Raw genomic sequence first — 112,510 nt, forward strand, 5'->3', positions numbered from 1 at the left:
GGTTGGCGTCGATCATCTGCTGCCAGTCGTCCACGCGGACCTCGTCGAACGGCGAGATCGCCATGCTCCCCGCGTTCGAGAACAGCACGTCGAGGCGGCCGAACTGCTCCTGCGCAGTCACCACGAGCCGCTGCAGGTCCTCGCGCTGCCGGACGTCGATCGGCACCGCGTGCGCCTGACCGCCCGCGGAGCGGATCTCGTCGACGAGGGAGGCGAGACGGTCCGCCCGGCGAGCGCCGAGCACGACGTTCGCACCCGCCGCGGCCAGGTGCCGGGCCGTCGCGGCGCCGATCCCGCTCGACGCCCCGGTGATGGCGATGGTCTTGCCGCTGATGCCGTCCATGGTGGTCTCCTGTCGCAGTAGAGTGGACACCCGTCCACTTCGCGAGAGGCTATCGGACACATGTCCACTTCGTCGACTCCGTCCGGCCGCGCGCTGCGTTCGGATGCCGAGCAGAACCGTGCGCGGATCGTCACCATCGCGCGACTGGCCTTCGCCGAGGACAGCGCCACGACCATGCAGGCGATAGCCCGAGCGGCCGGCGTCGGGCAGGGGACGCTCTACCGGCGGTTCCCCACCCGTGAGTCACTGCTCGCGGAGGTCTACCGCGACGAGTTCGACGAGCTCCTCGTGACGGCCCGCCGGCTCCTCGACGAGCACGAGCCGGTCGACGCCCTGCGCCGGTGGTTCGACGTCCTCGCGTCCTTCGGCCGGATGAAGCACGCCCTCGCCGACGTCCTCGACGCCGTCACCCGCAGCGACCTGCACGACGAGCAGTACGACCGGATCCTCGCCGTGGTCGACGACCTGCTGCAGGCCGGCAAGGACACCGGGGAGATCCGCTCCGACATCGCGCCCGACGAGGTCTTCCCCCTGCTGAGCTTCCTGTGGCACCTCGAGCCGCAGAGCGATGCGCGCACGGCCCACCTGCTCGACCTCGTCGTCGACGCCCTCCGAGTCCCGTAACCGCTCCAGGGCGTCACATCATCGCCGCGGCACCAGCGTCAATGGCCCGGGCTGGCTCCGGCACCGGCCGGGGGAACCGCCAGGTCGCGATCGCTGCAGCCAGCCCGGCGGCCACACGTAGCTCCGCCCGACCAGCCGGCCCGTCTCGTTCAGTCCCCAGGTGTCCACACCACCCACCCTGCCGCACTGCGGCAGCAGGGCGGCGCTCCGTTCCACGATCGGGACCGCACGTCGTCCTGGAGGCTCCCCACCAGCTGGCACCGAGCCTCCCGTCCGGCGGCCGGTCGCCAGTAGGGTCCACCTGTGATCGTCTGGCTGAACGGAACCCACGGTGCGGGCAAGACCACGACCAGTCGGCTGCTCCAGCCGCTGCTGCCGGGATCGCAGATCCTGGACGCCGAGAAGGTCGGCGAGGTCCTGATGGACATCACGCCCGGGCTGCCACCGACGGACAACTTCCAGCACTGGGACCCCTGGCGCCCCCTCGTCGTGGAGACCGCCCGCCGCGTCCACGACTACATCGGCGGCGGACCGCTCATCATGCCGATGACCGTCCTGGTCCAGGCCTACTGGCGCGAGATCCAGGCCGGGCTGGCCGCGTCCGGCATCCCGGTGCGGCACTTCGTGCTGCACGTCGACGGCGCCACGCTCGTCGACCGGATCCAGAACGACCAGGAGCTCGGCCCGTCGACGTTCCGGTTCGCGTACGTCGACGCCTACGCCGAGGCGGCAGCGGGCTGGCTGCACCAGGAGGCCGAGGTCATCGACGCGACCTCGGTCCCCGCGGCCGAGGTCGCGCAGCAGATCGCGGACGCGGTCAGCGACGGCGACTGACGAGCGGCTCGGCCCAGCGGGAAGTCAGGACGCCGGGTTCCGGAGCGTTTCCCGTGGGTACTCGTCGAAGCGCTCCTGGTACGCAGCCGAGAACCGCCCCATGTGCCGGAAGCCGGCGCGGCGCGCGACCTCCGCGACCGCACCGGGTCCTGGGACCAGGGACTGGAGTTCCGTGTGCGCACGATCGAGTCGTGTCTGGCGCACGTACTCCATCGGGGTCCGCTGGAACTCCCGCTTGAAGGCCTCCTGGACACCCCGGACGCTCAGCGACGCGGCGTCGGCGATGTCGTCCACCGTGATGGCCTCGCGCGCGTGGTTCAGCACGAAGTCGAGGGCTGCCCGGATCCGGTCGTCCTGCGCGGAGCGGCGGTCGAGGAGCCGCTCGCCACTCGACGGGTGGAGCACCAGGAGTGCGCGGGCCACCTCGCGGCACGCTGCCGCCCAGTCCGGCGACTCCGCGCCGTGGACGCGGAAGGTGTCGACGGCGTGCCCCAGGCTCCGTTGCCACTGCGCCCGAGCAGCGACCTCCGGGGTGGCTCGACGGTCGAAGGCGGACGCCGTCCCGACGACGTTCTCCTCCGCTGCGACCTCGAGGAGCAGGTCTTTGCTGAGGTGGATCAGGCGCTGGTCCCAGTCCTCGTACTCGAACTGGAAGCGCCCCTCCCTGGGGAGCATCGACGGTGGCGCCCCGGGCTGCAGGCGGGTGATGTCCCTGGCCGTCTGCACGCGTGCTCGGCCTCGCTCGAGCCAGTGCACGACGACGTCGCTGCCGGTCGAGGCGGTGCCCCGGAGGTGTCCGTGCATCTGCAGTCGCCGGACGCTCATCTGCTCGTCCCCGATGGCGACGTACCGGAACCAGAACGGGTCGTCCGTCGGCCGGCAGTTCCACCCGGCACCGTCGTAGATCGGCGCCAGCACCTGCAGGGCCGCGTCAGGTTGCCGACCGGAGACGGACATCAGGCGGATGTCGTGGTGAACGTGATCAGACACGGGAGGTCCGTTCGGTTGTGCAGCATGGCGTCAACCGAGGGCTCGGGGGTCGTGGCGTGACCATACGCCGAAGCACCGCGCGCCACCAGGGCCGGTTGGTCACCGGGCCGGGTCACAGGCCGGGCTGGAGGCTCGGTGCCAGCTGGCACCGGGCCTCCAGTCCGGTAGGTGGTCGCCTCAGACGGCGGTGTAGCCGCCGTCTGCGACGAGAACCGACCCGGTGATGAAGGACGCCGCATCGCTGGCGAGGAAGACGACGCTCGGCGCGATCTCCTCCGGCAGGGCGAACCGCTGCTGCGGGGCGTCGTCGATCCAGTAGCGCTTGAAGTCCTCGCGGTCCACGGGCGCCATCTCCGTCTTCACGTAGCCGGGGGCGAGCGCGTTGACGCGGATGCCGTACTGCGCCCACTCGACGGCCAGGGACTTCGTCAGGTGGTGCACCGCGGCCTTGGACGCGTTGTACGCCGGCTGCCACTGCGGACGGTTCACGATGATGCCGGACATGCTGCCGATGTTGACGATCGAGCCCGAACCGGCCTCGCGCATGTGGGCACCGACCGCGACGGTGGCCTTCCAGAGCGCGCGGACGTTGAGGGTGAACACGGCGTCCCACTCGTCGTCGGTGACCGCGAAGGCCTCGTTGTGGACGCAGGTGCCGGCGTTGTTGACGAGGACGTCGATCGTGCCGAAGGCGGCGAGCGCTTCCTCGGTCATGCGGGTGACCTGGGCGTCGTCGGTGATGTCGGCCGTGATCGTGACGAACTCGTGCCCAGCCGCGGCGGCCTCGGCGGCGACCCGCTCGTTGCGGTCAGCGGAGCGGCCGACGATGGCCACGCGGGCACCGGCCTCGGCGAGTCCGAACGCGAACGCCTTGCCGAGGCCCTGGTTGCCGCCTGTGACGATCGCGGTCTTGCCCTGCAGGCTGAAGGGGGAGGTCATGTGGTGCCTTTCGACGCGTCCGGTCGTGCGGAAGGCTCAGTCCACCACGAGTTCGCGGACCAGGGCCGGGATGCGCTCACGGAACGGGAAGAACCCGCGGGACGCGTACGGCCACGCCGCGCTGTCCCATCGTCGGCGGACGGTGACGAGGGAGACACCCTCGGCGGCGAGGGCGGCACGCAGCACCCCGAGCCGCTCGTGGACCGGGCCGATCGGCGCGTACGGCACCACCACGGTGTCGAGCTGCTCGGACTCCGCCCAGCGCAGGAGGGTCGACGGCAGCGTGTCGGCCAGCACCTGGGCCGGGCGGCCGCTCGCGTCCAGTGTCCGTTCGGCCGCGTCGTCGAGGGCGGTGGTCGTGAAGGCCTCGACGACGTCCGAGACCGCGAAGGGTGAGCGCGCGACCGGGTCTGCGGCGACCGCTGTCGCCATCGGGCGGTCGGGCAGCTGAGGGTGTTCGGCCATCAGGCTCGACGCTTCGAGGTCCTCCTCGTGCAGCAGCAGCCCGACCCGCTCGCCGATGGGCCCCACCACGTCGTCGGACTCGATCGGCGTGCGTGGTGGCAACGGGTCCTCGGAGAGCGCCCGGGCGGTCGTCGCCAGTCCACCCGGCGAGAACCGGCCGTCCGTGTACCGCGCGATGTTCGACGCCGACGCCAGGTAGGTCTTGCCGGCGGTCTGCAGCCCCGCGACCCACCGCCACGACAGCGTGTTCGAGGCCGCGTCGCCGTCGAGCAGGTGGCGGTGGAAGAAGTCGGCGCCGAGCTGCCACGGCAGGCCGAGCGTGAAGACCCAGATGCTCGAGAACCACATGCGCGTGTGGTTGTGCAGGTAGCCCGTGTCGATGAGCTCCCGCACCCAGGCGTCCATCGCGTCGATGCCGGTCCGGCCGTTGACCGCGTCGTCGTAGCCGGTCGGCAGGGTCCCGGTCGCGAACTCGTCGACCTCGCGCCGGTAGCGACGCCACACCTCGGGGTTCTGCTCGAGCCAGCCCTTCCAGTAGGTGCGCCAGAAGACCTCCTGTACGAACTTCTCGGCGGCGGGCAGGCTGTGGCGTTCGAGGACGGCTGCGACGACCTCGTGCTCGGTCACCAGGCGGTGCCGCACGTAGGGCGACAGGCCCGAGACGTTGTTCCGCGATGCCCCGAGGTCCGCGTTGCGGTCGCGGGCGTAGTCGCGGCCGGCGCGGGGGACGAACTCGTCGAGGGCGTCGAGGCCGGCAGCTCTGGTGGGGATGAACACGCCTTGATGATGCAGGGGACCTCCGACGGTGCCGGCGGTCCGGAGCGCTTTCCGAGCAGCGCTCTCGGGGCCGCACTGTCCGGGCTCCGCGTGGCGGACGGCGTCAGGCTGACCCGAGCGCCGCGGCGAGCGCGTCCACGTCGTCGCACTCCAGGAGCAGGATCGACCCGTCCCGCATCCTGAGTTCTGCGGCCGCGCCTCCGCGCTGGAACACGGCAGGCGGTCTGCCCGGAGCGCGACGGACTCCGACACCGCCGTACCCAGCCGGGTTGATGTTGGCCCGAGAGACGGAGGTGATCAGCGCCGCCGACACGGACTTGCGGAGGAATGGCGTCAGCCAAACGACGAGCGTGCCGTTCCGGACCACAACTGAGAGTGTCTGTGTCGCGGCGCTCAACCCGAGCACAATGCCGACACTGAGCGCGACGATCACTGCGCTCGCGTCGGCACCGCCTCGGGCCGACAGTGACGGGATCGAGGCCACGAGGCCACCGGCACTGCCGACCGCAACGATGATGCCGAGGATCACGATCGAACCAGGCGCGCGATGCCGTTTACGGAACAGGGGCAACGGACCTCTCCTCTCGAACTCCACCGCGGAGATCTGGTTGCCACCCTGCCGCTGATATTCCACACGCGCAAGTCGTCCGTATGCGACCTCCCGCTACCGTTGTCCCCGTGATCGCACCGTCGCCGTCCGTGCCCGCCTTCTGGGAAGCCCGCCGCCGCGAGTCCCCCGACCTGCCGGAAGCCATCCCGCTCGCATGGGCCTTCGGCGCGACGCCGGAGCACGCCGACGCCCTGCTCGACCTCGTGCTCCGCGGGGTGAAGGACGGGACCGCGTCCTCGCTGTGGGACTACGAGGAGAGCGGCGACCCGCTGCCCGAGGTCGGCGAGCTCAGCGTCATCCTCGATGGCGCTGGGGAGCCCCGAGCCGTGCTCGTGACCACGAGGATCACCACCGTCCCGTTCGACCAGGTCGACGCCCAGCACGCACACGCCGAGGGAGAGGGCGACCGGACCCTCGCGTACTGGCGGTCCTCGCACGAGCGCTACTGGCGGGAACACTCCGAGAACCCGCGCGGCTTCGCGCCGGACATGCCCGTCGTGTGCGAGCGCTTCGAGCTGCTGTGGCCCCGATGAAGGTCCTGCCGGCGGACGCACCGGAGCGCGCGGAGCTCGAGGCGCAGGGGTGGACCGTCGTCGCCCGCTCGTTCGGCGCGCAGCTCGACGCGCATGCAGCGGATCAGTCTCGGTTGCAGGGCCTGGTTGCTCGGGCCGTCGACGTCGGTCCGATGCGAGAACTCAGCCATGCCGACGTCGACGCCGTGCTGGCCCTCGACGCCCTGACGATCGGTGACTACCCGGGCAGCATCGCGACGCAGCACACGCCGCTCGACCGGCAGCGTGCGACGCCCTCGGAGTCGCGGCGGGCGTTCGGCGTGGTCCTCGAGAGCGGAGAGCTGGTCGCGATGACGTTCGTCGACGTCGACGGCTCGAACGCCGAGTCCGACTTCACGGTCGTCCACCCGGCCTGGCGCGGCCGGGGTCTCGGTGTCGCCGCCAAGGCGGCGTCCGTGCTGGCGCTGCTCGCCGACGGTGTCACGCGGTTCCGGACTGGAGGCTCGGCCGACAACGCCGCGATCCTCGCCGCCAACGACGTGGTCGGCTACGTCCGCGACGAGGAGTGGGTGACGCTCGAGCCCGGCGGTCGCTAGGAGGGCGCGTGGTCGGCGCCCTTCAGGCGCGCGACGATCGCGCCGTGGGGGCGGGGCGTCCCACTCGCAGCGGCGCGAGTGTGCGTCTCGATGCTGTCGAAGCCCGCGCAGCCGGTCACTCGTGGTGGACGAGCCCCGAGCAGGCCGCGAGCGTCGACGACCGGTTCTGCCGCACCGTGTAGTACGACCCGTTCTTGCGGCGGACCTCGGTGATCGTCTGGCACCGCTTCCCGACCGCAGAGACCGAGTTGTCCCCGCTCCCTGTGGCGGTTCGGAACGGCGTCTCGTACAGGACGCCCTTCGTGTTGACGTACATGAGCGCGACCGCCGAGGCGCACTTGTCGGCACCGTGTGGGAAGTTCTTGAGCTGGGCGTAGATCTCCGCGTTCTGGCCCGGATTCCCCTCCGCGACCGTGACGACGCTGACCGCCGTGCACTGGTTCGTCCCGATCTCGGCGTTGACGTTGTTGCCCGTGAACGAGTCTGCAGACGCCGAGAGCGGTGTCGCCAGCGCGAACACCGCCGCGACCACCGCCGTGATGCTGACCTTGACTGCGGTCCTTGCATGCATGTGCTTCCCCCTTCTGTGCTCCAGGATTGGAGCTGGTCGAAGGCAAACAGCCCGGCCCCCGTCGGTGCCATTCGAGGCCCCTCAGGATCGCGCCGAGCTGTCAGTGTTCACTCGCTGGACACCACTCGGGAGACGCCAGCGATCCTGGAGATGGGGGTCGGGCTCCTCGTCACTTCGGTTCGGCGCGATGTACGGCCTGATGAAGGACTGTTCTGCGGACGCTCCGCGTCTGCTCAGGAGCCCCCGACGGAGTGAGACAGCACGGTCTGGTCGTGGTGCCGTGTGCGTCGTTCCGAGATGAGGAAGACGATGAGGAGAACAACCCCGACCAGGACAACAGCGATGTTGCCGAGCTGGGCGAGGGAAGCGAGGCCGCCGGTCACCGGGTGGGTGCCCTGCATGAAGATGCTGGGGTCGGTGCTGGCGTGCAGCAGGATCGGCGCGACGATCGTGCGCGTCACCCGCAACGCGAGGTACATGCAGAAGCCGAAGAAGAACGTGTAGACCATCTGCAGCAGCGTGGGTCCGAGTGCCTGACCCGTGAAGAGGTTGCTCCCGTGCAGGAGGGCGAACAGCGCCGCGGAGACCAGACCGACGGCGACCTCGGAGTGCCCCGAGGACCGCATGATGCGGACGACGTGTCCGCGCGTGAGGAGTTCCTCGGAGAAGCCGATGACGAGTCCGGCGAGCAGCCACGCAGCGACCCAGTCGAACCCTGCTGCGGAGTAGTCGATGCTCGCGAACCGCAGCACGTTGAACACCAGCACGACCCCGATCGCGATCCACATCCACCGTCGCCCGCGGATCGACTGACGCTCGAAGGTGCTCCGCAGCCATCCGACGGTTGCCCCGAACCCGACCAGGACGAGGCCGCCGATGAGGACCGGGACGGCGATGAGCACGAGCACGTAGCTGGTTGAGTCCTCGTCGCCGATGTACGGCACGAAGGGTGCCATCAGCAGGGAGGCCGGCTCGTAGATCGCGAGGTAGCCGACGGCGAGGACGAGTGCTTTCCACCACCGCCCGTCATTCCAGAAGCGTGCCCATCCTGATCGTTCAGCAGTGGTGTTCATGGCCGTCTCCCCTGGTCCCCACTGCAGACGTTGCTGTGACGAGATCGAAGGCCCCGGCCGGTCGTTCCGGCGCCTCTGAGCGCACTCTGTGCGCCGCCTCTAACCTAACTGCTCCGCTCACTTGTCGTCCACGGCGCTCCCGTCTCAGGCCGTCTCACTCACCGAGCGACTGTTGAGACTGGTGGGGGAGCGAATCTCAGTGAAAGCACGCTGGTGCGGGCACGGTCTTCAAGCGGACCATGAGCACGTCTGTGGAAACGATTCCGGAGACGGACGGGAACAGTCATGAACATTGCTGACAGCACGGTCCTCATCACCGGCGCCAACCGCGGCCTCGGAGCAGTCTTCCTCGAGAAGGCCCTTGCGCGGGGCGCCTCGAAGGTCTACGCCGCGTCGCGCACGCCTGGGACATGGGAGGATCCGCGCGTTGTCCCGCTGCGCATCGACGTCACGGATGAGCAGACCATCCTCGACGCGGCTCAGATTGCCGACGATGTGACCGAGATGTCTACCGAGTTCGTGGGCTTGGTCCCCATGATCGAGGCAGACTTCGCCGTCAACGCGGTCTACGACCAACTGGAAGCAGGTCGTTACGAGATGATCGTGGAAGACACCGGACTCGACATGAAGCAGCTCCTGGCACTCCCTCCTGAGGAGATCCCAGCGGCGTTCGGTGGCCTCCAGGGCTGAGAGCACGGACCCCGATGAGCCTGTCACCGATCTGGTGGGCAGGCTCATCTTGCTTGTCCGCGCTCCTTCGGGAGCTGCGCCCCGGGCCCGGTAGGCCATCGCCCATCGACGTGTGCGCTTCTCGTGCAATCGGGTCTTCGCCGTCTTGCGTTCATCACGTCCGCAGCATCTGGGGAAGAACCGGGGCGGATTCCGCTGTCGGGTATGTAGTCGGGTCCGATTGCGAGGTGACGGCGAGGTACTCGATCGGCAGCCACGACTCGGGCTCGGGTGCTTGTCGCTGTCGCGGCCCGCGGAGGCCGAACCATCGCCGCCCGACGGGCGGGGTCGCGGGGGTCAGCAGTCGTGCGAGGTCGGCCCGATCGGCCGGCTCGATCGCGGACCGGTGGAAGAGGCCACTGTCGTGGCGTTGCACCGAGCCGAACGAGAGGTGCGGGCCGATTTCGTCGGCGTAGTCGGTGCCGAACCACGACAGCCACGTCGGTGTCGGCGGCAACCCCTTCCAGATGCCACGAGGGCCGAGACCGAGCTCGCGTTCGGCGGACGTCGGAGACCAGAGCTGCCGACCGGACCACTCCGCGCCGTGCAGGACCGAAGCGGATGCGTACACGGCATCGATCCGACTGGCGAACGCGGCGAACAACCGCACGACGGATTCGCGGTGACGGACGTCGTCGAGGGCGTTCGCGAAGATCGTCAGAGAGTGGGACGTCACCACCGCGTCCTCCCAGAAGGACGAGCCGAGGCTCCCGTCTGCCACCGAGCCGCTCCCCGTCCACCAGGTCCTGGCACCAACCATCGGCTCTTCGTTGAGGGAGGTGATGAACGCTTCCGCCCCACCGGGTTCCCACCGGTGCTGAAGCGGTTCCGTCGTGCCGTACCGGCGAGGAAGCGCATCCGGGAAGTACCTGCGAGCGAGTTCGATGAACGTCTCCGCGGTTGATGTGAGGTCGAGTCCGCCTGTGCGAACCCACCAGTTGATGTTGAGGGTCGTGACGATCGCGCCGCGAGATGGCTTCGCTGGCCTGCTGGTTCCGCGGCGGTGGATCTCGTCGGTCTGAACGTCGTGCACGGCTCCTCGCATGGCCATGGCGATGCGTTTGGCGGCCCGGATCGCGTGCGGCACTTCGGAGTCCGCCGACCCTTCGACATGGACGACGACCAAGGACGTCGCGCCGAGCAGGACTGTCGTGACCTCCTCTGGGACATCCTCGGGCTCGATCCGCTCGGGCTGCTCGACGGTGAACGAGTAGCGGCGACGAGCGCCGCGAACGACCGTGAACGACGGCGAGTCGTCCTCGACAACCAGATCGGTGACGAGCGCGGCCGCCCGCAGCGCCGCAGGGTCCAGCTCGTCCCCGTACACGTACAAGTCGTACGACATCGCTCATCGCCCCCTCGGTGATCATGACTGTAGGGGCGTCATCGGCTCTGCTGCATCGACACGACCGTCGTCGGGGACAAGTGTGACGTCATTGTCATCCCGCCTGCTCCCGATGCGCCCTTTCGAGATCCATCGTCGACGACGCGTGACAAGGTGCTGACTCCACGATTCCGCCAGTGTGCCTCTTGCCGGCCCGAACTGGCCCGGCGTCCATGCAACAGGCCACGACCTGACCGCCGATGAGGTCCGAGCCCGACTGATCGTCTGGCGATCGGACACCTCGCGACGCACGAAGACGCAGCCGACCCTGGTCAACGTGACCCGTCCGTGCTGCCGAACAACGTGTTCGTGTCCGTGTTTCAGAGACGTTCGGTGGCAGTCAGACACGGTTGCTGGCGGACGACGACAGTGTGAACGCTCGCGGAAGTTGTCGCCCAAAGCCGCCGTAGTCGGCGGGTGGCCGAATAACTTGTCGCCGGCGTGGCTCAGATAATCTGTCGCTCCGAGCAACTCCGCGTCAGCGCTGGGATCGAGGGGTGGTTTGCAGGCAGGGGTGTTCTCGTATCGCTATGCGGAGTCCGCTGCGGAGCGCCTGTCCGGGACTCGGCTCGGGGCCCTCGCCTGAGCGCGGCAACGACGGCACGTGTGCGCGCCGCACCGATCCGGCTGCACGTCGCCCCTAGAGTGAGGAGCACTCGACTCATGGAGGCTCGGATGGAACGAATCATTCTCGACGCGGACGGCAAGCCCTGGTTCGCGGTGGAGGTCGATGGCGTGGAGAGCCCGCTGCGCGGTGGGATGCACACCACGATCGAGAACGCTGCGTCCGGACTCGAGGATGTCGGCAAGGTGATCGCGAAGTCCTGCACCGACATCATGGCCACGCTCCGCACCGAGCTGGGCGCCGCCGCACCCGAGGAGGTCGAGCTGTCCTTCGGCGTCACCCTGAGCGGTGAGGCAAGCATTCCGTTGGTGAGCAAGGCCTCCGGCGAGGCAACCTTCGGCGTCCGCATCCTCTGGAAGCCCGAGGCCGGTAAATAACTGCGGAACAGACGCACAGACTTACCACGACGGACCAGACCCTTGTATTTACGGCTTCTTCCGGTGGTAAATCTCGGTGCCATGTGTGAGCATGGAGTTATGGCGGTGAACGATCTTGGTCCGGCAGAGCTGGCGTTGGTGGATGTGGTGCGGGTCGCGTTGACCGGTGACGTGGACGGAGTGCAGCAGCTGTGCCGGCGATACATCCGCCGGCCGCCGACCGCCGCCGGCGCCGCAGCCGCCTTGAAGGAGCAGTTGGTCGCAACGGTTTCCGCGGCACCCGCGCGGGACGAGAGCCCCCTTCGGGGTGCGACGTCGACGACGTTGCGATACGGCGCCGCGACCGCACCCGGCAGCCAGAACGGATGGCTGCAGTGGCCGGAGCCAATGGTGCCGCCGGTGTACAGCGAGTGGCTCAATGCGCAGATCGAGTCGTTGATCCGGGAACACCAGTCTCCGGACCTGCTCACTACGTACGGCTTGTCACCGTCCCGAGCGGTGCTATTCACCGGACCACCCGGGGTTGGCAAGAGCCTCTCGGCGGGCTACATCGCCACTCGACTCGGATTGCCGTTGCTGACCGTGAACATCGCATCGATCATGTCGAGCCTGATGGGCCGGACCGGACAGAACCTGCAGGAGGTGCTGCTGCAGGCGGCGGAGCAGCCGATGGTGCTGTTCCTCGACGAGTTCGACGCGTTGGCCAAGAGCCGCGACGACTCCGGCGACGTCGGTGAGGTGCGTCGGGTCGTAAACGTGATCCTGCAGCAGCTGGACCGGTGGCCAGTCGGCGGTCTCCTGGTCGCCGCGACGAATCATCCGCAGCTGCTGGACCCAGCGGTGCATCGCCGATTCGATCTGACCCTGACGTTTTCGCTGCCGACGCTGCCGGAACGCGCCGCGCTCGTGCGCTCGCATCCGATCGCACTCCGCGAAGGTTTCCCAGAGGAGACCGTGCAGATCCTAGCGATCGTCACCGAGGGGTTCAGCCAAGCGGACCTCGACAATTGGATTCGCCGCACGGTGCGGCAGGAGGTTGTCGGCGAGGCCGATCGAGAGCATGCACCGAACATCTCCGCGGCGCTTATGTTTGCCGCGGGCGAGAGCGCGCAGGCGATCGCGAAACGCTCCGCGGCAGACCGCACCGAACTGGCGCGGCTGACCAAGACGGCACTCGGCTGGACGAACCGGCGCATCGCCACGTGGCTCGGGGTGAGCCATCCGACCATCGGCACCGACATCACCGGCAGAGACACCGCCCATCGTGGCGAGGGGGGACAGCATGACTGACAGCACCGGAGGCGGACGCGTTCTAATGAACGGGGAACTGCTTGGCGGCCCCATCGTCCGCAGCAGCGGCGGGGGGCCGAAGACCCATCCGCGGACTTCCGCGGAAGCACGCGAGATCCTCACCCCGCAGATTCAGCAGGTCCGCGGAGCTATCGCGGCCCTGCCGGAAACGCTGCGCACCGGCAAGGTGGTCATTGAAGCGGACGTGTGGGCGAACTACCTCGCGAACTCCTACTACCCGAGTCGACTGCTGACTGCGCTGCGGATCGCGCCGCTGGGGTCGAAGATGATCACCGGCGTCAGCAGCCTGCCAAGTACCGGCGACACCGAGGCGCCTTCGAAGTCGTACCTGCTCGCCGTCGACGACGCCGACCTCGCCGCGATCGAGGGGCTTTTCGCCGACACCGGCGGCGATAAGACCCGGCAGGGCGCTGTCGACGAGTTGCGTCAGTTCAACGCGATCCGTCTCGCTGCGCCCCGATCCGCGCCCGCCGACCAGGAAAGCGGCGACCTCAGCCCGTTCGAGGCGGTGCTGCACCCGGACCCGGTGGCGACCAGCGCCCGTGCGCGGATTCCCGCCGGAGCGGACGTGCTTACCAAGTTCACCGCGCTGGTGCAGTCCGTCGGTGGTGTCGTCCACGAGGAGTTTAACGAGCGTATCGACGGGTTGACCTTCGTCGCGCTGGACCTGCCCGCAGAACAGTTGGACGCAGTCGCCGCCTTCAATCCGCTCCGCTCCCTCACGCCGTCTCCGGCGATCGTCCTCGCTGCTACCGACGCCAGCGACGTTTCGGGCGTCGTCGACGAAGCCGTGGCGCCAGCATCGCCCTCGGCACCGGAGGTGCTCGTCTTTGACGGCGGCATCGACGCTTCCGAGCGGTTGTTCGCTGCCTCAACCACAGCGATCAACCTCACCGGACGGACGGCGTCGACGGACAGTCAGCGGCACGGCAGCGCCGTTACCGCCGCGATCTTGTACGGCGATCTCGCCGACGGCCGTACCGCGGCAGCTCCGGCGGCGCATGTGACGCATTTCCAGATCCTCCCAACCCCGGATCGTGACGCGCAGGAGTATGCGTGGATCCTGCGGCAGATCCGTGAGGAAGTGCTAGCGCGGAAGCCGGAGATTGTTAACCTCAGCCTCGGGCCGAAGGTCGCTACCGAAGACGGTGAACCGCATCGGTGGACCGCGGTGCTGGACAAGCTCGCCCACGAGCACGGCATCTTGTTCGTCTCCGCCGCCGGCAATAACGGCGAACGTGACCAACGGGCCGGATTCCATCGGGTGCAGGTGCCCGGCGACATGGTGAACGGACTGTGTGTCGGCGCTGCCGACGCGCCGGCGACGGACGACACGTGGGCGGCGGCAGCGTACTCCGGCCGGGGCCCCGGCCGCGCCGGCGCCCGGGTGCAGCCGAGCGTCCTGGCGTTCGGCGGCACGAAGGACCGGAAGTTTGGCCGGGTGCGGGGCGACGGCAGCATCGTGCACGACGACTTCGGTACCAGTTACGCCGCACCGCTGGTCACGCACGTTGTCGCGCAGCTGCGCACTCAGCTCGCCGCAGCCAGCGACGCGCCGACGCTCCGAGCGCTCATCGCCCACGGCGCGGACCCGATCGGTGACGAGGACATCCACCGCGCCGGACACGGCCGACTCACCAGCGACGCCGCAGAGATCTTGCAGTGCGGGCCGGGCGAGGCGATGGTGATCTACCAGGGGCTGATCGCACGAGACGAAGTCCTCGGATTCCTGATTCCGGTGCCTGCGAACCTCGGCTCCGGCAAGTACGACGTGAAGTGGACGCTCGCGTTCGCGACCGCGACCGACAGTGCAGAGGCCGGGGAATACACCAACGCCGGTCTGGAAGCGACGTTCCGGCCGCACTCGGAACGGTTCGATTTCCGCCGCAAGGACCCCACCACTGGCAAACAGGTCACCAAGACAAGAAATCTGCAACACGACGCCGATGAGATCCAGCAGCTCCTCGCCGCAGGATGGCGTCCCAGCGTGCACCCATCTCCCCGCCCACTGAAGACTGAAACGGCGGATGAGAAAACCCGGCGCGAGCAGGGCAAATGGGAATCGCTCTGGTGCGCCTCCGACACGCTGAAGGGCACTTCGTTGAACGAGCCCCGCATCGACATCAGTCACGTCAGCCGCGAGGGCGGTCGGATCACCGCCGACACCGAGGACATCGAGTTCACCCTCGTCGTCACGATCGGCTCTCGCAGCGGGGTGCCCGTCTACGCGGAAATCGAGAACGACGCACGGTGGTCAGTGCTTACCGAACTCCCGGTCGTCTCCGTCGAACAATCCGTCACCGCGAACATCGACGTGACCACGGACGTCGAGGCCGAGATCGGTGGTGCGCCGTAGTCGTCGGCACCATCCTCGCGGCAGCCGCGCGCGTTGCATGTTGCCGAAGGGCGTCGAGGCGAAGCAGGTGCACTACGGCGGCCAATTGCTCGTCGTTACCGACCAAGTCGCGGCCGCGATCACTGCGGCAGCGCCGGTCGTCGCGTCGGTGTGGAAGATGACGACGACTTGGCCGGTAGCGAGCTACCGCGACGACCGGGAAGGCACCGTCGAAGTGCTCGCCGGACCGCCCGCCCCATCCTGGCGACCCAACCATGGCTGCCGGACGGCCAAGCCGACCCCGAGAACTCGGATTTGTCTGCACGGTACATCGCCGACGAAGTGGACTCGGTCGACACCGATGACGACATCAGTGTCGTCGAAGGACGGTGGACCCGCACCCGCGAAAACGACGGGCTATGGCGATTCACCGACATACCGGGCGCCGAACACGCCCCCGACGTCTCCGAGATCGTCGGCGTCATAGACCCTGCCGGGACGGTGTTATCGCCGCGACCGACAGCGGCTCCCCGGAAGATCAGAAGGCATGGTCCAACTTGTACCTGATCGGCGCACCGCACTAGACCAGACACCGCGCCTGACAGAGCGTTCGACTAGGGCCGGACTCAGCCACCGCGGATGCTGTTCATCAGGGGCGAGGACCGGATGGCGTGTAGGGCACGCTATCGCGGGATGTATGCCTCCGGTTCCCCGCGGGGCGGGACTACGAGTGACAGCCGCCTGTCTTCCCGTTTTGGGCGGATGAGCGTTCGCTGGAGCGCACCGCATGATTCATTCATGAGCGCTAACGCAGATCTCGCGAGGTGTTTTCCGTCCACGCAGTGAGTGCATCGCGCGGAGGAATGATCGCAACCCAATCCAACGAAGTACTGGGAGTCCCGGCAGATGGTGGGGCGGCGTCGATGGCACGCAGCACCCTCCGCGGCGACACGTGCAACTCAACAGCAAGACGATGCTGTACGACGATTTTGTTCGCAAGCATGTCATACAAGCGTTGCAGGTCAAGGTCAAGGATGTCTGGACCAGGCCACTCGATATCGGCGGGCACATGCGGCAGCCAGACGACCGGCTCGGCACAGCCGTGATGTCGCAAGAAGGCGGTGGCGTATGCGTCAAGGGCACGTTGAAATTCTAAAGTCATGCGGGTTCGGAAGTCCGTGTACTCGGCCCTGTCAGCGCGAGTCCTGCCGATTGCGAGATCGCCATCGAGCTCGCTCGCGAGAGTGGCGGTCAGCCGCTGCCAGAGATACCGTCGCGCGTTTCGGCGTTTGCGACCCGAGCCAGGGTCCATATCGATGCTCTCGGCGATCTGCGCCCAATGATTCGGTTGCAAAAGGTCGTCTACAGGGAGATCGGTTCGCGAGGCGTAGTCGACAGCGTCTCGCGCATCGTCGACGGACCGAGCGAGTGCTCCAATGCCTGTCAGAATGCGATCTGTCTCTTCAGGGCTGCCCAGCAGGTTGGGCCGAAGAACTCGCGCGATTGCAGCGCTGCCTGTATCGCTCCACTCTCCGCGTGATCCGTTGAGCCGCACAGCCGTGGCGAGGGCTTGGGAGAGCGTGTCGGTGTCGACGGCACCTCCCACATCGAGACGACTGCACCATTCCGGCCACAGGGCTTGTGGAACATGAGAGAAGCGCTGGTCCGGATCGTAGCTTGGTCCCGTATCCGCGAATCCTGGCGACGTATCCCAGAGCACTCTTTGGCCAACTGTGAAATCTTGATCGTGGGCGGCGAGAATATGCGCCTGGAATCGTGACGGTGCTTTTGGCCAGCGAGAGAGGAGCTCTGTCGGGCTTCCAGGCGCGAGACCAGCATCGCGGGGGACGAATGCTGGTGCCCTTGCGAATGTCGCTTGGCGGATGATTCTCCGAGTCTCACGACCCTCGAGACGGGTGAGTGTGTACGCCGCGCCGACGAGTGCTGCCATCGCGAAGGAACTGCCCGGAGCGCTGACCCCTATGCGTTGTTCATCGTCGAACAGCCCTAGGAGGTCCTCGGCCGGAATCCCGCTGAGTTCGGCGATTTCGTCGTACGCTTTCGCGGCCCGCAACCCGGTTGCGGCTGCCTGGAGCAGGCTTAGCAGGCCGCGTGTGCTTCCATCGGCTTCACTGTCGACGAGGAGGCGATGAACCTCTAGTACTGGCGATGATTCCGGCAACCGGTAGTCGTCATAATCCTGGCGCAGGTCCGCCCGACAGAAGCTTGTGCGGACATTCGCTTCGAGCCTCGCACGGCATGTGGATGGATTGAAGAGGGTTGCCTCGCGGTGTCGCATTTCGACGACCGGCGCGTGACACTCGGAGCAGCCGTCGAGCAGGACGCGGCGGTGTTTCATGCAGCAGAACGCCCAGGGTGTTCGCCATCTGAGGTAGAAGACACCCGGCCGCTCCGTGAGGCACTCCGGGCAGTATCGAGTACCCGCCTGCCAAGACCAAAGGTGTTCTTTCGCGACCCGGCCCGAAGCGCGCGGACGTTGAAGACAGCACCACATCCCAGAACAGTGCGTTTGGCGGGTTTCGACCGACTCGACGGACAGCCCTCATGCGGGACTGGTCTCCCGGCATGCGAACGCGACGGCTCGAAGTGGACGATTGCGCTGACCTTGTGCCGCTTCTTGACCAGCTCGTATATCCCACGACGGAGGCCGCCCTGGGCCCGCGCATCAATCTTCTCCTGACCGATGGCCCACCGAGACGTGGGATCGCCCGCAGAGAGTCTCCTGCTCCGCGGGTGCTGCCGATCTACTTGTGCTGGCCTCAGGCGATGCGCGTGCTCCTCGTGGCGGGGTGCCAGCGGAACAGCTCAACGAGACGCGACAAGCCTGGAGTGCGCGACACCACGAGAAAGATCGCGTAGCCGACGGCCCCGCCGACGGTGTTCCAGAGGAAGTCGTTGACGTCCGCGACATGGCCGCCGCCGAAGAGTCCGTCCGTGACGATCTGCAGGAGTTCGATCGCGAGACTGATCGCTGCGGCGGTCAGGACCACCTTCGCCCATGACGGTCGGCGGATCAGCAGGGGGATCAAGATGCCCAGCGGGGCGAACACGATCACGTTGGTGATCGCGTCCATGACCTCGTAGTCGGAGAACGGGATCAGGGCCAACTTCGGTGTCCACGGCTGCAGCTGCGGGGGCCGGTTGAGGGAGATCGGGAGCACGGTGTTCGCGAAGATCCCGGCAGCGTAGACAGCGAGTGCGCCCGCGACGATTGCGCGAGGCCAGGTGAATCGTCCGCCGCGGAGCAGGAGCAGCAATTGGATGAGCAAGGCGATGGCGCCGACTACGAGGGCAACGGGCAAGGCGGGGATTTCGCCGAACGGGTTGTCAGACACTTAAACGATCCTGCCCATCTCGCCTGGCCGACGCGTCCCTCTCGAGGTTGATCCGCGGGCAGGTCGCTGCGAACTGATGCCAGATAGGGCGCAGTCCCCGCGCTGACCGAACGCGCGCCCGCGTCCGCTAGACGATCCCTGAGCGGGCGTGGGTCTGTCGGCAGGTCACCGCCGACAGACCCATTTGGTCAGGCGCGCTCGACGGGCAGCCAGAGCTCGCAGGTGGCGGTGCTGAAGTCGTCGGCGCGGTCGAGTACCGCGACGATGGACGGTCCGGGCCGGAGCCGCCAGGGGTTTGACGGGAACCAGTCAGTCGCGGTCGCAGCCCATGCCTCCTGCAGCGCAGCCGGGTACTCGCCCTCGGTGTGGAACACCGCCCACGTACCAGCCGGAACCTCGATCGTGTCGAGATCATCGCCCACCACAGTCGTCGCCGTCACGGCCACACCGTGCAGGTAGGTCAGCTCGCTGCCCTCGGTGTAATCCGGGTCCACGTCGACGCTGACCTGCAGCAGGCCGCCCGGCTCGGTGTCGCTCATGGCTTTGAGGCGTGCGTGTTCTGCTGCCGGCAGCGAGGCGATGTGGGTTTGGATGTGCGGGTTGATGCCCTCGTGGATGAGGGGCACGCGGGTCGCGTGGCCGACGAGGTGAAACGCCGGTCGATCGATGATGCGGGTGTCCATGGTGATGTTCCCTTCTACGGTCAGGCGGAACCTGAGTTGCGGTTGCGTTCGAAGGGGGCCGCCATTTCGCTTGACGCTGCCGACGCTGACACCGTGCACGGATCGGAACGCTCGACCGAACGCCTCGGCTGAGCCATAGCCGAACCGCACCGCGATGCTCAACAAGTCTTCGTGTCCGAGAACATCCGCTGCCGCGACTGACATTCGACGTCGCCGGATGTACTCCGAGAGCGGCATCCCAGCGAGTGACGAGAACATCCGTCGGAGGTGGTACTCCGTCGTGCCCAGGCTCCGAGCCAACGACCCAACATCGAGGTCGTCGTTCAGGCGACCTTCCACCAGCTCGACCAGTCTGTTCAGCTCCGCGATCATGCCGCCTCCTTCGACACCCACACTGCCGGGTCGACACAACCGGCACCCTACTATCGCGGTCCGATCGGATCGCCTTCTTGCCCCGCAACGTGCCCGATAGCCGATCGCTTGCTGTTCACCTCATGTCACCGTGCACTGTATAGTCATCGAATGCTGACCATAGCGCCGAGGCTCGACGTCATGAATCGACTGGGGCGGGCCCTTGCCGACCCGACTCGGTCGCGGATCCTGCTCCGGCTACTCGACGGCCCCGGCTACCCGGCGCGATTGGCGGAAGAGCTCGAACTGACGCGGACGAACGTGTCGAACCACCTCGCGTGCCTGCGCGGGTGTGGCATCGTCGTCGCCGCACCGGAGGGACGAAGCACCCGGTACGAAATCGCCGACCCGCACCTCACGCGTGCCCTCGAAGCGCTCGTCGACGTCGTCCTCGCCGTCGACGACGGCGTCGGCTGCACCGACACGGACTGCGACGTACCGCTGTGCTGCGGAGTCGGCGCATGAGCGCCACCATCCAGCTCAGCACGCCACTCTCCGCTGCGCGGCGGCTGCTCCTGCAGCGCCGGGTCCGGTGGATCGTCGCGGCAACCATCACCTACAACCTCATCGAGGCAATCGTCGCGATCAGCGCCGGCACCATCGCGTCGTCCACGGCGCTGGTCGGATTCGGCCTGGACTCCATCGTCGAGGTCCTCTCCGCCGCGGCTGTTGCATGGCAGTTCGCCGGCCACGACCCAGAAGCGCGCGAACGCACCGCGTTGAAGGTCATCGCGGTCTCGTTCTTCGGTCTCGCCCTCTACGTGAGCGTCGACGCGATCCTGGCACTCACCGGCATCCGCGAACCGGAACACAGCACCGTCGGTATCGTCCTCGCCGCGGTCAGCCTGGCGATCATGCCATTCCTCAGCCTCCTGGAACGCCGCACCGGCAAGGAACTCGGCTCCGCATCAGCGATCGCGGACTCGAAGCAAACCCTGGTGTGCAGCTATCTCTCCGCCGCCGTCCTTCTCGGCCTGCTGCTGAACACCCTCTTCGGGTGGACCTGGGCCGATCCCATCGCCGGCCTAGTTGTGGTCGTCTTCGCCGTCCGCGAAGGCCTCGAAGCGTGGCGGGGCGACGCCTGCAAGCAACCCGTCTCCGCCCTCACGGGTGAGCGACAGGTCGACGCCTGCGACTGCTGCTGACCGCGCAGCCCACCGATGCAGCGCGGCGAGCGATTCCTGCTGGACTGGTTCGAGGCCGAAGCCCTCGACCCGGACTACCGCCTCTGGTCCGCCGACACCACCGAACCGGTCGCTGACATCGAAACGCTGCCGGAGGCGTGCCGGGTGTGCATGCTCCGCTCCGGCCTGAAGTTCACCTGCGACAGCCTGGATGACGCCGAGCGTCGCATCGGCGCGTGTCGCCTACTCGGGCTCTGACTGATCCGGCTCTCTCAGGCTGCGGACGGTGGTCGGAAGATCGTGATGGCCTCGCGGGCCGCGTAGAACACGATGACGAGGCCGGCAAGGGGGTCGGCCCACCACCAGCCCAGTGTCGCGTCCAGAAGCACACCAATGAGGACGGCCACGGCGAGGACACCATCGATGAACGTCACCCGCCCCTCAGTCTGCAAGACCGGATTCCGCAGCGCGCGGCCCACCCGGCCCTTCGCGGCGGCGAGGCTGAACATGACCGCCGCCGTGATCGCCGACCACGCGATCCCGCCCGCGGACGGACGGGCATGGTGCCCGGTGACCAGCGCCGTCACCGACTGCACGGTCAGGTAGACGGCGAGGGCGATGAATGCCACGCCGATCAGCCGTAGCGCTCGCTCCTGCCGGGCGGCGCCGGTCCCCGCCAGCTCCCAGAGGACAACGACGCTCGCGCCGATCTCGATGACCGAGTCCAACCCGAAGCCGGCCAACGCAACCGACGCTGCACGTACCGCGAGGACAGCAAGGACGACGAAACCGATCACGTTCCACGCGAGCGTGCACCACTCCAAGCCCCGACCGACGCGGAGCAGCCGCATCCGGTGGACGTCGTCGACCGGAATGTTCATCGACGTGACGGCGGCGCGGGAGTGACGGTGAACGTGTCGACGTTGCCGATCGCCTCGTGCACGTGCTCGGACGCATGGGCGGCGACGTGCGCAGCTTCGTGAAGGTCGCTGGCCTCCACGACGATCGTGGCGGAGCCGGTCAGGCGGTGCCCGACCCAGCGGACCCGCACGTCCCGCACGGCGTGAACGCCGTCCGTGTGCTCGAGCGCGTGCTCAGCACGCTCGAGGAGCGCCGGGTCGATCGCGTCCATGAGCCGCGCGCCGATCGACTTCACGGTGCCCCAAAGCAGCAGCATGATCGAGATGCTGATGAGCAGACCGATGATCGGGTCCGCGAGCGGGAAGCCGAGCATCACCCCCACGGCCCCGAGGACGACGGAAAGTGACGTAAATCCGTCGAGGCGAGCGTGCACCCCGTCGGCAACGAGCGCGGCGGAGCCGATCTTCTGGCCGACGCGGATGCGGTAGATGGCGACGATCTCGTTGCCAGCGAACCCGACAAGCCCTGCCGCGACCAGCAGCCAGGGATTCTCGATCGGCCGCGGGTTGATGAACCGGTCGATGGCCTGCCAGCCAGCCACGACGGCGGAGAGGGCGACCACGAACACGATGAACATGCCCGCCAGGTCCTCCGCGCGGCCGTAGCCGTACGTGTAGCGACGGTTCGCGACCCGTCGCCCGAGGACGAACGCGACCCACAACGGCACCGCGGTCAACGCGTCCGCGAAGTTGTGGATCGTGTCCGCCAGCAACGCGATCGACCCGGTGAGCCCGACCAGCACCGCCTGCAGGATCGTCGTGCCGAGCAGGACGAACAGGCTGATCTTCAGCGCGCGGACACCGGCGGTGCTGGCCTCCATCGCGTCATCGATCGAGTCCGCGGAATCATGCGTGTGGGGCACGAACAGGTCGTACAGGAACCCCTTCACACCGCCGTGCGGATGCGAGTGCCCATGCTCACCGTGGTCGTGGTCGTGGCCGTGCGGATGATCGTGTTCCGCGTGGGCCGCCGCGTGGTCATGGCCGGTCATGCGCTTTCCCGCTCCCCGCGGTGATGCGGTGCAGCACCGACGACGTGCTCAGCCTGCTTCACAGCGTCGATGACCAGCTCTGAGGCGTGCTCGTCCGTCAGCCGGTAGAACACCGTCGTACCCTCCCGCCTCGTCGACACCATCCGAGCCAGCCGCAGCTTCGCCAGGTGCTGCGACACTGCTGCCGGGCTCTTGTCCACGACGTCGGCGAGGTGGTTCACCGACATCTCCTCCGCGCTCCGCAACGCGAGGATGATCTTCACCCGCGTGGCGTCTGCGAGCATCGCGAACACCTCCACCGCGAGCTCGACGTACTCCGACTCCGGACTAAGGCCGCATGCCTGCTTATCTACGTGCACACGCAAATAGTAGCGCTTGCTCGTGACCGGATAGTAGGGCGACCGGGGTCATTGCGCGGTCGTGCGCCGTGTTCGTCGCAGCGAGATCCAGCTGACGGCACTCGCCGCGGCGGTCGCCGCCGCGAGGAGTCCGAGGGCGGCCGGCAGGGTCCACGCAGCAGCAACCGCGCCAACCAGCAGCGGGCCCCCGGCGTCCCCGGCTTCGCGACCGAGCTCCGCGTTGCCCATCGTGCGGCCCATCCGCTCCTCCGGCGTCGCTGCCGCGAGGTGCGCGAACGCGAGGGGCGTGACCAGCCCGATCATTACGCCGAACGCGAGCGCCGCGACGAACAGCGTCACCACGTCCGGGGCGGCCGCGAGCAGGACGAGCGCGGCCGCGGCCACCGCGAGGCCGACGGTGCTGCCCGTGCGGGTGCTGATCCGGCCGGCGTCGCGGAGCCGGCCGGTCAGCGGTTGCACGAGCGTCGACACCAGTGCGAGGACCGCGATCGCGACGGCGCCGACGACGGCGGGCAGGTCGAGGCGGTTCGCCAGCAGCGGCAGGAACCCAATCGCGACGCCGAGCACGGCGGTGGTGGTCGCAAGGAGCATCGTCGGGACCAGGAACGAGCGGTCGGCGGTCTGGCGGACGAGGTCGACGACCGTGTACCGCGGCCGTGGCTGGACGGGCAGCGCCGGCATCGCGACCGCGACCCACGCGGCAGCTGTACCGGCGAGCAGCGCAAGGGCGATGTACAGGGCGCGGATGTCGAGCGTCTGGACGAGGACGATGCCGATCAGCGGCCCGGCGACGTAGCCGAGACTCTTCCACGCGCCGTACCGACCGAAGTACCGACCGAGTCGTTGCTTCCCCGCGATGCGGGCGACCGCTGCCGACGAGGCCGGACTGAATGCAGACGCCGCCACACCCTGCCCGAGGCGGGCGATGGCGAGGACGAGGACGGTCGGCTGCAGCAGCGCCAGCAGGGACGCGACGACGAAGCCGATGAGGCCGCCGACGATCACCGGTTTCGCACCGATCCGGTCGCTGAGCGCTCCGAACAGCGGCTTGAGGACCACTTCCGCGACGTCGTACAGCGCCAGGACGATGCCGAGACCCAGGAGAGACAGACCGATGTCGTCAGTCTCGGCGCCGAGGACACTACCGACGCCATGAGCGCCGAAGGCGGTGGTGAACCCGGCGAGGTAGAGGGGTGGGAGCCCGCGGGGCGGCGGCGAGGTCGTCGTCACCCGCTCAGTGTGGCAGACGACGCGGACGGGGTTCCTGCCACCTGGTGCCGGTGTGGTGGCGACACCCGATGAGGCTTCGGATGACGTCGCCGAGGCTGCGATGGTGCCGCCATTCGCGAACAATGAGCGCGACGATGACCAGGTCGAACACCGTCAGGAGCACCAGCCCGACAGTGCCGGACGAACTCGTACCCCTGCCAGACGACGAAGCCCCCGAGCACTGCGATCGCCCACGGGTACAGTAGCCACGAGCCGCGGAAGATCGCAGCGACGATCCCGAGCTTCACCAGCCCGTGAACGATGAGGTACACAGCCGCGACGACGGTGGCCTCGCCGGTTAGTGTCACCACCCCGTGGCAGATCAGGTGCGCGACCAGATCATCCGGGTCCTCGCCGAGCTCTCCAGCCGTGACCGCTCGAGCGATGGCGCCGAGCTGCACCGGACGGAGCAGCAACAGGGGGATCCCGACGACGAACTCCACCAGCCCGTCGACGGCCTTGAACACGAACCCGACCAGGAAGACCAGGTCGAACCACCGCTCCCGTGACCACCGTGCTCGATGCATGCCCACAGTCTCCGACGCGACGCCTCATGAACCTTCAATCCCATCGGGACCGGCCATTCCAAGGTGTCTCAATAGCCGATGGCGGTTTCAAGGGGTCGTTGCAACGGGTGATTGTTTCGGGTCTGACAGTAGCTGCTCGAAGGCTTCTGCCGGGGTGCGGTAGTCGAGTGTTTTGCGAGGTCGTCCGTTGAGTTCGGCAGCGACTTCGAGGAGCCGTTCCGGGCTGTGGATGCTGAGGTCGGTGGACTTCGGGAAGTACTGCCGCAGTAGGCCGTTGGTGTTCTCGTTCGAGCCGCGCTGCCAGGGCTTGTGGGGGTCGCAGAAGTAGATCGCGAGGTCGGTGGCGAGGGTGATGTCCTTGTGTCGGGCAAGCTCGGTGCCCTGATCCCACGTCAACGACCGACGCAGATGCTCGGGCAGGGTCCGGATGGTCGGGATCATCGCGTCGCGGACCGCGTCGGCGCTGTGCCCATCAGGCAGGTGCAGCAGCATCACGTACCGGGTGGTGCGCTCGACGAGGGTGCCGATCGCGCTCCTGGCGTTGATCCCCACGATCAAGTCGCCTTCCCAGTGCCCGGGAACGGCCCGATCGTCAGCCTCGGCGGGGCGTTCGCTGATCAGGATCATGTCGCGGATCTTCGACCACGACGCCCGCCTGGGTTCGCCTCGATGCCGGCGAATCGCACGGCCGGTGCGGAGGTGTGTGTGCAGGTCAGCGCGCAGGTGACCGCGGCCCTGGACGAACAGGGACTGGTAGATCGTCTCGTGCGACACGTGCATCTCCGGCCGGTTCGGGAAGGACCGGGCCAGGTCATCACGGATCTGTTCCGGGGACCAGTTCCGCACCAACCGCACCTCGACCTGCAGAGCGAGCTCGAGTAGGTCCAGCTTCCGCGGTTTCGGGCGCCGTGCTCGGACACGGCATTGCTTCTCAGCGGCGTAGGGGCGGTAGCTCCCGCCAGCTGCGGCGTTTCTGGTGAGTTCGCGGCTGATGGTCGACGGTGCCCGACCGAGTGCTTTCGCGATGGCGCGCACGCCCTCACCGCCGAGGCGCAGGTCCGCGATCTGGAGCCGCTCTTCCTGGCTGAGGTACCTGTCGGAGCGGGGCGTGTGGGCGAACGGGTTCCGTCCGCCGGCTGCTTTGACCCATCGGTATCCCTGACGTCGGTCCACACCGACAGCATCACAGGCCGCCGTCCGTCCAAGGCCCTGTCTCAAGAGCTCCCAGAACCGTGCCTCTCGGGCACGGTGTTCCAGCCTCGATCCCATCTGCAGCACTCCGATTCACGGTGGTGTTGCAACGACCAGCTGAACCCAAGGATCGGCTGCCGGATTCAGCTGCTCGCACCGAACGCGGAGTCAGTTCCCGCGACCGAAGTCGCTGCATCGCTGAGATCCCCGTCCTCGCGCTGGCTGCCGGAAGACTCCGTCTCACATAGGTGGTCCGCGGTCCCTCGAAGTGAGGTGCGTCATACGGACGCTTCGCGCGCGTTTGACAGGCCTAGGGCTCGCGCGGATAACCAGGGTGACCCCGCCCGCGCTGAACGGCGACAGGTTGTGCGCGAAGGAGACAAGTTGTGTGCGCGACGACAGAACTGTGGACGACCGACATCACGGCTCACGAGAACATCCCACGGAATGCGACAGTGATCGTTTCTATCCGACGAAGGTGGACTGGCGTGACGCAATGGACAGGCAATCTGTCGCTCCGAGCTGCCGGCGACACGTTTCGTGAGCCGGCGACACTTTGCATGTCCGTTCACAGACAGGAGCACCTACTGCGGCATGTCCACGAACCTCGAGAACATCCCGTGGAACGCCACCGTGATGGTGTCGGTCGGCCCGTTGCGGTGCTTCGCCACGATGAGGTCCGCCTCACCCTGCCGCGGGTTGTCCTTCTCGTACGCCGACTCACGGTGCAGCAGGATGACCATGTCGGCGTCCTGCTCGATGGACCCCGACTCACGCAGGTCGGAGATCATCGGCTTCTTGTCCGCACGCTGCTCGGGCCCACGGTTCAGCTGCGACAGCGCGATGACGGGGACCTGCAGCTCCTTCGCCATGAGCTTGAGCGCACGCGAGAATAGCGCCTGAGCTGGCCTCGGCGGCGTCGGCCCCTTGCCGATCCAGGCGAAGGAGGCTCCACTCGCGCCCGACGCGGGCCTGTCCCGTTCGATCACGGAGACCCGGGCGCCGGCCTTTGCCACGTGGTACGCGATCGATGCCCCGACGACGACAACGTTCTTCATGGGGACATCCTCGTCCGGTTCCATCATCGGGCGCGACTCACCTCCGGCGATGCAGCAGGTTCTGCACGACGCCACCCCAGAGGACAAGGCCCCAGAAAGCCAGGGGTGATCTCGTCGCAGAGCCTGCGCAGGGCGGTGCGTGCGAATGCCCTGTCAGGCCGACCACGGCTCATCGGACGCCGCGGCCCACCGGTGGCAACGATGAGCGGTAGCGCCTGCGGCACCGCGATGTCGTCGGAGAAGGATGCTCCGATGAGGCGCGCGAGGTCGTGTGCCGACCACGACGCACTCATCCTCCCGACAGTCCCCCATGGTCATTGACGCCTCGGAACGCTCTCGCTCGCCAAGCGGGGGAAGAGCTGTTCGGCGGCTGTCCGGTGCACGTCACCCAGTCGTTCTGCGCCAGGGCCGTCGTAGGCGTCGAGGTCATGGTCGAAGCGAGCGGTCCAGTCGGGGTTTGCGTAGGGGAAATCGCTGCCGTAGAGGACGTGGCCGGGCTCCGCGAACGCCAGCAGTGACGGCAGCGACGTGGGAGATGCGGACAGGGCGGTGTCGAAGTAGAACTTGCGCAGGCCCGCTTGGATGCGCTCCGGCGTGGTGCCCGGGTTGAACATCGCGGCAGCGCTGAACCGGCTTGCGGCGTAGGGCAGGAAACCACCGGCGTGGGACAGGATCACGCGCAGTTCCGGGTAGCGGTCGAACACGCCGTGCGCGACGAGGTCCACGGCGGTGCGGGTGGTGTCGAACGGGAAGTCCAGCAGTGCGGTGGGCATCCCCGGCAACTGCGTGATCGGTGGTGCGGTGGGGTGCACGAAGACCACGGCTGAGCGGGCGGCGAGTTCTGCCCACAGCGGCTCGTACGCGGGGTCGCCCAGGTACCGTCCGTGCGCGTTCGACAGCAGGAGCACACCGTCGGCGTGGAGCTCATCGAGTGCTCGCACGGCTTCGGCGACCGCGCCGTCGAAGTCCGGCAGCGGCAGCACCGCGAAGTGCCCGAACCTGTCGGGCCGCTCCTGGACCAGCTCGGCCTGGTAGTCGTTCAGTTCGCGGGCGAGTTGGCGCGCCGCGGCGTCGTCACCGAAGTGCACGCCCGGTGCGCTGATCGAGAGCATCCCGGTCTCGATCCCCACTTCGTCCATCATCGCGATCGCCGCTTCGGGGCTCCACTCCGGCATCAACCAGCCGCCGATGGCCCGGGGCCCTCGTCGCGGTGCGGTCCCGCCGCTCCCACCCCACGGGTCCCACTGCGCGGACCCTCCGGTCGCAGCCGGCGCATCCCCCGGGGCGCCGGCCCCCATCGCTTTCGATCCTGCCGCTGCCAGTGCGTCGAAGTAGCGGGGCGGGAGCAGGTGCTGGTGGACATCGATCTTGCCTTGCATGGTACGGTCCTCCGATCGTCCTCAGCAATGAGGGCTGGTTGTGTGCAGAAGTGGTTGTCGTGATGGTTCCCGCCGGTCGCACCGGGAGTGGTTCGACCGTTTGCGGGCGTCGAGCAGGCCTGTGGTGTTCAGGGCGTCGGGGTCAACGGCAGCAGGGCCGCGTTCGGCGTGCCTGCGGCGGACTCGAGGTGGGAGCCCGATGGGCCGGCTACCGAGCGGGGACCTTGCTCGTGACGGAGTCCGCCCTTCGGTCGAGCAGCGGCTTCGCGTCGGTTCCGGAGGAGCATCGCCGTCAGGGTGAGCAGGATCCCTGCCACTGCCCAGATGCTCAGCCGGATGATCGGGGCGGCGACCGCAGCGCCGTCGAAGTACTGGACGGACCGCAGCAGGTCGAGCGCGTCGCCCTGCGGGAAGACGTAGTAGAGCGTCTGGAAGAAGTCGTTGAGGACGTGGATCCCGAGCGGGCCACCGGATGACGTGTTCCCGAGGATCACCAGGGCGAGCGTCATCACCAGAGCCGCGATGGTTCCGCCCAGTGCGGCGACGCCCGTGACCGCTCCCCCGATGGCGACTCCGGTCAGCCAGAGGATCCCGAACACGGCCCAGGGACCGACGGTCACCGCCCCGAGTGCGGAGTCGATCCACAGGGTGATCAGTCCGGCGAGGAGACCGGCGTAGAGCACGAGGACGATGCTGCGCTCGACGAACTTCGCGGCCGTGTCGACCGTGCCGAGGATGCGTCCGAACACCGTCGCACCGAGGGCAGCCCCAAGGCCGGCGAAGAGGATCGCGTAGAACTCGATCGACCCGACCGGGTCCTGCTTCGGCAGGGGTGCGAGGTCGGTGGCCGTGTTGGTGGTCTGCAGCTTCGCCGCGATCGAGTCGCCGATGCCGGAGACCGCCTGGCCCAGGCCGCGGCCACCGCCGCTGGCGATGTAGGTGGTGACGCCGGCGCCCTTGCCCGGCGCCGGCAGGATGACGGCGCCGTCGACGTCGCGGTCGAGCACGGCGGATCGTGCCTGCTGCTCAGAGGCCACGACGGTGAGATCCAGCGACCCCTGCTGCTCGAGCGCGACGATCGCGCCAGCGTCGCCGGTGACCGCGAGATGGACGTTGTTCGGCGTCGGGTTGCCGAACGCGCTCGAGTAGCTCGTCAACATCGCCATCGCCAGGAGCAGGATCGCGATCGCACCGAGGACCAGGTTCCGGTAGCGATGTGCTGATCCCGGCCCTTCGGAGTCCAGCGCACCGCCCGCGGCCGCCGCTTCGAACTCGGGGTGCTGCGGGCCGTCTCCGCGGCCAGTGGCAGGCTCGGTTACGTGCGTCATGATGTCCTTTACAGTTGTCCAGTAGATGACGAACGTACATCAGCGTCCGGGCTCTGACAAGATGGAGTCATGAGGGACGGAACAGGCACGGTGCCGCTCGCGAGCCAACGGGTGGACCCGCGCGTCACCCGCACCCGCGCTGCCCTGATCCGGGCGTTGGCCGCCCTGGTGTCCGAGACACCGAAGGGCGAGACGATCTCGATGAGCGCCGTGGCACAGCGCGCTGGGTTGAGCAGACAAGCGCTCCACAACCACTACAGCAACGTCGGCGACCTGGCGACGGACCTCTGGATCAGTCGGCTTCTCGAGGACTGGCTCCCCCTCGACGAGGCCGCGGCGAACCTCCCACAGGCCCTCACCGAAGCCGTGCGGGAGCGCGGGATCGAACCGCTGCTCGCCGCAGGACGTGCGGATCGCGGCTTCTTCGACAAGCTCCGCGCCGTTCCACGTGGCGAGCGCGTCGCCGAGGTGCTCGCAGCCGCGATGACGACCTGGCTGTCGGAGTCGGATCACGATCCCGATCACCATCGACCGGAGATCGCTCTGACCGGGGACGCCCGGACCTTCACGATCGGCGGCATGATCGCGCTCGTGTCGACGTGGCAGATGGCCGACGCGCCCCCGAGCACGGCCGAGCAGGTGGCGACACTCCGGACCTTCGCCGCGGCGGCTGCAGCGGCTGGCGCCGGCTGAACCGCGCGGATCCGGGTCCCGGCAGTCCGGCGGATCCCGCCCAGGCCAGCAGCCCGGGCGGGAGGCGCGTCAGCCGTCGTACGCGACGTAGTGCAGCTCGGCGTCCCGCCGCTCGTCGTGGAGCTTCACGTAGGACTGCGCGATGACCGCCGGTTCAGCGTCCGGTCGCCCACCGCCGATCAGCGCGGTGATGGCGACGAACCCGACGTAGACACCCTTGTCCGCGAGGGCGGCGTTGAGGTTGAGCGTCCAGTTCCGGAGTCCCGCCGCGGCGATGTTGACGTTCCCGCGGACCGGCGTCTGGGCGAGCGCACCGCCACCGGTGGTCACGAGGACCGTGCCGGCGCCCGCCGTGATCATGGCCGGCAGGACCTCTCCGACGGCCGCGATGGCGCCGCCGAGGTAGAAGTCGAGCTGTGGCTGCAGGTTCTCCATCGTCACGTCCACCGCGTCGACCGACTCCAGGGTCCGGTCAGCCGGGGAGAACTCGAGGACGTCGATCGGCCCGAGCGCTTCCCGGATCGATCGGAGGGCACTCCGGATCGTGTCGGGCTCGCTGACGTCGGCGGTGAAACCACGAGCCTGGATGCCCTCCGCGACGAGCTCACCCGCCAGGGAGTCCACGTTCGCCTGGCTGCGGGCCACGAGCGCGACGTCGAAGCCCTTCTGCCCGAAGGCCCGCGCGATCTCGAGACCCAGACCAGGGCCTGCGCCGATGATGGTGATGAGGGGCATGATGCGTCCTTCCGTGGCCCACCGCCGGGCCGTGCGAGCTGGTGCGGTAAGTTGAGGTCGTCCTCAAACCTCTGCAGCCTATGTTGAGGCTGACCTCAATTTCCTCCGGAGTCGCTGTGAGCACCGCACCCCGCCTGCGCCGAGACGCGCAGGCGAACGTCGAGAAGCTCCGCGCTGCCGCGATCGCCGTCTTCTCAAAGCGAGGGCTCTCTGCGCCACTGGAGGACATCGCGCGCGAGGCCGGGGTGAGCATCGGGACGCTCTACAACCGCATCGGATCGCGCGAAGACCTCATCGACGCCGTCGTGCCCGACATCGCGGGCGCGAAGCTCCGCACCCTGCGGGAACGGACACTGTCCCAGGACACTCCGCGCGCGCAGTTGGAGACCTTCATCGCTGAGATGATCGACCTGCAGCGAAGCGACCCGGCGATGAACGACGCGATGCTCCGGCGCTACCCCGACGCCGTCCTCCTCATCAACGCATGCGAACGATCCATGGCGCTCGGAGCGGAACTCGTCGCCAACGCACACACCGCCGGCGTTCTCGCCGCGGATTTCACGCCCGATGACCTGATGACCGTCCTGTGGATGGCCGGGATGGCCAGCCACGACCCTGCCGCTCCGGACGGGTGGCGCCGTGTCGTCGACCGGAGCATCTCCGCTGCCTGGACCGTCCAGGGCTGACGCCGCGACGCGCCCCTGCATCACCCGGAAGGCCGCTCCCGTATCGCTGGGCCGCAACGCAGGAACCATCCGTCTGTGGAGCCGATCACCTACCGGGCGGCACTCGTCTGGACGAACAGGGAGAGGCCGAACACAAGCACTCCCAGTCCGAGCGGGGCCAGGATGACCAGGAACGGCGCCCCCGCTCCTTCGGCAGCGAGCATCATCGCGACCCAGAAGAACGCGATGATGCCCGTTCCCGCACTCACCGCCCCGAAAGTGATCGCAGTGCCCCATCGCGACGCGTCCGAAGACAACGGGACGACCAGCAGACTGCAGACGAGTACTCCGACGATGCCCGGCACGATGCACGACCAGAACGCAGCGTCCGCCGAAGCCCACTGGTCAGGGCCTGATCCCGTCCAATGCACGGGCACTCGAGAAGGAGGGTCCGCCCATGCCAGGCGGAGAGCGATCACTGACGCTGGAGCAAGCCAGGCCACCAGCGCAGCCATGACAAGCGCAGCACTCACGCGCGACCGTGGCTTGACGACGCCAGAACTCGACACCCCTGCACGGTATCGCTGCCAGACGCGTCCGGTAGCCGAACGTCTACCTAGACATAGGACATTCTCTAGGCGGGGAACATGGAACCCGCAGGACTGCTGGCCGTCGTGAACCCGCCGGGCGCATCGAATGGTCTGCCCCCGCAGATCTGGATTGCTGCGGTGGTCGTGATCCTGATCGTGGGCGCTGCACTGTCGATCCGGCGACGGCGGAAGTAGTCCTCATGATGGTTCCCGTTCAGGTGGTCGTCGTCTTCGCGATCGGAGCCGGGTTCCTGATGGCAGCGATCGGACACGCCTTCTATCGGAAGCTTCAAGGCTCAACAGAGCCAACGAATCGGCTCTCGAATGTGCTCGCCACGGTAGGGGGAGTGATTGCAGGCGGTGCGATGCTCTGGGGGCTCGCGCATCAGGGCATCTTCAGCTGATCCTTCGTCGGGTCGCCCGACGGCCATGTCCGCAGAAGGATCGGCTGTCGGGACGTCGCTTGACCCGTTAGTTTCGGGCAATGGGCGATATCAGACTGTCAGGCCAGCTCTTGTGTGCGACTGAGGAGGAATCTCGTCGAGTTCGCGAGCATCTCCCGGAACACACTCGGCTCACCCGGGCCGAACCAGGATGCGTCGCCTTCGAGGTCGCCCCGACCGAGAGTCCGTTGACGTGGTCCGTCGAGGAACGGTTCGAGAGCCGCGACGACTTCGACGCTCATCAGGAGCGAGTGCAGTCCAGTGAGTGGGGTCGAGCTACTGCCGGCATCGAACGCCGGTACGTCGTTGACGAACTCGACCGATGAGCCATCGTTGACCGGGCGCGCATGGGGATTGGTGGGATCCTTCCGGTATGCAGGCGAACATCCGGCTGGTGACCGTCCGTGGCGAGCAGCAGGGCCGCGATGCGGACCTGGACCATGTGCAACAGTTCGAGGTTGAGACGGACGCCGGCCACAGGTACCTCGTCGTGTGTCAGGGCCCTCCTGTTGGCTCACCGTCGGACTGGCATGTGTCCAGCGCAGAGGACGGCCGCCTGGTGGGTCAAGTGCGTCTGCTCGGGGCGGGCATGCCGGGCGCTACGACCTACCGATTCAAGAAGGCGGGAGCGCTCTTCGCCGGCGGGAAGCAGATGGACCTATGGAACGCGGTGCAATCGCTCCTGAAGTGACTTACGACCGGTAGCCGATCGACTTACGGACTAGCACTCGTTCGAGCGATCAGCGCTTGCTCTGATTGCGGAGACTCCACACGCCGAGGCACAGAGACCAAGGCATGAGCACGATCAGCGGCAGCCATGAGCCGATTCGACCAGTGTTGATGACCAAGTCCAGAAGCCCCAGGGCGAGCATCAGCGCGGCAGCGATAGTGACGAGCCAGGCGAGCGCACGAGGCAAAGGTCTGATCGATCCCACGGCGAGATGCTATCCGGCACAATCGTCCGACAACCGATGGGCGGTCGGACGGCGTTTAGGTCGCCGGAGCGGCGTGGGCACCGAAGGCCGTCACTGTCCCGATGAATTGGGCAGGGTCCTCGTCATCAGTGAAGGTCACGGGAGTGAGTTCGGAAACCGGAATCGACCCACTCGCACCCTGATCGGTCCTGAACCACACCGCGGGCACGGGTTCGCGGCCCTTCTTCCAATGCCAGCACCGCAGCGGCCGCGAGCTTAGGCCAGTTCGCCTCCTGCTCCGCGGAGACACCCATCGTCACTGTCTGAATCGTCAACACACGCACACGCACATCTTGCGCCGGAACTCGCTCCAGCGCGTCCCGATAGTCGATCGGCTACCGGACGCCTATCACCTCTGGCTGCCTCGATCTCGCGTGAAGCACTTGCAGTGGGGCCGTTATGGCTTGGTGGTCGGTACGGTGTTCGTCGTGGAGAACTGGCGGCGGGACCGTATCGGATCGGCGCTTCGTGGAGAGAACCCGACCGTGCTGCGGCGCCTGACGGCGAGCTTCGCGGTCATCGGGGATGTGTAGTTCCTGCCGGGCTATTCAGTCGTACTCGTGGACCGCCCCGGCATCGATCGACTCAGTGATCTGCCGCGGGCAGACCGGACGCGGTTCCTCGCGGACATGGACGCTGTCGGGGAGGCTGTCGAGACAGCATGCCGTCGTACCGATCCCGACTTCCGGCGCGTCAACCTCGAGATCCTCGGCAACACTGATGCGTTCCTCCATGCCCATGTCTGGCCTCGGTACGAGTGGGAACCGACGGAGCTCATCGGGGGACCGGCGTGGCTCTACCCCCGGCATCGTGGACTGCTGCTGCGTCGCGACTCGGCCCACAGCACGACCCTCTTCGCACGGCAATCACCGCAGCACTCGACACTCCGACCGCTCGGTGACAGCACGCTGATCGGGGGGAGGTGCAACGTCGCCCAGGAGACGAACTCCATCCAGACGACCGCCCGGTAACCGATCGCGCACCGAACGATGGACGTTGACGAGACTGGCCTTATGACCATCAGTTCTCACCACCCGCTGTGGGATCAGTTTTCCCAGATCTGCTCTACGACCGCGTCGAGCAGGCCGGTTGTCGGAAAGTCGTACTGGTAGATCTGCACGGAGATACCATCGCGCACGAACGTCGTGTATGCGTGCAGCACACCGTCCGGAGCCCGGAACTCGTACTGACACATGCGGCCGGCCATATGGTCCGCGCACTGGCCGCTCTGGACGACCGCGCGCTGCTCCAACGCGACGGCCTCGGCGGGCGTAACGCGCAGGATATTGATGACCAATCCCTCGCTTACTCCCTTGTTGTCCCACTGGCAGAAAAGGCTGGCACCGAGATCGGTGATCCCACCGGTCCGCTCCGCTGCTGTGGGTTCCCTCGCCTCGGTATCAGTCCGCACCTCGCCATAGAGGGATGCAGCCCCAAAAAATCGCTCATAGGAACTCGTTGGCACGAGCTGGGAGCACCACCCGGGGATCGACACCGTTTCTCCCGAGGACGAAATCGGGCCCGGGGTAGGAGTTGCAGTGGGGATCGGGGTTCCCGTGATGGGGGCGGAACTCGGGATCGTCGCGGTGGGCGACGGCTCGGGCTCCTGCGTCTGTGTGGGTGCCGCGACCGGAGTCTCCTGCTGCGACAGCGTCAACGCGACGGCCCCGGTGGCGGTGCCGACGGTGAGCATCGCGACGACCCCAATGACCACTCCGGACCGGCCACGACGCCGCTTCGGACGCGCGTCGGCACGTTCGAGGACGTTCTGCTTCATCGAGACGAGCATGCGCTGCAGGTCGTCTCCCTCGGGGGGCTCAGTGTTCATCGTGCATCACCACCTTCTTCAGCCGACGTCGGTTCCGGGAGACGCGCTGGGTGACCGCGCCGACGGAGAGTCCGAGGCGCTCGGCGGCCTCGGCGTAGGAGTAACCCTCGAGCAGGCAGAGCTCGCAGATGCGGCGGTCGGTCGCGGGGAGTGCGGCGATCTCGTCGCGGACCCAGCGCAGGAGTTCACGGGCCTCGTCCTGGTCGGTCGGCGTGGCCAGGTGATCGGGTAGCTCGTCAGCGCGTCGGCGGGCCTGCTTCCGGCCGGTGTTGAAGGCGTGGTTTCGGCAGACGACGAGCAGCCACGGCAGCACCGTGTCGGCCGGGAGCTCGAGGGCCACCGCCCGCTGCCAGAGCGTCAGGAACGTGTCCTGCACGATCTCCTCGACGTCGGACCGGTCGTCGACGAGGGCCCAGGCGTACCGGGTGAGCGTGGCGGCGTAGCGGTCGAACACCCGTGCGAGCGCACCGGTGTTCCCCTGCGCGATCGCACGGACGAGTTCTTCGTCGGTATCGGTGCCAGTCGTCATGTCCACCTCCTTCACTTAGAGGTGTCGGCAGGACCCGCGATCCTGACAAGACCATCAGGAGTTCATGACCTCGGGCGGGTCAGGCTTCCTCGACGAACGCGCTGCAGAGTTGGTGACAAGACCACGTCATCACCAGGAGGTCCGTCCCGGTAGCCGGTCACTGGCTACGACCGAGTTCACTGCATCGCTGATGCCCTCCTACGCGCGCTGGCTTCCGGCAGTCTCCGTCTCACATAGCTGGTCCGCGATCTTTCGCACTGAAGGTGCGTCATGCGGACGTGTCACGCGAGCTGCCCGATCCTGGCCTTGCGGGCAGGACCGTGGCGACACCCGCCCGCGCACACGGCGACAAGTTGCGTGCGAAGGAGACACGTTATTCGCACGGCGACAGACAGGAGCACCTACTGCGGCATGTCCACGAACCTCGAGAACATCCCGTGGAACGCCACCGTGATGGTGTCGGTCGGCCCGTTGCGGTGCTTCGCCACGATGAGGTCCGCCTCACCCTGACGCGGGTTGTCCTTCTCGTACGCCGACTCACGGTGCAGCAGGATGACCATGTCGGCGTCCTGCTCGATGGACCCCGACTCACGCAGGTCGGAGATCATCGGCTTCTTGTCGGCACGCTGCTCGGGCCCACGGTTCAGCTGGGACAGGGCGATGACGGGGACCTGGAGCTCCTTCGCCATGAGCTTGAGCGCACGCGAGAACTCCGAGACCTCCTGCTGGCGGCTCTCGACCTTCTTGCCCGAGGTCATCAGCTGCAGGTAGTCGATGACGACGAGCTTCAGGTTGTGCTGCTGCTTGAGTCGACGGCACTTCGCGCGGATCTCGACGAGCGTCATGTTGGGGGAGTCGTCGATGAAGAAGGGGGCGTCGTTGATGCGACCGCGGGTCTGCGCGATGGTGGTCCAGTCGCGGGAGTCCACGGTGCCCTTGCGCATGTTCTGCAGCGGCACGCTGGTCTCGGCGGAGAGCAGACGCATCGCGATCTCGGCGCGGCCCATCTCGAGCGAGAAGAAGGCCGCCGTCTGGTTGTGCTTCAGGGCGGCGGCGCGGCACAGGTCGAGCGCGAGCGTCGACTTGCCGAGTGCGGGTCGCGCGGCGACGATGATCAGCTGCCCGGGGTGGAAGCCGTTCGTCAGGCCGTCGAGCTGGGCGAACCCGGTCGGCACGCCGGTCATCTGGCCGTCGCGGCCCTTGGCGGCCTCGATCTCGTCGATGGCGGCGGAGATGGCCTCGGTCAGGGGGACGTAGTCCTCCGTCTGCACACCGCCGGCGACGTTGTAGACCTCGGCCTGCGCGCTGTTGACGAGGTCGGTGACCTCACCCTCCGACGCGTAGCCCATCTGCACGATGCGGGTGCCGGCGTCGACCAGGCGACGCAGGACTGCCTTCTCGGCGACGATCGCGGCGTAGTACCCGGCGTTCGCCGCGGTCGGCACCAGGCTCGTCATGCTGTGCAGGTACTCGGCGCCGCCGGCTCGGGACAGCAGCCCGGTCTTGGTCAGCTCGTCGGTGACGGCGATGACGTCCGTCGGCTCACCGTGGGAGTACAGCGACAGCATCGCGTCGAAGATGACCTCGTGCTTGGGGATGTAGAAGTCCACGCCGCGGGCGGTCTCGATGACGTCGGCGACGGCGTCCTTCGACAGCAGCATGCCGCCGATGGTCGACTGTTCCGCCAGCAGGTCGTGTGGCGGAGTGCGCTCCATGCCACCGCGATCCGCGTACGTCTGCGGTGCCGGGTCCAGATGCGCGATCGACACACGTGCTCCTCTTGTTGTCCGTACGGGCCGCCCCCGCACGCCAGTCCTACCCCGAGCAACCGACATCCCCCGGTCGCGCGCTCACCGTACGGGGTGCAAGTTATCCCCAACAAGTGCCCCTGTGGACAACTCTGTGGAGGACTCGCGGAACACGCCGGGAAGCAGTGTGGAGAACTGTGGACAGACATGTGGAAAGAGTGGCCGGAGAACATACTTTCGACCGCTTGACCTGGGCTTTTGGTTTCCACACTGTGTGTGGACAACCGTGCTTCAATGTGCGCTTGAAGGTTCCCGATTTGACGTCGTCACGGTGCGAAACGACTTGACAAACGGGTTCCTGAACGGAGTGCTCCCGGCTGGCTCTCAGGGAGCCCAGCCCGTCGGGGAAGGTAACCGGCCAACGCAGCGCACCCCGCGCCTCCAGGCTGGGAGCGGCGCAGACCGGACCGGAACCGGCGAGCCGGAACGAGGCCGGAACCAGGCCGAGACCGACCCGGGACACGCCCGACACCACCGAAATGAGAACCGCAAGCGGCACAACGACGAGCAAGAACAAGAACAAGAACAAGAACAAGCGAGCCTCAGCCCGCCAGCACCGCGCCCGCCCCCGCCCCGACGCCCGCGCTACCAGCCCGCGTCGACGCCCGCACCACCGGCACCTGCAGCGTCGACGCGATCCCCGTCCCCAGGTGCACCAGCGCCGACCCGGGCACGATCCGCGACGAGATCGACGACCGCGAGATCCGCACCCCGATCAGGTCCCCGGCCAGGGTGTCCTGCGGCGACAGCAAGGCCCCGCGACGGTTCTTCTTCGCGTCGACCTGCCACCCGCCGAACCCGGCGGCGAGCCCAGTGGTGTTCCCCCCGAGCAGCAGCCCCTGCCGGTTGTCCACAGCGGCCCGGCCCCAGTCGCGCAGCCACCGCGCGGCCGAGCAGTCGATGAGCAGCTCCCCGTCGTCGACCACGAGTACGAGCGGCGTGCCGTCCGGGGTGAGCACGGGGGACAACTCGTCCACAGTCACGTCGTCGCCGGTGAAGACCGCACGGACGCCTGGCAGCCCAGCCAGGTCACGCACCGGACCCTGCCGGGGCGCGACGACCACGAGCGAGGTCCCTCCGACCAGCAGTGACCGCGCCATGGCGGCGAGCATGGTGGACCGGCCGGAGCGGGACGGCCCGGCGACCACGAACGTGCCGCCACCGGTGGCGAAGTCGACGGTCTGGAGCTCCATGTCGTCACCCCCGATCCCGGTCACCGCCACCAGCGGCACGAGCGTCGGCGCGGAGTCGAGCGCCAGGGCGGCGTCGAGGTCCAGGTCCTTCGGCAGCGCGTCGACCCGGAACGGCCGGGGTGCCGGCGGGACCGGGAACTGCTCGCGGATGGCCACCGCGAGGTCGCGGACGGCCGTCGTCTGCCCCTGCCCGGAGACGTCGGTGCCGAGCGTGGCGAACTGCACCTCGATGCCGGAGTCAGCGCGGAACCCACGGCCGGCGGGGATCGAGGCCGGCAGCTTCCGGTGGTTGATCCCGCCGAGCGAGTAGTCGAGCCGGTCGGTCAGGCGCAGCACGACCTTGTCGTCGGTGAGCGTCGACATCCGCGACGACATCAGCGTCCGGTCACCGGAGATCACGACGTGGATGCCAGCCGCGGCTCCGTCGCGGAGCATCGACTGGATCGCGTCGGTCAGAGCGCCGCCGTCGACCTCGCCGAGGGAGGTCGTGAAGTTCTCCCACCGGTCGATGAGCACGAGCACGTGCGGCAGCCGCTCACCGGGGGCGGCGAGCAGACGCTGCTCGGTGATGTCCGCAGCGGATGCAGCGGCGATCAGGTCGTGCCGCCTGGCCATCTCCCGGGTCAGCCGGTCGACCAGCCGGGTCGCGCGTTCGACCTGCGTCCGCTGCACGACACCGCCGCAGTGCGGCAGGTGCTGCAGCGACGCAAGCGCGCCGTTGCCACAGTCGATCGCGTACAGGTGCAGGTCCGACGAGGGGACGGACTGCGCAGCCGACGCGGCGATGCTCCGGAGCGCGGTGGACCGACCGGACCCGGGCGCGCCCACGACGTACTGGTGCGTGAAGCGGTCCAGGTCGATCTCCGCCGCGCGCTGCTCCTGCGTGTCCGGCAGGTCCTCGACGCCGAACGGGAACCGCATGGTCTCCGTCGACGCCGCCAGCGACCGCCGCGTGCCGACGGAGGCGGACGCCACCTCGGCGAGCGGCAGCAGCTCCGGCAGCGGGGCCAGCCACGGGCTGTGCAGGGGGCCGATGCCCAGGCGGTCGCGCGCGTCCGCCATCGCCTGCACCAGGACCGACAGGTCGGTCGCGGCCGACGACTGGTCGCTCCGGGTCGGTCGCGCAGGTGGTGCGGTCGCGAAGTCGCGCCAGTCGAGCACGCGCACGAACGGGAGGCTCGTGGCCGGGTCCTCGTCGCCGGCCCACCGGCCGCCGACCCGCGCTGACTGGAAGGGCACCACGGAGGAGTGCCCGAGCCGCGCGTACGCCCGGCCGGGGACGCTCTTCGGGATCCGGGCCGCGTCGGCGACGTCGATCACGTCGGAGCTCTCGCCGGTGTCCGTCATCCGGAGGGCCACGCGCAGGTTCGTGTTCGCGCGGATGTCCGGCCCGACCACGCCACCGGGGCGCTGCGTCGCGAGGATCAGGTGCACGCCGAGGGACCGGCCGCGCTGGGCGATGCCGATGAGCCCCGCGACGAAGTCGGGCAGCTCGGTGACCATGGCGGCGAACTCGTCGATCACGATGACGAGTCGCGGCATCGCCTCACCGGCACCGCCGCGGGCCAGGTGCGTCTCGTGGTCCTCGATGTCCTTCGCGCCCGACGCGGCCAGGATGTGCTCGCGCCGGGTGAGCTCGGCGCGCAGGGAGCGGAGCGCGCGCTCGACGAGGTGCTGGTCCAGGTCCGTGACGAGCCCGACGGTGTGGGGCAGCTCCGACGCCACGCTGAACGCCGCACCGCCCTTGTAGTCGACGAGCACGAAGGTCATCTGGTCCGGGCGGTTCGCCAGGGCGAGCGACGCGACGAGGGTCTGCAGGAACTCGGACTTGCCGGACCCGGTGGTGCCGGCGACCAGGCCGTGCGGGCCGTCCTTCACCAGGTCGAGGGCGAACGCGCCGTCGATGCCCACGCCGACCACGGCCGAGGTGGTGGCCTCGCGTGAGGTCCAGCGGTCGGCGACGAGCGCGCCGGACGGCTGCGGCAGCTCGACCACGTCGAGCAGCCGTGCGGCGTCGGGCACCAGGCCGTCGCCGTCGGAGCCGCTCGTGTCCCGCAGCGGGGAGACCGCGCGGGCGACGGCGTCGTACCAGTCGTCCTCGACCCGGTCGGCGAGCACGAGCTCCACCGGGGCGGCGAGCTGACGGCGCAGGACGAGCTCGGTCGCGGTCCGGTGCGTCACGGTCGCGACGCACTCCTCGGGCAGCTGCCACTCCTCCTCGTCGATGCAGACCAGGCGGATGCCGCACGCGGGCCCGTCGCGGAGCAGTCCGACGACGCCGGGCATCGCACGCAGCCGACGGGCGCCGTCGAGCACGACGACGATCTCGGGCGAGAACCGCGGCCGCATCGAACCGTTCTTCGTCCGCTCGGCCTTCCGCTCCGCCAGCACCTGGCTGAGCTCGGCGAGCCGACGGCCGATCGTGTCACCGTCGGCACCGATGAGCGCGAGGGCCTCTTGCCCGTTCGTCGGCCGGAGGTGCGGCAGCCACAGGGTCCACGCCCACGCCGGCACGTGCTGCTGCGCGGTGAGCACGACGAACTGCACCTCGCGCGGGCTCTGCGTGACGGCGAGCTGCCCGAGCACCCACCGCCCGAGGTCGCGCGGCAGGTCCTCGGCACCGGCGATCCCGAGCACGCCGACCTCGGCGAGCGGCACGGTCACCGGGACGCCACGTGTGATCCGCTGCTCGTCCGCCAGGCCGTCGAGGTCCCGGTCGTCGTCCACGGTGACGGTCGACGGCAGGTCCCCGACACCGATCCGCACGTGCAGGTGGTCCGTGTCCGAGGGCCGGCGCTCCCAGAGGCGACGACCGGGCGTCCCGGCGACGACCCGGAGCGACGCCGCGTCGAGCGCGGAGGACCGTCGCTCGTCCCGCTCGGCGAGCACGGCCCGGGCGATCGCGGCCTCGAGCGCGGCGACCCGTTCCCGGTGCTCCGCGGTCTGCTTCCGGTGGCTCTTCTTGCCGGTGCGCCGGGCCGTGACGGTCTGCCCGACGACCATGATCGGGGTCATCGCCGCGAACAGCAGGTAGAACGGCGAGTGGAACACGGTGGCCATCACGATGCCGAACATCGCCGGCACGAACACCATGATCCAGGGGATCGCCGAGCGCTGCGGCGGGACCGGCGGCTTCGGGATCCGGAACTGCGTCGTCAGGAACGGCGGCAGCAGCCTGGGCGGCCGGTTGAAGTCGAGCTGGCCGGAGTCCGGCGGCTGCAGCAGGAGCCGGTCCGCCACGGCGACGGGCCGCACGGTGAGCACGCTGGAGCCGAGCCGGACCATGGCGCCCGGTTCCCAGACGACCCACTCGTCGCCGACGGGCTCGTCCTCGAGGGTCGCCGCGGCCGACTCCACGGTGCCGGCCGCGGGGTGCTCGCGCGGGGACAGCCGGACGGTGACGGTCCGGTCGAAGGCGATCCGAGCCTCCAGGCCGGGGTGGTCGGCAGCCTGCGCGCCGACGGCCGGGGCACCGTCCTCGACCAGCGCGATCCGGACGTGGCCGGGCGCCAGCCGGCGTTCGCGACCGGCACCGACGCCACCGGCGACCAGCAGGTGGACGACACCGCGCTCCACCTCGGGACGGTCGGTGCCGTGGACGTGCAGGACGGCACCGTCGACCAGCCCGCTGCGCGCGAACGGGACGTCGCCGTCGGACGCATCGGACGGCATGGGTGCGCTGCCGGTGCGTCGCGCCAGGGCGTCGACGACCGATCGCATGGGGGTCTGGCCGGGTGCGTCGACGAGGACGTCGGAGGTGGTGCCGACGACGTCGTCGACGACGGTGACGACGACGCGCATCAGGCGCGCAGATCCTCGACGACGGTCGCGTCGTCCTCGACCGGCACCGCGGCGACGGTCGACAGCAGCTGGTCCACCCAGCGGACCACGCCGAACTCGTCGGAGACGAACGTGCCGTCACGACGGCAGTCGAGCGTCCAGCGCGCCAGCGGGTCGGGGCTCATGGACAGGGCGGCCCAGCGGCCGCCCGGGCGTTCCAGCAGGCGCGCGAGTTCACGCCCCTCGCTGCCGCCGGGGACACCGTGGACGACCAGGAGGCCCGGGGTCGCGTCCGCCGTGACCGCCGCCACCGCCTCGCCCACGGACACGGCGTCGGCCGGTCCGAACTCGCCGCCGCGGATCCCGACGGTCAGCACCGGGGTGCCGACCGACCAGGGGTCGGTGCGGACCTGGTCCACGATCCGGCGCGCGACCGCGGCACGGGCTGTGCGGTCGCCGTCCAGGGCGACGAAGCCGGAGGCGCGGCGCAGGTCGACCAGGACGGCACCGTCCTGGTCGCTGCCGAGGCCGACGACCGTCGCGAACTGCGTCGAGGGGCTCTGCCCGAGCGGCACGGCCTGCAGTGCCCACATCGGGGCCGACCACGAGCGGCCGTCCGGGGTGGTCTGCCACGGCTCCGGGGGCGCGACCGTCGGCGACGCGAGGTCCAGGCGCACGGTGGGGCCGACCACGGCCCGGACGAAGCCGGGGAAGCCGACGCGGGCGACGGTGCACGACGCCTCGACGCTGCGGAGCACGCGGTCGGTGGCCCAGGCGGCGCCCTCCTCGCGCCGGGGCAGGTCCGCCCAGGCGGCGGCGTCCGAGACGGGGCGGCGACGGTGCGCGATGATCGTCGGCACGACGAAGGCCAGGGCGCCGAGGAACAGCACCACCGACATCGTCAGCATGAGGTGGGACTCGGGGTGGGAGAGCGACCAGTTCATGCGGCTCCTCCGAGCTCGGCCAGGCGGCGTTCCAGGGTGGTGGGCTCGGTGCCGGGGACGTCCGTCCAGCGGAAGGTCGTCATGATCGCGTCGAACAGGGTGACGAGGGCGTCGGTGAGGTGGTCGGTGGTGTCGTCCGCCCCGCTGTCGGTGTCGGTGTCGGTGCGGGTGTCTGCGGCTGCGTCGTCCGTGCTTGCTGCCTTCGCCGCGCTGATCGCGGAGAAGGACATGACGACCCAGCGGCCGGGGCGGTGGGGGACCGGGATTGTGTAGACCACCTGGCGGTCGTCGACGACGGGCAGGTCCTCGCCGAGGCCGGGGAGTTCGGCGCCCGGGTCCACGCGCCGGATCACGGTCTCGGTGCGGGCAGCGATGCCGCCGTCGACCTCGCGGATGCCGGGGTCGTCCTCGTCGTGGCGGGTCGGCAACGCGTCCGCGAGGACCTGCGCGATGACCTGCTCGGGGGCCTGGTCGGACTCGTCCTCCACCTCGGTCTCGATGATGGAGACCGGTGGCGTGTAGCCGTCGACGGGCTGCACGGCGAGGTAGACCGCGTTCGCGCCGTTGTCACCGGCCTCGACCACCGTCGCGGTCAGGCGCTTCCGCATCTCCTGGCGCAGGGGTTCGGCACGATCGCGGGGCAGGTCGTCCGGGAGCGCGCGGGCGATGACGTCCCGGACGATGGCCGCGAGTTCCTGCCGGTCGTCCTCGCGCGCGGGGAGTCGGGCCCACCCGGGCGGGACCACCATGAAGAACGAGGCCGTGGGGTCGGTGCGGGGCAGGTCGGTGGCGTCGGTGTGCGCCTCGTCGGTGGGGGCGGTGTCCGGGGCGTCGGTGCGGGTGGTGTCGCTCATGCGGTGACCTCGTTCTTGACGGCGGCGAGCAGGTCGATGAGCTCGTCCCCGAACACGGGGACGACGTCGAGGTCCCGGGTGCGCCAGAGCACACGCGTGTCGACGGGGGTGGCGGTGTCGGCGGTCTCGAAGGTCTCGCGGCGGACGGCGCAGACGGTGGCCCAGATCGCGCCGTCGTCGTCGAGGTCGTACCGCGTGACGACGGGCCCCTCGCCACCGACGTGGTCCGGCAGCTCGTCGACCGCCGGACGCTCGACGGGCAGGCCGCCCTCGGCGCCGGCGAGCTCGAGCAGCCCTGGCCCGTCGGACTCCGCCATGCCGACGGACACGACGACCGGCAGCGGCCAGCGGTTCGGCACCCCGAGTCCCGCCACGAGCCGTTCGCCACCGTCGAGCGCGGCACGGAACTCGAGCAGCGTGTCGAGCGCCGCCTCCGGGTCCACCTCGGGCCCGCCGTCGAACACCCGCTGGTCGGCCGGGGCGTCGCGGTCGACCTGCGCGATCGCCGCGAACAGCTCGAGTGCTCCCGCGCGCCAGGCCGGGGTGACGTCGGCGGTGCCGGGCACGACGAGCCACTGCGGGACCTCGACGTCGATGCGCGAGGTGAGGACGGGTGTTGCGCTCATGGGCTCCACTGCTTGTCGCGTCGGACCGGGGTCAGACGGTGATCGGGTGCTTGACGGCGGACCAGTCGTCGGTCCACGGTCGCTTCGTGTCTGCGCCGTCGCCCACGGGGTTCAGGACCAGACCGGCGATCGAGTAGTTCCGCCCCCAGACGCTCAGCCCGCCGTTGACGTACGTGTGCCACTTCGGGGCGGTCCCGACGACGGCACCGAACCCGTTGGCGCCACCCCACTTGCCGAGGTCGTTGCGCAGGATCTGGAAGTCGACACCGCCGATGCGTTCGGCCCAGCCAGTGAAGCCCTTCTTGGTGAACAGGTCGGAACCGAACTGTTTCGAGATGGTGGCCCAGTCGTTCTTGATCGTCGTCCCGACCTTCGAGATGTTCCACCAGTTGGGGTTCTCCTTGAACTTCCCCAGCAGGTCCTCCATCTTCGCGATGCCGTTCTTCGTGACGGCACCGTCGAGCTGGTCGGCGTACTGCAGGTCGCCGTACGCGTCGTCGAGGCTCTTCGTCTTCGACAGCCACCCGCCGATCGCGTCGTTCCGCAGCTTCGCGATCTTGCCGAGGTCGACCTTCGTGGCGTTCTGCACGGCGGTCTTCCCCGCGGTGATGCCCTTGCTGAGCGCGACCGACGTGGCCTTCGTGATCCCGACGCCGACGCCGAGCGTGACGACGCCGACCACGGCCATGACCAGGTCGAAGACGTTGCCCTCGCCGAGCGCCGTCAGCCCGATCTGCGCCACCAGGCTGACCCCGGCCGCCACGGCACCCATGATCGCGAGCACCCCGACGCCCGGGATCAGGATCGCGAGCGCCGCCAGGGCGATGCCGATGTACGTGAAGATCTTGACGATCATCTTGAGCAGCTTCGAGAAGAACGCCTTGATCTTGTCCCCGAGGGTGTCGTGCAGGCCGTCGTGCCAGCCCTCGCGGATCGTCGACGCTGCCGCCTTGCCCGCGGCGTTCAGCGCGTCGACCGCTCGACGCAGCCGGGCCTTCGCGGCGTTCGCACTGTCGTCGGCGGCGGTCACGGCACGGTGCTTGGCGTCGATGGCGCCCTGCTCGTCGTCGGTCAGCGGCGGGGCGTCCTGCGCTCGACCCTGCGACGGGTCGGCCATCCCGCTCGCTCGTGACCCGGCGGCGGCGGCGTCCTCGGCCTCCCGGAGCGCTCCGGCGGACTCGGTCAGGGCGTCCTCGAGGTGCGGGACGTACCCGGTCAGGGCGTCCTTGATCGCGACGTAGCGACCGGCCATCTTCTCCAGTGAGGCCCCGACCTCCTTGCTCTTCTTCCGGACGGCGTCCGCGGTCTCGCCCTTGAACTGCGACTCGTCGCCGTCACCGATGCTCTTGAGCGTGCTCGCCTCGCTCGTGATGGCGTCGGCGATCATCGTGTAGTAGCTCACCAGGCTCTGCACCACGGGGACGTCGGCCACGACCGGGTCCGAGCCCTCACCGAGCAGCGTCCAGTCGCCGCCGCGCGCCGGCATCAGTGGCCCTGCCCGTCGGTCGCCTGCGACTCGGTCGAGAGCTTGTCGTGGAGGTCCTGGTCGACGGCCGTCCAGTTGTCGGCAGCCTTCTGCACCTTGTCGTGCAGGTCCTTCACCGCGCCCTTCATCTTGTTGCGGTGGATCTTCCAGTCGCCGGAGAAGTCGTGCATCGCCTTCTGCACGTCGTGCTGCCCGTACACCTGGTCGAGCTCCCGGTCGTCCGACCGCTGGTGCTCGAGCTCGTCCGAGATGTGCTGCAGCTTCGTGGCCGAGTCCTCGAGGACGGCCTTCGTGATGATGAGGTCTGCCATGGGTGCTCCTGGTCGGTGAACGGGATCGGAACCGGCTCGGTCCCGGTGCCCGTCGTCGTGACGGGGACCGGGACCGGTGCGGTGTCGCTACTTGATCGCGTTCGCGAGCTCCTGGTCGGTCTGCTGCAGTGCCTCGGCGGCCTTGTTCAGGTACGTCGACATGCCCTCGAGGCCCTCGATGGTCTTCGTCGCGCCGTCGTTGAACTCCTGGTACGAGCTGCCGAAGGCGACCGAGGACTGGTCGGTCACGTAGCCACCCGTGATGAGCGAGTCGACGAGCGACTTCAGCTCACGCAGCTTCGAGGTGATGTCCTGCTCACCGTTCACGAGTCGGGTCGCGGCGTCCTGCATCTCGCCGTAGGTCACGTTCAAGTTGGGCATTGCCAGCTCCTGTCGTTCGTCCGTGGCCCCGGTCGAGGCACGTTCAGGAGGTTATTCCGGAGCGGTACGACTTTGCGGGGTACATTCCACCGGCAGGACACCGATCACATCTGCACACTGATGTGCACATTCCAGTACACCGCCGCGGGTACCGGGTCGAATCGAACTGATGTTTCGATGTCAGTACCGAGGAGTATCCATTGCTACCCGCGTGTCGCGAGCGCGTCTTCCGGACGTCGGGTCCCCATTTGTGCCGACAGCGGCGGACCCGTCCGACGGGTGTCGAGCGGTCAGAACCCGTGCACGAGCGAGTCGGACGCCTGCTTGTAGCCCGGAACGCGCTCCTGGTCGGAACCCCAGCCGGTCGGCTTGATGCCCTGCCCGTACCCGAACGTGTTGATCCAGCTCGCGACCACACGGCCGCCGGCGACGTACTTGTGCCATGCCGGCAGGGCCGCGATGTCGACGCCGTGGTCCCGCTTCATCGCGACCTTCATGGCGTCCATCTCGATCTGCCGGTCGACACTGAACAGTCGGTCCGACCGCCAGTCGCGCTTCACGAAGACGTCCCTGATCTTGCTCTTGTCCTCGGTCCACAGCGTCTTGTTCGGGTGCCACCAGTTCGGCTTCTCCTTGAAGCCACCGAGCGTGTTCTTCGTGATCGTGTCGATCCGCAGGTCGGTCAGGCGGTTGATGTGCCGGTCGATCGTGCCGACCGTGCGCGCCGCGGTGCTGTCGTTCAGCGCGTTCTTCACGTTGATCGAGCGGACGTCCTGCAGCTTCTTGATCTTCTCGAGGTTCGTCTTCGTGAACCCCTGCATGCCCTTGCCCAGCCCGGCGGTCTTCGCCACGGAGGCGGCCTTCGTCATGATGCCGCCCACGCCGACGAGCACGAGCCCCACGGCCGAGGTGATCACGTCGAGCCAGGAGCCCTCGCCCATGCCGGCCAACGTGATGTTCGCCACCAGGACCACGGACGCGGCGACGGCGGCCATGAACGTCAGCATGCCGACGCCCGGGATCAGGATCGCCAGGGCTGCCAGGGCGATGCCGATGTACGTGAAGATCTTGACGATGATCTTCAGCAGCTTCGAGAAGAACGCCTTGATCTTGTCGCCGAGGGAGTCGTGCAGGCCGTCGTCCCAGGCGGCGCGGATCGTCGACGCCGCAGCCCTGCCGGCGCCGTTGATGCCGTCCACCGCGCGCCGGAGTCGTGCCACCGCAGCGTCAGCGCTGTCGGTCGCCGCGCTCTCGGCACGGTGCTTCGCGTCGATCGCGCCCTGCTCGTCGTTGGTGAGGGGCGGTGCGTCCTGTGCCCGGTTCTGCGACGGGTCGGCCATCGAGGCGGCTCGCGCACCCGACGCCGAGGCGTCCTCGGCGTCACGGAGCGCCGCGGCCGACTCGGACAGTGCGGTCTCGAGCTCCGGCAGGTACCCGGTCAGGGCATCGCGGATCGCGTCGTAGCGGCCGGACATCTTCTGTAGGGACTGCGCGACGTCCTTGCTCTTCTTCCGGACGGCATCGGCGGACTCGCCCTTGAACTCCGTTGTGTCGCCGTCACCGATGCGGTGCAGGACGTCGGCCTCGGCGCTGATCTCCTGCGCGATCGTCGTGTAGTAGTGCACCAGGTCCTGCACGGTGGCGACGTCGGCCACGACCGGGTCGGACGACTCGTGCAGCAGCTCCCAGTTGCCGGCGCGCGCGGGCATCAGGCGGCCTGCCCGTCGGTCGGCTGCGACTCGGTGGTGAGCTTGTCGTGCAGGTCCTGCTCGAGGGCGGACCAGTGCTCGACGGACTTCTGCATCTTGTCGTGCAGGTCCTTCACCGCGCCCTTCATCTTGTTGCGGTGGATCTTCCAGTCGCCGGAGAAGTCGTGCATCGCCTTCTGCACGTCGTGCTGCCCGTAGACCTCGGTCAGCGCACGGTCGTCCGACTTCTGGTGCTCGAGCTCGTCGGAGATGTGCTGCAGCTTGGACGCGGAGTCCTCGAGGACCGCGCGCGTGATGATGAGGTCTGCCATGGGTGCTCCCGGTCGATGCGGTGGAGGAGGACGGCCGCCCGGGGTCGCACGGACGCGAGACCCCGGGCGATCCGACTACTTGATCGCGTTCGCGAGCTCCTGGTCGGTCTGCTGCAGTGCCTCGGCGGCCTTGTTCAGGTAGGTCGACATGCCCTCGAGGCCCTCGATGGTCTTCGTCGCGCCGTCGTTGAACTCCTGGTAGGAGCTGCCGAAGGCGACCGAGGACTGGTCGGTCACGTAGCCACCGGTGATGAGCGAGTCGACCAGCGACTTCAGCTCACGCAGCTTCGAGGTGATGTCCTGCTCACCGTTCACGAGTCGGGTCGCGGCGTCCTGCATCTCGCCGTAGGTCACGTTCAAGTTGGGCATGTGCGTGCTCCTGGTCTCGGGATTCGTTCGCCTCCGGTACTGGAGGCCGTGACGAACGTACCGAGCTGTCCACCCCGGGACGAGGTGGTTCGGAGCATGTTCACCGACCGTTCCACGAGCGGACGCGACCCGCGGGAACGACGGAAGGCGGGCCTCCCGACTGGGAGACCCGTCTTCCGACGGAACGGACGCTGCCTTACTTGGCGGCGACCACGTTCAGGGAGATCGTCGCGACGATGTCCTCGCGCAGACGCACGGTGGCCTCGTGGTCACCGACGGTCTTGATGGTCGCAGGGACCTCGACCTTGCGCTTGTCGAGCGAGCCGACGCCCTGGGCCTCGACGGCCGAGGCGACGTCCGCGGGACGCACGGAGCCGAAGAGACGGCCGTCCTGGCCGGCCTTGACGGTCAGCTGGATGGTCGCGTTCTCGAGCTTCATCTTGAGGTCCTGTGCCTCTTCGATGGTGGCGAGCTCGCGTGCAACACGGCCGGCGCGGATGGCCTCGACCTGCTTCTCGCCGCCCTTGGACCACGCGACAGCGAAGCCCTGGGGGATGAGGTAGTTGCGGGCGTAGCCGTTCTTGACGTCGACGACGTCACCGGCGGAACCGAGGCCGGAGACCTCGTGGGTGAGGATGAGCTTCGACATGTGTCGACCCCCGATCAGCGGCCGGAGCCAGCGTAGGGGAGGAGCGCCATCTCACGGGCGTTCTTCACGGCACGGGCGATGAGACGCTGCTCCTGGACGGAGACACCGGTGATGCGACGGGCGCGGATCTTCCCACGCTCCGAGATGAACTTGCGAAGGGTCGCAACGTCCTTGTAGTCGATGACACCGACCTTGATGGACTTCGCGGGAGCGGCGTTCTTGCCGCCCTTCCCGCGAGGCTTGCGGCGGTCGCCGCTGCTCTTTCCAGCCATTGTGTTTTTTCCTTAGGAGAAGAAGTAGTTGTTCGTCCGCTGAGGGATCAGAACGGGGTCTCGTCGTCGTAGGTGCCACCGGGGGTCGACCACACGTCGTTCCCCTGTGCCCCACCACCCTGCTGGCCACCCTGCGGCGACCACGGCTCGTCGGAGCGTCCACCGCCGGCACCAGCGTTGCCGCTGCCACCGCCGTTGCCGCCACCGGCGTTGCCACCGAAGTTGCCGCCGCCACCGGAACCGCCGCCGACCTGTCCACGACCGCCGCCACTGCCACCCGCTGCACGGGTGATCTGGGCGGTCGCGTACCGGAGCGACGGGCCGATCTCGTCGACCTCGAGCTCGATGCTCGTACGCTGCTGGCCCTCACGGTCCTGGTACGAGCGCTGACGGAGACGGCCCTGCACGATGACGCGCGAGCCCTTCGTCAGCGACCCCGCGACGTGCTCGGCGAATTCGCGCCACACACTCGCGCGGAGGAACAGCGCGTCGCCGTCCTTCCACTCGTTCGCCTGACGGTCGAACGTGCGAGGGGTGGAGGCGATGGTGAAGTTCGCCACAGCGAGCCCGTTCTGCGTGTAGCGCAGCTCGGGGTCAGCAGTGAGGTTCCCCACCACCGTGATGACGGTTTCGCCGGCCATCGGTTACTCGGCGCTCGCGGTCGCGGGAGCCGGCGCAGCGGCTGCCGAAGCGGCCTTGCGGGCGGCACGGGCCTCGTCGCGCTGCTTCTGGGCGGCAACCTGTGCCATGCCCTCTTCGGCGCGGAGGACCTTGGTGCGGAGCACGGCCTCGGAGAGACCGAGCTGGCGGTCCAGCTCCTTGGCGGAGTCGGCGGACGACGTGAAGTTCACGACGGCGTAGATGCCCTCGGTCTTCTTCGCGATCTCGTACGCAAGCCGGCGACGGCCCCATACGTCCACGTTGTCGACGGTGCCACCGTCGTTGCGGATGACCGCGAGGAACTTGTCCAGGCTGGGAGCGACGGTGCGCTCATCGATCTCGGGGTCGAGGATCGCCATCAGTTCGTACTGGTGCATGCGGAACCCACCTCCTTTGGTCTCGAACGGCTCCGGGCGGTTCCCGGAACAGGAGGGTTGATGCATGTGTGCCGATGCGCAGGTGCGCGGGCACAACCCCGCAAGCCTACCTGACGGCCTGGAGGCCCGCTACCGGTGTGTGGAGACCGCGCGACACCGGTGTTCGTCGGTCACGCCGCGTCGTTCCGCGGTTCCGCAGGAAGACACCGGTGTCGTGCGCTCACTGCCCGCCAGGCGGCCGCCTCCACGGACGGGAGGCACGGGTCAGGCCGGGCGCGACGCCCACCAGGTGCGGAGGCGCTCCTCGGCGACCTCGGCCCCGAGGGGGCCCTCGTCCATCCGGGCCTCCAGCAGGAACCGGTAGGCGTCCCCCACGGCACGGCCCGGCGGGATGTCGAGGATCCGCATGATGTCGTCGCCGGTCAGGTCGGGCCGGATCGAGTCCAGCTCCTCTTGGTCGGCGAGCACGGCGATGCGGGCCTCGAGGTCGTCGTACGCGAACGCGAGTCGGTCGGCCTTGCGGCGGTTCCTCGTGGTGACGTCGGAGCGCGTGAGTTCGTGGAGCCGCTCGAGCTGCGGTCCGGCGTCCCGCACGTAGCGACGGACGGCCGAGTCGGTCCAGGCGCCGTCGGTGTACCCGAAGAAGCGGAGGTGCAGCTCGATGAGTCGACTGACCGCGGCGATGGTGTCGTTGTCGAACCGCAGGGCCCGCAGCCGCTTCTTCGCGAGCTTCGACCCGACCAGGTCGTGGTGGTGGAAGCTCACGGCACCGGCGGGCTCGAGCTTCCGGGTCGCCGGCTTGCCGATGTCGTGCAGGAGCGCCGCGAGCCGCAGCACGGTGTCGGGAGCGTCGCCGGCGTGCCGCTCGTGCTCGTGGCCGATCGCCTGGGTCAGCACCGTGAGGGAGTGCTCGTACACGTCCTTGTGGTGGTGGTGCTCGTCGATCTCGAGCCGCATCGCCGGCAGCTCCGGCAGGAAGAGCTCGGCGAGCCCGGTGTCGACGAGCAGCCGGATGCCGGGCACGGGGTCGTCGGTGTCGAGCAGCTTGACGAGTTCGTCACGGACGCGCTCGGCGGAGACGATCTCGATGGACGGGGCCAGTTCCGTCATCGCCTGCTCGACCTCGTCGGACACCGTGAAGCCGAGCTGCGAGGTGAACCGTGCCGCACGCATCATCCGCAGCGGGTCGTCGCGGAAGGACACGGTGGCGGACTGCGGCGTGCGCAGGCGTCCGGCGAGCAGGTCCTCGACCCCGCCGTGCACGTCGACGAGCTCCCGCGCGGGGAGTCGGAGGGCCATCGCGTTGACCGTGAAGTCGCGACGCAGCAGGTCGTCCTCGATGGTGTCGCCGAACGCCACCTCGGGCTTCCGGGTCTCGCCGTCGTAGACGTCGCTGCGGTAGGTGGTGATCTCGACCTGCTCGCCCTGCACCCGGGCGGCGATCGTGCCGAACTGGCGGCCGACGTCCCAGGTGGCGCTCGCGATGGGCTCCACGATCCGGAGCACGTCGTCGGGCCTGGCGTCCGTCGTGAAGTCGAGGTCGGTCACCGGTCGGCCGAGGAAGGCGTCCCGCACCGGCCCGCCGACCAGCGCGAGTTCGTGACCGGCCGCAGCGAACGCGCGCGCCAGTGCCGCGACGGGCGCGGTGGCGGCGAGTGCGTCGAGTCGTTCGACGGCCTGGGCTACGGACTGCATGACGTCCTCGATCATCCCAGATGGACGCCGCGGGTTGTCCACACCCCTGGCGCGCACGCGAGGCTCTCATGGTCGTGCCTCATACACTCGTCGAGGTCCGAACCGATCACGGGCCCCACCGCATGCACATTCTCCGCTCCTCGCTCGCCGCCGCCGCGACCGCCCTCGTCGCCCTCGGTCTCGTCGTCACGCCCGCGTCGGTGACCCCGGCGCAGGCGGCCACCGAACCGACCACGACGACCCGGGTGGCGGACCCCGCTGCCGGCGACGACGGGAAGGCCAGCGTCGAGGTCGTCCCGGCGGACCACGGCGTGTTGCGCCCGGACGAGCCCCTCTCGCTGACGGTCACGGTGACCAACGACACCGACGCCGACCTGCCGACGGGCACCGCGGAGTTCGGCATCTACCGGCAGTACGCGGGCACGCGCGACGTCCTGACCGACTGGTTCAAGGAAACCAGCACGACCGGTTACCCCGGCGCACCGATGGGCTCGGTGGACGTCCCGGTGGTCCCGGCGCACCGATCGGTCACCCTGAGTGACGTCGAGCTCATCCCGGGCAACGTGGCCCTCGGTGGGTACCCGTCCTTCGGTGCGCGGCGCATCTCCGCGGACTACACGGCCGGGTCGACGTCCGCCATCGACCGCACCGCGATCACCTGGTACCCGAACTACGAGCAGACCCCGGTCGGGGTGTCCGTCGCGATGCCGGTCACCATGCCCGCGAACGCCGGCGGGCTGATCCCCGCCGGTGACCTCGCCGCGGCCACCGCGGTCGACGGCACCCTGTCGCAGCAACTCGACGCCGCACAGGACCACAACGTCGCGCTCGGCATCGACCCGCGCATCATCGCGTCCATCCGCATCCTCGGGGAGAACGCTCCGTCATCCGCGATCGCCTGGCTCGACCGCCTCGAGCGGATGCGCAACGAGACCTTCGCGCTGTCCTGGGCCGACGCCGACGTCACCGGGCTTCGGCAGGCCGGGTCCGACGAGATCCTCGCGCCGATCTCCCTCGACCAGTCCGTCAACGCCGACAACTTCCCGGGCGCCAGCACGCCGAGCCCCACCGGCACGCCGAGCACCACCGGAACGCCGACGCCCGGGGCGAGCGACACCCCCGCGCCCACCCCGTCCGTCGCCCCGAGCGACGACGCCACCGCGGCCCCGGGCACCCCGACGGACACCACCCTCCCGACCACGGCGTCCCTGCTCGACTTCCCGTACACGATGTCCTCCGTCGCCTGGCCGACCGAGGGCACCGTCGCGACCGACGACCTCCCCGCCCTGCGGAAGGCCGGCACGACGTCCACCATCGTCGCGAGCGGCAACACCTCGGCCGGCGGGGACACCACGATCGCAGCGTCGGAGAAGATCGGCGACGACCACGTCCTCGTGTCCGACCAGGGCATGTCAGCGCTCCTCCGTGACGCCGCCACGGCCACCACGCAGCGCGCCTGGTCGAGCGCCATGAGCGAGCTCACCGCGACGCTGGCCACCGCCTCCCGTCAGGGCAGCACGAGCAGCCCCGTCCTCCTCACCCTCGGCCGCTCCTGGCCGACGGACTCCACGCGTCTCAGCGAGGCACTCGACGTCCTCGAGAGCACCGCGTGGGTCTCGCCCGCCGACCTCTCCACCACCGCAGCGGCGACGCCCGGCTCGCTCACCCTCGCCAGTGCCTCCGACGACGACGCCCGCCTCGACCAGCTGCAGCGCGTCGTCCGCTCCGCACACGACCTGACCGACTTCGCCTCCGCGGTCGCCGACCCGGCCCAGCTCACCGCCCCCGCCCGCCTGGCGGACCTGGCCGCGGCCTCCAACGCCTGGCGGTCCGACCAGGACGGCCTGGTCGCCGCCGTCGACGCCCGGGTCGCCAAGACCGACAAGGTCGTGTCGAGCGTCGGCATCCTCAACGGCAGCAGCATCCTGCTCCTGGGGGACCGGTCCTCGCTGCCCATCTCGATCCGGAACCGGTCGGCGTACCCGATCACCGTGTTCCTGACGGTCCAGCCGTCGAACTCCTTCCTGCGCATCGAGAAGAACGCGGTCAAGGTCACGGTGCAGCCGGACTCCTCGAACCGCGTCACGTTCCCGGTGACCTCGGTCGCCAACGGCAAGGTCGAGCTGACCATGGCCCTCACGACGGCCGCCGGCGTCCGCATCGCCGACCCCGAGGTCGTCGAGATCAACGTGCAGGCCCAGTGGGAGAGCGTGATCACGGCAGCCGCGGCCATCGCGGTCGTGCTCATCTTCGGCCTGGGGATCTTCCGCAACGTCCGCCGCCGACTCCGTCGCCGCCGCAACGGCGAGCCCGACGAGCCGCGCGAGGACCCGAACCGGCTGTTCGTCGCGGATGCGCCAGGAGCGGAGCCGTCAGGAGCAGACGCATCCGGAGCCGACGCGTCCGGAGCGGACGACCGGACAGGAGGCCCCGAGCACGTCCCCGGGACCGCCACCGCCCTCGCCACGGCCGGCTCCACCGCCACCCTCGCCGAGGACGGCGGCGACCGTCTCGACGCCGCGATCCACCGTGCCGGAGCCGTGTCGAGCCTCCAGGCCGACGACAGCCGCACCGACCAGCCACAGGAGACGACGATCAGCACCCCCCAGCCCCAGCCGTCGGCCGCAGCGCCCGTCGCCCAGCGCAGCCTGGGTCGGGCGAGCGCCATGCTCGCCGCGGGGACGATGATCTCGCGCGTGCTCGGCTTCGCGAAGACGTTCGTGCTCGCGTACGCCATCGGGCAGACGCACTCCCCGGCAGCCGACGCCTTCGCGGTGTCGAACCAGATCCCGAACAACATCTACGCGCTCATCGCCGGCGGCCTGCTCTCCGCCGTGCTGATCCCGCAGATCGTCCGCTCGATGAAGCAGAACGCCGACGGCGGCGTCTCCTACGTCAACAAGATCGTCACCCTCGGGGCCACGGCGTTCCTCGTCATCACGGTCGTGGCGACGGTCATCGCCCCCGTGCTCGTGCGCCTGTACGCGTCACAGGCCACGGACGGCAAGGGCTTCTCGCCCGAGCAGACCGACCTGGCCGTGGCGCTCGCGTTCTGGTGCCTGCCGCAGATCCTCTTCTACGCGCTGTACTCGCTCCTCGGTGAGGTCCTCAACGCCAAGCAGGTCTTCGGGCCGTTCACCTGGGCACCGCTGATCAACAACGTGATCGCGATCGCCGGCCTCATCGTGTTCATCGCCCTGTTCGGCGGCCGCGTGGAGAACTCCGGCGTCGACACCTGGACCCCGATGAAGATCGCCGTGCTCGCCGGCAGCGCGTCGCTCGGCGTGCTGGCGCAGGCCGCCTTCCTGCCGCTCTTCTGGCGTCGCGCGGGCCTGACCTTCCGACCCGACTTCCGCTGGCGTGGAGTGGGCCTCAAGGCCACCGGGACGGCCGCGGGGTGGCTGTTCGCGATGATCCTCGTCACGCAGCTCGCCGGCATCGTGCAGTCCCGCGTGGCGTCCCTCGGCACCGGCAGCGCGGGGAACGCGGTGCTGCAGAACGCGTGGCTGCTGTTCATGCTGCCGCACTCGATCATCACGGTGTCGATCGCGACCGCGTACTTCACGCGGATGACGCACGACGCCGAGCGCGGCGACCTGGACTCCGTCCGGCGCAACCTGTCCCTGTCGCTCCGGATCGTCGGGCTGTTCACGGTCTTCTCGTCCGTGGCGCTCATCGTCGTCGCGGTGCCGTTCGGCCGGATGTTCGCGCGGGACTTCGAGGGCGCGCTGTCCATCGGTGCCGTGCTGCTGGCCTACATGCCCGGCCTGGTGCTGTTCAGCATGCTCTTCATCATCCAGCGGGTGTTCTGGGCCATGCACGACCACCGCACCCCGTTCCTCATGCAGCTCGTGCAGTCCGGGCTCTTCGTCGTCGGGGCCCTCGCCGTCACCACGCTCCCCGGCAGCGCCATCGGCGTCGGGGTGGCTGCGTGCACGACGCTCGCCGGCACCGCGCAGACGATCGTCGCTCTCGTGCTGGTCCGCCGCCGCCTCGGTGGCATGGAGGGCGCCGTCGTCACCCGCTCCCACGTGCAGTTCGTGATCGCCGCGCTGCTCGCCGGCGTCGCCGGGCTGCTCGTCGCGAACTTCTTCGGCACGTTCTCGGCCGACGGCTTCGCGATGGCGGACTTCACCAGCGCGGCCATCACGGTGGTGCTCTCCGGCGCGGTCATGGTCGTCGTCTACTTCCTCGCCCTGGTCGTCGCGAAGAACGGCGAGATCGCGAACGCCGTCCGCCTGCTGCGCTCCCGCCTCGGACGCTGACGACCCACCACCCGCGCCGGACCTGTCCGTTCACCGGCCGTGTGGAATGCCCCACGGCTAGCATTGGTTGACCCGGTCAGTACGCAACGGAAGGGCAACCAGGCATGCGCCAGCTCATCATCATCGGTTCCGGCCCGGCCGGGTTCACGGCAGGCATCTACGCCGCTCGAGCCCAGCTCAAGCCGCTCATCGTCGCGTCCAGCGTCGAGACGGGCGGCGAGCTCACGAAGACGACCGAGGTCGAGAACTTCCCGGGCTTCCCCGAGGGCATCCAGGGCCCCGACCTCATGATCAAGATGCAGGAACAGGCCGAGCGCTTCGGCGCCGAGGTCCTGTACGACGACGCCGTCTCCGTGGAGCTCACCGGCGACGTCAAGCGCGTCACGGTCGGCTCCGGCGAGACGTACGAGGCCCTCGCGGTCATCTACGCCACCGGCTCGGCCTACCGCCAGCTCGGCCTGCCGGACGAGGAACGCCTGTCCGGCCACGGCGTCTCGTGGTGCGCGACCTGCGACGGCTTCTTCTTCCGCCAGAAGAACATCGCCGTGGTCGGCGGTGGCGACTCCGCGATGGAGGAAGCGACCTTCCTGACCCGCTTCGCCGACAAGGTGACGGTCATCCACCGCAAGGACACCCTGCGCGCGTCGAAGATCATGCAGGACCGCGCGATGAACGACCCGAAGATCGAGTTCGCGTGGAACAAGGAGGTCGTCGGGATCTCCGGTGCCTCCGCGGTCGAGGGCGTCACGCTCAAGGACACCGTCACCGGTGAGACTTCCGAGCTCGCGCTCGACGGCCTGTTCATCGCGATCGGCAACGACCCCCGCGTGCACCTGGTCCACCAGCAGCTGCAGCTCGCCCCCGAGGGCACCATCGCCGTCGAGGGCCGCACCTCCCGTGCCGTCGGCGTCCCCGGCGTCTTCGTCGCGGGCGACGTGCTCGACCACACCTACCGTCAGGCCATCACGGCCGCGGGTTCGGGTGCCGTCGCGGCGCTCGACGCCGAGAAGTACCTCGCCGACCTCGACGACCACGTCACGGCCGACGTCGACGGCGACGTCCCGGTCGAGCCCGTCACCATCTCCGCGTAGGGAATGCGGCGACAGACGTCGCCGTTCCACCCACCGAACGACTTCTCGAAGGAGTACACATGTCCAACGCCAAGGCAGTCACCGACGCCACCTTCTCGGACGAGGTCCTCAAGTCCGACAAGACGATCCTCGTCGACTTCTGGGCAGAGTGGTGCGGCCCGTGTCGCGCGGTCTCGCCGATCCTCGACCAGATCGCCGAAGAGCACGCCGGCAAGATCGAGATCGTCAAGCTCAACGTCGACGACAACCCCCAGTCGGCCATGAACTACCAGATCACCTCCATCCCCGCGATGAAGGTCTTCAAGGGCGGCGAGGTCGTCAAGACCGTCATCGGCGCCAAGCCGAAGCCGGCTCTCGAGGCCGACCTGGCCGAGTTCCTCGCGTAGGGACTCCCGCACGCTCGGACGCCCCGTCCTCCATTCCATCGGAGGGCGGGGCGTTCGTCTGTCCGGCCCGGTGTCGGACGCGAGTCTCGTCCGCAGCGGTCCACGTGTTCAGGATCGGCCTGCGACACACTCCCGGGGTTCGCGGACTCCATGTCGTACTGTGGCGGGACGCCTCGAACGGAGAACCGATGACGAACGGCAACAGCCTCGACCCCTGGTACGACTCCTACGCCCAGCGCACGGCTGGTCTGAGCGCCTCCGAGGTACGAGCCCTGTTCGCCGTCGCCTCCCGGCCCGAAGTGGTCTCCCTGGCCGGCGGCATGCCGTACGTCTCCGCGCTCCCGCGTGAGCTCGTCACGGGCTCCCTGGACCGCGTCATGGCCGAGGACGCCGCCATGGCGCTCCAGTACGGCAGCGGACAGGGCCTGCGGTCGCTCCGCGAGCACATCGTCGACGTGATGTCCCTGGAGGGCATCCGTGCCAGCGCCGAGGACGTCGTGGTCACCACGGGGTCCCAGCACGCGCTCGACCTCGTCACGCGCCTGTTCATCGACCCGGGTGACGTCGTGCTGGCAGAGTCGCCGTCCTACGTCGGCGCGATCGGGGTGTTCCGGTCGTACCAGGCCGAGACCGTCCACGTGACGACCGACGAGAACGGTCTGGTCCCCGAGGCACTCCGCGAGACCATCGCGAACCTGCGGGCCGCGGGCAAGCGGATGAAGTTCCTCTACACGATCCCGAACTTCCACAACCCGGCCGGTGTCACGATGAGCCGCGAGCGCCGCATCGAGATCCTCGACATCTGTCGCTCGAACGGCATCCTCGTGCTCGAGGACAACCCGTACGGCCTGCTCTGGTTCGACGAGCCGGCACCCCAGGCGATCCGCTCCATCGACGACGAGGGCGTGGTGTACCTCGGGTCGTTCTCGAAGACGCTCGCTCCGGGCTTCCGCGTCGGCTGGGCCCTCGCGCCGCACGCCATCCGCGAGAAGCTCGTGCTCGCCAACGAGTCTGCCGTGCTCGCGCCGAACTCCTTCGGCCAGTACGTCGTCAACGCCTACCTCGACGCCGCCGACTGGCGCGGGCAGATCGACACCTTCCGTGGCATCTACGCCGAACGTCGCGACGCCATGTTCCAGGCCCTGGGGGAGTTCCTGCCCGACCTGAGCTGGACACGTCCGAACGGTGGCTTCTTCGTCTGGCTGACCCTGCCGGAGTCGCTCGACTCCAAGGGGATGCTCCCGCGTGCCGTGAAGGAGCTCGTGGCGTACACCCCGGGCACCGCCTTCTACGCCGATGGCCGCGGCGGACACAACATCCGCCTGTCCTTCTGCTACCCGACCCCGGAGCAGATCCGCGTCGGCGTCAAGCGCCTGGCCAACGTCGTCAACGACGAGCTCGAGCTCGTCGAGACCTTCGGTCCCACGACGCGCTCCACCAGCACCGCTCGTCAGACGTCCTCGGTGAGTGCCCCGCCGCCGAACATCTCCTGACCAGCACTTTCCGTCGAACACCGCAGTACCGGAGGTCTCCGCAATGGCCGAGCTCACTCGCCGCCACGTCGTCGTCGTCGCCGGGGGCATCTCCCACGAGCGGGACGTCTCCCTCCGATCCGGACGCCGCGTCGCCGACTCGTTGACCGGGTACGGCTGGCAAGTCGACCTCCGCGACGCCGACGCATCGCTCCTGCCGGCGCTGGCGGCCACCCGCCCGGACGTCGTGTGGCCGGCACTGCACGGCGCCTCTGGTGAGGACGGCGCGCTTCGCGGCATCCTGGAGGCCCTGGACATCCCGTTCGTCGGCTCACGGTCGACGTCGGCCCGGTTGGCCTGGGACAAGCCCACTGCCTCGGCACTGGTCGCCAGGACCGGCGTGAAGACACCGCGGTCGGTGACGCTGTCCCACGATGTGTTCCGCGAGCTCGGTGCCGTCGGCGTCCTCAAGAGCATCGCTGGGGAGCACCCCGTGCCGCTCGCGGTGAAGCCTGCACGGGGCGGCAGCGCCCAGGGTGTCACGCTCGTCGAGGACGTGGACGACCTCCCCCGAGCCATGGTCACCGCGTACACCTACTGCGACGACGTGGTGGTGGAGCAGCTGATCCGTGGGACGGAGGTCGCCGTCGGGATCATCGACACCGGGGACGGCCCTGTCGCCCTCGCGCCGGTCGAGATCGTGCCGAAGAACGGCTTCTACGGGTTCGAGGCCCGGTACAACGCAGGGGAGACCACGTTCTACACGCCGGCTCGGTTGTCGGCAGACTTCGGTGCCGCAGCTTCGGCCGCGGCTGTGGCGGCACACGGGGCCCTGGGCCTGCGACACATCTCGCGTGTGGACCTCATCATCGACAACGCCGGCACCCCGTGGTTCCTCGAGGCCAACGTGCTTCCGGGCCTCACGGAGACGTCCCTCGTCCCGCAGGCCCTGTCCGCGTCGGGATTCGACCTCGGGTGGACCTACGCCGAGCTGGCCGAACAGGCCATCCGCGACCACCAGGCCTGAGCGATGCCCTCCAGGCGCAGTGTTCCACGTGGAACACTGCGCCTGTTGTCGTTCTCGACCCTGTTCGGTCTCGCCCTCCTGACCTGGGCAGAGCTGGTCCATCAACGTGCCTCTCGGCGCGGGTACCCGGACAGCCCGGCTTCGAAGACCGCGCACGCGAGCGGCGGTGTCGTCGTCGTCCTCGGGATCGCCAATCGCGGGCATGACGCCAACGTCATCAACCGGTGGCGCGCGCGCATGGCTCTCCGCTCGGTCCCGGCTGGCACCAGCACGACGATCATCGCGAGTGGGGGAGCGGTACGCGGGAGCATCCCGGAAGCGACGCTGCTCGCTCGACACCTCCGCCATGACCTCGGCTGGAATGGGCCCCTCCACGAAGAGACCACGAGCCGCTCCACGTGGGAGAACATCCAGAACGTGACCCCGCTGCTTGAGGACGCCCAGTGGATCGTGCTTGTGTCGAACAGCCTGCACGCGGAGAAGGCGCGGATGTACCTCCGCCGCCAGCGCCCTGACCTCGCGGCTCGGCTGGTCCCTGGAAGGGACTACCGACTGGGTGAGATGACGCTGTTCAAACCGGTACTCGCGGTCGTCGGAATCTTCAAACTGCGGTCGCTCCGCTGACCCCGGCCGGCGCCTGTTCGGAGCGGTGTTTCACGTGGAACATCACGATCGCACGGCCAGGGGGCTTTTCCTTGTAGGAGGAGGCAGGTTACAGTGCCCTGCGCCGCTCTGAGAGCCGTTCCTGTCGTGGGGTAGATGCGGAGCTGCGCGGGGCGCCTTCGTCCCGCAGAGAGCCGTCTAACGCCCGCTGAGGGGACGTTCCACGTGGAACGGCGACTCAGGAGCCGAGGTCTGCTGCGCCGAGCTCCTCGAGGATGCGATTGAGGTCGGCCGCGTTCGCGAAGTCGATCGTGACACGACCCTTCCGTGCACCCACCGCGATCCGCACGCGCGTGTTGAGCCGATCGCCCAGTCGCTCGGCAACGTCGGAGAAGTGCGCCTCCCGCTTGTTGGGCTGCACCGGGGCCTTCTTCGGCGATCCCTGTGCGAGCTGCTGCGCGAGCGCCTCGGCCTGACGCACGGACAGGTCCTCGTTGACGATCTTCTCGGCCAGGTACTCCATCGCCTCGGCGTCGGGCGCCGCGAGGATCGCACGAGCGTGGCCGGCGGAGAGCACACCAGCAGCAACGCGACGCTGCACGGGGGAGGGGAGTCGCAGCAGTCGGATGGTGTTCGTGATCTGCGGCCGTGAACGCCCGATCCGCTGCGCGAGTTCCTCCTGCGTGATGCCGAAGTCGGCGAGCAGCTGCTGGTAGGCCGACGCTTCTTCCAGCGCGTTGAGGTTCGCACGGTGCAGGTTCTCGAGCAGAGCGTCGCGGAGCATCGCGTCGTCCGGAGTGTCCTTGACGATCGCGGGGATCGTCGCGAGCCCGAGCTCCTTGGTTGCACGAAGACGCCGCTCACCCATGATGAGCTCGTACTGCGGCTCCGTTCCCGAAGCACCTTCGAGCGGCCGCACCACGATGGGCTGCAGCACGCCGATCTCGCGGATCGAGTGCACGAGCTCCTGCAGCTCTTCCTCGCGGAACTCCTTGCGCGGCTGCTGACCGTTCGGCACGATGTCGAGCGGGTTGAGGTTGGCCAGTCGTGCACCGGGCACCGCAAGCAGGTCCTCCGCCGTGGCGCCGTCAGCCAACGCGGCTGCCGAGCCCGTGCCGCCCGTGGGGAAGAACACGTCCACCGGGCGGTCCTGCTGATCCGCGGCGGTCGGGATCAGAGCGCCGATGCCTCGGCCGAGTCCGGTGCGCTTGGGTGCCATCAGTGCTTTGCTCCTCGTGCTGCGATCTCCGCCGCCGCTTCCAGGTAGGACAACGACCCGGAGGAGTTGATGTCGTAGGCCACGACGCTCTGGCCGTAGCTCGGTGCCTCGCTCACGCGCACCGATCGGGGGATCATGGCCTTGAGGACCTGCTCGCCGAAGTGCTCGCGGACGTCCGCGGCGACCTGGTTCGCGAGGTTGGTCCGGCCGTCGTACATCGTGAGCAGGATCGTCGACACGCTGAGGTTCGGGTTCAGGTGTCGCTCGATCAGCTCGATGTTCCGCAGCAACTGGCTGAGCCCCTCGAGTGCGTAGTACTCGCACTGGATCGGGATCAGGACTTCCTTCGCAGCGACGAAGGCGTTGATCGTCAGCAGGCCGAGGGACGGCGGGCAGTCGATGAAGACGTAGTGGTACGGGTCGTCGAGCGACTCGAGGTACTGGTCCAGAGCCGTACGCAGACGCTGTTCGCGGGCGACGAGCGACACGAGTTCGATCTCAGCGCCCGCGAGGTGGATCGTCGCCGGCACACACCAGAGGTTCTCGGACTCGGGGGAGCGCTGCACGGCATCGGCGATCGGCGCTTCGTCCACGATGACGTCGTAGATGCTCGTGACGTCAGCCTGGTGGTTGACGCCCATCGCCGTCGACGCATTGCCCTGCGGGTCGAGGTCGATGACCAGGACGCGGGCTCCTCCGCGAGCCAGGGCTGCTGCGAGGTTGACCGTGGTGGTGGTCTTGCCGACGCCGCCCTTCTGGTTGGACACCGTCAGGATGCGGGTCTTGTCCGGCAGCGGGAACTGTTCGGACGCGATCGCTCGGCGACGTCGGGTCAGATCAGCGATCTCACGAGCGAGCGGTGTCGACGCGTCGTAGTCGGTCGATGAACTCAACGAGTGCCTCTTCCCCGGTTCGATGTTTCACGTGGAACGCGGGGCGCTGCACACGATCCCGGAGGACCTCAGCGCCGCGCGGCGTCAGTCAACTGTAGCCCGGAAGACGCGTGTGGTTTCCTCGACCACACCGACTCCGAGCTCGAGGACTTCGACGTTCTCGAGTCGCTTGCGGAGGATCACCTTCCGAGCTGCGGCAACTTCGTCGTCGACGCGCGCGCCCTTCATGAGGATGAGCTCCCCGCCGGAACGGACGAGCGGCACGGTGATGGGGATGAGCTTCGACAGGGCGCTCACCGCACGAGCGGTGACCTGGTCGAGCACCAGCTCGTCCGACACGTCCTCGGCCCGCGCGCGGAGCACCGAGACGTTCTCTAGGCCCAGTCGCGCGGCCTCGGCGGTGAGCCACTCGACACGGCGTTCCATGGGCTCGATGAGCGTGAAGGTGACGTCCGGGCGCGCGATCGCCAGCACCAGGCCCGGCAGGCCCGCTCCCGAACCGACGTCGCCGACGTGTCCGCCGGCAGTGAGCAGTGGCGCAAGCAACGCAGAGTTGAGGATGTGTCGCGTCCAAAGCCGGGGGAGTTCCAGCGGGCCGATCAGGCCGAGTTCCTCACCGCGGCGTGCAAGCTCGTTCGTGAAGGACCGCGCGACGTCGATGCGGTCGCCGAACAGCGTCTGCGCTGCCGCTGGCTCGGCTTCCAGCACCGGAGGCTCGCTGACGTCCGTCGACACCACGCCAGGGGCGTCTGACGGCCCCCCAGGGGCAGTCACGGCGTCTGACTCCGACGACGGCTGCGCGTCCGCCGTCATCGGGTGATGACCGTGTGGCGGTCGCGACCCTCACCCTCGGACTCCGAGTTGAAGCCCTTCTCCGCGACCAGGTCGTGCACGAGCTTGCGTTCGTAGGAGGACATCGGGGGGAGCGCCGCCGTGGGCGACCCGGCCTCGATGCGCTCGACCGCGGTGTCGACGAGCCGCTGGAGTTCCTCGGCGCGGGCGTCCCGCGAGCCACCGACGTCGAGGATGAGCCGGCTGAACTCGCCCGTCTCGGCCTGCACGGCGATGCGCGTGAGCTCCTGGAGCGCGGTCACGGTGTCCGGCTTCGCGAGCACCCGCAGGGCGTTGCCCTCGTCCGTGACGGACAGGTAGACGCGACCCGCGCGCTCCTCGATCTCGATGTCGCCGTCGAGGTCGCAGATGTCGAGCAGTTCCTCGATGTAGTCCGCAGCGATGTCGGCTTCGTCGCGGGTCTCGTCGTCGAGGTCCTCCTCGACGTCGTCGACCGCACCGGTCGTGGTCAGCTCAGCCTCGGTCGGCTCGACCGCTGCGGCGGTGTCCTGCTCGGTCACTTGGTCTTCCCGTTCTTCTTGGAGCGCTGCTTGCCGACCGGCTGCTGGCGCTGCGTCGTCGTGATGCGCACGGCTTCCATCTCGGCGGCACCGGCACCGGCACCGGCGCCGGCCTCGGCGAGGACCCCGGCGGGTGTCCCACGGCGCTGGGCCTTCTTCGCGAGGCGGACCTCGCGGGCCAGGGCCGCTTCGGAACCCGGCGTCGGCATGCTGCGGATGACGAAGTACTGCTGCGCCATCGTCCAGAGGTTCGACGCGAGCCAGTAGAACATGACGCCGAGGGGGAACGAGAGACCCGAGATCACGAAGATCAGGGGGAGCACGTACAGCATCATCTTCTGCTGGCGGTACATCGGAGACTCCTTGGTCTCCGGCGACATGTTCTTGGCGACGAGCTGCAGCTGCGTGACGAACTGCGATGCCGTCATGACCACGATCATGAAGCCCGCGATGATGCGGACCTCCCACCCGGAGGCGTTCGTGAAGGTCTCGTGCAGCGGGGCACCGAAGAGCGACGCGTTGCCGAACTCCCGGGCCAGGTCGTTCGTGAGCAGACCGATGCCGGTCTTGTTGATCTGGGCTTCGTGCAGCACCGAGTACAGCGAGAAGAAGATCGGCATCTGCAGCAGGAGCGGCAGGCAGGAGCTCAACGGGTTCGTCCCGGTCTCCTTGTACAGCGCCATGGTCTCGCGGGACATGGCCTCACGCGAGAACTGGTCCTTCTTGCCCTTGTACTTGTCCTGGATCTTCTTCAGCTGCGGCGCGACCTCGAGCATGCGACGCTGCGACTTGATCTGGCGCACGAAGATCGGGATCAGTGCGGCACGGACCACGAAGGTCAGGAAGATGATCGACAGGACCCAGGTCAGGCCCGCTGCGGGGTCCAGACCGAGGTTCTCGAAGATCCAGTGGAAGCCGACCAGGATGGCGGAGACCACCCACTTGAGGGGCCAGAGGATCGTTCCGATGAGGTCCATGAGGACGGTCACGCCTTTCGAGTGCGCTGGGGGAACAGCACCGGACGGAGGGTGCCGACCGGGGACTGCGACTGCTGCTGGACCGGGGCGAGCACGAACCCGAACCGGTTGACGGTGTGGGGCTCGCGTCGTGCCGGGACGTCGTCGATGCCGCCGGCGGCCCAGGGGTTGCACCGGCCGATGCGCCAGGCGCCCATGGCGGTCCCGCGTACGACGCCGTACTGCTGGATCGCCTCGAGCGCGTAACGCGAGCACGAGGGGTGGTACCGGCAGACGTTGCCGTAGAGCGGGGAGATCACGGCGCGGTAGGCCCGGAGGACGACCACGCAGACGTTGCGTGGGAGCAACACGACCACCCAGAGCACACGGACCCACTGGGTCCGAAGGGAACTCTGGGTCCGCATCGAGCGCGTCCGGTTCATGCTGCCTTCTCCACACCGCGCGCGAACGAGCGCGAGACGTCTTCGAGCAGGGTAGGCCACGTGGCCTGCGCAGCGGCTGGCAGTGCGCGGACGACCACGTCGTGCCCGACCGGGACCGTCGCGAGCAGGTCGTGGGCGATGCCCTTGAACCGGCGTCGCAAGAGGTTGCGGGTCACGGCGTTGCCGACCGTCTTCGCCACGATGAACCCGAACCGTGTCGGAGCGTCCGGGTCCGCGGGTCGACGGACGACGGACACCACCACGGTCGGTGTCGCGATCCTGCGGCCACGACGGACGGTCGCGCGGTAGTCGTCCCCGCGCACGATGCGGTTCGCACGAGCGAGCATGACGTCACCGACCCGTCCGGCAGCACGGGTCGAGACGCCGACCGCGCAGCGAAGCGCCGCCCGGGTGGACCTGGGGTCCACGCCGGAGCGGCGCGATCGGCTGCACAGCCGGACCAGCGTGAGGCTGGATCAGGCGGAGAGCTCGGTGCGGCCCTTGGCGCGACGTGCGGCCAGGATGCTGCGGCCGGCACGGGTGCGCATGCGGAGGCGGAAGCCGTGCTTCTTGGCGCGGCGACGGTTGTTCGGCTGGAAGGTGCGCTTGCTCATGATCTTCTCCACACGGCTGCTCGAGGCGAGCCGTCACGAATGGGTTTGGTTGAACCAGGTGGGCGCGACCAAGGGGCCGCTGTCAACTTGTCCACGGTACGTGACAGGGGCGAGCAGGTCAAACCCCGATCACCGGACCCGGGCTCCGTGGGTGCTCCATCCCGGTTCTCCACATTGGGGACAACTTCCGTTCGGTGCGAGCGCCCCCGGTCCTTTACAGTTGGGTCATCGATCGGCCTGAGGCCCGCCACGACAGGGGAGTACCCCCGACCTGGCGCCCGGGGCGATCGTGGACAAGACTGTGGACAACCCTGTGGGGAGCCTGCGGCACAGCAGCGTCGACGAAGCAGCCCGGAGCCACGGACGACTCGCCGGGACACGGTGCTGCCGCCCGCTCCCACGTGTTCCGTGGCGCGCCCTGCGACCCGAACGACCGAACGAGACCCCTGGAGACGAGCGCGACATGACGATGCCCGCCGACCCCGTCGAGGACCTCTGGTCGAGCGTCCTCGGGCTCCTGGCCGAGGACGACCGCATCACGCCGCAGCTGCACGGCTTCCTCAACCTCGTCGAGCCGAAGGGCGTCCTCGCCGGCACCCTCTACCTCGAGGTCCCCAACGACCTGACCCGCGGCATGCTCGAGCAGCGGATCCGGATCCCGATCACCGAGGCCGTCGCCCGGATCGGTGACGACTCGGTCGCGAACTTCGCGATCACGGTCAACCCGGACATGGCCTCCGAGCCGCGGGTCGACCCCGTGGTCCCCGCGTACGCCGAGCCCACGCAGCAGCCGGTGGAGCAGAGCGCCGCCCCGCGCCAGTACATCGAGGCCCCGTTCGTCCCGAGCCACATCGACTCCCCGGGCACCGGCGGCCGGCCCGAGTCGCGGCTCAACCCGAAGTACAACTTCGACAACTTCGTCATCGGCTCGTCGAACCGGTTCGCACACGCCGCGGCCGTCGCGGTCGCCGAGGCCCCGGCCAAGGCGTACAACCCGCTGTTCATCTACGGCGACTCCGGCCTCGGCAAGACCCACCTCCTGCACGCGATCGGCCACTACGCCGAGAGCCTCTACCCGGGCATCCGGGTGCGGTACGTGTCCAGCGAGGAGTTCACGAACGACTTCATCAACTCGATCGCGAACAACCGGTCCAACCAGTTCCAGCAGCGGTACCGCGACATCGACATCCTGCTCATCGACGACATCCAGTTCCTCCAGGGCAAGGACTCGACGCAAGAGGCCTTCTTCCACACGTTCAACACGCTGCACGACCACAACAAGCAGGTCGTGGTCACGTCGGACGTCGCGCCGAAGCACCTCACGGGCTTCGAGGACCGGATGCGCAGCCGCTTCGAGTGGGGCCTGATCACCGATGTCCAGGTCCCGGACCTCGAGACCCGCATCGCGATCCTCCGCAAGAAGGCACAGTCGGACCACCTGCAGGTGCCGGACGACATCCTCGAGTTCATGGCCTCGAAGGTCTCCAGCAACATCCGGGAACTCGAGGGCACGCTCATCCGCGTCACCGCGTTCGCGAGCCTGAACCGGACGGCCGTCGACATGGCGCTCGTGCAGACGGTCCTCAAGGACCTGATCACGCTCGACGAGGACAACGTCATCGCGCCGACGGACATCATCAACCACACCGCGGAGTACTTCAAGCTCTCCGTCGACGACCTCTACGGGTCGTCCCGGTCGCAGGCCATCGCGACCGCACGACAGATCGCGATGTACCTCTGCCGTGAGCTCACGAGCCTGTCCCTGCCCAAGATCGGGCAGCTGTTCGGCAACCGCGACCACACCACCGTCATGTACGCGAACAAGAAGATCGCGGACCTGATGAAGGAACGGCGCTCCATCTACAACCAGGTCACGGAGCTCACGAGCCGGATCAAGCAGGACCGCCGGTACCGCTGAGCACCTGCTCGCACCGGCGGCTCACGTCGCGCAGAACATCGGTTCACGCGGCCGGGAGGCTCCTCCCACGTCCCGACATCGGCTCGCCTGGGCGCGCGTCCACCATCTGAGACGGTTCCACACGGCGGTTTTCACACAGTGTGGAAAGCCTGTGGATAACTGTGGAGGACACGCCGGACGGTTGTACACAGCGATGGGGGTGTCTGTGGAAACTGGGGATGGAAGTGGATAGACGAGGAAGATTCATCCCGAGGGTGCCCACAGGCCGCCCACAAGTCACAACCGTGTAGTTCCCTTGCGGTGACTGGTCTCCACAGAGTTGTCCACAGTGTGCACAGGCGTTAATACGATTACTCCTGTTCATCTCTAGGGATCCCTGGGCCAACCTTGTGGACGGCGGGATGACAAGAAATCCGGCCTCCGCCGGGCTGTGCCACAATGGGGCGGCCGGACAGTCCAACCATCGACAGGGGTCCCAGCTGTGAAGTTCGAGGTCAACCGGGACGTCTTCTCCGAAGCCGTCTCGTTCGCGGTGAAACTCCTCCCACAGCGCACGACCCTCCCGATCCTCTCGGGTGTCCTGATCCATGCCGAAGGCGAGCGTCTGACGCTGTCGTCCTTCGACTACGAGGTCTCGGCGCAGACGTCGATCTCGGCGCAGATCGACGAGTCGGGCACGGTCCTGGTCTCCGGTCGGCTGCTCAACGACATCGCGAGCCGCCTGCCGAACGCCCCGGTCACGTTCTCCACGGACGAGTCCCGGATCACCGTCACCTGTGGCTCGGCGCACTTCACCCTCCTGAGCATGCCGGTCGAGGAGTACCCGACCCTGCCGGAGGTCGGCCCGCAGACCGGTGTCATCCCTGGCGACGCCTTCTCGGAAGCCGTCTCCCAGGTCGCCGTCGCCGCCAGCCGTGACGACGTCACCCCGGTCATCACCGGCGTGCAGCTCGAGGTCAGCGACAACGACCTCTCGCTCATCGCGACCGACCGCTACCGCGTCGCCGTCCGCACGATCCAGTGGGACTCCGGCCGCTCCGGTGGCGAACCCACCGAGCCGATGCACGCGCTCGTCCCGGCCCGCACCCTGCAGGAGGTCGGCCGCACGTTCGGCTCGGCCACCACGGTGTCGGTGTCCATCAGCGGCAACTCGGACCGCGAGCTCATCGCGTTCCAGGCCGCCGACAAGACGGTCACGTCCCTGCTCATCAAGGGCAACTACCCGCCGGTCCGCCGGCTCTTCCCCGAGACCGTCCAGGACCACGCCGTGATCAACACGGCTGAGCTGGTCGAAGCGGTCCGACGGGTCTCCCTCGTCCTGGAGCGCGAAGCCGCGCTCCGGTTCTCCTTCACGGTCGACGGGCTCACGCTCGAGGCGATCGGATCCGAACAAGCGCAGGCGTCAGAGTCGATCGATGCGTTGCTGACCGGTGAGGACATGGTGGTCTCGTTGAAGCCCGCCTTCCTCCTGGACGGGTTGAACGCGGTGCACTCCGAGTTCGTCCGCATCTCCTTCACCAAGACGGAGAACCCCAACAAGCCGGGCCCGGTGCTCATCACCGGCCAGTCCTCGCGCGAGGAACCGGCCACGGACGGATACCGGTACCTGCTGCAGCCCAACCTCCTGCTGCGATAGCGCAACAGTCACACCTGCGCTGACGCGTCACTCGTGGCCCCAGCGCGACGACGAACAGAAGAAGGAAATCATGGAGATCGGTCTTGTCGGCCTCGGGAAGATGGGCAACAACATGCGTGCGCGTCTGCGCAACGCAGGGATCGACGTCGTCGGGTACGACGCCAACCCCGCCGTCTCGGACGTCGCTGACCTCGGCGCCCTCGCGAAGGCCCTGACCGGCCCGCGTCTGGTCTGGGTCATGGTCCCCCACGGGAAGATCACCGACGACGTCATCAACGACCTCGCCGAGGTCCTCGAGCCGGGTGACCTCGTCATCGACGGCGGCAACTCGAAGTGGCTCGACGACGAGGTGCACGCCAAGCTGCTCGACGCCAAGGGCATCCGCTACGTGGACGCCGGCGTCTCCGGCGGTGTCTGGGGCCTCGACAACGGCTACGGCCTGATGGTCGGCGGCGACGCTGCCGACATCGAGCGCGCCATGCCGGTGTTCGACGCGCTCCGCCCCGAAGGCCCCCGCGAAGAGGGCTTCTCGCACGCCGGCCCGATCGGCGCCGGCCACTACGCCAAGATGGTGCACAACGGCATCGAGTACGCGATCATGCAGGCGTACGGCGAGGGCTACGAGCTCCTCGAGGCCAAGGACCTGATCAAGGACGTCCCCGCGGTCTTCGCCGGGTGGCAGCGCGGCACGGTCGTGCGCTCCTGGCTGCTCGACCTCATGGTGCTCGCCCTCAACGAGGACCCGCAGCTCACCGAGCTCGAGGGCTACGTCGAGGACTCGGGCGAGGGTCGCTGGACCCTCGAAGAGGGCATCGAGCTCGCCGTGCCGATGCCGGCGCTCTCGGCGTCGATCTTCGCGCGCTTCGTCTCGCGTCAGGGCAGCGCGTCCCCGACGATGAAGGCCGTCGCGGCGCTCCGCAACCAGTTCGGCGGCCACGCCGTCAAGAAGTCCTAGGACTTCCCGGGGGAACCCGGCCTCGGCCCGCGTGCACGTCGACCATCTCCAGCTCACCGACTTCCGGAACTACCGGCAGGCGGAGGTCGACTTCGCACGCGGGCCGAACCTGTTCGTCGGACGGAACGGCCAGGGCAAGACGAACCTCGTCGAGTCCATCGCCTACCTGTCCACGCTCGGGTCGCATCGCGTGCCGACGGACGCCGCCCTCGTGCGACAGGGGTGCGACGCGGCGATCGTCCGCGCTCGACTCGCGCACGAGGACCGGAGCATCCTCGCCGAGGTGCAGATCAACCGCTCGGGGTCGAACCGGGCGCAGGTGAACCGCTCGGCGATCAAGCCGCGGGAGCTCCCGCGCTACTGCACGAGCGTGCTCTTCGCACCGGAGGACCTGGCGCTCGTCCGCGGCGAACCGTCCGGTCGTCGTCGCATGCTCGACGAGCTCCTCGTGCAGATCGCGCCGCGGATGCAGGGCGTCATCGCCGACTACGACCGCACGCTCCGGCAGCGCAACACCCTGCTGAAGTCGGCGAGGAACTCCGGCGCCAAGGCCGGGTCGCTCTCGACGCTCGAGGTCTGGGACGAACGGCTCGTCGCGTTCGGCTCCGAGATCATCGCCGCCCGCGACCACCTGACCCGTCGGCTCGCGCCCTTCGTCGCGGAGTCGTACGCGATGGTCGCCGGCGAACGGCACGAGGCCACGATCTCCGGCGTGCTCTCCGTCCGGGGCGGCGACCCCGAGGCCGCGAGCGCCACCGACCCCGTGCTCGGCACCCCGGACGAACCCGTCACGGTCCCCGCTGCGGCGGAGGCCTTCCGTCAGGCGCTGGAACGCCGTCGCCGCGACGAACTCGACCGCGGGCTGACCCTCGCCGGGCCCCACCGCGACGACGTGCTCTTCACCCTGAACGGGTTACCTGCCCGCGGTTACGCCAGTCACGGGGAGTCGTGGTCCTTCGCGCTCGCGATCCAGCTCGCGTCGGCGTCGATCCTGCGCGCGGAGTCGAGCCTCGGCGACCCGATCATCATCCTCGACGACGTCTTCGCCGAACTCGACGAGTCCCGGCGGGAACGGCTCGGTTCCGCGGTGGCGGACTACGAGCAGGTCCTCATCACCGCGGCGGTGTTCGGTGACGTCCCCGGGCAGCTGGCTGCGCACACCGTGCGGATCGAGGCCGGCACCATCGTGACCGACGAGACCGAGCCGAGCCGGGCCTCCAGTCCGGCGACGCCGACGGAGGCCTGATGCCCAGGCCGTGGAAGCCCACCGAACCCAGCCGTGTGTACCAGCACATGAAGGCGGTGTTCGGCGACCCGGGCAAGCGCGGGGTCGACGCGCGCCGCCGCCGTGCCAAGGAGATCGACGCCGACACCGTGCCCTACGGTCGCGGTCGTGAGCCGAAGGGCCTCGGTGACATCGTCGGGTCGCTCGCGGCCGAGCTGGGCTGGACGGAGCCACTGGCGCGTTCGGAGCTCTTCGTCGACTGGCCGAGCGTGGTCGGCGAGGAGCTCGCGAAGCACTCCCGTCCGACCGACATCGAGGACGGTGCACTGCTCATCCGGTGTGACTCGACGGCGTGGGCGACGCAGCTGCGACTGATGCGCGCGAGCGTGACCACGACCATCGCGGAGCGGCACCCGGAAGCGGGCGTCGAGTCGATCCGGGTCTCAGGCCCGGACGCCCCCACCTGGAAACGTGGCCCCAGGAGCGTCCAGGGGCGCGGCCCTCGCGACACCTACGGTTGAGCAGACCAAATCGTCCTCTGGTCGCGAAATCGCCCGTCTGTGGCCCGTTTCAGCCCTGGGGACGAGGCTGCTGCGATAGACTGGGCGGTGCAGTGCGTGGGTGTTCCGCGCGCAGGCAGGAGCACTCTCGACATGGCATCAGCATCTGACGACGACCGACAGGACTCGCTCAGCGAGCAGGCCCAGCAGAGCGAGTCGTCCTACGGCGCAGACCAGATCCAGGTGCTCGAGGGGCTCGAGGCCGTCCGCAAGCGCCCCGGCATGTACATCGGCTCGACGGGCCCGCGCGGGCTCCACCACCTCGTGCAGGAGATCGTCGACAACTCCGTCGACGAGGCCCTCGCCGGGTACTGCGACACCATCGACATCACGATCCGCGAAGACGGCGGCGTCCGCGTGGTCGACAACGGCCGTGGCATCCCCGTGGACGTGCACTCGGCCGAGGGCGTCTCGACGCTCCAGGTCGTCCTGACCGTCCTGCACGCCGGCGGCAAGTTCGGCGGCGGCGGGTACGCGGTCTCCGGTGGTCTGCACGGTGTCGGTTCCTCCGTCGTGAACGCGCTCTCGAGCGAGCTCGACGTCGAGGTCCGTCGTCAGGGACACGTCTGGCGCCAGAGCTACACCGACGGCGTCCCGGTCGCCCCCGTCTCGAAGGACGAAGAGACCAACGAGACCGGCACGACCATCACGTTCTGGCCGAACGCCGAGATCTTCGAGTCGATCGACTTCGACTACGAGACCCTGCGCGCACGCTTCCAGCAGATGGCGTTCCTCAACAAGGGCCTCCGCCTGAACCTGCGCGACGAGCGCACCCCGGACGAAGGGGAGGAGTCGCGCCACGACAGCTTCCGCTACGACCGCGGCCTCGCCGACTACGTCGAGTACCTCGGTGCGCAGAAGAAGGCCGACCTGGTGCACCCCGACGTCATCGGCTTCGAGTCCGAGGACACCGAGCGCAAGATCGCGCTCGAGGTCGCGATGCAGTGGAACACCTCGTACCAGGAGAGCGTCCACACCTTCGCGAACACGATCAACACGCACGAGGGCGGCACCCACGAAGAGGGCTTCCGCGCCGCACTCACGACGCTGGTCAACCGCTACGCGCGTGAAGCGAAGATCATCAAGGAGAAGGACGACAACCTCACGGGTGACGACATCCGTGAAGGGCTGACGGCCGTCATCTCCGTGAAGCTCGCCGAGCCGCAGTTCGAGGGCCAGACGAAGACCAAGCTCGGCAACACCGAGGCCAAGTCCTTCGTCCAGCGCGTCGTCGGCACCGAGCTCACCCACTGGTTCGAGAGCAACCCGACCCAGGCGCGCGACGTCGTCCGCAAGGCGATCCAGGCCTCGCAGGCACGACTCGCTGCCCGCAAGGCCCGTGAGACCACGCGGCGCAAGGGCCTGCTCGAGTCGGGCGGCATGCCGGGCAAGCTCAAGGACTGCCAGTCGAAGGACCCGACCCTGTCGGAGATCTTCATGGTCGAGGGCGACTCGGCCGGGGGTTCCGCCGTGCAGGGCCGCAACCCGATGACCCAGGCGATCCTGCCCCTCCGCGGCAAGATCCTGAACGTCGAGAAGGCCCGTCTCGACCGGGCCCTGGCGAACCAGGAGATCCAGTCGATGATCACGGCGTTCGGCGCCGGCATCGGCGAGGACTTCGACCCGGACAAGGCCAGGTACCACAAGATCGTGCTGATGGCCGACGCCGACGTCGACGGCCAGCACATCACGACGCTCCTGCTGACGCTGCTGTTCCGGTACATGCGACCACTCATCGAGCGTGGCTACGTCTACCTCGCGCAGCCGCCGCTGTACCGCCTGAAGTGGTCGAACTCCGCCCACGAGTACGTCTTCAGCGACCGTGAGCGCGACGCCCTGCTGCAGTCCGGCATCGCCTCGGGCAAGCGCATCCCGAAGGACAACGGGATCCAGCGCTACAAGGGCCTCGGCGAGATGGACTACAAGGAGCTCTGGGACACCACCATGAACCCGGACACCCGCACCCTGCTGCAGGTCACGCTCGAGGACGCCGCCGCCGTGGACAGCACCTTCGCCACGCTCATGGGCGAGGACGTCGACGCTCGTCGCCAGTTCATCCAGCAGAACGCGAAGGACGTCCGGTTCCTGGACATCTGATCACCGGACCAGCAGGCCGCGCGAGCCGCGTGCCCTGGTCCTGACCACCTGTGGTCGCGCCCGGCGCGACGAACGCCACCACGGCCTCCTGGCCGTCAGAAAGGTAGCCGAGCCAGATGGCTGACGAGAACGAAACCAACGACGACCAGCCCGAGATCGTGCACGGCGAGGTCGGGGACATCGTCGTCTCCGGCGACCGCATCTCGCAGGTCGACCTGCAGCTCGAGATGCAGCGGTCGTACCTCGACTACGCGATGTCGGTCATCGTCGGGCGCGCGCTGCCCGAGGTCCGCGACGGCCTGAAGCCCGTGCACCGCCGCGTGCTCTACGCGATGTACGACGGCGGCTACCGGCCGGACCGCGCCTTCTCGAAGTGCTCCCGCGTCGTCGGCGACGTGATGGGCCAGTTCCACCCGCACGGTGACAGCGCGATCTACGACGCACTCGTCCGACTCGTGCAGCCGTGGTCGCTCCGGTACCCGCTCGCACTCGGCCAGGGCAACTTCGGGTCGCCCGGCAACGACGGCGCCGCGGCCCCGCGGTACACCGAGACCAAGATGGCGCCGCTCGCCATGGAGATGGTCCGGGACATCGACGAGGAGACCGTCGACTTCCAGGACAACTACGACGGCCGCACGCAGGAGCCGGCGATCCTGCCGTCCCGGTTCCCGAACCTGCTCGTCAACGGCTCGGTCGGCATCGCAGTCGGCATGGCGACGAACATCCCGCCGCACAACCTGCGCGAGGTCGCCGCCGGCGCGAAGTGGGCGCTCGAGAACCCCGACGCCACGCGTGAAGAGCTGCTCGCGGCGCTCATGCAGCGGATCAAGGGACCGGACTTCCCCACCGGTGCGCAGATCCTCGGCGTCAAGGGCATCCAGGACGCCTACCGGACCGGCCGCGGGTCGATCACCATGCGTGCCGTCGTCAGCGTCGAGGAGATCCAGGCGCGCACCTGCCTCGTCGTCACCGAGCTGCCGTACCAGGTCAACCCCGACAACCTCGCGATCAAGATCGCCGAGCTGGTCAAGGACGGCCGTCTCGCCGGCGTCGCCGACATCCGCGACGAGACCTCCGGGCGCACCGGCCAGCGCCTGGTCATCGTGCTCAAGCGCGACGCCGTGGCGAAGGTCGTGCTGAACAACCTCTACAAGCACACGCAGCTGCAGGAGAACTTCGGCGCGAACATGCTCGCGATCGTCGACGGTGTCCCGCGTACCCTGGCGCTCGACGGCTTCATCTCCGCCTGGGTCGACCACCAGGTCGAGGTCATCGTCCGCCGCACCCAGTACCGCCTGCGCGAAGCCGAGAAGCGCGCGCACATCCTGCGCGGCTACCTGGCAGCGCTCGACGCCCTCGACGAGGTCATCGCGCTCATCCGTCGGTCGCCCGACGTCGAAGAGGCCCGCAGCGGCCTGATGGACCTGCTCTCCGTCGACGAGATCCAGGCCCGCGCGATCCTCGAGCTGCAGCTGCGCCGTCTGGCCGCGCTGGAGCGACAGAAGATCCACGAGGAAGCCGAGGCGCTCGAGCTCAAGATCGCCGACTTCGAGGACATCCTCGCCCGCCCGGAGCGCCAGCGTCGCATCATCGGCGAGGAGCTCGACGAGATCGTCGAGCGCTTCGGTGACGACCGCCGCAGCGAGATCATGTTCGGGTACGACGGCGACATGTCGATCGAGGACCTCATCCCCGAGGAAGAGGTCGTCGTCACCATCACCCGCGGTGGGTACGTCAAGCGCACGCGCAGCGACCAGTACCGCGCGCAGCACCGCGGCGGACGTGGCGTGCGTGGCGCCCAGCTGCGTGCCGACGACGTGGTCGAGCACTTCTTCGTCACGACGACGCACCACTGGCTGCTGTTCCTCACCGACCAGGGCCGCGTGTACCGGGCCAAGGCGTACGAACTGCAGGAAGCCGGCCGCGACGCCAAGGGCCAGCACTCCGCCAACCTGCTCGCGATGCAGCCGGACGAGCGGATCCAGCAGGTCCTCGACATCCGCGACTACGAGGCCGCCCAGTACCTCGTGCTCGCCACCGAGCACGGCCTGGTCAAGAAGACCGCGCTGACCGAGTACGACACGAACCGCACCGGCGGCATCATCGCTATCAACCTGCGCGACGGTGACAAGCTCCGGTCGGCGTTGCTCGTCGACGAGACCGACGACCTGCTCCTCGTCTCGCGCCACGGCATGTCCCTCCGCTTCACGGCGACGAACGACACGCTCCGCCCGATGGGCCGCTCGACCTCCGGCGTGAAGGGCATGTCCTTCCGCGACGGCGACTCGCTGCTCGCGGCACGGGTGGTCTCGGACGACGGCTTCGTCTGGGTGATGACCGAGGGCGGCTACGCCAAGCGCACCTCCGTCGACCAGTACCGCATCCAGGGCCGTGGTGGTCTCGGCATCAAGGTGGCCAAGCTCGCCGCTGACCGGGGCGACCTGGTGGGCGCGCTCATCGTGGGTGAGGACGACGAGGTGCTCGTCGTGCTGCAATCGGGCAAGGTGGTAAGGTCTGCCGTGGCCGAGGTCCCCGCCAAGGGCCGAGACACGATGGGAGTCGTCTTCGCGCGTTTCGCGGAGAACGACCGGATCATCGCGGTGGCCCGGAACACAGAGCGGAACCTGGACGACCAGGACGACCCCGAGATCGAGCCTGCGGGCCCGGTGGAGACGGTGAGCCCGGACGAAGCGGCTCCCGACCCCGCCGACACAGTGCCCACGGACACCGTGGCCGGAGAGGACCAGTCAAGCAATGAGTAGTGTCGCCGAGAAGCTCCAGAGGAAGGCGAAGCGGCCCGTCGGCACCCGACAGGTCCGCCTGCGCCTCGTGTACCTCGACTTCTGGTCGGTGGTGAAGCTCAGCTTCCTCATCGCCCTCGCCGGCAGCATCGTGATCGTCGTCGCCACCGCGCTCGTCTGGCTCATCCTCAACCAGACCGGCGTGTTCGAGAAGATCGACATGCTGCTGAAGGACGTCACCGGGCAGAACGGGTACTCGATCATGGACCAGTTCTCACTGGGCCAGGTCCTCGGGTTCTCGATCGTCGTCGGCATCCTCAACGTCGTCGTCGGCACCGTGCTCGGCGCCATCGTGAGCGTGTTGTACAACCTCAGCGTGCGGATCACGGGCGGTCTGCTCGTGGGCTTCACCAACAACTGACACACCCGGCCGGATGAGGCCGACCACTCGATTTCGTTCCCACGACTTCCTGCGGTAGGCTTTCATCCGATCTGAGGGGCTATAGCTCAGGCGGTTAGAGCGCTTCGCTGATAACGAAGAGGTCCAAGGTTCAAGTCCTTGTAGCCCCACCACAATTCAACTCCCGCGTCGGATCTCTCGACGTGGCGGCCGGTTCGGTCGCTCCGGGGCCTTAGCTCAGTTGGTAGAGCGCTGCCTTTGCAAGGCAGATGTCAGGAGTTCGAATCTCCTAGGCTCCACTCCCTCGGCCCCTGGTCGGCGACTCCGGTCGTCGTCGCAGGGGCTTCGTGCTGCGCGGGCGGGTTCTCGCCGACGCGAGTGGTCACGACTCCCCGCTCAGGTGCGCCGAGTGGTCGCATGTCGTCGGCTCCGGGCGCCGTCACCGACGGGCTGTGGCCGGTGGACGGGGCGCGGACGGGGTGTCGTGACCGGTCGGCGGGCTGGAGGCTCGGGGCGGGCTGCGACGCGCCTCCCGTCCGCTGCGGGGTTGGGCTGGCACCGCCGAGCGGGTGAGATCGCAGTTGGTGTCGGGTCAGCGTGCGTCGAGGCGACAGGGAGTGCGATCTCGGTACCGCGAGTGGGCGCAACGCCCCGCTCAGGTGCGCTGACTGGTCGCGGGTCGTCGGCTCAGCGCGACGTCAACGACGGGCTGTGGCCGGTGGACGGGGCGCGAGCGGGGTGTCGTGACCGGTCGGCGGGCTGGAGGCTCGGGGCGGGGCCGCGACGCGCCTCCCGTCCGGCGCGGGGCTGGGCTGGCGCCGCCGCCCGGGTGAGATCGCAGTTGGTGTCGGTGCGTCCCGCTCGGAGCGCCGAGTGGTCGCGGGTCGTCGGCTCAGCGCGACGTCAACGACGGGCTGTGGCCGGTGGACGGGACGCGAGCGGGGTGTCGTGACCGGTCGGCGGGCTGGAGGCTCGGGGCGGGGCCGCGACGCGCCTCCCGTCCGGTGCGGGGCTGGGCTGGCGCCGCCGCCCGGGTGAGGTCGCAGTTGGTGTCGGGTCAGCGTGCGTCGAGGCGACACGAAGTGCGATATCGGCACCGGCGGCCGCCACGGCACCCCGGGAACGACGACGGGCCCCGGCGCAGTGCCGGGGCCCGTCGTCCGTACCGGAGAGGTCAGGCTGCGGACTTGTCCGCGGAGTCGGAGTCGTCGGCAACCCAGAGGTCGTCGTCGGCTCGGAGCGTCTGGTACGCGGCGTAGGCGGCACCGGCAACGGCGACGACACCGACGATGATCAGTGCGACACCACCGAAACCGAGGCCCTTCTTCTGCTGCGACGGGACGTACTTCGCAGCGGCCTTCTTGGCGCTCTTGCTCTTCTTCTGCGCGTTCTTCACGAGCTTCTTGACGCGGGGGTCCTTCGCGAGGTCGCCCACGCTCATGACCGAGCCCGCGGTCGAGACGAGGCCGGGGATGACCTCGGTCTGGAAACGGTGCGAAGCGGTCTGTGCTGCCGAGGTGGCGGCGTGGACACCCGTGGCGACAGCCGGGCGGATGCCGTTGTCGATCGCGTTCTGGACGCGGGGTGCGATGTCCTTGCGTGCTGCGTCAGCGGCGTGCGAGCGGGCCTCGGCGAGGATCTCGTTCGCGTGCTCGAGCACCTTGCGCTGCTCACCGAGGAGCGTGGCGGTCTTGCCCTTGAGCTTCTTGATCTGCTTCCGGCGCTTGCGCGGCAGTTCGATCGTCGTCATCTGGTACCTCCATCGGAACGGCGTGGCCCCCATCCTGCCACCGCAACGCCTGACAGGTCACGGAGTCACAGCTGTGGGTACCGTCTGTACGCAGGGGACGCATGCGAGAATCGGAACATGTCTCTGCACACCGCTGTCGCAACGATCCACACGAACAAGGGCGACATCCGCGTCAACCTGTTCGGCAACCACGCTCCCAAGACCGTCAAGAACTTCGTCGACCTGGCCACCGGCCAGCAGGAGTGGACCCACCCGGGCACCGGCAAGGTCTCCACCGACAAGCTCTACGACGGCGTGGTCTTCCACCGCATCATCAAGGACTTCATGATCCAGGGCGGCGACCCGCTCGGCCAGGGCATCGGCGGCCCCGGCTACCGCTTCGACGACGAGATCTCGCCCGAGCTCACCTTCCAGAACCCGTACATCTTCGCGATGGCCAACGCCGGACTCCAGGGTGGCCGTGGCACCAACGGCTCGCAGTTCTTCATCACGACCGTGGCGACCCCCTGGCTCCAGGGCAAGCACACCATCTTCGGTGAAGTCGCCGACGACGAGTCCCGCGCCGTGGTCGACGCGATCGAGGGCGTCCCCACCGACGGTCGTGACAAGCCCGTCGAGGACGTCGTCATCAACAGCATCGACGTCGAGTCCGTCTGACCTTGACCGACCAGGCGTACAACCCGGCGAACTACTGCTACCGGCACCCGGACCGGCAGAGCTTCATCCTCTGCCAGCGGTGCGGACGGACGATCTGCACCGAGTGCCAGACGCCGGCGGCCGTCGGGGTGCACTGCCCGGAGTGCGTGCGCGAGCAGCGAGCGCAGTTCACCGCGAACCGTCGTGCGACCGGACCGAGCGGGTTCACGGTCGCACGACGGCGCTTCGCCATGCTCGACCAGAAGGCCACGGTGGTCATCGTCGCGGTCTCGGTCGCGATCTGGCTGCTCGACCAGGTGTCCGGGCGCTTCTTCACGCAGCTGCTCGGCTACAACGCGTACTACCTGCCGACGCAGCCCTGGCGCATGGTGACGTCGCTGTTCGTGCACTCGGGGTTCTTCCACATCCTGTTCAACATGTGGGCGGTGTTCATCTTCGGACGGATGCTCGAGAACATGCTCGGGTCGTGGCGGTTCCTCGCGCTGTACTTCCTGTCGGGCCTCGGTGGCTCGATGGCCGTGACGCTGCTGGCGCCGACGACCTCGGTGGTCGGAGCCTCGGGCGCGATCTTCGGGCTCTTCGCGGCGTTCTTCGTCCTGCAGCGCAGCCTCGGCTCGAACGCGGTCTCCCTGCTCGTGATCATGGGACTGAACCTGGTGATCGGGTTCCTCCCCGGGACGAACATCTCCTGGCAGGCCCACGTGGGTGGCATCGCGGTCGGCTTCCTCACCGGGTACGTCTTCTCGAAGACGCGCAACGTCCGGCAGCGGGGTCTGCAGATCGGCCTGCTCGTCGGTGAAGCGGTGCTCATCATCGCCCTCACGGTCGTCGGCTACGTCCTGGCTCTCGCCTGACCGACCGCTCGACCGTCACACTGCGAACGCCCCGTCACTGTTGTGGCGGGGCGTTTTCGTACCTGTGGACAACTCGGTGAGTTACACGCGTGTGATTATCCCCACTGTGGAAACACCTGTGGACAACTCCGGGTCCGGGGTGTGGAACGCGGTGTGGAGAACGCGTTCTTCTGTGGAGAACCCCGATTCCGTGGGCGGCAACAGCCCTGTCCTGTGGAGAACGCCCGCCGTCCGCCGGGCACACCACAACGCCCGCCGTCCGCCGGGCACACGAGAACGCCCGCCGCACCAGGAGGTGCAGCGGGCGTGGTCGTGAGGTCAGACGGGGCTCAGCGCCACCGTGTGGTCATCAGGAAGCCGACGAACATGATGCCGAAGCCGATCAGGATGTTCCACGAGTTCAGCGACGGGACCGGCAGCGTGCCCTGGGAGATGTAGAAGACGATCACCCAGGCGAGGCCGATCAGCATGAAGCCGAACATGACCGGCTTGAACCACACGGGGTTGGGCTGATCGCCCGCCGTGTCGACCGAGTCGGCTCGGGTGGTCGTCCGGGCGGGCTTGGTGCGGTCCTTGTCCTTGGCCATGGCCGGTATCCTACCGTGAACATGTGTGCGCACGGGCTGCACAGAGCCTCTGCACGACCCCCACGAGTACGGTGAACCGACCATGACCAGGATCCTCGTCGTCGACAACTACGACAGCTTCGTCTACACGCTCAACGGCTACGTGCAGCAGCTCGGCGCGCAGACCGACGTCGTCCGGAACGACGCCTTCCCCGAGTCCGAGATCGCGGACCGGCTCGCCGAGTACGACGGCGTGCTGCTCTCACCCGGTCCGGGCACGCCCGGGGACGCCGGCGTCTCGATCGCCACGGTGCACGCGGCCATCGACGCCGACAAGCCCCTGCTCGGCGTCTGCCTCGGCCACCAGGCGATCGCCGAGGCGCTGGGCGCGACCGTGACGCACGCCGAAGAACTCATGCACGGCAAGACCTCGCAGGTCGACCACGACGACAGCACGCTCTTCGCCGGGGTCCCGCACCCGTTCACGGCGACGCGGTACCACTCGCTCGCCATCGTGGACGGGACCGTCCCCGACGAGCTCACCGTGACGGCGCGCACCGGCGGCGGCGTCATCATGGGCGTCCAGCACCAGGACGCCCGCGTCTACGGCGTGCAGTTCCACCCGGAGTCCGTCCTGACCGAGGGCGGCTACCGCATGGTCGGCAACTGGCTCGAGACCACCGGGCTCACCGGTGCCGCCGACCGCGCAGCGGGCCTCGGCCCGCTGATCGCGTCCCGACAGGCCTGACGCACCCGCTGCACCGGACTGGAGGCTCGTGACGGCGTCGCCACGAGCCTCCAGTCCGGTGGTGGGCCGGGTCCGCACGCGGGTGCAGACGGGACGGCTCAGTTGCCGCCGTCACCGCCGTCGTCGTCCCCGCCCTGGTCGCCGCCCGTGTCGTTCGTCGGTGCGGGGGGTGTGGTGGGTCGGTCGGAGGCGGCGCACCACGTGAGCGTGACGGTGCTGCCCTGGGCGATGTCGCCGGCTGGCGCGCTCTGCTGCACCACGGTGCCGCCGGTGCAGGAGTAGACCGGCTGCGACTGGACGGTGAGCCCGAGGTTCGCCAGCGTGGCGTTCGCGGTGTTGAACGGTTGCTGCAGGACGGCCGGCAGCGTCACGAGCCCGTTCGACACGGTCAGGTTCACGACGGTGCCCTTGGTGTGGTTGGTGCCGGAGGCCGGGTCAGAACCGAGGACCGTCCCCTGGGGGACGGACGTCGAGTTCTCGGACGTGATCGAGCCGACGTCGAAGCCGGCGGCCTTGAGCGACTGCTCGGCGTCGTCCTGGGCCTGGTTCGCCACGTCGGGCACCGCGACCTGCTCCGGGCCGAGGGACACGACGACACGGATGTCCTGCTGCCGTGCCACTGCCGTGCCGGAGCCCGGTTCGGTGCGGATGACCGACCCGCTGGCCACGTCGTCGGAGTTCTCGTCGACGCGCAGCGGCTTCAGGTCGCGCCGTTCGAGCGCGCTCGACGCGGAGCTCCACGTCGCGCCGACGATGTTCGGGACGCTGACCGACGACGCGATCGGGGCCTGGCCGGGCTGTAGGTTCGCCACCCAGAACCCGACCCCGGTGATGACCGCGATCGTCAGCAGGATGCCCACCCAGATCCACGCGACCGGCGGCCGGTTCTGCGTGCGCTGTGGGCGGTGCTCCTGGGTGTCGTCGAGCTCGCGGAAGGCGACCTCGGAGTTCGTGGTGGTGCGGGGGTTGACCCCGAAGAGCATCGTCGAGGCGTCGTTCGCGCGCTGCTGCTGGAGCTTCTTCGTCGACGCCGGCACCTGGCCCGCTGCGGCCTGCTCGAGGTCGCGGCGGAACTCTGCCGCGTTCTGGAAGCGCCGGGTGCGGTCCTTCACGAGGGCGTGCAGGGTCACGGCGTCGATCGCAGGCGAGACCGACGGGGTGATCGTCGACGGGGGGACGGGCTGCTCGCTGACGTGCTGGTAGGCGACCGCGACGGGCGAGTCCCCGAGGAACGGCGGGCGGGCCGTCAGCAGTTCGAACAGGACGACACCGGTGGAGTACAGGTCGGTGCGGGCGTCGACGGTCTCGCCGCGGGCCTGCTCCGGGGAGAAGTACGACGCAGTGCCGAGGATCGACGTGGTCTGCGCGACCGTGGCCGAGGTGTCGGTGATGGCGCGGGCGATGCCGAAGTCCATCACCTTGACCTGGCCGGTGGTGGTGACCATGACGTTCGCGGGCTTGATGTCCCGGTGGACGACGCCGGCGCGGTGCGAGTACTCGAGCGCGGTGAGGATGCCGCTGGTGATGCGGACGGCCTCGGCCTGCTCGACGGGGCCCTCGGCGATGACCTCGCTGAGCGGGCGGCCCTCGACGTGCTCCATGACGATGAAGGGGACCTGGACCTCGGCACCGGAGTTCTCGGTCACGGTCTCTTCGCCGGCGTCGTACACGCGGACGATCGTCGGGTGCGCCATGCGCGCGGCTGCCTGGGCTTCCTGGCGGAACCGCGTGCGGAAGGCCGGGTCGTTGGCGAGGCTCGGCTTGAGGAGCTTGACGGCCACGCGACGGCCGAGGCGTGTGTCCTGCCCGACGTGCACCGTGGCCATGCCGCCACGGCCGATCACGTCGCCGATCTCGTAGCGGTTGGCGAGGAGGGTGATCCCCGCGGTCACACCTTCAGGCACGTACTCCTCCGAATGTCCGTCCGGGCAAGTGTACGACAGGGGTCCCTGACGAGAGGCTGGCCGGGGGGCCGTCCGGGCAACCGTTACCCGAACGGTGTGGACGGCCCCGCGGGCAGGATCAGTTCGGGTCCTGCGGGGCGTCGGTGGAGCTGGCGGACGGCGACGGTGACGGGGTCTCGGTCTCCGCCGGCGCCTCCCACGTGGCGGTGGCGGCGTCCGAGTTCTCCGACGCCGTGAGGTTGCCGCAGGTCACGTTGTAGACGAACGAGACGTTCTGCCCGGCCGCGTCAGCCTGCACGTCGACGGCCTTCGACGTGGTGGTGCCGGACGTCGCACCGGAGCTGTCCTTGCCCCCGGTGACGCTCCACGAGTACTCCTTGACCGTGTACCCGGTGGGGCAGGTGGCGTCGGTCCAGGTGAAGGTGACGGCACCGTCGGTCGACACCGGACCGGCGCTCGGGGTGTTCGGCTTGTTCACCGTGGGCGGCGCGGTGTAGCTGCGCAGCGTGATGAGCGTGCCCTCAGCGACGCTCCCGGTCGGCGTGATCGACTGCACGGTGTTGGCCTGGTCGGCACTCGGCGCGGCGTCGCCGTCCTCGACGGTGACCTCGAAGCCGAGGTTCCGCAGCGCGGCCTGGGCCTCGGTGGTGCTGCGTCCGACGTAGTCGCTCTGGTTGACGAACAGCCGCTCCTGCGTGGGGGAGGACGACGGCGTCGGGCTCGGCTTCGGCGGCGCACTGCTCGAGGACGCGACCGGCTTGGGCTCGTCCTGGTTGGCGAAGGCGAACGCGGCGATGACGGCTCCCGCGAGCAGCAGCACGCCGATGGCCACGACCCACCAGATCCATGCCCGACGCTTCTTCGGGGCCTCGTCCTCGTCCGCGAGCGGCGAGACCGGGGTCCGCGGGACACCGCCGACGGTGCTGCCGGCCTGCGTGCCGATGAGCGCCGTCGCTGCGTCGTTGCCCTGAGGCGGGTTGAACGCGACGGTGCCGGCGCCGCCGAGAGCGGGGACCGCGACGGTCGCTGCGGCGACGTCTCCACGACGGAGCGCCTGGGCCGCACGGGCCAGGTTGGCAGCAGTCGCCGGACGGTCGGCTGGCTTCTTCGCGATGCAGGAGATCACGAGGGCGGCGACCGGCTCGGGGACGTCCCCGGGGAGCGCGGGCGGCTGCTCGTTGATGTGCGCCATCGCGATCGCGACCTGCGACTCGCCCGTGAAGGGTCGGCGACCCGCCAGGCACTCGTACGCGACGATGCCGAGCGAGTAGATGTCGGTCGACGGGGACGCCGGGTGTCCGCTCGCCTGTTCCGGCGAGAGGTACTGGACCGTGCCCATCACCTGGCCGGTCGCGGTGAGCGGGACCTGGTCGGCGATGCGGGCGATGCCGAAGTCGGTGATCTTGACGCGGCCGTCCGGCGTGATCAGCAGGTTGCCCGGCTTGATGTCGCGGTGGACGAGGCCGACGGCGTGTGCGGCCTGCAGGGCGTTGGCGGTCTGCGCGACGATGTCGAGGACCTTGTCGACGGGCAGGGTGTGCTCGCGCTCGATCATCGTCGAGAGGGCCTCGCCCGGGACGAGCTCCATCACGAGGTAGGCGCTGCCGTCCTCCTCGCCGTAGTCGAAGACGTTGGCGATGCCCTCGTGGTTCACGAGCGCAGCGTGCCGGGCCTCGGCGCGGAACCGCTCGAGGAACCCGGGGTCGCCGAGGTACTCGTCCTTGAGGATCTTGAGGGCGACGGTCCGTCCGATGACGAGGTCGGTCGCCTGCCAGACCTCTCCCATGCCGCCGATGGCGACTCGGGACGAGAGTTGGTACCGCCCACCGAAGGTGAGTCCGCTGGTGGGTCTCATTTGTTCAGCACCGCCTCCATGACGTTCTTCGCGATCGGGGCCGCGACCGTGTTGCCGACGCCGGACTGTCCGAGCCCGCCGCCGTTCCCGACGACGACCGCCACGGCGACCTCCGGGTCCTTCGCGGGCGCGAACCCGGTGAACCACAGCGTGTAGGGGTCACCCGTTCCGCCCTCGGCCGTTCCGGTCTTGCCGGCGACGTCGACCCCGTCGATCTTCGCATTGGTTCCGGTCCCCGCCTTCACGACGCTCTGCATCGCCTCGGTCAGGTCGGACGCCTCGGAGTTCGACAGCGGGCTGCTGTACTGCTTCGGCGAGAACGACTGCACGGTCTTCAGGTCGCTCGTCGTGATCGAGTCGACGAGCGACGGCTGCATGACCGTGCCGCCGTTCGCGATGCCGGCGGAGACCATCGCCATCTGCAGCGGGGAGACGCGGACGCTGGCCTGGCCGAACGAGCTCAGCATGAGCTGGGCCGTCGAGTCCACGGCGGGGTACTGGCTGGCGGTCGCACGCATCGGGACGTCGATCGCGTCGCCGAAGCCGTACTTGTCCGCCATCGCCTTGATCGTGTCGTAGCCGAGCTTCTGACCGAGCTCCGCGAACGGGATGTTGCACGAGTTCTGGATGGCGACGCGGAGCTTCACGGTGTCGCCACCGCCGCACGAGCCGCCCTCGGCGTTGTTGATGTAGCTGCTCGTGCCCGGCAGCTGCAGGCGCGACGGGTTCGGGAACTCGGAGTCGAGGTCGTACTTGCCGCCCTGGAGCGCCGCGGACGCGACGATGAGCTTGAAGACCGATCCGGGCGTGTACAGGTCGCCGCCGATGGCGCGGTTCTGCAGCGGCGTCGGCGTCTGCGCCAGCAGGGCGTCGTACTGCGCCTTCACGGCCTTGGTGTCGTGGGACGTCAGCGAGTTCGGGTCGTACTCGGGCTTCGACACCATCGCCAGGATCTTGCCGGTCTTGGGCTGGATCGCCACCACGGCGCCGCTGTTCGCGCCGAGGGAGTCGTACGCGGCGCGCTGCACGTCGGGGTCGATGGTCAGGTTGACGTTGTCGCCCTGGACGTCCTGCCCGGTGAGGATCGAGTTGAGGTTCTGGAAGAACGAGTCGTCCGAGTTGCCGGACAGCACGGTGTTCTCGGCACCCTCGATGCCGGTGTTGCCCTGGCCGATCGTGAAGTACCCCGTCACGGCCGAGTAGAGCGCGCCGTCGGAGTACTTCCGCTGGTACCGGTACTGGTCGTCCACGGCCGTCGACTCGGCGATCGGGGTGCCGTTGACCAGGATCGCGCCGCGCTTGTTCGAGTAGCTGTCGAGGATCGTGCGGGAGTTCCGCGAGTCGGCTCGGAGCGAGTCGGCCGCGAAGAACTGGATCGAGGTCGTCGACACGAAGAGCGCGACGAACATGAGCACGACGATCGTCGAGACGCCGCGGAGCTGCCGGTTCATCGACGCGCCTTCCTGCTGCGCCCGCGAGCGGACCCGCCGAGCGCGTCGCCGCGGTCGGAGAGCACGCGCTGTTCCGCGGGGATGGAGTCGGTCAGCCGCAGCAGCATCGCCGCGATGATCCAGTTGGCGACCAGGGACGAACCACCGGCGGCCATGAAGGGCGTCGTCAGGCCCGTCACCGGGATGATCCGGGTGATGCCACCGACGACGACGAAGACCTGCAGGGCGATCGTGAACCCGAACCCGATGCCGAGGAGCTTGCCGAAGTCGTCCTGCGCCATGAAGCCGACGCGGATGCCGCGCGACGCGAGCACGATGAACAGGGCGAGGATCGCGAAGACACCGATCAGCCCGAGCTCCTCGCCGAGCGACGCGATGATGTAGTCCGCGTTGGCGACGGGCGTGATGTAGGGGCGTCCCTGGCCGAGACCGGTGCCCGTGATGCCGCCGTTCGCGAAGCCGAAGAGGCCCTGGACCAGCTGGTAGCTCGCCTGCGTCGACGCGTTGTAGATCGTCGGGTCGAACGGGTTCAGCCACTGCTCGAACCGGCCGTGCACGTACTCGAGGACGTTCGCGGCGACGAGCGCACCGCCGATGAACAGCACGAGGCCGATGACGACCCAGCCGAGGCGTCCCGTGGCGACGTAGATCATCACCAGGAACAGGCCGAAGTAGAGCAGGGCGGTGCCGAGGTCGCGCTGGAACACCAGCACGCCCATCGCGACGCCCCAGACGATCAGGATCGGGCCGAGGTCACGGGCTCGCGGGAACGTCATCCCCAGGAACTTCTTGCCGACGATGGACAGGCTGTCCCTGGCGGTGACGAGGTAGCCGGCGAAGAACAACGCCATCGTGATCTTCGCGAGCTCGCCCGGCTGGAACGTGAACGGGCCGAGGTGGATCCAGACGCGTGCTCCGCCGCGTGCGTAGCCGAGCCCCGGGAGGATCGGCATGAGCAGCAGCGCCACCGTCAGGAACATGAAGATGTACCGGTAGCGCTGCAGGAAGCGGTGGTTCCGGACGAGGACCAGGGTGACGATCGCCAGGACCATCGCGAGGAGCGTCCACACGATCTGCTTGACGCCGATCGCCGCCCACCCGAGGTCGCCGTTGTGGACGTCGATGCGGTAGATCTCCGCGATCCCGATGCCGTTGAGCACCAGGGCGACGGGCAGGATGAAGGGGTCGGCGTTCTTCGCGACGATCCGCAGCACCACGTGCATGACGAGTGCCAGGCCGAGGATCGACCCGCCGGCCCACAGCACCGAGGTGTCGAACAGCCGGCCCTTGGTGCCGAGCTGCACGAGCACCATCGCGCCGGCACAGATGCCGCAGGCGATGACGAGCAGCGCCAGCTCGAGGTTGCGGGCGCGGGCGGGCTCACGGAGCTTGATCGTGATCGCCTGCGTGAAGGACTGCTGCGCGGTGGCGGTCATCGTCCACCCCGCGTGGCGCTCGGGGACGGCGAGGGCGACGTCGAGCGCGTCGGGCTCGGACTCGGGGACGACGAGCCGCCGGAGCCGCCCGTGCCGGACTGGTCCTGCCCGGTCCGTGCAGCGGTGCGCAGGCGGTCGACGATGTCACGGGCGTCGGAGAGCGACTGCGCGTTGATCGTCGAGCGGACGTTCTCGCGGGTGTACTCCGGCAGGTCGGAGACCTCGACACCGGAGTCCTCGTAGACGTCGGACAGCGCGAGCGGACCGATCTGCTGCTGCACGCCCTTGTAGATCGCGACCTGGCCGCGGTCGGACCCGACGTAGTAGTGGTCCTGCACGATGCGCCAGCCGAGGAACACGGCCCCGACGAGGGCGGCGACGGCGAGCACGAGCGCGATCGTCCAGGTGATCCGGCGACGCACACGGCGGCGGCGGTCCTCGGCGATGAGCTCGGCGAAGTACTGGTCGCTCTCGGGCTCGAAGTGCGAGTCCTCGGGGGCGGTGGTGACCTTGAGCGGGTGCAGCAGGATCGTGGGGAGACGGATCGGCTTGCGGCCGGTCGAGGCCTCGAAGGTGAGGGGTGCCGCTGCCGACCCCACGGTGGTGGCAGCGTCGTCGTCGTCCTCGGTCGGGACCGTGTCGGTGACGTCCATCACGACGACGGTCACGTTGTCCGGAGCGCCGTGGTCGAGCGTCTCCTTGACGAGGCGCTGCGTGACCTGGTTGGCGTCCATGTTCGACGCCAGCGCGTGCCGGATGCGTTCCTCGGCGAGGTAGGAGGACAGTCCGTCCGAGCAGAGCAACCAGCGGTCGCCGGGTCGGATGTCCATGATCGCGGTGTCGACCTCCGGTGCGGCGTCGACGTCGCCGAGCACGCGCATCAGCACGGAGCGCCGCGGGTGGACCGCCGCCTCTTCCGGGGTGATGCGCCCGCTGTCGACGAGCCGTTGCACGAAGGTGTGGTCCGAGGTGATCTGCTGCAGCTCGCCGTCACGGTGGCGGTAGATCCGGGAGTCGCCGATGTGGGCGATCGCGAGCTGGTCGCCCACGCGGATCATGGCGCTCACCGTGGTGCCCATGCCGGTGAGCTCCTGGTGCTCGAACACGGTCTCGGTGATGAGCTGGTTCGCGGCGATCAGCGCCGACTGCAGGGCGAACTCGGCGTCGTGCGCGGAGGGGAACTCGCGGTCGACCTCACGGATGCGACGGATCGCGATCGCCGAGGCGACGTCGCCGCCGGCGTGACCGCCCATGCCGTCCGCCACGGCGAACAGGTGCGCTCCCGCGTAGCCGGAGTCCTGGTTGTTGGCGCGGATGCGCCCGACGTGGGACACAGCGGCGCTCAGCGTGCGAGCGGTCATCCGGGGCTACCGCCGCAGCTCGAACGTGGTCGTCCCGATGGTGATCGGCGTGCGCTCGGCCACGGTGACGGGAGAGGTCACCTTCTGCCCGTTGACGAACGTGCCGTTCGTGGACTCCAGGTCGATGACGACCCAGCCGGACGACTGCAGTTCGAGCCGTGCGTGGTTGGTGGAGGTGTAGTCGTCACGGATGACGACGTTGCTCTCGCTGGAGCGGCCGACCGTGATCGGGCCGCGGCCGAGCGGCATCTCCATGCCTTCACGGGCGCCTTCGGTGATGACCAGTCGGGTCGCGACGTCCGTGGCGGCCGGCCCGCTGCCTCCCGCTCGGTTCTGGTCGATCAGCTCCGTGAACGAGCCGGCCCCGCCGGCCGCGGCAGCGCCGCTCGCTGGGATGGTCGGCGTCGTCGGGCCCGAGGGGGCGCCCTTCGGGTCCGTGGGGATGGTCCGGACGCGCTGGCCGAAGAGGTCGCTGCGCAGGGCGAACACGATGACGAAGACGAACAGCCAGAGCACCGCGAGGAACGCGAAACGCAGGACGAGCAGGGTCAGTCCTGTGGTCATCGCGCACCTCCGTTCTCAGGGATCACCCGGAACACCATACGGGTACGACCGATCTCGATGGTGGAGTCCGGCTCCACGATCGCCTGCTGGAACCGTTCGCCGTTCAGCTTGGAGCCGTTCGTGGACCCGAGGTCGTTGGCCTGCGCGTGCTTGCCGTCCCACACGACCTCGACGTGCTTCCGGCTGGTCCCGGTGTCCGCGACGGTGATGTCGGCGTCGGTGCCGCGGCCGATCACGGTGCGACCGCGCTGCAGCTTGTGCCGCTGCGACCCGATGTCGAGGACGGCCACCCAGGCGACGTCGCGCTGCACGGTGGTGGCGTCGATCTGCAGGATGCCGGTGGACAGCGTGCCGTCCTGCTGCAGACGGATGGTGACCGGGCCGGAGAACGAGTAGTTCTGCGCCACCGCGTGCTGCTGCACCATCTGCGTGAGTTCGTCGACCAGGGGACGGCCGACGTCGTTCATGCGCGTGAAGTCCGGCGGCGCGAGGCGCACGCTGAACTCGTTCGGCACCAGGATGCGGTCGCGCGACACGACGGCGGCCTTGGTGTCGAGTTCGCGTCGGAGCGCGCTGGAGATCTCCACCGGCTGCACGCCGGAGCGGAAGGTCTTCGCGAACGCACCGTTGACGGCGCGTTCCAGTCCCCGCTCGAAGCTGTCCAGCAGTCCCATGGGCTCCCACGTTCTCGGTCGATGACCTCTGCATGGTAGTCGGCGTCAGCTGGGGCATTCTGTGCGTGGTAGTCTTCCATGGCTGGCGCGAGTGGCGGAATTGGTAGACGCGCACGGTTCAGGTCCGTGTGCTGGAAACGGCGTGGGGGTTCAAGTCCCCCCTCGCGCACCAGGCAAGACGAAGGCCCCGATCGAGAGATCGGGGCCTTCTCGCATTCCCGGGCACCGACCCGACCGCCGCGGCCTACGGTGGCCGCATGAGCCCTCAGCGCGTGGTCGTCATCGGCGGCACCGGACACATCGGCACCTTCCTCGTCCCGCGGCTGGTCCGCGCCGGACACGACGTCGTGAACGTCAGTCGGGGGACGCGATCGGCCTACGTCGACGCCCCGGAGTGGGAGCAGGTCGAACAGGTCGTCGCCGACCGCGAGCAGGAGGACCGCGACGGCACCTTCGGCGAGCGGGTCGTCGGACTGCGTCCCGACGTGGTCGTCGACCTGGTCTGCTTCACGCTCGAGTCCGCCGTCGCGCTGGTCGAGCGGCTGCGCGGCACCGGCGTGCACCTGGTCCACTGCGGCTCCATCTGGCGTGCGGGGCCGAGCTCGGTGGTGCCGATCACCGAGGAGAACGGCACGGCCCCCGTCGGCGAGTACGGCGTCGAGAAGGACCGCATCGCCCGGATGCTCAAGCAGGAAACTGCCGATGGTGGTGTCGTGACGACGTCGCTGCACCCTGGGCACATCAGCGGACCGGGCTGGATGCCGATCGGTCCGGTGGGCAACCTCGACCCCGGCGTGCTGCGCACGCTGTCCGCCGGCGAGTCGCTCGCGATCCCGGGGATCGGCGCGGAGACGATGGCGCACGTGCACGCCGACGACGTCGCCCAGGCCTTCCAGCTCGCGGTCGAGCACCGGGACGCCGCCGCCGGTGAGGACTTCACCGTCGTCGCCCCGGACGCCCTGAACGTCCGTGGGTACGCGTCGCTCGCGGCGTCGTGGTTCGGCCAGGAGGCCCGGCTCGAGTCCGTCCCGTTCGACCGGTTCCGTGAGACCACCGACCAGGACGCGGCGCAGGCGAGCTGGGACCACCTGTCCCGCAGCCAGGTCTTCAGCATCGACAAGGCGCGGCGCCTGCTCGGCTACGAGCCGCAGCACACCGCGGGGGAGACCGTCGAGGAGGCGGTCCGCTGGCTCGTCGAGCACGGGGAGCTCGAGGTCGCCGCGCCGCTCGTGACCGCCTGAGGTCCGCTGGGGCGCTGCCCGCACCTGGACGGATCCCGGGCATGGGCTGCGCGTCGGCACGGAGGACCCTCAGCGATCGGGCTGTTCCGGACGGTCGGTTCCCGGCGCGTGTTCGTACGCTCTGGTGCTCATGCGGAGCAGCGAACGTCCCGGACCCGGCCTGGTGATCGTCACGGTGTTGGTCGTCCTCACCGTGGTCAACCTGAGCGTCTCGGCGACCTGGTGGGTCCGGTCCGGAGAGCCGGTGGCCGCCCGCGTCCCCACGACGCAGTCGTCGCCGCGGGACCCGGTGGCCTCGCGGCCGTCCCCGCGGTCGTCTGCCCCGTCGTCTCCCCGGTCGGGCACCGGCTCCGCGCAGGACAGGGCCACGACCGGCATCCCGGCGGCCGAGGCACCGTCGGGGACGCCCGCACCGGCCTCGGAGGACCTCGCGCGCACCTGGACGGCGCCCACTGACATGCCGACGACCGGGCTGCTGCTGCACGTGGACATCCCCGGAGTCCGGTCGCACTTCCCCGCCCGACGGGCTCTGCTCTACCTGCCGCCCGCCGCGCTCACCGCCGACCCGCCGGACCTGCCCGTGGCCGTGCTGCTCTCGGGGCAGTCGCGCGGAGCAGGTCCCACGGACGTGGAGGACGGCGGGCACATCGCCGCGACGGCGGACGCCCTCGCCTTGACCCATCGTGGCCTGGCACCGATCGTCGTCGTCCCCGACCAGCTCGGGCCGGACTCCGGCAACCCGCTGTGCGTCGACGGACCGCTCGGCAACAGCCGGACGTACCTGGAGGACGACGTCCCCGCGTGGGTCACCGCCCACCTGCAGGTGCAGTCCGGGCCGTCGGCGTGGACGATCGGTGGCTTCTCGCAGGGTGGCACCTGTGCGATCCAGATCGGCGCGGGGGATCCCGGACGGTTCGGCAACCTCATCGACGTGTCCGGTGAGGCTGCACCGAGCCGGGGAACCGTCGCGACGACGGTGGCCGAGGGGTTCGACGGGGACGTCGCCGCCTACCGCGCGGCCGTGCCGGCTGCGGTCCTCGCCGAGCACACGCCGTACCGGTCGTCCGACGCCTTCTTCGCCGTCGGCCAGGACGATCGCGTCTTCGGCCCGGTCATGCCCGTGATGGCGCGCGCCGCGCAGGCTGCCGGTATGCACGTGGACTCGTGGGTGGTCCCGGGGGGCGGACACAACTGGACGACGGCCGCGGCCGGCCTCGCTGCCGGGCTCTCCTGGGAGACGGCGCGGATCGGGCTCGCACCGGCGTGACCGGGGCCGGACGGGTCAGGCGACCGGGCTGAGCAGGTCGTCGACCGAGACCTCGACGTCGAGGATCCGGTTCGCCGCTCGGAGTCCGGACAGCAGGGCACCGTGCACCGTCGCGGGGTCGTCCGACCACGTGGCCTCGCCGGCGAGCTGCACCCGTCCGGAGGGCGTGGCGAGCCGGTCGTGGTCGTCGACCGTCGCACCGACGTGCAGGTACGAGTACGACCCGCGCGTGTAGGGGTCGGCCGCCCACCGGGTGATCCGGACGGCGTCGGGGGTCGGCACGTCGGGGCCGTACATGTGCCGGAGCGCAGCGAGGCCCTCGGCCACGACCTCGTCGTCGGACAGGCGTTCGAGCCGCCTGGCGCTGTCGCCGCCGACGAGGGCCGCGAGCACGGGCTCACCCGTCGCGCGGGACATGTCGTACCAGGAGTGCCAGTCGGACCCCGCTGCACCCTGCTGCCGGATCACCCACGAGTCCCAGAACTTGACGGGGAAGCGCAGGAAGACCTTGTCGTACACGCCCATCCCGAGCCGCTCGACGGCATCGGCGGCCGGGGCCTCGAGGGGCGGGTCGAACCGGACGTCGCCGGCCTGCAGGACGCCGAGCGGCACGGTCACGACCACGTGCTGGGCGCTGGAGACCGAGCCGTCCGCGGTGGTCACCCGGACCTCGTCGTCGCGCTGCTCGACGAGGGTCACGACGGCCTCGGTGCGGATGTCGAGGCCGTCGGACAACGCGGTGACGTACTGCTGGTACCCGCTGGGGAACACCACCTGGTCCCCGGGCAGGTGGTCGGGGTCGAGCCCGTGGGCGTCGATCTCCGCAGGGGGTGCGCCGGTGAAGTCCTCGGACCGGTGCGCGAGGTACTCCTCGACGCGGAGGGCACGGCCGTCACCCCAGCCCAGGTCGGCGACGACGCCGGCGACCACGTCGGCGTAGGTGGTACCGGCGGGGGCGGCGTCCACCGCTGCCGGCAGGAGGTCCTCGACGGTGTGCAGGTCGGCCAGGAAGGCCCCGGCGGGGACCTCGGTCAGTCGTGCGCCGGCGGGGTCGTGCCACGCGATGGGGCGGCCCTCGAACTGGAAGCTCCCGACGGAGAACTCGACGGTCTCGATGTCGAGGGACTTCGCCATCGACCAGAGCGGGTTGCCGTCGACACCGAGGATCCACGACGCACCGAGGTCGACCGGCACCCCGAGGGCGTCATCCGTCCAGGTGCGGCCGCCGATCCGGTCGCGGGCCTCGAGCACGACGACGTCGACGCCGTTCAGCGCCAGGGCACGGGCAGTGGCGATGCCGGCGATCCCGGCCCCCACGACGATGACGTCCACGCGGACCAGTCTGCACCGGTCGGCCGTCACACGGCAGTGAGCAGTGCCTCGTCCCGGTCGGCGCGGACGTCGTCGCGGAGCATGCGGTCCGCCGTGCGGAGCGAGAGCGCCATGATCGTCAGCGCCGGGTTCGCGATGAGGGAGCTCGGGAAGACCGAGTTGTCCACGATCCACAGGTTCGGCACGTCCCACGACCGACCGGCGGCGTCCACGACGGAGCTCGCGGCGTCGGTGCCCATCCGCGCCGTGCCGACGGTGTGCGCCGTGCGGTCGAGGACGCGGACGTCGCGGCCGCCGGCGGCCTCGACGATCGCCGTCATCGTGCGGACGGCGTGCCGGGTGATCGCGGCCTCGTTCTCGCCGGGCGAGAAGCTGACGCGGGCCTTCGGCACCCCGTTCGCGTCGAGTTCGTCGGAGAGCACGAGCCGGTTGTCGTCGTACCGCAGGCACTCGGCGTTGATGCCGACGCCGGCCATGTACGGGTAGTCCTGGATCGCCCGGACGAGGGCAGCGCCGCGGAGTCCGCCACCCCGCACGAGCGACGTCGTCAGCGTCTGCGGCTGGGCACCGAGGCTCTGGATGAGGTAGCCACCGGCGAAGTCGGCGCCCTCGGGACGGATGAAGTCCTCGGTGATGATCGACGACGGGTAACCGCGGTAGGACCGCATCGACTCGTCGAACTTCGCCCAGACCTGGGTGGCGCCGTGCGCGGTGAAGTTCCGCCCGACCTGGCCGCTGCTGTTCGCGAGGCCGGTGTGGAGCAGCAGGCGCGGCGTCTCGATCCCGCCGGCAGCGAGGACGAGGGCACGGCACCGCTGGCGGTGGTCGCGGCCGTCCTGGCGGTAGACGACGGCCTCGACCTCGCCGCGGGCATCGAGCTCGATGCCGTGCACGAACGCACCGGGTCGGATCTCGGCACCGAAGGCCACGGCCGCTGGCAGGTAGGTCGTGTCCATCGAGACCTTCGCACCGTTGCGGCAGCCCTGGTGGCAGGACCCGCACGACACGCACGCCTGACGCAGTCCGTGGTGCTCCTGCATCCGGTCCTCGGTCGTGAGCCCGACGGGGGCGTCCGTCGCGGTGATCCCGACCTCGGCGGCCCCGCGGATCATCATGTCCGAGGAGGCGTTCCGCGCCGGCGGTCCCATCAGGTACCGCCGCTCGGGGTCCCACGGGTAGTGCGCGGGACCGGCGACGCCGACGTCGTGTTCGGCCTGCTCGATGTACCGGACCAGGTCGGCGTGCTCGATCGGCCAGTCCTCGCCCTCGCCCGAGTCGGTGCGCAGGTGGATGTCGTGCTCGTTGGGCCGCGGGGTGAACGCACCCCAGTGCAGCGTCGACCCGCCGACACCGGTGCCGCTGTTGTTCGGGCCGAACGCCGTGGGTGCGCCGCCCCCGCTGATGCGCTCGTCCATCCAGTTGATGTCCGCGGGCGCCTCGACCTCGTCCGGGGTGTGGTCGCCGGGCTCGGTGTTCGGGCCGGCCTCGAGCGCGACGACACGGAGGCCCTTGCGGGCCAGGGTCGCGAGCAGCGGAGCGCCGCCGGCCCCGGTGCCGACGACCACCACGTCGACGATGTCGTCCTCGTCGTACCGGCGCTGGTTGGTCAGGTTCATCGTGTGGCTCCCGCCGGTTCCCATGCTTCGCGCTGCCCGGCTCCGAGGAGCAGGAAGCCCTGTTTGCGGACGCCGTCGCCACCGTTGGCGAAGCCGTCGTAGTCGATGTCGGCCATCGTGGCCGGGTGCGTGACCCAGTGCTTCGCCAGGTCGACCGCGGCGTCCTCGGCCCAGGCACGGAGCTGCTCGGCGTCGAAGGGGCCTGCGGCCGGGGTGTGCTCGCCGGCGGTGACGGCGTCGAGCACCGTGGCGAGGTGCTCGTCCGACCGGGCGGCCTCGGGCGCGAGGGCGTCGAGTCCGGCGCGGTAGGCCTCGACGTCCACCGGCAGGCCGTCCGGACGCCAGCCGTCACCGAGTCCGGCCGCGAGCTGGGCGTCGACGCGGAGCGCGAGGTCGATCGAGTGCTCGCCGGGCTGCGGGACGACGACGCGGGCGAGCGCCCGGAGCGTCTCGAGCTGCGCCCTCGACAGGGCCTTCGGTGCTGCGCCCGGGTCGTCGGCCAGGGACCGGACGGCGAGGATGCCGCGGGTCCGGGCGCTGACCCGGGGCGAGGCGAGGACGCGGACGCTGCTCGCCGGGACGACGGGGCCAGGAGCGACACGGCGTTCCCAGAAGGCGCGGATGCGGTCGGCGACCTCGTCCGGGCGTTCCCACGGCAGCAGGTGCGCGGCCCCGGGGACGACGTCGAACTCGCCGGCGGTCCAGTGCGGGAGGTTCAGCTCGCGCTGGGCGTCCGGGCCGAGGTCGCCGTCGCCGACACCCGCCAGGATCAGTGCCGGCACCGGGTTCGGCGGGAACTGCGTGGACCAGTCCTCGCGGCTGCCGCGGACGAGCCAGTCGGTCCAGGCTCGGGGGTCGGCGCGCTGGACGTCGTGCACGGCCATGGCGTGCGGTTCCGGGGGCAGCCGGGAGTCGGTGTTCGCCTCGACGAAGGTGTCGGCCTCGTCCGGGCCGATCTCGCCGTGGGCGGCCCAAGCCAACATGGTCGCGCGGCGGTCGTCGTCCATGGGCTCGGGGGAGAGCGGGGACGCGGCCAGCAGCACCACGGCACGCAGCCCGAACAGGCCGTTCGCGCCGTTGACCGTCCGTGACGCCACGACCGAGGCGACCTTGCCGCCCATGGAGTGCCCGATGAGCACCCACTCGGTGGCTCCGCTGCGACCGACCGCCCGCTCGACGAGCTCGGCCATCTCCTCGACCGTCGTGCCGGTGACGGCGGAGCTCCGGCCGAAGCCGGGCAGGTCGATGCCGATCAGGTCCAGGGTGCCGGCGAGACGGGCGCGGAGCGTCGCGAACTCCTCGGAACTCGACCCGAGGGCGTGGAGGCAGAACGCGGTGGCCGTCATGTCTGTAGTCCTACGGGTCACGCCGCCGCGGTTCACAGCACGCTGTACCCCGTTGACGCGTGTTTGTTACGACCGCGCGAAGATCTCCCGCGACGCAGGCTCAGCCACGGGTCCCGGCGATAGGTTCCAGACATGAGTGCAGAGCTGACGCTCGGCGCCGAGGAAGAGCTGCACCTCATCGACCTCGAGTCCGGCCGACTTTCCGCGAAGGCCCCGCGCCTTCTGCCCAAGCTGCCATCGGACCGCTTCGGCGCCGAACTGCAGCGCACGACCATCGAGACGAACACCCCCGTGGTGACGACGCTCGACGACCTGCGGCGGGTGATCGTCGACCTGCGGAGCGAGCTCTCCGCGGCCATCGCCTCGGCGGGTGTCACCATCGCCGCCGTCGGCACCGCGCCCAGGTCCGAGTACGCCGACTTCGAACTGACCTCGGGTGGCCGCTACGGCCGCATGCAGGAGCAGTACCGGATGCTCGTCGACGAACAGCTCATCTGCGGCCTGCAGGTGCACGTCGGGGTGAGCGACCGCGACCTGGCGGTGGAGATCGCCCAGCGCGTGGCCCCGGTGCTCCCGGTGCTGCTGGCGCTCAGCGCGTCGAGTCCCTTCTGGAACGGGCAGGACACCGGGTACGCGTCCTTCCGGAGCATCATCTGGCAGCGCTGGCCGTCCGCCGGCAGCTTCGGTCGGGTCGAGAACGCGGCGGAGTACGACCGCGTGCTCGACGACCTCATCGCCTCGGGTGTGATCGCCGACAAGAAGATGGCGTACTTCGACGTGCGGCCGTCCTCGCACGCCCCGACGCTGGAGCTCCGGGTCTGCGACGCCACGCCCGTGGTCGACGACGCGGTCCTCATCGCCGGGCTGTTCCGCGCCGCGGTCCGGCGGGCCGAGAAGGCGATCGAGTCCGGCGCCGAGTGGCACCCCCGGAGCGAACCGCTGCACCGCGCGGCGATGTGGCAGGCGGCCCGCAGCGGTCTCAGCGGCGAACTGCTCGGCCTCGGCCAGCACCCGGAACGGCTGCCCGCCGAGGTCGCCGTCCGGCAGCTCGTCTCGCGGCTGCGTCCGGAGCTCGAGGAGCTCGGCGACTGGGGCACGGTGAGCGGCCTGCTCGAGGACACCCTGGCGCGCGGCAACTCGACCGACCGCCAGCGCACCGCGTACGCCGAGCGCGGGGAGCTCGACGACGTCGTGACCCAGGTCGTCGAGGACACCGCCGGCACGCCGTCCGGCCGCGACGAGCACCCGATCATCGCGATCCCGTCGTACCGGGTCCGTGCCGGTGACGAAGCCGTCGGTCCCGGTGCCCGTCCACGTCCGGCCTTCCGCGACCTCGCCGCGTTCTTCCGCGGCTGGGACGCCGACACGACGATCGAGCACTGCACCGCCCGCGACGTCTGGACCCGCGAGCACGAGATCGGCTTCGTCGTCGATGGCGGGGTGCAGCAGTTCGGGTGCGACCTCGTCCCGCGCACGGTCAGCGCGTACGAGTGGGCGCAGCTGGAGCAGGGCCTCGGGCAGCGGGCCCGGGCGATCGAGCTGTTCCTCCGCGACGCCTACGGCCCGCGGCGGATCGTGGCCGACGGCGCGATGGACGAGCACGACGTCGTCGGGAAGAACGGCTGGGACCCGGACGCCGAGCGCCTCCCGCAGCACGCCGTCCGCGCCCCGGTGATGGGCTTCGACCTGGTCCGCAACGAGTTCGGCGGCTGGCGGGTGCTCGAGGACAACGTCCGTTCACCCTCCGGTGTCGCGTACGGCCTGGCGCTCCGCGAGCTGATGGACGACGTCGTGCCCGACGCGCCGCGTCCCGACCGGCTGCGTGACCCCTCCGGCGTCCCGGCGCTCCTCCGCGAGACCCTGCGGCGGAACGCCGCCGCCGTCACCGGCAACCAGGACCCGGTGCTGGCGCTGGTGACCGACGGCCCCGGTGCCGGCGCCTGGTACGAGCACCGCCGGCTGTCCGACGGGGCCGGGATGCGCCTCCTGACCGAGTCGGACCTCACCGTCCGGGACGGTCACGTCGTCGAGGCGGCGACCGGCGACGTGCTGGACGCGCTCTACCTGCGGGTCGACCGCGACGTGCGCGCACTGGCGAGCGGACACGTGCCGGACCTCGGCGCACAGGTCCTCGACGCCGCTGCCGCCGGGCACGTCTACCTGGCGAACGCCCCCGGCAACGCCCTCGTCGACGACAAGGCCATGTACGTCAACGTGCCGGACCTGATCTGGTACTACCTCGAGGAGAAGCCGTTGCTCGAGTCGGTGCCGACCTACCGCACCAGCATCGAGGGCGAGCGGCTGTCCGTGCTCGACCGCGTCGGGGAGCTCGTGACGAAGCCCGTCGACGGCGAGGGCGGACGCGGGGTCCTCATCGGCCCGAGCGCGAGCGCTCCCGAGGTCGCCGAACGCCGCCGGGAGATCGCGGCGGACCCGGCCGGTTGGGTCGGACAAGAGGTGGTGCAGCTCTCCTCGCACCCGACCATCGGTCCCGCCGGGCTCGACCCGCGGCACGTCGACCTGCGCGCGTTCGTCTACGTCACCGGCACCGGTCCGGACGACACCCACCTGGCCGACGTCGCACTCACCCGCGTCGCACCCGAGGGCAGCATGGTCGTGAACTCCTCGCGGGGCGGCGGCGCGAAGGACACCTGGATCATCGGGACGACAGGGGAACGCTGATGTGCGGGCTCGCGGGCGAGATCCGGTTCGACGGCACCTCCCCGGACGTCGGGGCGGTCGCACGGATGACGGGGTGCCTGGCGCACCGCGGTCCGGACGGCGACGGACTCTGGGCGCGTGGTCCGGTCGCGCTCGGGCACCGTCGGCTGTCGATCGTGGACCTGTCGACGGCCGGTGCGCAGCCGATGGTCGTGCCACGCCTCGGCCTGACGATCGCCTACAACGGCATGGTCTACAACTACCGGCAGCTCCGCGACGAGCTGCACGGCAAGGGCCACACCTTCTTCTCGACGTCCGACACCGAGGTGATCGTCACCGCGTACGCCGAGTGGGGCACCGCGTTCGTCGAGCACATGATCGGGATGTTCGCCATCGCGATCTGGGAGCACGGCAGCGGTCGACTCGTCCTGGCGCGCGACCGGCTCGGGATCAAGCCGCTCTACGTCGCCGCGGTCCCCGGTGGCCTGCGGTTCGCCAGCTCGTTGCCCGCGATCCTCGCAGGTGACCGCAACGACGACGGCACCACCGGCGCGCACGCCGTCGACACCTCCGTCGACCCGGTCGCCCTGGCGTCCTACATGACCTTCCACTCGATCGTCCCGGCACCGCGCACGATCCTGTCCGGCGTCGGCAAGCTGCCACCCGCCACCGTCCGGGTGGTCGAGCCCGACGGCACCAGCACGGACACCACCTACTGGGAGCCGCGGTTCGAGCGCGACCCGGCGAGGGCGGACTGGTCCGACGCGGACTGGCAGCAGGCCTTCATCGACTCGCTCCGCACCGCCGTCGAGCGCCGCATGGTCGCCGACGTGCCGGTCGGGGTGCTGCTCTCCGGCGGCATCGACTCGTCCCTCGTGGTCGCGCTGCTCGCCGAGGCCGGCCAGCGGGACCTCGCCACGTTCAGCATCGGCTTCGAGTCGGCGGGCGGGGAGTCCGGCGACGAGTTCGAGTACTCCGACGAGGTCGCGCGGCACTTCGGCACCGACCACCACCGCATCCGGATCCCGTCCGACCGCCTGCTCGACGGCATCGACGGGTCGATCGCCGCGATGAGCGAGCCGATGGTCAGCCACGACTGCGTCGCGTTCTGGCTGCTGTCGCAGGAGGTCTCGCAGCACGTCAAGGTCGTGCAGTCCGGCCAGGGCGCCGACGAGGTCCTGGGCGGCTACAGCTGGTACCCGCCGCTCGCCGACGTCCCGCGCGACCAGGCCGCCGAGGCGTACCGGTCCGTCTTCATGGACCGCCGGTGGGCGTCCCTGCAGGGCCTGCTCGGGGAGCGTTGGCGGAGCGACGACGACACCCCGTCGGCCTTCGTCGACCGCGAGTTCGCCCGCCCGGGCGCCGAGACGAGTGTCGACGCAGCGCTCCGCAGCGACACCACGATCATGCTCGTGGACGACCCGGTGAAGCGGGTCGACAACATGACCATGGCGTGGGGCCTCGAGGCCCGCGTGCCGTTCCTGGACCACGAGTTCGTCGAGCTCGCCGGCGCGGTCCCGCCGGCCCTGAAGCTCGCCGACGGCGGCAAGGGCGTCATGAAGCGCGCGGCGCGTGGCATCGTCCCCGACGCCGTCATCGACCGCACCAAGGGGTACTTCCCGGTGCCGGCGATCCGGCAGCTCGAGGGTCCGTACCTGGAACGGGTCCGCCAGGCCCTGCACGCCCCGGAGGCACGGGAACGCGGCCTCTTCGACCCGGGTACGGTCGAGCGGATGCTCCAGGACCCGAACACGACGAGGACCGAGATCGGCGCGAACGCGCTGTGGCAGCTCGGCCTGATCGAGATGTGGCTGCAGCACCAGGGGGTGCGGTGAGCGAGATCCGGCCAGGAGGCTCGACCCACGTCGCGTCCGCACCGCGCGTCGGGTCCGTGGCCGGTCCCGGCGCCGTGGCCGGCTCCGCCGCTGACCTCGGCGAGCGGCTCGCCGCCGCCTGGGGCTCGTGGGGACCCACCATGACGCGGAACGCCCGCCGGGTGGCGTTCGTGAGCGACCGGCACGGCAGCCCCGAGGTCTTCGTGCAGGACGTCGTCGTCGACGGACCCCTGCCCGAACCGACCCGGATCACGCTGAGCGATGACCCCGTCATCCGCGTCTCGTGGTCGTCCGACGGCGAGTGGCTCGCCGTGGCCATCGCGACCGACGGCGGCGTGAAGCAGCAGGTCTGGGTGGTCCGACCCGACGGCACCGACCCCGCGCAGATCGCCGGGTCCCGGTACCAGCACGCCGAACTCGGGCCGTGGAGCCGCAGCGGCCACCGGGTCGTCATCACGCTGCCCTCGACCGAGGCCGACCAGCCAGCCCGCGCGTACCTCGTCGACCCCGTGTCCGGTGACCGCGACGACCTGGCCCTCGGGGAGCTCATCCACGTGCTCGACCTGTCCGTCGAGGAGCGCCTCGTGGTGTTGCGCGACGGGCAGCGCGGCCACGAGTTCGTCGTCGTCGTGGACCGGCTCACCGACGAGGACCACCCGCTCCTCACCGACCCGCCGTCGGGCTCGGCCGAGATCGCGTTCATGCGACCCTCGCCCGCGAGCGAGACCAGCCCGCTCGTCGCCTACGTCGCCACCGAGGCCGGCGCACCCCGACGCCAGCTCGTCGCCCAGCCCGTCGGCCCGCACGGGTGGCGCGGACGCCCGCGGAGCATCGTCGCCCGGCCCGACGCCGAGCTCGAGTTCCTCGACGCCGACGACGCCGGCCGCACCGTGCTGCTCGGCTGGAACGTCGACGGGCGCAGCGAGCTCGAGCTCATCAACACGCACGACGCCTCGCGCACCCCGGTGCCCGACCTGCCCGGCGAGGTCGTCACCGACCCCGTGCTCAGCCGCGACGGCCGGAGCGTCCTGCTCGCGGTCGAGGGGCCGACCCACCCGCGGGAGCTCTGGCGCCTCGACACGAACGCCCTCACCTGGAGCCGCGTCACCGACGTGCCCGACCTGCCCGCCGTCGCACTCGTCGAGCCGACGCTGGAGCGCGTGCGGGCACGGGACGGACTCGAGCTGACCGGGTGGCTGTACCGGGCGGTGGAGCCGGCCGTGTCGTCGACCGGGACCGGCGTCGGGACGGGTGTCGAGCCTCCCGTCCGCGCTGCGATGATCCACCTGCACGGCGGACCGGAGTCGCAGGAGCGACCGACCTTCTCCGCGCAGCACCAGGCGCTCGCCGCGGCGGGCATCACGGTGTTCGCCCCGAACATCCGCGGCTCGTCCGGGTCCGGGCACGAGTTCGTGCACGCGGACGACCTCGGGTTGCGGTGGAACGCGCTCGCGGACGTCGTCGACTGCGCGCGGTGGCTCGTGACGAACGAGCTGGCCGACCGGTCGCGCGTGGCGGTCGAGGGCCGGTCCTACGGCGGCTACGCCACGCTCGCGTCGCTGGCCTTCACGCCCGACGTGTTCGCGGCCGGGGTCGCGGTGTGCGGCATGAGCGACTTCGCGACGTTCTACCGGGACACCGAGCCCTGGATCGCGGCAGCGGCGGCGACGAAGTACGGCCACCCCGTGGACGACGCCGCGCTGCTCGACGCCCTGTCGCCGATGCGCGCGATCGACGAGGTGACCGCGCCGCTGCTCGTCGTGCACGGCGAACTCGACACGAACGTGCCGATCGGTGAGGCGCACCAGGTCGTCGCCGCGCTGCGGGAGCGGTCGCACGACGTCGCCTACCTGGAGCTCGAGGGCGAGGGGCACGAGTACCGCCGCCGGTCGTCGCAGGCGCTCCTCGTGCGCCGCATGGTCGAGTTCCTGGCGTCGCGCCTGGCCTGACCGGGTGCGGCGGGACATCGTGGATTCTCTAGGATCGAGAGCGTGACCACGACGATGCCCGGCTTCGGTGCGCAGCGCATCACGCAGCGCGGGCTCCGTGACCGCGTCTACGACCGGGTGCTCGACGTCCTGATGGGACACGACGTCGAACCCGGCATGCGCCTGTCGATCGACGGGCTCGCCCGGACGCTCGGCGTCTCCCCGACACCCGTGCGCGAGGCCCTCGTCCAGCTCGAGCGCACCGGGCTCGTCGTGCGCGAGGCCAACAAGGGCTACCGGGTCGCCCCGCCACTGCAGGGGGACCAGCTCGAGGCGCTGTTCGACGCCCGGCTCATCATCGAGAGCGGCGCCGTCGAACTCGCCGCCCGCGGGGACGTCGCCGCGCTGCGTGCCCGGCTCGGGTCGGCGCTCGCCGAGCAGTCGGCCGTGGTCGAGGAGATCGCCGTCGTCGGGGTGGCAGCGGCGTCGGAGGAGCTGATGGCGCGGTTCTTCCGCAGCGACTGGCAGTTCCACCAGGTGCTCTTCGACGCGACACGCAACCCGTTCCTGCAGGAGATGTCCGAGGTCATCACGACCCGGGTGCACCGGATGCGCCAGATCGTGGAGGGCGGGGACGACGACACCGACCGGGCCGTGCACGAGCACCGGGCGATCGTCGACGCCCTGGCGGTGGACCCCGCGTCCGCCGTCGAGGCGATGCGCGTGCACATCGACGCCGTGCGGCTGCGGTCGCGGGCGGACGCGTCGCACGGGGGCTGAACCAGGCGGACGCCCGTGCCGAGGTTCGGGTCAGCGGCACGGGCGTCCTGATCCTCCGAGCCCGGTCTTCTTCGGAGCCCCCGGACGGGGGGTTTGGTCGATTGTTGAACACGGCGGTTGCGCGATCCTGCTGACCGGGTATCTTTCCTATAGGAAAGAGGTTCGACGACGAGCCGCGACATGCAAAGGAGCATCCCGTGAACCACGCACAGGACTGGGTCCAGCAGGACTGGGACACGACGACCTGGACCGCCGAGACGTGGCCGATCGCCGCCTGTCTCCACGGGTTCCCGGCCGTCGGGACCGACGGGGTCGCGGTGCACGACGCCGCTCCCGAGGTCTGGGACGACATCCTCGGGCAGGTGGCGGCCGCGGGCTTCTCGCTCGCCGAGGTCGCCGACAGCCACATCCGCCCCGCGGACCTCGAGCCCGCACGCCGCGACGAGTTCCTGGCGATCGCGCGGTCGCACGGCGTCGGGATCCCGTCGGTGCACCTGCAGCGTCGCAGCGTGATCCAGCCAGGGCACGAGGAGGACAACCTCGCGTACGCGCACCGCACGATCGACGCGGCGGCCGAGTGGGGCATGCAGGTCTTCTCGACGGGGCTGCACCAGCCGTTCAACGACGCCCAGAAGCGCGCGCTCTGGTTCTGGACCGCGCAGGGCCCGAAGGACCCCGACGACCCCGAGGTGTGGCAGGCCGCGGTGTCCCGGCTCCGGGAACTCGGTGAGCACGCGGCGTCGGTCGGGCTCCCGATGGCGCTCGAGATGTACGAGGACACCTACCTCGGCACCGCGGACAGCGCCGTGCGCCTGATCGAGGACATCGGCCTGGACACCGTCGGCCTGAACGCGGACGTGGCGAACCTGATCCGCCTGCACCGCCCGGTCGAGGACTGGAAGGAGCTGTTCGCCAAGACGCTCCCGTACACGAACTACCTGCACGTGAAGAACTACACGCGGGACGAGGCGGGCGACGGGAGCTGGGCGACGAGCGTGCCGAGCACCATGGAGACCGGGCTCATCAACTACCGCCAGGTGCTCCGCGACGCCGTCGCGAACGGCTTCCGCGGCATCCTCATGACCGAGCAGTACGGCGGGGACAGCCTCGGCGTCTGCGCCACGAACCAGCGCTACATCCGGTCGGTCCTCGCCACCGCGAAGTTCGGCAAGACCACCGGCACCACCCGCACCAGCACCGCCACCACCACTGAAGGAGCAGTTCGATGAGCACCCTCGACATCGCCGTCGTCGGATCCGGCTACATGGGCGGCGGGATCGCCCAGGTCCTCGCGCTCGCCGGCCACACCGTCCGCATCGCCGACGTCTCGGGCGAGATCGCCCGGCAGAACCTCGACCGCCTGCTCGTCGAGACGCAGCAGTTCGTCGACGACGGGCTCTTCCCGGCCGACGCCGTCGAGCGGGTCCGCGAGCACCTCAGCGCCGCGGAGAGCATCGAGGACGCCGTCGCCACGGCCGACTTCATCGAGGAGGCCGTGCCCGAGAAGCTCGCGATCAAGCACGAGACCCTCCGACGCGTCACGGCTGCCGCTCGTCCCGACGCGGTGATCGGCTCGAACACGTCGACGATCCTCATCGAGTCCCTCGCCGAGGCCGTCACCGGTCCCGAGCGGTTCCTCGGGGTGCACTTCTCCAACCCCGCGCCGTTCATCCCCGGCGTCGAGCTCATCCCGCACCCGACCACCGGCGACCACGCGGTCCAGGTCGCCGAGGCCGTCGTCGCCGCGACCGGCAAGCAGTCGGCGCGGGTCAAGGACTCCACCGGGTTCGTGCTGAACCGCCTGCAGTACGCCCTGTTCGAGGAGGCGACGAAGATCGCCGACGAGGGCATCGCGACCCCCGACGACATCGACACGATCGTCCGGACGACGTTCGGGTTCCGCCTGCCGTTCTTCGGCCCGTTCGCGATCGCCGACATGGCCGGGCTCGACGTCTACGCGTTCTGCTTCGAGTCGCTCCAGACCCGCTGGCCGGAGCGCTTCGCCACGCCGTCGTCGCTGCAGCAGCACGTCGACGCCGGGGAGCTCGGCACGAAGTCCGGCGCCGGGTACCTGCAGGTGCCGGCCGACCGCACACCGGAGCTCGTCGCCTACCGCAACCGTGCCTACGTCGCAATGCAGGAGCTCCTCGACGAGCTCGGCCCGGCGCCGATCCACTGAGGACGGCGACCATGACCACCGAGCAGCACCAGCGCCGCACGGTCGTCCTCACCGGGGCAGCGTCCCCGCGGGGCATCGGCCGCGCCACCGCACACCACCTGGCCGAGGCCGGCTGGGACGTCGGCGTCATCGACCTCGACCACGACGCGTCCCAAGCAGTCGCCGCCGAGGTCCGTGACGCCCACGGGGTCCGGGCCGTGGGCGTCGGGGCCGACGTCAGCGACGAGACCGCCGTGCGCGCCGCCTTCGACACGATCGAGGCCGAGCTCTCGCCGCTCGTCGCCCTCGTGAACCTGGCGGGCGTCTCGTCGGCGCACGCCTACCTCGACCTGCCGCCCGGGGAGTGGCACCGCGTGCTGTCGATCAACCTCGACGGCGTGCACTTCGCGAGCCTGCGGGCAGCGGAGTCGATGGTGCGGAACGGGTACGGCCGGATCGTCAACCTGTCGTCGGTCTCCGCGCAGCGCGGCGGCGGCACGTTCAGCAAGACGCCGTACACCGTGGCGAAGGCCGGGGTGATCGGGCTGACCCGTGGTCTGGCCCGCGAGCTCGGCCCGCACGGGGTGACCGTGAACGCGATCGCCCCCGGACCGATCGACACCGACATCATGGGCGGGACCCTCACCGAGGAGCGCAAGACGGCCATGGCGGCCGACGGCGTGCTGCCCCGGATCGGCACCCCGCGCGACATCGCGGCCGCGGTCGCGTACCTGATCGGCGAGGACGCCGGGTTCGTCACGGGCCAGACGCTGAACGTCGACGGCGGCCTCTACATGCACTAGGGCCGAGCGCCCTCCACCCACACCGTGCTCGCAAAGGAGCGAACCCGTGTCACTTCCCCCTGCCCCCGCGCTCGGGTCGACGAACGACCCCGGCCTGAAGTCCGCCATCGGCAAGGCGACGAAGCACCTCATGCCGATGCTCGTGATCCTGTACTTCGTCGCCTTCCTCGACCGCACGAACGTCGGGTTCGCCGAGGAGGCCCTGAGCGTCGACCGCGGCATCTCGGACGCCGCCTTCGCCCTCGGCGCCGGCATCTTCTTCATCGGCTACGCGATCTTCGAGATCCCGTCGAACCTGCTGCTCAAGCGGTTCGGCGCCCGCTTCTGGCTCGCCCGCATCGCGATCACGTGGGGCATCGTCGCCGCGCTGTTCGCCTTCACGACGAACGACACGATGTTCATCGTGCTGCGGTTCATCCTCGGCGTGACCGAGGCTGGCCTGTTCCCCGGCGTGATCATGTACCTGTCCGAGTGGTTCCCGAACAAGGTCCGCGTGCGGATGTTCGCGATCTTCTACCTGGCGCAGCCGTTCTCGCAGATGATCGGCGCCCCGCTCTCCGGCGGCCTGATCAGCGTCGGCGACGAGGTCACCCCGTTCCACGGCTGGCAGGTGATGTTCGCTGGTGAGGGCATCCTCGCGGTGCTCGCCGGCGTCGCGGCGGTGGTCTTCCTGACGAACAGTCCGCAGCAGGCGAAGTGGCTGGAACCGGGGGAGAAGGCTTCCCTGACCGCGGCCATGGAGCGCGAGGACTCCGCCCGCACCGAGGACGGCCCGACGGGCATCTGGAAGGCGATGGCGAGCGGCCGCGTCTGGTACTTCACGATCATCTACTTCTGCCTGCAGGTGGCCGTCTACGGCACCACGTTCTACCTGCCGCAGCAGGTGTCCTCGCTCCTCGGGCAGGACGTCGGCTGGCAGGTCGGGCTCGTCACCGCGATCCCGTGGCTGGTGGGCCTGGTCGCCTGCTACCTCATCGGTTCACGCGCGGACACCGTGACGCGTCGGCGCCGCTGGGGCACGCTGTTCTACGTCACGACCGGCCTGTCGATCCTCGGGTCGGCGTGGGCGGGGGCGAACGGGCAGCCCGTCCTCGGCATCGTCTTCATCACCCTGGCCGTCGCGAGCTTCCTGTCCGTCGGACCGATCACGTGGGCGTACCCGACGGCGTTCCTCACCGGGGCCGCCGCGGCTGCGGGCATCGGCCTGATCAACTCGCTCGGCAACCTCGGTGGGTTCGTCGCCCCGATCATGCGCACCGCGATCAACGAGGTGGTCCCGACCGACAGCGGCGCGTTCGGCATCGTCTCGCTCGGCGTGCTCGCCTTCGTCGCCGCGGTGATGATCGCCTGCACGAAGTTCTTCCGGGGTTCCCGGGCGGACGACCTGCTCGACACGTCCCACGTCCGCACGACCGACACAGGAGCACGACCATGACCCGGTTGTTCAACGACCCGGCGGACTTCGCCGACGAGATGGTCGACGGGTTCGTCGCGGCGAACCAGTCCCGTGTCCGGAAGGTCCACGGCGGCGTCGCCCGGTCCACGGCGAGCCCGGACGGCACGGTCGCCCTGGTCATCGGTGGCGGTTCCGGCCACTACCCGGCGTTCGGCGGTCTCGTGGGCCACGGGCTCGCGGCCGGTGCGGCGATGGGGAACCTGTTCGCCAGCCCGTCCGCGCAGCAGGTCACCGCGGTCGCGACGGCGTCCGAGCACGGTGGTGGGGTGCTGTTGTCCTACGGCAACTACGCCGGCGACGTGCTGAACTTCGACGCCGCCGAACGTGCCCTGCGGGACGCGGGCATCGATGTCCGCACGGTCCGCGTCACCGACGACGTCGCCTCCTCACCGGCGGACGAAGCGGCGAAGCGGCGTGGGATCGCGGGGGACCTGTGCGTGTTCAAGGTCGCCGGTGCCGCTGCGGAGCAGGGCATGACCCTGGACGAGGTCACCCGGGTCGCGACGAAAGCGAACGAGCGGACCCGGTCCTTCGGCGTCGCGTTCTCCGGCTGCTCCCTCCCCGGCGCCGACGAGCCCCTGTTCACGGTCCCCGAGGGCCGCATGGCGATCGGGATGGGCATCCACGGCGAACGCGGCATCGACGAAGCCGACGTCCCCAGCGCCGCGGACCTGGCCCGTCTCCTGGTGGAGCGCCTGCTCGACGAGGTCCCGTCCGGCGTGGAGCTGCCGGGGGCGCACGTCGTGCCGATCCTGAACGGGCTGGGCAGCGTGAAGTACGAGGAGCTGTTCGTCGTCTACGCCACCGTCCAGCGCCTGCTCGAGGACGCGGGCGCCGTGG

At 69.2% G+C, this 112,510-nt stretch carries 109 protein-coding genes and 3 tRNA genes (2 of these 112 only partly in view); 50 read left to right on the top strand and 62 right to left on the bottom strand.

All coding sequences use genetic code 11. The features are described 5' to 3' along the window. Positions 1 to 343 carry the 5' portion of an SDR family oxidoreductase gene (locus ITJ68_RS01140; protein WP_194659536.1) on the bottom strand. The gene continues 395 nt to the left of window position 1, outside the view, so only the first 343 of its 738 coding nucleotides appear in the window; it begins with the start codon at positions 341 to 343; its stop codon lies beyond the left edge, outside the window. Between the two features lie 60 nt (positions 344 to 403). On the opposite strand from ITJ68_RS01140, the gene ITJ68_RS01145 reads away from it, so the two are divergent. Both ITJ68_RS01145 and ITJ68_RS01150 read left to right on the top strand, forming a co-directional pair. Next, positions 404 to 967 (top strand): TetR/AcrR family transcriptional regulator, encoded by a 564-nt coding sequence (locus ITJ68_RS01145; RefSeq protein ID WP_194659537.1) that lies wholly within the window; start codon positions 404 to 406, stop codon positions 965 to 967. 303 nt (positions 968 to 1,270) lie between these two features. Continuing rightward, on the top strand, positions 1,271 to 1,801 hold the full coding sequence (locus ITJ68_RS01150; RefSeq protein ID WP_194659538.1) for an AAA family ATPase: 531 nt from the start codon (positions 1,271 to 1,273) through the stop codon (positions 1,799 to 1,801). A 24-nt stretch (positions 1,802 to 1,825) separates the two neighbouring features. Here the strand turns inward: ITJ68_RS01150 and ITJ68_RS01155 are convergent, their stop codons facing one another. From ITJ68_RS01155 to ITJ68_RS01170, 4 genes are all read right to left on the bottom strand, one after another. Next, on the bottom strand, positions 1,826 to 2,791 hold the full coding sequence (locus ITJ68_RS01155; protein WP_194659539.1) for a helix-turn-helix domain-containing protein: 966 nt from the start codon (positions 2,789 to 2,791) through the stop codon (positions 1,826 to 1,828). A gap of 177 nt (positions 2,792 to 2,968) precedes the next feature. After that, complete coding sequence (locus ITJ68_RS01160) at positions 2,969 to 3,730, bottom strand: SDR family NAD(P)-dependent oxidoreductase (protein WP_194659540.1); 762 nt, start codon at positions 3,728 to 3,730, stop codon at positions 2,969 to 2,971. Between the two features lie 36 nt (positions 3,731 to 3,766). Continuing rightward, positions 3,767 to 4,972 carry an FAD-binding domain-containing protein gene (locus ITJ68_RS01165; RefSeq protein WP_194659541.1) on the bottom strand — a complete coding sequence of 402 codons (1,206 nt, stop codon included), beginning with the start codon at positions 4,970 to 4,972 and terminating at the stop codon, positions 3,767 to 3,769. Between the two features lie 103 nt (positions 4,973 to 5,075). Next, positions 5,076 to 5,543 (bottom strand): hypothetical protein, encoded by a 468-nt coding sequence (locus ITJ68_RS01170; RefSeq protein ID WP_194659542.1) that lies wholly within the window; start codon positions 5,541 to 5,543, stop codon positions 5,076 to 5,078. Positions 5,544 to 5,623: 80 nt separating this feature from the next. Here ITJ68_RS01170 and ITJ68_RS01175 point away from each other — a divergent pair, with 80 nt between their 5' ends. Both ITJ68_RS01175 and ITJ68_RS01180 read left to right on the top strand, forming a co-directional pair. Further along, positions 5,624 to 6,115: an ASCH domain-containing protein gene (locus ITJ68_RS01175; protein WP_194659543.1), complete on the top strand. Its 492-nt coding sequence runs from the start codon at positions 5,624 to 5,626 to the stop codon at positions 6,113 to 6,115. Then, the gene (locus ITJ68_RS01180) at positions 6,112 to 6,690 is read left to right on the top strand and encodes a GNAT family N-acetyltransferase (protein WP_194659544.1); all 579 of its coding nucleotides are present in this window, start codon (positions 6,112 to 6,114) and stop codon (positions 6,688 to 6,690) included. The genes ITJ68_RS01175 and ITJ68_RS01180 overlap by 4 nt, the downstream gene beginning before the upstream one ends. Before the next feature lie 115 nt (positions 6,691 to 6,805). Here ITJ68_RS01180 and ITJ68_RS01185 read toward each other — a convergent pair whose 3' ends face one another. Then, a complete protein-coding gene (locus tag ITJ68_RS01185) occupies positions 6,806 to 7,261 on the bottom strand; it encodes a hypothetical protein (RefSeq protein ID WP_194659545.1) in 456 nt (151 codons plus the stop codon). A gap of 233 nt (positions 7,262 to 7,494) precedes the next feature. Further along, positions 7,495 to 8,334: a CPBP family intramembrane glutamic endopeptidase gene (locus ITJ68_RS01190; protein WP_194659546.1), complete on the bottom strand. Its 840-nt coding sequence runs from the start codon at positions 8,332 to 8,334 to the stop codon at positions 7,495 to 7,497. A 285-nt stretch (positions 8,335 to 8,619) separates the two neighbouring features. Between ITJ68_RS01190 and ITJ68_RS01195 the strand changes: the two genes are divergently transcribed. Then, positions 8,620 to 9,024: a hypothetical protein gene (locus ITJ68_RS01195; RefSeq protein ID WP_194659547.1), complete on the top strand. Its 405-nt coding sequence runs from the start codon at positions 8,620 to 8,622 to the stop codon at positions 9,022 to 9,024. A gap of 154 nt (positions 9,025 to 9,178) precedes the next feature. Here ITJ68_RS01195 and ITJ68_RS01200 read toward each other — a convergent pair whose 3' ends face one another. Further along, complete coding sequence (locus tag ITJ68_RS01200; protein ID WP_194659548.1) at positions 9,179 to 9,739, bottom strand: hypothetical protein; 561 nt, start codon at positions 9,737 to 9,739, stop codon at positions 9,179 to 9,181. Between the two features lie 327 nt (positions 9,740 to 10,066). Between ITJ68_RS01200 and ITJ68_RS01205 the strand changes: the two genes are divergently transcribed. The 4 genes from ITJ68_RS01205 to ITJ68_RS01220 all read left to right on the top strand — a co-directional run bounded on the left by ITJ68_RS01205 (position 10,067) and on the right by ITJ68_RS01220 (position 15,116). Then, entirely contained in the window at positions 10,067 to 10,429 is a 363-nt protein-coding gene (locus ITJ68_RS01205; RefSeq protein WP_194659549.1) for a hypothetical protein, read from the top strand. 693 nt (positions 10,430 to 11,122) lie between these two features. Then, complete coding sequence (locus ITJ68_RS01210) at positions 11,123 to 11,449, top strand: CU044_2847 family protein (RefSeq protein ID WP_194659550.1); 327 nt, start codon at positions 11,123 to 11,125, stop codon at positions 11,447 to 11,449. Positions 11,450 to 11,548: 99 nt separating this feature from the next. Then, on the top strand, positions 11,549 to 12,739 hold the full coding sequence (locus ITJ68_RS01215; RefSeq protein WP_194659551.1) for an AAA family ATPase: 1,191 nt from the start codon (positions 11,549 to 11,551) through the stop codon (positions 12,737 to 12,739). Continuing rightward, positions 12,732 to 15,116, top strand: coding sequence for a S8 family peptidase (locus ITJ68_RS01220; protein ID WP_194659552.1), 2,385 nt, complete (start codon positions 12,732 to 12,734; stop codon positions 15,114 to 15,116). The genes ITJ68_RS01215 and ITJ68_RS01220 overlap by 8 nt, the downstream gene beginning before the upstream one ends. Before the next feature lie 784 nt (positions 15,117 to 15,900). Here ITJ68_RS01220 and ITJ68_RS01225 read toward each other — a convergent pair. From ITJ68_RS01225 to ITJ68_RS01235, 3 genes are all read right to left on the bottom strand, one after another. Then, positions 15,901 to 17,454, bottom strand: coding sequence for a hypothetical protein (locus ITJ68_RS01225; RefSeq protein ID WP_194659553.1), 1,554 nt, complete (start codon positions 17,452 to 17,454; stop codon positions 15,901 to 15,903). 421 nt (positions 17,455 to 17,875) lie between these two features. Beyond that, on the bottom strand, positions 17,876 to 18,451 hold the full coding sequence (locus ITJ68_RS01230; RefSeq protein WP_194659554.1) for a VanZ family protein: 576 nt from the start codon (positions 18,449 to 18,451) through the stop codon (positions 17,876 to 17,878). Between the two features lie 188 nt (positions 18,452 to 18,639). Then, positions 18,640 to 19,506 carry an AraC family transcriptional regulator gene (locus ITJ68_RS01235; protein ID WP_194659555.1) on the bottom strand — a complete coding sequence of 289 codons (867 nt, stop codon included), beginning with the start codon at positions 19,504 to 19,506 and terminating at the stop codon, positions 18,640 to 18,642. A gap of 150 nt (positions 19,507 to 19,656) precedes the next feature. On the opposite strand from ITJ68_RS01235, the gene cmtR reads away from it, so the two are divergent. From cmtR to ITJ68_RS01250, 3 genes are read left to right on the top strand one after another with little or no spacing between them, the layout of a single operon-like run. After that, complete coding sequence (cmtR, locus tag ITJ68_RS01240; RefSeq protein WP_194660145.1) at positions 19,657 to 20,010, top strand: Cd(II)/Pb(II)-sensing metalloregulatory transcriptional regulator CmtR; 354 nt, start codon at positions 19,657 to 19,659, stop codon at positions 20,008 to 20,010. Beyond that, on the top strand, positions 20,007 to 20,690 hold the full coding sequence (locus ITJ68_RS01245; protein ID WP_194659556.1) for a cation transporter: 684 nt from the start codon (positions 20,007 to 20,009) through the stop codon (positions 20,688 to 20,690). The genes cmtR and ITJ68_RS01245 overlap by 4 nt, the downstream gene beginning before the upstream one ends. A gap of 15 nt (positions 20,691 to 20,705) precedes the next feature. Continuing rightward, a complete protein-coding gene (locus ITJ68_RS01250; RefSeq protein WP_194659557.1) occupies positions 20,706 to 20,927 on the top strand; it encodes a hypothetical protein in 222 nt (73 codons plus the stop codon). 14 nt (positions 20,928 to 20,941) lie between these two features. Here ITJ68_RS01250 and ITJ68_RS01255 read toward each other — a convergent pair whose 3' ends face one another. The 9 genes from ITJ68_RS01255 to ITJ68_RS01295 all read right to left on the bottom strand — a co-directional run bounded on the left by ITJ68_RS01255 (position 20,942) and on the right by ITJ68_RS01295 (position 29,692). Beyond that, positions 20,942 to 21,550 (bottom strand): cation transporter, encoded by a 609-nt coding sequence (locus tag ITJ68_RS01255; protein WP_194659558.1) that lies wholly within the window; start codon positions 21,548 to 21,550, stop codon positions 20,942 to 20,944. Beyond that, positions 21,547 to 22,479: a cation diffusion facilitator family transporter gene (locus ITJ68_RS01260; RefSeq protein WP_416354625.1), complete on the bottom strand. Its 933-nt coding sequence runs from the start codon at positions 22,477 to 22,479 to the stop codon at positions 21,547 to 21,549. The genes ITJ68_RS01255 and ITJ68_RS01260 overlap by 4 nt, the downstream gene beginning before the upstream one ends. Positions 22,480 to 22,577: 98 nt before the next feature. Next, entirely contained in the window at positions 22,578 to 22,940 is a 363-nt protein-coding gene (locus tag ITJ68_RS01265) for a metalloregulator ArsR/SmtB family transcription factor (RefSeq protein ID WP_323743176.1), read from the bottom strand. A gap of 48 nt (positions 22,941 to 22,988) precedes the next feature. Continuing rightward, complete coding sequence (locus ITJ68_RS01270) at positions 22,989 to 24,170, bottom strand: MFS transporter (RefSeq protein ID WP_194659560.1); 1,182 nt, start codon at positions 24,168 to 24,170, stop codon at positions 22,989 to 22,991. Further along, complete coding sequence (locus ITJ68_RS19690; RefSeq protein WP_416354626.1) at positions 24,167 to 24,736, bottom strand: DUF2127 domain-containing protein; 570 nt, start codon at positions 24,734 to 24,736, stop codon at positions 24,167 to 24,169. The genes ITJ68_RS01270 and ITJ68_RS19690 overlap by 4 nt, the downstream gene beginning before the upstream one ends. An 87-nt stretch (positions 24,737 to 24,823) precedes the next feature. Then, entirely contained in the window at positions 24,824 to 26,005 is a 1,182-nt protein-coding gene (locus tag ITJ68_RS01280) for an IS30 family transposase (protein ID WP_194660147.1), read from the bottom strand. A 506-nt stretch (positions 26,006 to 26,511) separates the two neighbouring features. Further along, positions 26,512 to 27,012, bottom strand: a complete 501-nt coding sequence (locus ITJ68_RS01285) for an FAD-dependent oxidoreductase (protein WP_323743177.1) — start codon at positions 27,010 to 27,012, stop codon at positions 26,512 to 26,514. Between the two features lie 287 nt (positions 27,013 to 27,299). Further along, entirely contained in the window at positions 27,300 to 28,364 is a 1,065-nt protein-coding gene (locus ITJ68_RS01290; protein ID WP_194659563.1) for an amidohydrolase family protein, read from the bottom strand. A 128-nt stretch (positions 28,365 to 28,492) separates the two neighbouring features. Next, positions 28,493 to 29,692, bottom strand: coding sequence for an ABC transporter permease (locus ITJ68_RS01295; protein WP_194659564.1), 1,200 nt, complete (start codon positions 29,690 to 29,692; stop codon positions 28,493 to 28,495). A gap of 69 nt (positions 29,693 to 29,761) precedes the next feature. Here ITJ68_RS01295 and ITJ68_RS01300 point away from each other — a divergent pair, with 69 nt between their 5' ends. Continuing rightward, positions 29,762 to 30,385, top strand: a complete 624-nt coding sequence (locus ITJ68_RS01300) for a hypothetical protein (RefSeq protein ID WP_194659565.1) — start codon at positions 29,762 to 29,764, stop codon at positions 30,383 to 30,385. Between the two features lie 69 nt (positions 30,386 to 30,454). Here ITJ68_RS01300 and ITJ68_RS01305 read toward each other — a convergent pair whose 3' ends face one another. Beyond that, positions 30,455 to 31,120, bottom strand: a complete 666-nt coding sequence (locus ITJ68_RS01305; protein WP_194659566.1) for an SDR family NAD(P)-dependent oxidoreductase — start codon at positions 31,118 to 31,120, stop codon at positions 30,455 to 30,457. Positions 31,121 to 31,236: 116 nt separating this feature from the next. On the opposite strand from ITJ68_RS01305, the gene ITJ68_RS01310 reads away from it, so the two are divergent. Next, positions 31,237 to 31,806, top strand: coding sequence for a TetR/AcrR family transcriptional regulator (locus ITJ68_RS01310; protein WP_071294216.1), 570 nt, complete (start codon positions 31,237 to 31,239; stop codon positions 31,804 to 31,806). Between the two features lie 89 nt (positions 31,807 to 31,895). On the opposite strand, the gene ITJ68_RS01315 is transcribed toward ITJ68_RS01310, so the two are convergent. Further along, positions 31,896 to 32,054, bottom strand: a complete 159-nt coding sequence (locus tag ITJ68_RS01315) for a hypothetical protein (RefSeq protein ID WP_194659567.1) — start codon at positions 32,052 to 32,054, stop codon at positions 31,896 to 31,898. Between the two features lie 378 nt (positions 32,055 to 32,432). On the opposite strand from ITJ68_RS01315, the gene ITJ68_RS01320 reads away from it, so the two are divergent. The 4 genes from ITJ68_RS01320 (at position 32,433) to ITJ68_RS01335 (ending at position 33,509) form a co-directional block, all read left to right on the top strand. Next, positions 32,433 to 32,570 carry a hypothetical protein gene (locus ITJ68_RS01320; RefSeq protein ID WP_194659568.1) on the top strand — a complete coding sequence of 46 codons (138 nt, stop codon included), beginning with the start codon at positions 32,433 to 32,435 and terminating at the stop codon, positions 32,568 to 32,570. A gap of 5 nt (positions 32,571 to 32,575) precedes the next feature. After that, positions 32,576 to 32,779, top strand: coding sequence for a hypothetical protein (locus ITJ68_RS01325; RefSeq protein ID WP_194659569.1), 204 nt, complete (start codon positions 32,576 to 32,578; stop codon positions 32,777 to 32,779). 80 nt (positions 32,780 to 32,859) lie between these two features. After that, positions 32,860 to 33,144, top strand: coding sequence for a putative quinol monooxygenase (locus ITJ68_RS01330; RefSeq protein ID WP_194659570.1), 285 nt, complete (start codon positions 32,860 to 32,862; stop codon positions 33,142 to 33,144). Between the two features lie 47 nt (positions 33,145 to 33,191). Further along, on the top strand, positions 33,192 to 33,509 hold the full coding sequence (locus tag ITJ68_RS01335) for a hypothetical protein (protein ID WP_194659571.1): 318 nt from the start codon (positions 33,192 to 33,194) through the stop codon (positions 33,507 to 33,509). A 49-nt stretch (positions 33,510 to 33,558) separates the two neighbouring features. Here ITJ68_RS01335 and ITJ68_RS01340 read toward each other — a convergent pair whose 3' ends face one another. Beyond that, positions 33,559 to 33,753 (bottom strand): hypothetical protein, encoded by a 195-nt coding sequence (locus tag ITJ68_RS01340; protein ID WP_194659572.1) that lies wholly within the window; start codon positions 33,751 to 33,753, stop codon positions 33,559 to 33,561. Between the two features lie 413 nt (positions 33,754 to 34,166). Here ITJ68_RS01340 and ITJ68_RS18875 point away from each other — a divergent pair, with 413 nt between their 5' ends. Continuing rightward, positions 34,167 to 34,325, top strand: coding sequence for a hypothetical protein (locus ITJ68_RS18875; protein ID WP_228504433.1), 159 nt, complete (start codon positions 34,167 to 34,169; stop codon positions 34,323 to 34,325). A 15-nt stretch (positions 34,326 to 34,340) separates the two neighbouring features. Here ITJ68_RS18875 and ITJ68_RS18880 read toward each other — a convergent pair whose 3' ends face one another. The 19 genes from ITJ68_RS18880 to ITJ68_RS01435 form a co-directional block, all read right to left on the bottom strand. Continuing rightward, a complete protein-coding gene (locus ITJ68_RS18880) occupies positions 34,341 to 34,526 on the bottom strand; it encodes a hypothetical protein (RefSeq protein WP_228504434.1) in 186 nt (61 codons plus the stop codon). 311 nt (positions 34,527 to 34,837) lie between these two features. Next, on the bottom strand, positions 34,838 to 35,569 hold the full coding sequence (locus ITJ68_RS01350) for a hypothetical protein (RefSeq protein WP_194659573.1): 732 nt from the start codon (positions 35,567 to 35,569) through the stop codon (positions 34,838 to 34,840). A 40-nt stretch (positions 35,570 to 35,609) separates the two neighbouring features. Then, positions 35,610 to 36,149: an RNA polymerase sigma factor gene (locus tag ITJ68_RS01355; RefSeq protein WP_194659574.1), complete on the bottom strand. Its 540-nt coding sequence runs from the start codon at positions 36,147 to 36,149 to the stop codon at positions 35,610 to 35,612. A gap of 401 nt (positions 36,150 to 36,550) precedes the next feature. Continuing rightward, on the bottom strand, positions 36,551 to 37,918 hold the full coding sequence (gene dnaB / locus ITJ68_RS01360) for a replicative DNA helicase (RefSeq protein WP_416354627.1): 1,368 nt from the start codon (positions 37,916 to 37,918) through the stop codon (positions 36,551 to 36,553). Positions 37,919 to 38,499: 581 nt separating this feature from the next. Next, positions 38,500 to 42,951 carry an FtsK/SpoIIIE domain-containing protein gene (locus ITJ68_RS01365; protein WP_194659575.1) on the bottom strand — a complete coding sequence of 1,484 codons (4,452 nt, stop codon included), beginning with the start codon at positions 42,949 to 42,951 and terminating at the stop codon, positions 38,500 to 38,502. Further along, a complete protein-coding gene (locus tag ITJ68_RS01370; protein ID WP_194659576.1) occupies positions 42,951 to 43,874 on the bottom strand; it encodes a hypothetical protein in 924 nt (307 codons plus the stop codon). Before ITJ68_RS01370 ends, ITJ68_RS01365 begins: the two co-directional genes overlap by 1 nt. Further along, a complete protein-coding gene (locus ITJ68_RS01375; protein ID WP_194659577.1) occupies positions 43,871 to 44,728 on the bottom strand; it encodes a hypothetical protein in 858 nt (285 codons plus the stop codon). The genes ITJ68_RS01370 and ITJ68_RS01375 overlap by 4 nt, the downstream gene beginning before the upstream one ends. Next, complete coding sequence (locus tag ITJ68_RS01380) at positions 44,725 to 45,354, bottom strand: hypothetical protein (protein ID WP_194659578.1); 630 nt, start codon at positions 45,352 to 45,354, stop codon at positions 44,725 to 44,727. The genes ITJ68_RS01375 and ITJ68_RS01380 overlap by 4 nt, the downstream gene beginning before the upstream one ends. Before the next feature lie 31 nt (positions 45,355 to 45,385). Next, positions 45,386 to 46,840, bottom strand: a complete 1,455-nt coding sequence (locus ITJ68_RS01385; protein WP_194659579.1) for a hypothetical protein — start codon at positions 46,838 to 46,840, stop codon at positions 45,386 to 45,388. Further along, a complete protein-coding gene (locus ITJ68_RS01390; protein ID WP_071278483.1) occupies positions 46,840 to 47,151 on the bottom strand; it encodes a type VII secretion target in 312 nt (103 codons plus the stop codon). The genes ITJ68_RS01385 and ITJ68_RS01390 overlap by 1 nt, the downstream gene beginning before the upstream one ends. Before the next feature lie 87 nt (positions 47,152 to 47,238). Continuing rightward, positions 47,239 to 47,532, bottom strand: a complete 294-nt coding sequence (locus tag ITJ68_RS01395) for a WXG100 family type VII secretion target (RefSeq protein ID WP_071278485.1) — start codon at positions 47,530 to 47,532, stop codon at positions 47,239 to 47,241. Between the two features lie 290 nt (positions 47,533 to 47,822). Further along, positions 47,823 to 49,241, bottom strand: a complete 1,419-nt coding sequence (locus ITJ68_RS01400; RefSeq protein ID WP_194659580.1) for a hypothetical protein — start codon at positions 49,239 to 49,241, stop codon at positions 47,823 to 47,825. Further along, entirely contained in the window at positions 49,241 to 49,552 is a 312-nt protein-coding gene (locus ITJ68_RS01405) for a hypothetical protein (RefSeq protein ID WP_194659581.1), read from the bottom strand. The genes ITJ68_RS01400 and ITJ68_RS01405 overlap by 1 nt, the downstream gene beginning before the upstream one ends. Positions 49,553 to 49,627: 75 nt before the next feature. Then, positions 49,628 to 49,921 carry a WXG100 family type VII secretion target gene (locus ITJ68_RS01410; RefSeq protein ID WP_071278485.1) on the bottom strand — a complete coding sequence of 98 codons (294 nt, stop codon included), beginning with the start codon at positions 49,919 to 49,921 and terminating at the stop codon, positions 49,628 to 49,630. A 196-nt stretch (positions 49,922 to 50,117) separates the two neighbouring features. Beyond that, a complete protein-coding gene (gene rplI / locus ITJ68_RS01415) occupies positions 50,118 to 50,570 on the bottom strand; it encodes a 50S ribosomal protein L9 (protein ID WP_071278494.1) in 453 nt (150 codons plus the stop codon). A gap of 14 nt (positions 50,571 to 50,584) precedes the next feature. Continuing rightward, positions 50,585 to 50,842, bottom strand: coding sequence for a 30S ribosomal protein S18 (gene rpsR, locus ITJ68_RS01420; protein ID WP_071278496.1), 258 nt, complete (start codon positions 50,840 to 50,842; stop codon positions 50,585 to 50,587). A 47-nt stretch (positions 50,843 to 50,889) separates the two neighbouring features. Then, a complete protein-coding gene (locus ITJ68_RS01425; RefSeq protein ID WP_071278498.1) occupies positions 50,890 to 51,483 on the bottom strand; it encodes a single-stranded DNA-binding protein in 594 nt (197 codons plus the stop codon). 3 nt (positions 51,484 to 51,486) lie between these two features. Further along, positions 51,487 to 51,879 (bottom strand): 30S ribosomal protein S6, encoded by a 393-nt coding sequence (gene rpsF / locus ITJ68_RS01430; protein WP_071278500.1) that lies wholly within the window; start codon positions 51,877 to 51,879, stop codon positions 51,487 to 51,489. A gap of 264 nt (positions 51,880 to 52,143) precedes the next feature. Beyond that, positions 52,144 to 53,574 (bottom strand): CCA tRNA nucleotidyltransferase, encoded by a 1,431-nt coding sequence (locus tag ITJ68_RS01435; protein WP_194659582.1) that lies wholly within the window; start codon positions 53,572 to 53,574, stop codon positions 52,144 to 52,146. A 122-nt stretch (positions 53,575 to 53,696) separates the two neighbouring features. Between ITJ68_RS01435 and ITJ68_RS18885 the strand changes: the two genes are divergently transcribed. From ITJ68_RS18885 to ITJ68_RS01465, 6 genes are all read left to right on the top strand, one after another. Then, a complete protein-coding gene (locus ITJ68_RS18885; RefSeq protein ID WP_228504435.1) occupies positions 53,697 to 57,839 on the top strand; it encodes a DUF6049 family protein in 4,143 nt (1,380 codons plus the stop codon). A 104-nt stretch (positions 57,840 to 57,943) separates the two neighbouring features. Next, complete coding sequence (trxB, locus tag ITJ68_RS01445) at positions 57,944 to 58,930, top strand: thioredoxin-disulfide reductase (RefSeq protein WP_194659583.1); 987 nt, start codon at positions 57,944 to 57,946, stop codon at positions 58,928 to 58,930. 59 nt (positions 58,931 to 58,989) lie between these two features. After that, positions 58,990 to 59,316, top strand: coding sequence for a thioredoxin (gene trxA, locus ITJ68_RS01450; RefSeq protein WP_017887828.1), 327 nt, complete (start codon positions 58,990 to 58,992; stop codon positions 59,314 to 59,316). Positions 59,317 to 59,504: 188 nt separating this feature from the next. Continuing rightward, entirely contained in the window at positions 59,505 to 60,809 is a 1,305-nt protein-coding gene (locus tag ITJ68_RS01455) for a PLP-dependent aminotransferase family protein (RefSeq protein ID WP_194659584.1), read from the top strand. A gap of 43 nt (positions 60,810 to 60,852) precedes the next feature. Continuing rightward, the gene (locus ITJ68_RS01460) at positions 60,853 to 61,815 is read left to right on the top strand and encodes a D-alanine--D-alanine ligase family protein (protein WP_194659585.1); all 963 of its coding nucleotides are present in this window, start codon (positions 60,853 to 60,855) and stop codon (positions 61,813 to 61,815) included. Positions 61,816 to 61,860: 45 nt separating this feature from the next. After that, positions 61,861 to 62,439 carry a YdcF family protein gene (locus tag ITJ68_RS01465; RefSeq protein ID WP_228504436.1) on the top strand — a complete coding sequence of 193 codons (579 nt, stop codon included), beginning with the start codon at positions 61,861 to 61,863 and terminating at the stop codon, positions 62,437 to 62,439. Between the two features lie 217 nt (positions 62,440 to 62,656). Here the strand turns inward: ITJ68_RS01465 and ITJ68_RS01470 are convergent, their stop codons facing one another. The 8 genes from ITJ68_RS01470 to rpmH form a co-directional block, all read right to left on the bottom strand. Next, positions 62,657 to 63,637, bottom strand: a complete 981-nt coding sequence (locus ITJ68_RS01470) for a ParB/RepB/Spo0J family partition protein (RefSeq protein WP_194659587.1) — start codon at positions 63,635 to 63,637, stop codon at positions 62,657 to 62,659. Then, entirely contained in the window at positions 63,637 to 64,530 is an 894-nt protein-coding gene (locus ITJ68_RS01475) for a ParA family protein (RefSeq protein ID WP_323743178.1), read from the bottom strand. The genes ITJ68_RS01470 and ITJ68_RS01475 overlap by 1 nt, the downstream gene beginning before the upstream one ends. Positions 64,531 to 64,614: 84 nt before the next feature. Continuing rightward, positions 64,615 to 65,268 carry a 16S rRNA (guanine(527)-N(7))-methyltransferase RsmG gene (gene rsmG / locus ITJ68_RS01480; protein ID WP_268095852.1) on the bottom strand — a complete coding sequence of 218 codons (654 nt, stop codon included), beginning with the start codon at positions 65,266 to 65,268 and terminating at the stop codon, positions 64,615 to 64,617. 71 nt (positions 65,269 to 65,339) lie between these two features. Further along, positions 65,340 to 65,882: a R3H domain-containing nucleic acid-binding protein gene (locus ITJ68_RS01485; protein ID WP_194659589.1), complete on the bottom strand. Its 543-nt coding sequence runs from the start codon at positions 65,880 to 65,882 to the stop codon at positions 65,340 to 65,342. Next, the gene (gene yidC / locus ITJ68_RS01490; protein ID WP_194659590.1) at positions 65,879 to 66,859 is read right to left on the bottom strand and encodes a membrane protein insertase YidC; all 981 of its coding nucleotides are present in this window, start codon (positions 66,857 to 66,859) and stop codon (positions 65,879 to 65,881) included. The genes ITJ68_RS01485 and yidC overlap by 4 nt, the downstream gene beginning before the upstream one ends. An 8-nt stretch (positions 66,860 to 66,867) precedes the next feature. Next, positions 66,868 to 67,281, bottom strand: coding sequence for a membrane protein insertion efficiency factor YidD (yidD, locus tag ITJ68_RS01495; RefSeq protein WP_323743179.1), 414 nt, complete (start codon positions 67,279 to 67,281; stop codon positions 66,868 to 66,870). Next, entirely contained in the window at positions 67,278 to 67,628 is a 351-nt protein-coding gene (rnpA, locus tag ITJ68_RS01500; protein ID WP_194659591.1) for a ribonuclease P protein component, read from the bottom strand. Before rnpA ends, yidD begins: the two co-directional genes overlap by 4 nt. Before the next feature lie 129 nt (positions 67,629 to 67,757). Further along, on the bottom strand, positions 67,758 to 67,895 hold the full coding sequence (gene rpmH / locus ITJ68_RS01505; protein ID WP_055951440.1) for a 50S ribosomal protein L34: 138 nt from the start codon (positions 67,893 to 67,895) through the stop codon (positions 67,758 to 67,760). 463 nt (positions 67,896 to 68,358) lie between these two features. Here rpmH and dnaA point away from each other — a divergent pair, with 463 nt between their 5' ends. From dnaA to ITJ68_RS01555, 10 genes are all read left to right on the top strand, one after another. After that, positions 68,359 to 69,813: a chromosomal replication initiator protein DnaA gene (gene dnaA / locus ITJ68_RS01510; protein WP_194659592.1), complete on the top strand. Its 1,455-nt coding sequence runs from the start codon at positions 68,359 to 68,361 to the stop codon at positions 69,811 to 69,813. 481 nt (positions 69,814 to 70,294) lie between these two features. Then, entirely contained in the window at positions 70,295 to 71,449 is a 1,155-nt protein-coding gene (dnaN, locus tag ITJ68_RS01515; RefSeq protein WP_194659593.1) for a DNA polymerase III subunit beta, read from the top strand. A 19-nt stretch (positions 71,450 to 71,468) separates the two neighbouring features. Continuing rightward, entirely contained in the window at positions 71,469 to 72,404 is a 936-nt protein-coding gene (gnd, locus tag ITJ68_RS01520; RefSeq protein WP_194660151.1) for a phosphogluconate dehydrogenase (NAD(+)-dependent, decarboxylating), read from the top strand. Between the two features lie 31 nt (positions 72,405 to 72,435). Further along, on the top strand, positions 72,436 to 73,650 hold the full coding sequence (recF, locus tag ITJ68_RS01525) for a DNA replication/repair protein RecF (protein WP_194659594.1): 1,215 nt from the start codon (positions 72,436 to 72,438) through the stop codon (positions 73,648 to 73,650). Then, positions 73,650 to 74,150 (top strand): DUF721 domain-containing protein, encoded by a 501-nt coding sequence (locus ITJ68_RS01530; RefSeq protein WP_071278525.1) that lies wholly within the window; start codon positions 73,650 to 73,652, stop codon positions 74,148 to 74,150. The genes recF and ITJ68_RS01530 overlap by 1 nt, the downstream gene beginning before the upstream one ends. Positions 74,151 to 74,282: 132 nt before the next feature. Further along, positions 74,283 to 76,286, top strand: coding sequence for a DNA topoisomerase (ATP-hydrolyzing) subunit B (gene gyrB, locus ITJ68_RS01535; RefSeq protein ID WP_194659595.1), 2,004 nt, complete (start codon positions 74,283 to 74,285; stop codon positions 76,284 to 76,286). A 116-nt stretch (positions 76,287 to 76,402) separates the two neighbouring features. After that, entirely contained in the window at positions 76,403 to 79,048 is a 2,646-nt protein-coding gene (gene gyrA, locus ITJ68_RS01540) for a DNA gyrase subunit A (protein WP_194659596.1), read from the top strand. Beyond that, positions 79,041 to 79,448 (top strand): DUF3566 domain-containing protein, encoded by a 408-nt coding sequence (locus ITJ68_RS01545; protein WP_194626788.1) that lies wholly within the window; start codon positions 79,041 to 79,043, stop codon positions 79,446 to 79,448. The genes gyrA and ITJ68_RS01545 overlap by 8 nt, the downstream gene beginning before the upstream one ends. Before the next feature lie 75 nt (positions 79,449 to 79,523). Further along, positions 79,524 to 79,600: transfer RNA gene (locus ITJ68_RS01550), tRNA-Ile, on the top strand. A 53-nt stretch (positions 79,601 to 79,653) separates the two neighbouring features. Further along, positions 79,654 to 79,726 (top strand) — tRNA-Ala (locus ITJ68_RS01555). Positions 79,727 to 80,601: 875 nt separating this feature from the next. On the opposite strand, the gene ITJ68_RS01560 is transcribed toward ITJ68_RS01555, so the two are convergent. Continuing rightward, the gene (locus ITJ68_RS01560) at positions 80,602 to 81,177 is read right to left on the bottom strand and encodes a hypothetical protein (RefSeq protein WP_194659597.1); all 576 of its coding nucleotides are present in this window, start codon (positions 81,175 to 81,177) and stop codon (positions 80,602 to 80,604) included. Positions 81,178 to 81,294: 117 nt separating this feature from the next. On the opposite strand from ITJ68_RS01560, the gene ITJ68_RS01565 reads away from it, so the two are divergent. Next, entirely contained in the window at positions 81,295 to 81,834 is a 540-nt protein-coding gene (locus tag ITJ68_RS01565) for a peptidylprolyl isomerase (protein WP_194626792.1), read from the top strand. Positions 81,835 to 81,836: 2 nt separating this feature from the next. Beyond that, on the top strand, positions 81,837 to 82,688 hold the full coding sequence (locus ITJ68_RS01570; protein WP_194659598.1) for a rhomboid family intramembrane serine protease: 852 nt from the start codon (positions 81,837 to 81,839) through the stop codon (positions 82,686 to 82,688). Positions 82,689 to 83,017: 329 nt separating this feature from the next. Here ITJ68_RS01570 and ITJ68_RS01575 read toward each other — a convergent pair whose 3' ends face one another. After that, positions 83,018 to 83,275: a cell division protein CrgA gene (locus tag ITJ68_RS01575; protein ID WP_194659599.1), complete on the bottom strand. Its 258-nt coding sequence runs from the start codon at positions 83,273 to 83,275 to the stop codon at positions 83,018 to 83,020. A gap of 82 nt (positions 83,276 to 83,357) precedes the next feature. Between ITJ68_RS01575 and ITJ68_RS01580 the strand changes: the two genes are divergently transcribed. After that, positions 83,358 to 84,002, top strand: a complete 645-nt coding sequence (locus tag ITJ68_RS01580) for an anthranilate synthase component II (protein ID WP_071278539.1) — start codon at positions 83,358 to 83,360, stop codon at positions 84,000 to 84,002. Between the two features lie 98 nt (positions 84,003 to 84,100). On the opposite strand, the gene pknB is transcribed toward ITJ68_RS01580, so the two are convergent. The 7 genes from pknB to ITJ68_RS01615 form a co-directional block, all read right to left on the bottom strand. Continuing rightward, positions 84,101 to 85,906, bottom strand: coding sequence for a Stk1 family PASTA domain-containing Ser/Thr kinase (gene pknB, locus ITJ68_RS01585; protein WP_323743180.1), 1,806 nt, complete (start codon positions 85,904 to 85,906; stop codon positions 84,101 to 84,103). Positions 85,907 to 86,024: 118 nt separating this feature from the next. Further along, the gene (locus ITJ68_RS01590) at positions 86,025 to 87,761 is read right to left on the bottom strand and encodes a protein kinase domain-containing protein (protein WP_194659600.1); all 1,737 of its coding nucleotides are present in this window, start codon (positions 87,759 to 87,761) and stop codon (positions 86,025 to 86,027) included. After that, positions 87,758 to 89,212, bottom strand: a complete 1,455-nt coding sequence (locus ITJ68_RS01595) for a peptidoglycan D,D-transpeptidase FtsI family protein (protein WP_194659601.1) — start codon at positions 89,210 to 89,212, stop codon at positions 87,758 to 87,760. Before ITJ68_RS01595 ends, ITJ68_RS01590 begins: the two co-directional genes overlap by 4 nt. Further along, entirely contained in the window at positions 89,209 to 90,648 is a 1,440-nt protein-coding gene (locus tag ITJ68_RS01600) for an FtsW/RodA/SpoVE family cell cycle protein (RefSeq protein WP_194659602.1), read from the bottom strand. Before ITJ68_RS01600 ends, ITJ68_RS01595 begins: the two co-directional genes overlap by 4 nt. After that, positions 90,645 to 92,009, bottom strand: a complete 1,365-nt coding sequence (locus ITJ68_RS01605; protein WP_194659603.1) for a Stp1/IreP family PP2C-type Ser/Thr phosphatase — start codon at positions 92,007 to 92,009, stop codon at positions 90,645 to 90,647. Before ITJ68_RS01605 ends, ITJ68_RS01600 begins: the two co-directional genes overlap by 4 nt. Positions 92,010 to 92,015: 6 nt before the next feature. Next, positions 92,016 to 92,573, bottom strand: a complete 558-nt coding sequence (locus ITJ68_RS01610; RefSeq protein ID WP_194659604.1) for an FHA domain-containing protein — start codon at positions 92,571 to 92,573, stop codon at positions 92,016 to 92,018. Next, complete coding sequence (locus ITJ68_RS01615; RefSeq protein ID WP_194626801.1) at positions 92,570 to 93,247, bottom strand: FhaA domain-containing protein; 678 nt, start codon at positions 93,245 to 93,247, stop codon at positions 92,570 to 92,572. Before ITJ68_RS01615 ends, ITJ68_RS01610 begins: the two co-directional genes overlap by 4 nt. Before the next feature lie 85 nt (positions 93,248 to 93,332). Here ITJ68_RS01615 and ITJ68_RS01620 point away from each other — a divergent pair. The 3 genes from ITJ68_RS01620 to ITJ68_RS01630 all read left to right on the top strand — a co-directional run bounded on the left by ITJ68_RS01620 (position 93,333) and on the right by ITJ68_RS01630 (position 95,755). Next, positions 93,333 to 93,419 (top strand) — tRNA-Leu (locus tag ITJ68_RS01620). Positions 93,420 to 93,504: 85 nt separating this feature from the next. Beyond that, positions 93,505 to 94,488 (top strand): NAD-dependent epimerase/dehydratase family protein, encoded by a 984-nt coding sequence (locus tag ITJ68_RS01625; RefSeq protein WP_194659605.1) that lies wholly within the window; start codon positions 93,505 to 93,507, stop codon positions 94,486 to 94,488. Between the two features lie 130 nt (positions 94,489 to 94,618). Continuing rightward, the gene (locus tag ITJ68_RS01630; RefSeq protein WP_194659606.1) at positions 94,619 to 95,755 is read left to right on the top strand and encodes an alpha/beta hydrolase; all 1,137 of its coding nucleotides are present in this window, start codon (positions 94,619 to 94,621) and stop codon (positions 95,753 to 95,755) included. 15 nt (positions 95,756 to 95,770) lie between these two features. Here ITJ68_RS01630 and ITJ68_RS01635 read toward each other — a convergent pair whose 3' ends face one another. Genes ITJ68_RS01635 through ITJ68_RS01645 form a run of 3 tightly spaced genes read right to left on the bottom strand, consistent with a single transcriptional unit; the run spans position 95,771 to position 100,049 of the window. Beyond that, positions 95,771 to 97,117, bottom strand: a complete 1,347-nt coding sequence (locus ITJ68_RS01635; RefSeq protein ID WP_323743181.1) for an NAD(P)/FAD-dependent oxidoreductase — start codon at positions 97,115 to 97,117, stop codon at positions 95,771 to 95,773. After that, complete coding sequence (locus ITJ68_RS01640; protein WP_194659607.1) at positions 97,114 to 98,703, bottom strand: GMC family oxidoreductase; 1,590 nt, start codon at positions 98,701 to 98,703, stop codon at positions 97,114 to 97,116. The genes ITJ68_RS01635 and ITJ68_RS01640 overlap by 4 nt, the downstream gene beginning before the upstream one ends. Beyond that, positions 98,700 to 100,049 carry an alpha/beta fold hydrolase gene (locus ITJ68_RS01645; protein WP_194659608.1) on the bottom strand — a complete coding sequence of 450 codons (1,350 nt, stop codon included), beginning with the start codon at positions 100,047 to 100,049 and terminating at the stop codon, positions 98,700 to 98,702. Before ITJ68_RS01645 ends, ITJ68_RS01640 begins: the two co-directional genes overlap by 4 nt. A 132-nt stretch (positions 100,050 to 100,181) precedes the next feature. Between ITJ68_RS01645 and ITJ68_RS01650 the strand changes: the two genes are divergently transcribed. From ITJ68_RS01650 to ITJ68_RS01690, 9 genes are all read left to right on the top strand, one after another. Further along, complete coding sequence (locus tag ITJ68_RS01650) at positions 100,182 to 102,731, top strand: carboxylate--amine ligase/circularly permuted type 2 ATP-grasp protein (protein ID WP_194659609.1); 2,550 nt, start codon at positions 100,182 to 100,184, stop codon at positions 102,729 to 102,731. Then, entirely contained in the window at positions 102,731 to 104,545 is a 1,815-nt protein-coding gene (locus tag ITJ68_RS01655) for an N-acetylglutaminylglutamine amidotransferase (RefSeq protein ID WP_194659610.1), read from the top strand. Before ITJ68_RS01650 ends, ITJ68_RS01655 begins: the two co-directional genes overlap by 1 nt. Further along, positions 104,542 to 106,494, top strand: a complete 1,953-nt coding sequence (locus tag ITJ68_RS19445; protein WP_323743182.1) for a S9 family peptidase — start codon at positions 104,542 to 104,544, stop codon at positions 106,492 to 106,494. The genes ITJ68_RS01655 and ITJ68_RS19445 overlap by 4 nt, the downstream gene beginning before the upstream one ends. 42 nt (positions 106,495 to 106,536) lie before the next feature. Next, complete coding sequence (locus ITJ68_RS01665) at positions 106,537 to 107,253, top strand: GntR family transcriptional regulator (RefSeq protein WP_194659611.1); 717 nt, start codon at positions 106,537 to 106,539, stop codon at positions 107,251 to 107,253. A gap of 197 nt (positions 107,254 to 107,450) precedes the next feature. Beyond that, positions 107,451 to 108,482 carry a sugar phosphate isomerase/epimerase family protein gene (locus tag ITJ68_RS01670; RefSeq protein WP_194659612.1) on the top strand — a complete coding sequence of 344 codons (1,032 nt, stop codon included), beginning with the start codon at positions 107,451 to 107,453 and terminating at the stop codon, positions 108,480 to 108,482. Further along, positions 108,479 to 109,432: a 3-hydroxyacyl-CoA dehydrogenase family protein gene (locus ITJ68_RS01675; protein ID WP_194659613.1), complete on the top strand. Its 954-nt coding sequence runs from the start codon at positions 108,479 to 108,481 to the stop codon at positions 109,430 to 109,432. Before ITJ68_RS01670 ends, ITJ68_RS01675 begins: the two co-directional genes overlap by 4 nt. Before the next feature lie 11 nt (positions 109,433 to 109,443). After that, positions 109,444 to 110,214 (top strand): SDR family NAD(P)-dependent oxidoreductase, encoded by a 771-nt coding sequence (locus tag ITJ68_RS01680; RefSeq protein WP_194659614.1) that lies wholly within the window; start codon positions 109,444 to 109,446, stop codon positions 110,212 to 110,214. 46 nt (positions 110,215 to 110,260) lie between these two features. Continuing rightward, a complete protein-coding gene (locus ITJ68_RS01685; protein ID WP_194659615.1) occupies positions 110,261 to 111,649 on the top strand; it encodes an MFS transporter in 1,389 nt (462 codons plus the stop codon). After that, positions 111,646 to 112,510, top strand: partial view of a dihydroxyacetone kinase family protein gene (locus tag ITJ68_RS01690; RefSeq protein ID WP_194659616.1) — the 5' portion only. Its footprint extends 842 nt past the window's final position; the window shows 865 of its 1,707 coding nt (coding positions 1–865); its start codon is at positions 111,646 to 111,648; the stop codon falls past the right edge of the window. The genes ITJ68_RS01685 and ITJ68_RS01690 overlap by 4 nt, the downstream gene beginning before the upstream one ends.

It is taken from the genome of Curtobacterium sp. VKM Ac-1395 (assembly GCF_015350975.1).
Lineage (GTDB): Bacteria > Actinomycetota > Actinomycetes > Actinomycetales > Microbacteriaceae > Curtobacterium.

What these genes read in the sequence shown, in the direction of transcription:
- ITJ68_RS01145 (WP_194659537.1), top strand. Translation starts at nt 404, where the DNA reads ATGTCCACTTCGTCGACTCCGTCCGGCCGCGCGCTGCGTTCGGATGCC.
- ITJ68_RS01160 (WP_194659540.1), bottom strand. Translation starts at nt 3,730, where the DNA reads ATGACCTCCCCCTTCAGCCTGCAGGGCAAGACCGCGATCGTCACAGGC.
- ITJ68_RS01175 (WP_194659543.1), top strand. Translation starts at nt 5,624, where the DNA reads ATGCGACCTCCCGCTACCGTTGTCCCCGTGATCGCACCGTCGCCGTCC.
- ITJ68_RS01180 (WP_194659544.1), top strand. Translation starts at nt 6,112, where the DNA reads ATGAAGGTCCTGCCGGCGGACGCACCGGAGCGCGCGGAGCTCGAGGCG.
- ITJ68_RS01185 (WP_194659545.1), bottom strand. Translation starts at nt 7,261, where the DNA reads ATGCATGCAAGGACCGCAGTCAAGGTCAGCATCACGGCGGTGGTCGCG.
- ITJ68_RS01190 (WP_194659546.1), bottom strand. Translation starts at nt 8,334, where the DNA reads ATGAACACCACTGCTGAACGATCAGGATGGGCACGCTTCTGGAATGAC.
- ITJ68_RS01195 (WP_194659547.1), top strand. Translation starts at nt 8,620, where the DNA reads ATGAACATTGCTGACAGCACGGTCCTCATCACCGGCGCCAACCGCGGC.
- ITJ68_RS01210 (WP_194659550.1), top strand. Translation starts at nt 11,123, where the DNA reads ATGGAACGAATCATTCTCGACGCGGACGGCAAGCCCTGGTTCGCGGTG.
- ITJ68_RS01215 (WP_194659551.1), top strand. Translation starts at nt 11,549, where the DNA reads ATGGCGGTGAACGATCTTGGTCCGGCAGAGCTGGCGTTGGTGGATGTG.
- ITJ68_RS01220 (WP_194659552.1), top strand. Translation starts at nt 12,732, where the DNA reads ATGACTGACAGCACCGGAGGCGGACGCGTTCTAATGAACGGGGAACTG.
- ITJ68_RS01225 (WP_194659553.1), bottom strand. Translation starts at nt 17,454, where the DNA reads ATGAAACACCGCCGCGTCCTGCTCGACGGCTGCTCCGAGTGTCACGCG.
- ITJ68_RS01235 (WP_194659555.1), bottom strand. Translation starts at nt 19,506, where the DNA reads ATGATCGCGGAGCTGAACAGACTGGTCGAGCTGGTGGAAGGTCGCCTG.
- cmtR (WP_194660145.1), top strand. Translation starts at nt 19,657, where the DNA reads ATGCTGACCATAGCGCCGAGGCTCGACGTCATGAATCGACTGGGGCGG.
- ITJ68_RS01245 (WP_194659556.1), top strand. Translation starts at nt 20,007, where the DNA reads ATGAGCGCCACCATCCAGCTCAGCACGCCACTCTCCGCTGCGCGGCGG.
- ITJ68_RS01250 (WP_194659557.1), top strand. Translation starts at nt 20,706, where the DNA reads ATGCAGCGCGGCGAGCGATTCCTGCTGGACTGGTTCGAGGCCGAAGCC.
- ITJ68_RS01255 (WP_194659558.1), bottom strand. Translation starts at nt 21,550, where the DNA reads ATGAACATTCCGGTCGACGACGTCCACCGGATGCGGCTGCTCCGCGTC.
- ITJ68_RS19690 (WP_416354626.1), bottom strand. Translation starts at nt 24,736, where the DNA reads ATGCATCGAGCACGGTGGTCACGGGAGCGGTGGTTCGACCTGGTCTTC.
- ITJ68_RS01280 (WP_194660147.1), bottom strand. Translation starts at nt 26,005, where the DNA reads ATGGGATCGAGGCTGGAACACCGTGCCCGAGAGGCACGGTTCTGGGAG.
- ITJ68_RS01285 (WP_323743177.1), bottom strand. Translation starts at nt 27,012, where the DNA reads ATGATGGAACCGGACGAGGATGTCCCCATGAAGAACGTTGTCGTCGTC.
- ITJ68_RS01290 (WP_194659563.1), bottom strand. Translation starts at nt 28,364, where the DNA reads ATGCAAGGCAAGATCGATGTCCACCAGCACCTGCTCCCGCCCCGCTAC.
- ITJ68_RS01295 (WP_194659564.1), bottom strand. Translation starts at nt 29,692, where the DNA reads ATGACGCACGTAACCGAGCCTGCCACTGGCCGCGGAGACGGCCCGCAG.
- ITJ68_RS01300 (WP_194659565.1), top strand. Translation starts at nt 29,762, where the DNA reads ATGAGGGACGGAACAGGCACGGTGCCGCTCGCGAGCCAACGGGTGGAC.
- ITJ68_RS01305 (WP_194659566.1), bottom strand. Translation starts at nt 31,120, where the DNA reads ATGCCCCTCATCACCATCATCGGCGCAGGCCCTGGTCTGGGTCTCGAG.
- ITJ68_RS01320 (WP_194659568.1), top strand. Translation starts at nt 32,433, where the DNA reads ATGGAACCCGCAGGACTGCTGGCCGTCGTGAACCCGCCGGGCGCATCG.
- ITJ68_RS01325 (WP_194659569.1), top strand. Translation starts at nt 32,576, where the DNA reads ATGATGGTTCCCGTTCAGGTGGTCGTCGTCTTCGCGATCGGAGCCGGG.
- ITJ68_RS01330 (WP_194659570.1), top strand. Translation starts at nt 32,860, where the DNA reads ATGGGCGATATCAGACTGTCAGGCCAGCTCTTGTGTGCGACTGAGGAG.
- ITJ68_RS01335 (WP_194659571.1), top strand. Translation starts at nt 33,192, where the DNA reads ATGCAGGCGAACATCCGGCTGGTGACCGTCCGTGGCGAGCAGCAGGGC.
- ITJ68_RS18880 (WP_228504434.1), bottom strand. Translation starts at nt 34,526, where the DNA reads ATGGAGGAACGCATCAGTGTTGCCGAGGATCTCGAGGTTGACGCGCCG.
- ITJ68_RS01350 (WP_194659573.1), bottom strand. Translation starts at nt 35,569, where the DNA reads ATGAAGCAGAACGTCCTCGAACGTGCCGACGCGCGTCCGAAGCGGCGT.
- ITJ68_RS01355 (WP_194659574.1), bottom strand. Translation starts at nt 36,149, where the DNA reads ATGACGACTGGCACCGATACCGACGAAGAACTCGTCCGTGCGATCGCG.
- ITJ68_RS01365 (WP_194659575.1), bottom strand. Translation starts at nt 42,951, where the DNA reads ATGCGCGTCGTCGTCACCGTCGTCGACGACGTCGTCGGCACCACCTCC.
- ITJ68_RS01370 (WP_194659576.1), bottom strand. Translation starts at nt 43,874, where the DNA reads ATGAACTGGTCGCTCTCCCACCCCGAGTCCCACCTCATGCTGACGATG.
- ITJ68_RS01375 (WP_194659577.1), bottom strand. Translation starts at nt 44,728, where the DNA reads ATGAGCGACACCACCCGCACCGACGCCCCGGACACCGCCCCCACCGAC.
- ITJ68_RS01380 (WP_194659578.1), bottom strand. Translation starts at nt 45,354, where the DNA reads ATGAGCGCAACACCCGTCCTCACCTCGCGCATCGACGTCGAGGTCCCG.
- ITJ68_RS01385 (WP_194659579.1), bottom strand. Translation starts at nt 46,840, where the DNA reads ATGCCGGCGCGCGGCGGCGACTGGACGCTGCTCGGTGAGGGCTCGGAC.
- ITJ68_RS01390 (WP_071278483.1), bottom strand. Translation starts at nt 47,151, where the DNA reads ATGGCAGACCTCATCATCACGAAGGCCGTCCTCGAGGACTCGGCCACG.
- ITJ68_RS01395 (WP_071278485.1), bottom strand. Translation starts at nt 47,532, where the DNA reads ATGCCCAACTTGAACGTGACCTACGGCGAGATGCAGGACGCCGCGACC.
- ITJ68_RS01400 (WP_194659580.1), bottom strand. Translation starts at nt 49,241, where the DNA reads ATGCCCGCGCGCGCCGGCAACTGGGAGCTGCTGCACGAGTCGTCCGAC.
- ITJ68_RS01405 (WP_194659581.1), bottom strand. Translation starts at nt 49,552, where the DNA reads ATGGCAGACCTCATCATCACGCGCGCGGTCCTCGAGGACTCCGCGTCC.
- ITJ68_RS01410 (WP_071278485.1), bottom strand. Translation starts at nt 49,921, where the DNA reads ATGCCCAACTTGAACGTGACCTACGGCGAGATGCAGGACGCCGCGACC.
- rplI (WP_071278494.1), bottom strand. Translation starts at nt 50,570, where the DNA reads ATGTCGAAGCTCATCCTCACCCACGAGGTCTCCGGCCTCGGTTCCGCC.
- rpsR (WP_071278496.1), bottom strand. Translation starts at nt 50,842, where the DNA reads ATGGCTGGAAAGAGCAGCGGCGACCGCCGCAAGCCTCGCGGGAAGGGC.
- ITJ68_RS01425 (WP_071278498.1), bottom strand. Translation starts at nt 51,483, where the DNA reads ATGGCCGGCGAAACCGTCATCACGGTGGTGGGGAACCTCACTGCTGAC.
- rpsF (WP_071278500.1), bottom strand. Translation starts at nt 51,879, where the DNA reads ATGCACCAGTACGAACTGATGGCGATCCTCGACCCCGAGATCGATGAG.
- ITJ68_RS01435 (WP_194659582.1), bottom strand. Translation starts at nt 53,574, where the DNA reads ATGCAGTCCGTAGCCCAGGCCGTCGAACGACTCGACGCACTCGCCGCC.
- ITJ68_RS18885 (WP_228504435.1), top strand. Translation starts at nt 53,697, where the DNA reads ATGCACATTCTCCGCTCCTCGCTCGCCGCCGCCGCGACCGCCCTCGTC.
- trxB (WP_194659583.1), top strand. Translation starts at nt 57,944, where the DNA reads ATGCGCCAGCTCATCATCATCGGTTCCGGCCCGGCCGGGTTCACGGCA.
- trxA (WP_017887828.1), top strand. Translation starts at nt 58,990, where the DNA reads ATGTCCAACGCCAAGGCAGTCACCGACGCCACCTTCTCGGACGAGGTC.
- ITJ68_RS01455 (WP_194659584.1), top strand. Translation starts at nt 59,505, where the DNA reads ATGACGAACGGCAACAGCCTCGACCCCTGGTACGACTCCTACGCCCAG.
- ITJ68_RS01460 (WP_194659585.1), top strand. Translation starts at nt 60,853, where the DNA reads ATGGCCGAGCTCACTCGCCGCCACGTCGTCGTCGTCGCCGGGGGCATC.
- ITJ68_RS01470 (WP_194659587.1), bottom strand. Translation starts at nt 63,637, where the DNA reads ATGGCACCCAAGCGCACCGGACTCGGCCGAGGCATCGGCGCTCTGATC.
- yidC (WP_194659590.1), bottom strand. Translation starts at nt 66,859, where the DNA reads ATGGACCTCATCGGAACGATCCTCTGGCCCCTCAAGTGGGTGGTCTCC.
- yidD (WP_323743179.1), bottom strand. Translation starts at nt 67,281, where the DNA reads ATGAACCGGACGCGCTCGATGCGGACCCAGAGTTCCCTTCGGACCCAG.
- rnpA (WP_194659591.1), bottom strand. Translation starts at nt 67,628, where the DNA reads ATGCTCGCTCGTGCGAACCGCATCGTGCGCGGGGACGACTACCGCGCG.
- rpmH (WP_055951440.1), bottom strand. Translation starts at nt 67,895, where the DNA reads ATGAGCAAGCGCACCTTCCAGCCGAACAACCGTCGCCGCGCCAAGAAG.
- dnaA (WP_194659592.1), top strand. Translation starts at nt 68,359, where the DNA reads ATGACGATGCCCGCCGACCCCGTCGAGGACCTCTGGTCGAGCGTCCTC.
- ITJ68_RS01530 (WP_071278525.1), top strand. Translation starts at nt 73,650, where the DNA reads ATGCCCAGGCCGTGGAAGCCCACCGAACCCAGCCGTGTGTACCAGCAC.
- gyrB (WP_194659595.1), top strand. Translation starts at nt 74,283, where the DNA reads ATGGCATCAGCATCTGACGACGACCGACAGGACTCGCTCAGCGAGCAG.
- gyrA (WP_194659596.1), top strand. Translation starts at nt 76,403, where the DNA reads ATGGCTGACGAGAACGAAACCAACGACGACCAGCCCGAGATCGTGCAC.
- ITJ68_RS01545 (WP_194626788.1), top strand. Translation starts at nt 79,041, where the DNA reads ATGAGTAGTGTCGCCGAGAAGCTCCAGAGGAAGGCGAAGCGGCCCGTC.
- ITJ68_RS01560 (WP_194659597.1), bottom strand. Translation starts at nt 81,177, where the DNA reads ATGACGACGATCGAACTGCCGCGCAAGCGCCGGAAGCAGATCAAGAAG.
- ITJ68_RS01565 (WP_194626792.1), top strand. Translation starts at nt 81,295, where the DNA reads ATGTCTCTGCACACCGCTGTCGCAACGATCCACACGAACAAGGGCGAC.
- ITJ68_RS01575 (WP_194659599.1), bottom strand. Translation starts at nt 83,275, where the DNA reads ATGGCCAAGGACAAGGACCGCACCAAGCCCGCCCGGACGACCACCCGA.
- ITJ68_RS01580 (WP_071278539.1), top strand. Translation starts at nt 83,358, where the DNA reads ATGACCAGGATCCTCGTCGTCGACAACTACGACAGCTTCGTCTACACG.
- ITJ68_RS01590 (WP_194659600.1), bottom strand. Translation starts at nt 87,761, where the DNA reads ATGAGACCCACCAGCGGACTCACCTTCGGTGGGCGGTACCAACTCTCG.
- ITJ68_RS01595 (WP_194659601.1), bottom strand. Translation starts at nt 89,212, where the DNA reads ATGAACCGGCAGCTCCGCGGCGTCTCGACGATCGTCGTGCTCATGTTC.
- ITJ68_RS01600 (WP_194659602.1), bottom strand. Translation starts at nt 90,648, where the DNA reads ATGACCGCCACCGCGCAGCAGTCCTTCACGCAGGCGATCACGATCAAG.
- ITJ68_RS01605 (WP_194659603.1), bottom strand. Translation starts at nt 92,009, where the DNA reads ATGACCGCTCGCACGCTGAGCGCCGCTGTGTCCCACGTCGGGCGCATC.
- ITJ68_RS01610 (WP_194659604.1), bottom strand. Translation starts at nt 92,573, where the DNA reads ATGACCACAGGACTGACCCTGCTCGTCCTGCGTTTCGCGTTCCTCGCG.
- ITJ68_RS01615 (WP_194626801.1), bottom strand. Translation starts at nt 93,247, where the DNA reads ATGGGACTGCTGGACAGCTTCGAGCGGGGACTGGAACGCGCCGTCAAC.
- ITJ68_RS01625 (WP_194659605.1), top strand. Translation starts at nt 93,505, where the DNA reads ATGAGCCCTCAGCGCGTGGTCGTCATCGGCGGCACCGGACACATCGGC.
- ITJ68_RS01630 (WP_194659606.1), top strand. Translation starts at nt 94,619, where the DNA reads ATGCGGAGCAGCGAACGTCCCGGACCCGGCCTGGTGATCGTCACGGTG.
- ITJ68_RS01640 (WP_194659607.1), bottom strand. Translation starts at nt 98,703, where the DNA reads ATGAACCTGACCAACCAGCGCCGGTACGACGAGGACGACATCGTCGAC.
- ITJ68_RS01645 (WP_194659608.1), bottom strand. Translation starts at nt 100,049, where the DNA reads ATGACGGCCACCGCGTTCTGCCTCCACGCCCTCGGGTCGAGTTCCGAG.
- ITJ68_RS01650 (WP_194659609.1), top strand. Translation starts at nt 100,182, where the DNA reads ATGAGTGCAGAGCTGACGCTCGGCGCCGAGGAAGAGCTGCACCTCATC.
- ITJ68_RS01655 (WP_194659610.1), top strand. Translation starts at nt 102,731, where the DNA reads ATGTGCGGGCTCGCGGGCGAGATCCGGTTCGACGGCACCTCCCCGGAC.
- ITJ68_RS01675 (WP_194659613.1), top strand. Translation starts at nt 108,479, where the DNA reads ATGAGCACCCTCGACATCGCCGTCGTCGGATCCGGCTACATGGGCGGC.
- ITJ68_RS01680 (WP_194659614.1), top strand. Translation starts at nt 109,444, where the DNA reads ATGACCACCGAGCAGCACCAGCGCCGCACGGTCGTCCTCACCGGGGCA.